Here is a 115,343-nt window from a genome sequence, read left to right on the forward strand (position 1 = left end):
AATCCACCCCCGAAAGGGCTTCATCGTTCGACTTGCATGTGTTAAGCACGCCGCCAGCGTTCGTCCTGAGCCAGGATCAAACTCTCCGTGAATGCCTTCAAAAAGACAGACCACAAAGAGCGGCACAACCAGGAGGAATAATCCCCGTCGTGCACAGCGTCCTCGCTGTCATCAAAGAAATCCACACCCCCCAAAAACCCGGGGATGCGGGGTATCAACATATCTGGCGTTGACTTTTGGCACGCTGTTGAGTTCTCAAAGAACGGACGCTTCCATCACAACCCTCACGGGCCACTCCGGGCGCTTCCCTCTCGGTGATCCCGACACTATCAGAGCTGATCCGACAGTTGATCGGGGGGTGCTTCCCCGGGCGTCATCCGGAATTCGGAAGTCGCAATGGGAAGCGGGACGGATACCGAACGTTGCCGCGAGTACGTCGAACTCCCGTGGCCCGTCGGATCCTTCACCGCGGAAACCGTCAATCGGCTCCGCGGCGGCCAGAACAGTAACAGGTCGCGAGGTGCCGACGCACATCAGGCGGCTGTCGGCACCGTCGTCGGCCGGTCCTCCGCGGATACATCCCCCGTCTCACCGGCCCGTGCGGCGCGGCCTCCCACAACGAATACGTAAGCCAGGAACAGGAGTTCGCTCACGACGCCGATCGTGACGCGCGCCCACGTGGGAAGACCGGACGGCGTCACGAAGCCCTCGATGACCCCCGAGACGAACAGGACCGCGGCCAGGCCGATGGCCATGCCGATCGCTGAACGTCCTTCCGCCGCAAGCGCGACGCGTCGGCTTCGCGGTCCGGGATCGATGACGGTCCAGCCCAGTCGCAGGCCCGTGCCCGCGGCCACGAAGACCGCGGTCAGTTCGAGGATTCCATGCGGAAGGATGAGGCCGAGGAAGGTGTCCAGCCGGCCCGCGGACTCCATCAGGCCGATGCCGATCCCGAGGTTGAGCATGTTCTGGAAGAGGACCCACAGCACCGGGATGCCGAGCAGCGCGCCGAACGCCAGGCAGACGGCGGCGGCTTGGGCGTTGTTCGTCCACACCTGGGCCGCGAAGGACGTTGCCGGATGGCTCGAGTAGTACGACTCGTACTGGCCGCCCGGCTTTGTCATCTCGCGGAGTTGGTCCGGGGCGGCGATCGCCGAGCGCACGTCGGGATGCGCACCGATCCACCAGCCGATGAGGGCGGCGATCACGACGGACAGCAGCGCGGCCGGGACCCACCAGTTGCGGCTGCGGTACACGGCGGCGGGGAATCCGGCGGCGAAGAAGTGCGCGGCGTCGCGCCACGACGCCTTCCGCGGGCCCGTCACAGCGCTGCGCGCGCGTGCCACAAGAGACGTGAGGCTTCCGGCGAGCGCGGGGTCGGGGGCGCTCGACTGGACCTGGGAGAGGTGCGTGGAGGTGCGCTGGTAGAGCGTGACGAGTTCGTCCGCCTCCTGGCCGGACAGGCGGCGCCGACGGCGCAGCAGTTGGTCCAGCCGGTCCCACTCCGCCCTGTGCGCGGCGACGAAGACATCCAGATCCATGGTGAGAGCTTGGCAGACCTCTCAGTGGGGACGGCAGACTGTGCGAAGAAGGACGACGGCTGTGAGCGGAGGCACGGTGAGCGAGCTCGTAACGGGAGATGCCGTCGTACTGGGTCTCCGGCCCGCGAGGCTGCCGACGCGGGCACTGGCGGTCTTCATCGACCTGGTGCTCGCCTGGGCCGTCTACCTGGCCATCTCGCTGGCGCTGCTGACAGCCGTGGCATCCCTGGACGACGCGGCGCTGGCGGCGGTCCAGGTGGCGCTGTTCCTGCTGGTGCTCGTCGGCGTTCCGGTCGCGGTGGAGACGCTGAGCCGGGGGAAGTCCGTGGGGAAGCTGCTGTGCGGTCTGCGGGTGCTGCGGGAGGACGGCGGGCCGATCCGGTTCCGGCACGCGCTGGTGCGTGGGGCGATCGGGGTCATCGAGATCCAGCTGTTCTTCGGCGTCGTGGCCTGTGCCGCGTCGCTGATCTCGGCGCGGGGCCGGCGGCTGGGCGACGTGTTCGCCGGGACCCTGGTGGTACGGGAGCGGGTGCCCGAGGCGAGCGGTGCGCCCGCGCCGCCTCCTCCGGCCTGGCTGGCGGGCAGCTTCGGGGAGCTGGATCTGTCGCGGGTGCCGGGCGGTCTCTGGCTGGCCGTGCGCCAGTACCTGATGCGCGCGGGGCAGCTGGACGAGGCGGTGAGCCGGTCGATGGCCGAGCAGCTCGCGGCGGACCTCGTCGCGTGCACGGGCGTCCCGGCGCCGTACGGCGTACCTGCGGCTGCGTACCTGGCCGGGGTCGTCGCGGAGCGACAGGCGAGGGAGGCACACCGGACCTTCGGCCCCCAGGGGGCCGGGGCTCCCGCGGGTCCACTGCCCGCTGCTTCCGCAGGTTCGCTCCCCGCTGCCCCTTCGGCCCCGGGCGCTTCCCACGGGGCGGGTGGAGATGGCGGGGCCGGTCATCCCTGGGTACCGGTCGCGGGCCCGTCGACGGAGAGTCAGCCCGCACAGGAGAAGGTGCCCGAGCCCCCTCGGACCACCGGGTTCGTGCCTCCTTCGTAAGACGCGACGCGGCTCAGCCGAATCCGGACGGCGGGGACTCCAGTTCCTCCAGTTCGATGCCGGGAGCCGCGAGCACGATGTCGCCGGCGATGTGGACGGGGTGCTGCTCGCCGGTGTCTATCTCGCCGACCTGGTAGTTCTCGACGACCAGAGGCCCGTTGTCAGTGGCGTGTGTTTCGGTGGCCTCCAACGTCCAGGACTGGTCGAGCGTGCGAGGTGCCAGGACGGGGAGTGTCAGCGCGACGAGACGGACGCGCGTGGCCGGCGCACCGGTGGCCGGTCGCAGCAGTCGGGACGTCGCGATGAGAAAGGCGGGGGATCCACCGGTGAAGGAGTGCGCGGCGGCATTGCCCTGTTGAGCGTGTTCGCCTGCCGGGTCGGTGCGGACCCATGTGACGCCATCCAGAGCGGCGCCGCGCACCTGCCAGCCGCCGGCGTGGAGTTCGAGCCGGACGGGGCGGCCGAGTTCGTCGAGGGCCAGATCGACGGAGCCGGCGTGGTCGCCGGAGGGGGTGGTGATCTGCGAGACGTAGCGCCAGCCGGAGGGGCCGGTGGCGCACTGGAAGTGCTCGTTGAAGAGGGGGGTGTGGTCGTGCGGATCGTGGAGCGAATACCGGCCGCGTGGCATGCGTGGACTCTACGTGCGGGGCATGAGGGCAAGCCGAAGGCCCCCACCAGGCGGGCGGGGGCCTCGGCGTCGCTCACGGGTGCCCGCCGGCGCCCCGTGTGAGGGGGCGGTGCGGCGGGCGGCCGGCCATCAGTACCGGTAGTGGTCCGGCTTGTACGGGCCCTCGACGGGGACACCGATGTAGTCGGCCTGGTCCTTGCGGAGCGTGGTGAGCCTCACCCCGAGGGCGTCCAGGTGCAGACGGGCGACCTTCTCGTCGAGGTGCTTGGGCAGCACGTAGACGTCGGTCGGGTAGGCGTCGGTCTTCGTGAACAGCTCGATCTGGGCGATCGTCTGGTTCGCGAAGCTGTTGGACATCACGAACGAGGGGTGCCCGGTCGCGTTGCCCAGGTTGAGCAGCCGGCCCTCGGACAGCACGATGAGCACCTTGCCGTCCGAGAAGGTCCAGGTGTGCACCTGCGGCTTGAGCTCTTCCCTGACGATGCCCTTGATCTCGGCGAGGCCGGCCATGTCGATCTCGTTGTCGAAGTGGCCGATGTTGCCGACGATCGCCTGGTGCTTCATCCGGGCCATGTCGGACGCCATGATGATGTCCTTGTTGCCCGTGGTGGTGATGAAGATGTCCGCCGTCTCGACGACGTCTTCGAGGGTCACCACCTGGTAGCCGTCCATCGCGGCCTGGAGCGCGCAGATCGGGTCGATCTCCGTGATCAGGACGCGGGCACCCTGGCCGCGGAGCGAGTCCGCACAGCCCTTGCCGACGTCGCCGTAGCCGAAGACCACGGCTGTCTTGCCGCCGATCAGGACGTCCGTGGCGCGGTTGATCCCGTCGATCAGCGAGTGACGGCAGCCGTACTTGTTGTCGAACTTCGACTTGGTGACGGAGTCGTTGACGTTGATCGCCGGGAAGAGGAGCGAACCGTCCTGGTGCATCTCGTACAGACGGTGCACGCCGGTGGTGGTCTCTTCCGTCACACCGCGGATCTCGGACGCCAGCTGGGTCCACTTCTGCGGGCTCTCCCGCAGGGTGCGGTTCAGCAGCTCCAGGACGACCCGGTGCTCGTCGTTCTCCGCCGTGTCGACGGCCGGAGCGGCGCCAGCCTTCTCGTACTCGACGCCCTTGTGCACGAGGAGCGTCGCGTCGCCGCCGTCGTCGAGGATCATGTTCGGTCCGCCGGTGGAGGCGCCCGGCCACGTGAGGGCCTGCTCCGTGCACCACCAGTACTCCTCCAGCGTCTCGCCCTTCCAGGCGAAGACCGGGACACCCTGCGGGTTGTCCGGGGTGCCGTTGGGACCGACCACCGCAGCCGCGGCGGCGTGGTCCTGCGTGGAGAAGATGTTGCAGGACGCCCAGCGGACCTCGGCGCCCAGCGCCGTCAAGGTCTCGATCAGGACGGCCGTCTGCACGGTCATGTGGAGGGACCCCGTGACGCGGGCCCCGGCGAGGGGTTTGTCAGCGGCGTACTCCTTGCGGATCGCCATCAGGCCGGGCATCTCGTGCTCGGCCAGGGTGATCTCCTTGCGGCCGAAGGCCGCAAGGGAAAGGTCCGCGACCTTGAAATCCTGGCCGTTGGAGGTCGTCGTCATGCGAGCTGCTCTCCTCGAAGTCGAGGTCATGGCTGACAGGTCCGTGCTGCGGCGCTCGGGCTCCGTGTGCGGTGCCTGCACTGCGTACGTGACACAGCACACACGGGCACACTGATCCCTTGCTCGCAGCCCAGTCCGTCGGAGGCCCTCTCTCCCTCGGTGGCCCGCGGCGCGGACCGGCCGATCTGCCATCAGCAGCGACGTCTGTGCACTACGAATTTACACCGCTCGTCCAGTCGAACGGATTGCCCACGGTGCGAGCAAGGGCGGACCTGGACTGTTTTCGGCCGCACAGTGCGCGCAGTTGTGCCGATGCCCAACACTGGGGCCTTCCACACCTCTGCACATAATTTGACAAAGAGCGCGGAGAGATGCATTCCGGTCGCAGCGCGGGGAGTTCAGCGGCGAGCGAACCCGGACAGTCCGGGGCTGATCAGCTCGACGCGGCGGACTCCGCGGGCCTGTAGATGTCCGGCTCGAGATAGATCGCACGCGCGCTCGGCACCGACTCCCGGATGCGGTCCTCAGCCGCGTCGATCGCTCGCGCGACCTCCGCCGCGGTGTCGTCGTGCTGCACCGCCACCTTCGCGGCGACCAGCAGCTCGTCGGGGCCCAGATGCAGGGTCCGCATGTGGATGATGCCCGTCACGGTCTCGCCGTCGACGAGGGCGGCACGGATCTTCTCACGCTCGACCGGGTCGGCGGACTCGCCCAGCAGCAGCGACTTGGTCTCCGCCGCCAGCACTATCGCGATCACGACCAGCAGCACCCCGATGCACAGCGTGCCGATGCCGTCCCAGACGCCGTTCCCGGTCGCGAGGGCGGCGCCGACACCGAAGAGCGCGAGGACGAGTCCGACGAGCGCGCCGAGGTCCTCGAGGAGGACGATGGGCAGTTCGGGGGCCTTGGCTCGGCGTACGAACTGGGTCCACGTCATCGACCCGCGGACCTCGTTCGACTCGTTGATGGCCGTACGGAAGGAGAGTGTCTCCGCGATGATCGCGAAGACCAGCACACCCACCGGCCAGTACCAGCTCTCCAGCTCGTGCGGGTGCTTGATCTTCTCGTATCCCTCGTAGAGGGCGAAGACGCCGCCGATGGTGAACAGGACGATGGAGACGAGGAATCCGTAGATGTAGCGCTCGCGGCCGTAGCCGAAGGGGTGCTCCTCGTTCGCCTCCTTCTTGGCCTTCTTGCCGCCGAGAAGGAGCAGTGCCTGGTTCCCCGAGTCAGCGACGGAGTGCACACTCTCCGCGAGCATGGAGGACGAGCCGCTGAAGACGAAGGCCACGAACTTGCCCACTGCGATCGCCAAGTTGGCGCCCAGCGCGGCGATGATCGCCTTCGAACCGCCTGATGCACTCATACGAGTCGGTCGTCCCTCTCTCGGTGATTTGCGCGTGGATCCGCGCTGTCGTCGGTCGTTGCCGCCCGTGTCCGCCCGGGGCCCGTGCGGGCGCCCGTCAGACAGCCACGGTGGCCCGGAAGAGCGTACCTTCACCCGTCACATCGACCCGCTCGCCCGCCGGTACGTATGCGGACTGCCCACGTTCCAGGGCCAGTTGACCTTCTCCGCGGCCCGCGTCGCCCCGCAGCGCGACGTGACCCCCGGTGCACAGAAGGATCTGCGGAGTGAGCGCTTCGAGCGGTCCCACCGCCGCGCCCGGAGCGATCACGAAGCGGGAGAGGCGGAATTCGTCGATGGGCACCTCGTAGCGCTCCTCGCCCCCGGGACCGGCTTCCGGGCGCAGGACGGCCGGTTCCCCGGGCTCGAAGCGGACGATGCGGAGCAGTTCCGGTACGTCCACGTGCTTGGGGGTCAGCCCACTGCGCAGCACGTTGTCGGAGTTGGCCATGATCTCCACGCCGAGGCCGCTCAGATACGCGTGCGGGACTCCGGCGCCCAAATAGAGGGCCTCCCCGGGCCGCAGGGTCACGTGGTTGAGCAGCATGGCGGCGATGACGCCCGGGTCGCCCGGGTAGTGGTGGGCGAGCGAGGCGCACACGGCGTACGCACGGGCTTCGGGGCCGGTGTCGGCGTCGTCCGTGCCGGCAGCGGCAGAGAGCCGTGCCGAGGCCTGCGCCGCCTTTTCGACGGTCCCGGCGATCTCCTCCGGGTCCGCCGTGAGTACGGCGGTCAGCACCTCGCGCAGCGCTTCGCTCTCGGGGCTCGCCCGCAGGATGTCCACGTACGGCTTGAGTGCGTCGACGTCCAGTCCGGCGAGCAGATCCGCGGCCTCCCTCGCGCGACGGAAGCCGCACAGACCGTCGAAGTCCGTGAGCGCGCAGATCAGTTCGGGCTTGTGGTTGGCGTCCTTGTAGTTGCGCTCCGGTGCGTTCACGGGGACGCCGCGCACCTCCTCCTCGGCGAAGCCCTGCCGCGCCTGCTCCAGATCGGGGTGCACCTGGAGGGACAGCGGCGATGCCGCCGCAAGCAGCTTCAGCAGGAACGGCAACCGCGGTCCGAAGGCCCGTACGGTCTGCGGCCCCAACTCCCCTTCGGGATCAGCCGCGATGACATCCGTCAGAGCCTGTGCGCCGCCGGCGCGGCCCAGCTTCGAGGGAGCTCCCGGGTGTGCGCCCATCCACAGCTCGGCCTGCGGCTCGCCGCTGGGCGGTGTGCCGAGGAACTCCGGGATGGCTGTAGTGGAGCCCCATGCGTAGGGCCGGACTGTGTTGGTGAGGCGGTCCATGCGGCGGCGCTTTCGCTTCCTTGGGGCAGTTCGGCAGGTGGGACGGTCAGGGCGATGATGCGCCGCCGTCGGCGAGCGCGAGGTAAACGGCGGCGAAATCCACGGTGGCGATCAGTTCGGCGGCGGCTTCCAAGGGGCTGCTGCCCTCGGCGGGTTCGAGTTCGCTGAGCGGTGCGTCGTGGCCGTACGCGAGGTCGCGGGCGGCGACCACGGCGGACTCGGGGCCCGGCGCCTGGTCCCGCATCAGGACGATTCGCGCGTGCAGCGATTCCGGCTCCTCCACGCGGTCGCGGAAGAAGTCGTCGAGGTCGGCGCCCGGCGAGAGCGAGCCGGACAGGAGCGCGCCGTGCGCTGCCATCGCCTCCGGAAGCCCGGCGGCCAGGGCGGGAAGACCGGGGAGTGCCGCGAGGGTGGTCGCGCTGTGCCGTGCGACGGCTCCAGCGACGGCGCCCTCGCTCCACAACAGCGGGAGAGTGCCCGTGAGTTCGGTGGCGAGCGACTTGGCCGGATTGCTGTACGTGGCAACGGCGGGCCCGCAGCGTTCCGCGACGTGGTCGAGGCGGTCGGCCAGCGACGCCAGTGCGTCCTCCCCGGCGGTGAACAGACCGACGCGGTCGAAGAGCACGAGGAGCGGAGTGAGCATCGGCCAGAGGAGGCCGGGCGCCACTGACATCCGCGGCCCGACGGGCTGTGGATGCGGTACGGCAGGGACGTCGCCACCGGACCCCTCGGCGGTGGCGGGAGCCTCGTGGGCGGGGCCGGCGTCGTTGCGGGCCGAGTCACCGTCCGCCGATCCGCTCCATGCCGCCGGAGGCGCCGTACTCAGCGGCACCGCGAGCCCGTGCGTCTCCCGCGTCAGCTCGGCCACGGGCACATCGGCGGGGCTGACGGTCACGACGGTGCAGCCGCGCCGGTACGCCTGCTCGATCAGCATCGTGAGCCCGGCCTCGCCACCGTCCGGCGTCGTCACCAGCAGCAGGTCCAGCGAACCCGCCCAGCCGGGCAGCGTCCAGCGCAGCGCACCGGGCGCCGCGAGCGGTCCCGAGGGACGCAGCAGCGTCACGGGGAGCGCGTCGTTGGCGAGGGCCGAGAGCAGATCGGCGGCGCAGGCCGGAGCGGGTCCGGGCCCGGCGACGAACACCGCCCGCGGCCGTCCGTCGGGACGCAGCGCGCTGAGCCCTGTCTCGGTGGCGCGGCGCACCGCTGTGCGTACGTGCGCACCTGCTTCGGCGGTGCCGCGCAGCAGGGCGTGGGTGTCCGCACGGGCGAGGGCCGCTGGAGAGTCGAGCTGTGATTCGTCGAGCATCTTCCGGAGCCTCCGATCGGCCGCTGGACGACGAGCGTCGGCGCCGCGTGCTGTGAGTGAGGAGTGTGCTGCCTGGGTGCGTGCGGCGGAGCGGGCTGCCCGTCAGCCGGGGCGCCGGGCCTCGTCGACGAGGAGAACCGGAATCCCGTCACGCACCGGATAGCAGAGACCGCACTCTGTGCCGGTGCACACCAGCTCCTCGGCCTCGTCGCGGAGCGGCGAGTGGCACGCCGGGCAGGCGAGGATCTCCAGAAGACCGGCTTCGAGCGGCATGAGTTGTCCCTTTCGGAGGCGGGCGGCTGCGGTCAGCGTACCGCCGGGGACGTCGCCGTTGTCGTGCGGGCGAGGGCGCTGCCGGCCGGGCACCGAGCCGGTGGGGACGGTCCCGGCCCGGCGGCGGCCATCCTGTCGCGGACAAGGGATCGCGGGGCCGTGAGCGCCCGCGGTCGCAGACGCTCACGGCGGCCTGCGGCTCAGGCGCGCACGATGGCGAGGACCTCGTCCCGCACCGCGTCCGCCGTGTCCCGGTCGCGCGCCTCGACGTTCAGCCGAAGCAGCGGTTCGGTGTTGGACGCCCGCAGGTTGAACCACCAGTCGTCGGCGGTGACCGTCAGCCCGTCCAGGTCGTCGAGTTCGACGCCCTCCCGGCCCTCGTAGGCGGCCCTGACCGCGGCGGCACGGCCGGCCTGGTCGTCGACCCTGCTGTTGATCTCCCCGGAGGCCGCGTAGCGGTCGTACTCGGCGACGAGCTCCGACAGCGGCCCTTGCTGACCGCCCAGCGCCGCGAGGACGTGCAGGGCGGCGAGCATGCCGGTGTCCGCGTTCCAGAAGTCGCGGAAGTAGTAGTGCGCGGAGTGCTCACCGCCGAAGATCGCGCCGGTGCGGGCCATTTCGGCCTTGATGAACGAGTGCCCGACGCGTGTGCGCACGGGCGTGCCGCCCTTCTCACGTACGACCTCGGGCACGGACCAGGACGTGATCAGGTTGTGGATGACGGCGGAACCGGGCGACTTGACGAGTTCACGTGACGCGACGAGCGCGGTGATCGCGGACGGCGGGACGGGGTCGCCCTTCTCGTCGACGACGAAGCAGCGGTCGGCGTCCCCGTCGAAGGCCAGCCCGATGTCCGCACCCGTCTCGCGCACGCGCTGCTGGAGGTCGACGATGTTCTTCGGATCGAGCGGATTGGCCTCGTGGTTGGGGAACGTGCCGTCCAGTTCGAAGTACATGGCGTCGAGTTGGAAGGGCAGACCCTCGAACACGGTGGGAACCGTGTGTCCTCCCATGCCGTTCCCCGCGTCCACGACGACGGACAGCGGCCTGATGGAGGTGAGATCCACGAGCGTGCGCAGGTGGGCCGCGTAGTCCGACAGCACGTCCCGCGCGCCGATGGTCCCTTCCGGGACTCCGTCCGGACGCTGCGGGGCCCCCGACTCGGCCCAGCGCTCTACGAGTTCGCGGATGTCGGCCAGCCCGGTGTCCTGTCCGACGGGAAGGGCGCCGGCGCGGCACATCTTGATGCCGTTGTAGCGGGCGGGGTTGTGGCTCGCGGTGAACATTGCGCCGGGCAGGTCGAGTTGGCCGCTCGCGAAGTAGAGCTGGTCGGTCGAGCAGAGACCGATCTCCGTGACGTCGGCTCCCTGGCCGGCGGCTCCGCGCCCGAAAGAGTGGGAGAGCCCCGGCGAGGAGGGCCGCATGTCGTGCCCGACGACGATCGCGGAGGCCTCCGTGACGCGTACGAAGGCGGCTCCGAACAACTCGGCCAGCGACTCGTCCCACTGGTCCGGCACGACGCCGCGAACGTCGTACGCCTTCACGATCTCCGACAGATCAGCCACGGGGCAGCCCTCTCCTGGGTGCTCGGGTTCTCGGCAGCTACTGGGTGGAAATCTACCCGCTGGGTCCGCGATCTCCGGTGTGGCCAGGGCCTGTCGGGCGCGCTGCGCGCCTTGCCTCGTACCTGGCGTATTGCCGTGCGGCCTACGGCTCGGGCGATCTCAGTACGCGCAGATGGCCTCGGCGTGCGACCTCCATCGGGTCGGAGTCCCGGCCTTGGGGGCCGCCGACGGCGTCGGAGGGCGCGGCGGAGTCGGGGTCGCGTCGCGGCGTACGGGCGGCCTCACGCACGGCGTTGGCGAGTGCTTCGAGATCGTCGCCGCTCGGGCGTGCCGGGCCGGTGTCGATGGCGAGACGCACGACTTCCCATCCGCGTGGGGCAGTCAGGCGTTCGGAATGCGCCGAACACAGGTCGTAGCAGTGCGGTTCGGCGTATGTGGCGAGCGGACCGAGCACCGCGGTGGAGTCCGCGTAGACGTACGTCAGCGTCGCGACGGCGGGACGGCCGCAGGCGGTTCGCGAACAGCGACGTACAGGGCTCACGACGATGGACCGTACCGCACTCTTGAGCGGCCTGCGACGACTCTCCTTGACGTCACTCCGTCGTGTCGTCCTGGTTGGCCTGAAACACCTGATCTGCGGGAAGGCTTGGACGCCGACACCCTTGCGCCCGGGGAGAGTCGGGCATCACACGTCAAGCGGTCGGGAGTCGTTCTGAACCAGGTCGACGGTGGCGAGATCACCGATCGTTCTGGCGATGGAAAGCGACCCGAAAGAACATGACACCGGTCACTCTGTGACACGACCGTGAACGTCCGGGTGACCACCGATCCCGGCCGTGCGGCCGCTAGGCTCGTGGCGTGAACAGCCCTGTACCGCCTCGCGGACCGGACGGACCCGGTCGGCCCGGTGACTCCGATCACGCACCGCTACGGCGCGACCGTCACGGGCGCGGCATGCGCGGACCCGTCGCGCCGCCCCAAGTACCGCTTGCCGTCAGCCGCTCGGAAGCATTCGACGACCTTGTGCGCGATTCGGTCAGCAGGCTGGAACGGCGCTGGCCGCAGCTGAGCGGCGTCGAATTCGCGGTGCAGGAGGTGCCCCGCAGCGACGACGGTGAACTGGACGAACAGGCCGAGGCGGTGCCGCTGGGGCGGGTGGCCGAGTCGAAGAGCGGACGGCCGGACCGGATCGTCATCTACCGGCGCCCGGTCGAGATCCGTACGCGCAACCGTGACGAGCGGGCGCTGCTCGTGCACGAGGTCGTCGTGGAGCAGGTGGCCGAACTGCTGGGCCTTTCACCGGAGTCGGTGGATCCGCGGTACGGGCAGGATTAGGCCATGGACTAGAGGCGGCCCCGGCCCGGCGGCCCAGCTGCCGCGCGCGGACGGCGACTTGGAGGCCCAGGCAGTGCTCGCACTTCGTGACCGTCCAGCTACTCAACGCATCAGAGTCTCGGACCCACTGACGATTCTTGTATTCCTTGACACGTATATACGTGAGGAGGCATATTGTCTTCCGTGATGGATGCCACGTGGACTGCGCTGGCTGATCCCCATCGTCGGGCGATGCTCGACGTGCTGCGCGAGCGCGCATGCGCGGTGGGCGAACTCGTCGACGAGCTGGGGTTCACACAGCCGACGACGTCCAAGCATCTGCGGGTCCTGCGCGAGGCAGGCCTGGTGAAAGTCCGTGTCCATGCACAACGGCGCATCTATTCGATCGATCTTGAGCAGATGGCCGAGCTCGACGCATGGCTGGCGCCGTTCAGGCAGCTGTGGAACGAGCGGCTCGACGCGCTCGGCCGGCACCTCGACCGGAGCGAGTCCGAGAGCGGCAGGGACGAGCGGACGCAGAACCGGCCGCGGGACGAGAACCGAGGGCGGGGACGCTGACGGCACGAGGGCAGGAGAGCAAGTCATGGACCGTGGAAGCTACTTCGAGTACAACGGCCGTCCGGCGGTGCGGTTCCAGCGCACCTATCCGCACCCGGCCGAAAGGATGTGGGCCGCGCTCACCGAACCCGCGGAACTGGCGCACTGGTTCCCCAGCACCGTGCGCATGGACTCCCACGAGGGCGGAAAGATCGAGTTCTCCGGGGACCCCGACCTCGAGGCGAGCTCCGGCACCCTCCTCGCCTACGACCCCCCGCGACGTCTCGCCTACACGTGGGGCGGCGACGAACTGCACTTCGAGATCGAGCCAGTTGACGACCGCAGCTGCACCCTCACGCTGATCAACGTGCTGGAGGCGGAGAACACCGCCGCGCGCAACGCCGCCGGCTGGACCGTCTGCCTGGCCGAACTCGGCAAGCACGTGTCGGGCACCACGGCGGAGGGTCCGCACGGCGAATCGGCCGAACCCTGGCGCCCGTTGTACGAGGAGTACGTCGCCGCAGGCATGCCCTCGGGCGCGCCGATCCCCGGCGTCTCCGGCGACGGGAGCTGAGCGGCCGTCCGGCCGCCGCCCGGCGGGCAGGCCGTGGGCGGCGGGACGGAACGGGGGCCCCGGGCCCACGCGAGGGCCCGCGGAGTGTGCGGCGGCTGGTGCGGGACGGCATCGGCCGTCCCGGCCCGTACGCCTCGTTGCCCGGCTACCTCGTTACCCGGTCACCCGAACATCCCGGGCTGGTAGTCCCCGGCGGGCATCTGGACCATGACGTTCACGCGGTTGAAGGTGTTGATGAGCGCGATCGCGAACACCAGGGCCGCGAGCTGGTCTTCGTCGTAGTGCTTGACGGCGTTCGCCCATGCCTCGTCGGTGACACCACCGGCCGCGTCGGCGATGCGGGTGCCCTGCTCCGCCAGTTCCAGGGCGGCGCGTTCGGCATCGGTGAAGACGGTGGCCTCGCGCCAGGCCGCGACGAGGTTGAGGCGCACCGAGGTCTCGCCGGCCGCCATCGCGTCCTTGGTGTGCATGTCGGTGCAGAATCCGCAGCCGTTGATCTGGCTGGCGCGGAGCTTCACCAGTTCCTGCGTCGCGGGCGGCAGCGTCGAGTCCGCGAGCACCTTGGTCGCCGAGACGACGTGCTTCAGGATCTTCGCGGCGTACGGGTTGCCGAACAGGTCCAATCGAGCGTCCATGGAAGAGCTCCTCTGCCCTTGCTGGTGGTTACACCTCCATGACGGGACAGCCCGGCGGGATGTGACAGCGACGGATGTGACGTGCGACTCACCGGCCGCACGTCGGCGGTGCGGCCGTGGAACCGACGACGAACTCCCTTACCGCCGACGGAACGTGACCGGAATCGTCCGGGCCGTGGATCGGCCCGATGCCGTCAGTCGTTCAGTACGGACAGGTCCTGTCCGGAGCGGGGAACCAGCACCTTGCCGCGGTCGTCGGCCAGCGTCTGGATGGTGAACGCGGGCACCTTGCCCTTCTTCTCGTCCAGCATCCGCGAGGCGTACAGCTGCCCGCCCGAGAGCCGCTCGACGGTCACCGAGTAGGTGCCCTTCAGGCCCTTCGGCCGGGGCGGGGAGACGGACCTGGTCGTCTTGCCCTTGACCGTGTACGTCTGGCTGACCGGGCTGCCGCCCTTGCTGCCCGCCGACGCGGTCACGCGCACCTTCACCGCCCTGCCGGTCGCCATGAGCGAGAGCTGGGAGCCCTTCTCCTGGTTGTCGGCGGCGGTGGCACGGTCCGTGAGGGGCGCGGTGCCGGGGATGAAGGCCGTCTCCTGGTTCGAGCCCTTGCCCCGGGTCACGCGCGCCGCGGCGACCACCGGGGTCGCGCCGGCACCGCCCTCCGACGGCGTGAGGACGAGCGAACCCGCCTGGCCCTTGGTCAGGTCCTTCAGATCGACGGCGGTGAGCATGCCGCCGCGTACGTGCACCGTCTCGTGACCGGCCGGCGCAATCTGCCCCGACGGGCTCGCGAGCTTGACCTTCAGATCCGCGTCGTTCTCGCCCGGGGCGAGTACGACCAGCCGAACTGCCGTGGCGTCGCCGGGGATTCCGGGGAGCACCACGCTCGAGTCAGGGTCGGCGACGGACGACACCCAGTCGCCGCCTGCCTTCTCGTCCACCGCCTGCATCTGCGCACCCACGCGTCCGGCACGGGCCACGGCGTGGACGCCCACGTTGGTCAGCCGCTCGGACGTCAGCGTGGAGAGCAGCACCGGCACGGTCGAACGGGGCGGGACGGTGATGCCCTCACCCGCTTCGGAGCTCACCCGGCCCTTGTTCCCGTACAGGTTCAGGTCGACGACGGCGCTGGAGTCGTCGGGGTTGGTGAGGTGGACGTAGTCCTGCCGCTCCTTGGCTGTGCTCGCACCCGGGAACCAGAAGTCGGTGTCGGGCACGGAGCACGCGGTGCCCTGCATGCCGCGGCCGGCGCCGACCGCGACGTTCGTCGTCTGCTGGACCGTCCAGCCGGGCGCCACCCGGCCGTCGGCGGAACCGAACAGGGCGGAGGCGCTGGAGGAGTCCGAGTCGGCCGTGACGGGCTTGCCCGGCGTGCTCAGCGGAGCGAACGGCTTCGGATTCGGCTCGGGCTTCTTCTTGTCCTTGTCCCGGTTCTTGCCCTTGTCCTTGCCCTTGTCCTTGCCCTTGTCCTTGCCGCCGTCCCCGGACTCCGAGTCGCCGGTGTCCGCCTTCTCGGCGCGGTAGAGCTCGGCGCCGCCCTTCCCCTCGCCTCCCTTGGGTGCGAAGGCCGTGTACCGGGTCTCCGCGACGTCGGAGACGCTGGGCTGCGGGCAGACGAGCGTCGAACGCTCGACGGGCCTGCGTCCGGCCGCGGAGGTGCTGCCGAGGTCCTCACCGCCGGGGGCCGCGAGAGCGGCGACGCCTGTCAGTGCGGCGAGTGCCGTGGCCGCGCCGATGAGGGTCATGCTCGTGCGGTTCACTGCTGATCGCTCCTGTTGCCGTACCGCGGGTCGTAGCCGTACGGGTCGGCCTGACCGGTGCCCTCGTAGGCGTCGTACTGCTGCGCCGGGTAGGGGTCGTCGTACTGCTGCCCGTAGCCCTCGTCGTACTGCTGCCGCTCACCGCCGTAGGACTGCTGCTGCGGCTCGAACGGCGACGGGTCGTACGAGGCGTCGTAACCGGGCGACCCGTACTGCGAGTCGTAGGGCGACGGTTCGAACTGCCGCTCACCGTAGGACTGTTCGTAGTCGCCGCCGTAGCGCGCGCCGCTGTCGGCGTCCGCCGTGTAGGGCGCCTGAGCGGGAACGTCCGGAGTGTGTCGCGGGGCCTCGGGCACATTCGCGATACCGGGCTCGCCGGCCTCCGCGGCGCGTGCCGCCTCCGCAGCGGCGAGCCTCCGGGCCCGGCGGCCGCCTTCCGCTCCCTGCGCGGGCACGGCCGCGGCAGCCGTCTCCGGAAGGTCGTCGTCCACGCGGCGGCGCCGCCCGGGCAACGCGAGGACGACCGTCACGACCGCGAGGAAGCCCTGCAGCCAGACCCATGCGGTGTGCGTCGGGCTCGTCTCGTGAGTGACGTCCAGCCTTCCGCCGCCCGCCGGGAGTCGGAAGCCCTGCGCCCACCCGTCGACGGTGACCGTCTCCAGCGGCTTGCCGCCGAGGGTCGCCGTCCAGCCGGGGTCGGCGGCGTCGGCCAGGCGGAGGATCCGGCCGGACTCGCCCGGCCGCAGATCCGTGTGGACCTCCAGCGGCCCCGCCGGCACGGGGGTCGGGACGGCGGACTTGCCGCCCGCGCCGCCTGCCTTGTCCTTGTCCGTGGCCACCACGCTGGCGCGCGAGACCTGGCGGTCCACCCGCCACAGCGCGCTGCCGTCCTCCTGGCTGCGCCGTGTCAGCCCGGGCGTCGCATCCAGCACGCGGTTCATCTGCCGTGGCGCTCCGTCCCGCACGAGCACGTAGCGCACGGCGTAGCCGCCGAGCTGCTCACTCTGGTCGGCGCCGGAACCGGCGACGAGATTGGCGACCACCTTGGCGAGCCGCGCGTCGTCGCCGCCCGCTGCCGCCAGGTCGCCGTCGCCGAGCCTGGCTCCCGAGCCGCGCACGATCGAGTACGAGACGTCCGACGGGGAGCGCGACGCGTCGCCGGCCTTGCCGGAGAGCACCAGGGTCCGTGCCTGGTCGCTGGTCCGGCTCTCCTCCGCGACGAATGCCGGCACCTGCACCGGGTCGCGGCGCGTGAGCGGCCCGTCGGCGCCGCCCGCCATCCAGCCGACGGCTGCGACGAGCGGAGCGGCCACCGCCGCCGCGGCCACGATCGCCGCCGCGGGCTGCTTCCAGCCGAAGCTCTGTTCCGCGACGCGCTCCTTGGCGCCCTCCGCTCCCACGAGCGCCGCGCACAGCAGCGCGAGCCCGTAGACGAGCGTGGCGGGGCCGGCCCAGGCGACCGAGTTGGCGAGCGCCGCGTACAGCAGCCCGACCAGGGCCACGGCCCAGGCGGCGCGGATCGCGGGCTGCCGTTCGCCGCGCAGCAGGGCGGCCAAGGCCGCGAGCACGACACCGATCAGCAGCAGGCCCCCGGCCGCCCCGGGGCCGCCGGGGGTGAGGGTGAGCAGGCCGAGCGCGTCACCGGAGCCGGCGCCGTAGGGCAGACCGGCTTCGCGGAAGAATCCGGACGGGCTCATCAGCAGCGACAGCGACCATGGAGCCAGCAGCACCATCGGGGTCACGAGGGCGATGCCGTTGCGGATCGCCGTTCCTCGCCCGAGTCCGTCGGCCGCGGGACCCTCCAGGGTGTCCGCGAAGCCCAGTCGCCGCAGTACGAACAGCACGACGGTCACGGTCAGCGCGATCAGCCACACGATGGGCGTGAAGGCGGTCGTCAGCGTGAGGAGCAACGCGTAGCCCCACACGGTCCGCCAGCCCGGCGCGCCCCGCAGACCGCTCACGGCGAGGGCGGCGCGCGCCAGCAGCGGCAGCGTCACGGCCAGCACGGCCGTACCGATGCGGCCTCCTGCGAGCGCACCGGTCGCCGCGGGCAGGAAGGCGTAGGCGACGCTTCCCCAGGCGCGCAGCAGCCGGGACTCCACGAGGGGCCGCGAGGTGAAGTACGCGGTGAAGCCGGCCAGCGGCACCGAGAAGACCAGCAGCAGGGTCAGCGCGAAGCCGGTGCTGCCGAAGAAGACGGTGGCGACCATGGCCACGATCGCGAGGTACGGCGGCGCCGTCTGAGTGCCGCCGATGCCGACGGGATGCCAGCCGTCGACGTAGCGGCCCCACAGGTCCGAGACGTCCGCGGGCGCCGGCAGCAGCGCACCGCCGGCGAGCGCGCCGCTGCCCAGCAGCTCGCGGCAGGCGATGAGGGAGACCAGGAGCAGCACCGCGAAGAGCACAGGACCCGGCTTGCGGGCGATCTGCTTGAACCGCGCGAACTGCTCGACCTCCAGATAGTCCGCGTCGTCATCACCGGGACCCGACTCCACGGCGCCGTGCCTGCCGCCGGAGGACATGTCCGGTTCCGCACGTCCGCCGAAGTTGCTCGCGACCTGCTCGGCGGTGGCTCGCACGGTCGCCCCGGGCGGCGGGAAGAGGTGCCGCAGTTCGCTGTAGGGGACGGCGGGCCTGCCGCGCCTGCGGCGCGCGCCCATGAGCCGCCCCGGTCGCAGCAGCGTCCCGGTGAGGCCCCGCACTTCGTCGAGTGCCTGCCGGGGGACCTTGCCGACGAGATAGGCGAGCGTGCGCAACAACGTGCCGAGCACGAGGCGCAGCATCACCCAGACGAGCTTCGAGGAGGGCACGTTGGCCAGGAGCGTGTAGACGGCTCCGGCCTTGTCCACACGGTGCGGGCTGGCGCCGCCGCGCGCCCCGCGGCCGACGCAGTCGACGGGACGCCGCTCACGCGAGGCCGCCTCGGCATGCCGCACCACCGCGTCGGGGACGATCAGCACGCCGTGCCCGGCGGAGTGCGCCCGCCAGCACAGGTCGACGTCGTCACGCATCAGCGGCAGGTGCCGGTCGAAGCCGCCGAGCTCGTCGAAGACGTCGCGGCGGATGAGCATTCCGGCGCTGGAGACCGAAAGGACCGTCCGCACCTGGTCGTGCTGCCCCTGATCCTGCTCGCGGCGTTCGACGCCGGTCCAGCGGCGGCCGCTGTTCGCGATCGACACCCCGGCTTCCAGGAGCTGCCTGCGGTCGTACCAGCTGCGCAGCTTGGGACCGACGAGGGTGGCCTTCGGGTCGGCGTCGACGACCCTCAACAGCCGTGAGAGCGCGTCCGGTTCGGGAGAGCAGTCGTCGTGCAGCAGCCACAGCCAGTGGACGGGTTCACCGTGCGGCAGCTCCGGCATGTCGTACGCGTCGTCGCGCCAGGTGCGCGTGACCGGGTCCCAGCCGCTGGGGCGCTTCAGGTAGGGGAGGTCGTCTGGCGTCGGCACCCAGGCCGTGCGTGCGACCTCGTCGACGGCGGCGCCGAATCCGGTGCGGCGGGCCATGTGCAGCACCCGGTCGGGGCCGAGGGTCTCCGTGAGCAACTGCGCCGACTCGTCCGCGCTGCCGGTGTCTGCCGCCATGACGTCCTGGACGGGGCGCTCCTGCGAGAGCAGACCGGACAGCGCCTGGGGCAGCCACCTCGCGCCGTCGTGGGAGACGAGCACGGCGGTGACGACGTGCCGAGGGAACTCAGGTGTGGCCGCCTCGTACTGGGCCGCCGTATGGCTGTGCACGGACATCGGGGTGCGGGCCCCTCCCGGGGTACGGGGGGTGGTGATCCCCCCGAAGGACGCTGCGACGGACTCTCAGGCGCACCGCCCAGCGGGGAGCGGGGCGCCAAGGACGAGCCACACACTAACGGCTCAGTCCGCGCTGCCCATCCGGTCCTGCAACCTGTCGTACCACCAGGCGTACTTCTCGTCCGTAAAAGGAGTCCGCGACTGTACGGGCATTCGCCGCCCGCTAGTTGATCAGACAGCGGCCTTCTTCAGGCGGCGCCGTTCACGCTCGGACAATCCGCCCCAGATACCGAAGCGCTCGTCGTTCGCGAGGGCGTACTCGAGGCATTCGGAACGGACCTCGCAGGCGAGGCAGACCTTTTTCGCCTCCCTGGTGGAGCCGCCTTTCTCCGGGAAGAACGACTCGGGATCGGTCTGGGCGCACAACGCGCGTTCCTGCCAGCCGAGCTCCTCGTCAACCTCTTCGACCAGCACTTCCTGGAACAGCTCGGTCATGTGCGCCCCTCGTCCGTCTTTGCGTCCCCGTGATGCCGTCGTTATCGATCGCGGCTGAACAACACGTGTGAAATTACAAGTGTGCCGATCCGCGCCAGTCAAGCCGAGATCTGCTATTGGGTCCGTTATTCACTCTGCGGAACCAAGGGGAATCAGAAAGTGTTCATATCACCCTGAACCGTCCCATACGGTTCCGGTGGTCACCGTCCTCGACCCCACGGACCGGAATCTGCGGCTGCCGCCGGACGCATCGACCACCACCCGGCCGGGCAACCATGATCACGACCCGGTCACAGATGTACAACGACGTTCATGCGCACGGGTGTTGCGCCAGGTGTCCTCAATCCGGGGGGCACAAACCTTTGAGCGAACACGGCGACCGGATGTGATGAACCAGGCACGCCGGACGCGACGTCCGAGTTGACAGCGCCACGGGTCTCTCGGTCTCCTTGACCACATGCCAGTGACTCCCGAGCTCTTCACGGCCGCCACCACGCGGTCTCTTCGCGCTGCTCGCGTCGCCACGGGTCACTGCTGCTGTCGCTGTCGCTGCTGTTGAGAGACGTCTCTCCACCCGGCATCCCGGCCGCATCCGGCCGATCTTCCCGACCGGTCCCCGGTCGACCCCGGCACCTCGCCCGGCCACGCTCCGGGCTTCCCTTCAGCGCGAAAGACATCACCGACGTGAACAGCGACATCGAGATCGCGGGCGACCCGCTCGCCCTCCCCCACCTCATGCCGCCGGCCCCCGGCCACCCCTCCACCGTCGCGGGCTTCGCCGGAATGGCACGCACGATCGCCGCCGACCGGCCCGGCTGGCGGCCGCTGGTGCGGTACGACCCGGCCACGCGCTGGTACCACCGGCTGCGCACCGGCCCCGGCTACGAGGTGTGGCTGCTGAGCTGGCTGCCCGGACAGGGCAGCGGACGCCACGACCACGGGCCGTCCTCCGGCGTGTTCACCGTCCTCGAGGGTGAACTGACCGAACACGCGGGCGGGGTCGCCCGCACGCTGCGCCCCGACGACTTGCGCGCGTTCGCGCCCGGTTATGTGCACGAAGTCGTCAACCTGAGTCTGCTTCCGGTCGTCAGTCTGCACATCTACTTCCCGGGGCTGACCGAGATGCCGATGCGACCTCCCCACTCCGGTACAGGAGTTGCCGATGTCGCGGCGTGCACCGCGGCACCGGCGTCCCCGCCCGCCGGCTGAGCGACCGCCTGCGGCCCGCCCGTCGACGGTGACCGCCCTGCTGTTCGAGTGCTGTCTGCTGACACACTGGTCCGCATGGAGCGGATCGTGGTTCTGGCCGGGGGCATCGGTGGTGCCCGATTTCTGCGCGGACTGAAGTCCGCAGCGCCCGATGCGGACATCACCGTCATCGGCAACACCGGTGACGACATCCACCTGTTCGGGCTGAAGGTCTGTCCCGACCTCGACACCGTGATGTACACGCTCGGCGGCGGCATCAACGAGGAGCAGGGCTGGGGCCGTGCCGACGAGACATTCGCGGTGAAGGACGAGTTGGGCGCCTACGGCGTGGGCCCCGGGTGGTTCGGGCTCGGCGACCGCGACTTCGCGACCCACATCGTCCGTACGCAGATGATGAGCGCCGGCTACCCGCTCAGCGCGGTCACGGAGGCGCTGTGCTCCCGCTGGCAGCCGGGCGTGACGCTGCTGCCGATGACGGACGACCGCGTCGAGACACACGTACTGATCGACACCGCGGACCTGGACGAGGCACCGGGCGACGGGGGCGAGAGCCGCAAGGCGATTCACTTCCAGGAGTACTGGGTGCGGCTGCGCGCAAAGGTCGACGCGCACGCGGTCGTTCCCGTGGGCGCCGAGAGCGCCAAGCCCGGCCCCGGGGTGCTCGACGCCATCGCGCAGGCGGACGTCATTGTCTTCCCGCCGTCCAACCCCGTGGTCAGCGTGGGCACGATCCTCGCCGTGCCCGGGATCAGGGAGGCCATCGCCGAGGCCGGTGTGCCGGTCGTCGGACTGTCGCCGATCGTCGGTGACGCGCCCGTGCACGGCATGGCGGACAAGGTGCTCGCCGCGCTCGGCGTCGAGGCCACCGCCGCCGCCGTCGCACAGCACTACGGCAGCGGCCTCCTGGACGGCTGGCTCGTCGACACCGTCGACGCCGGTTCGACGCAGGCCGTGGAGGACGCCGGAATCCGCTGCCGTGCCGTCCCGTTGATGATGACCGACACGGAGGCGACGGCCGCGATGGCGCGTGAAGCGCTCGCGCTGGCGGCAGAGGTGGGGGCATGACGAGAGGCACCGGCAGCGCGCGGTCCGGGCTCGACGGCGGTCGGAGAACGCCCGCGTACCGGGTGTGGGCGCTGCCCGGCATCCCCGAAGTGCGGCCCGGCGACGACCTGGTGAAGCTCATCGTCGACGCCGTGACAGGGCCGGAGGAGCCTCCGGAGGCGGCCGGCGAGGCAGCGGACGGGCCCGGCGCTCACGGCCTCGCCGAAGGCGACGTACTGGTCGTCACGTCGAAGATCGTGAGCAAGGCCGAGGGGCGCGTCGTGCCGGCCGACGACCGCGAGGCCGCCATCGACGCGGAGACCGTGCGGGTCGTCGCACGCCGCGGTCCCGCGCGGATCGTGGAGAGCCGGCACGGCTTCGTGATGGCGGCAGCAGGCGTCGACGCCTCCAACACCCCCAAGGGGACAGTGCTGTTGCTGCCCGAGGACCCGGACGCCTCGGCCCTGCGGATCCGCGAGGGACTGCGGGACGCGCTGGGCATCGACGTCGGCGTGGTCGTCACCGACACATTCGGACGGCCGTGGCGCGAGGGGCAGACCGATGTGGCCATCGGTGCGTCCGGCGTGCGCGTCCTGGAGGATCTGCGCGGCGGCGTCGACACCTTCGGCAATCCGCTCGGCGTCACCGTCACCGCGGTGGGGGACGAACTGGCGGCGGCGGGCGAACTCGTCAAGGGCAAGGCGGACGGCCTGCCGGTCGCCGTGGTGCGCGGGCTCCCGCAACATGTCCTGGAGCGTGAGGAGTTCACGGATTCCGGGGACTCCGCCAACTCCACCAGTACGGAGGGGGCCACCTCGGCGCGGGCGCTGGTGCGGAACGCCGCGCAGGACATGTTCCGGCTGGGCACCTCGGAGGCCGTACGGGAGGCGCTCGCGCTGCGCCGGACCGTACGCGAGTTCACGTCCGAGCCGGTGGACGGCGGCTCGGTGCGCCGTGCCGTCGACGCGGCGGTGACGGCTCCGGCTCCGCACCACACGACCCCGTGGCGCTTCGTGCTGCTGGAGTCACCGGAGTCCCGGCTGCGGCTGCTCGACGCGATGCGCGAGCAGTGGATCGCGGACCTGCGTGCGGACGGCAAGAGCGAGGAGAGCATCGCCAAGCGGGTCCGGCGCGGCGACGTGCTGCGCAACGCGCCCTATCTCGTGGTGCCTTGCCTCGTGGCCGACGGTTCGCACGACTACCCCGACGCGCGGCGCTCCGCGGCCGAGCGGGAGATGTTCGTGGTCGCGTGCGGCGCGGGCATCCAGAACTTTCTTGTGGCGCTCGCCGGTGAGCAGCTGGGCTCGGCCTGGGTCTCCTCGACGATGTTCTGCCGGGACGTCGTACGTGACGTGCTCGGACTCCCCGGCGACTGGGACCCGATGGGCGCCGTGGCTGTGGGACACGCGGCGGCACCGCCGCGGCAGCGGCCGCCGCGGGACGGCGGCGACTTCGTCGAGGTGCGCTGAGGCGGCCTGAGGCCGGGTGCCCCCGGGCGGCACCGCCCCGACCGGGGCGCGGGAGGGCATTCGTGGCCTCGGGTCACACGCGGGCCGTCCGGCTCACAGCCGGGCGATGTTCCCGATGGGGAAGCGCGGCTGACGCCGCGGTTGTGCCCGTCCGGCGAGCAGGATGAGACGTGCCGCGCGGTGTCTTTGTCCCTCGTACGGGGCCAGTAGTTCCAGCATCCCGGCGTCGTCGGTGTCACGGGCGCCGGTGAGCGAATAGCCGATGATGCTCGGCATATGGAGGTCCCCGACCGTCAGTGCGTCGGGGTCGCCGTTGCTGCGCTGGATGGTCTCGGCCGCGGTCCACGGGCCGATGCCGGGGATGAGCTGGAGCCGCCGCATCGCCGCGGCCAGGTCCATCGCCGCCGCCTCCTCCATGCGCGGCGCGCGCTGGGCGGCGCGTATGACGGTGGCGGAGCGCTTGCTGTCCACTCCGGCGCGGTGCCATTCCCAGGAGGGGATGCGGCACCAGGTGCGTGCGTCCGGCATGACATGGAGGTTCTCGTGCGGACCGGGAGCGGGCTCCCCGTACCGCCGCACCAGGATCCGCCACGCGCGGTGCGCCTCGTGGGTCGTCACCTTCTGCTCCAGCACCGACGGGATCAGGGCCTCCATGACCAGTCCGGTCCGCGGCAGCCGGAGCCCGGGATGGCGCCGGTGCGCCTCCCTCGTCAAGCGGTGGTGGGCGACGAACGCTGACGGATCGTCGTCCGCGCCGAGCAGCGCGGGCAGCTGTTCGAGGCTCCACTCGCCGCCCGGTCCCCAGGCCTCGGCCCGTACGGATGACCCCGCGGCGCCAGCCGTGATGCGCAGGGTCGCGGGGCCCGCGGGTGTGCGGGTCGCCCGCCAGACCGCGTCGCCTTCGATGCGGTAGCAGGGGTCGTACGGTCCGCGCCGCAGCACGCGCAGATTGCTCCGCAGGTCGTACGACGGGGGCGCGGTCCAGGTACGGGTGGCTGACACGCCCGACAGCGTATGCGCGAGGCGGGCGGCGCATCCCGGCCGGGGCAGAACCCGGCATCAGGCGCACGGAGCCGGCCGGGCGGCGGTCACCGCTGGACCCGGCGCGCAGCGGCTACTGATCGGAGGAGAAGCGCACCGCGCCCGCCGGAATGCGCGCACCGCACCACACGCGGATGCCGTCCCGCAGTTCGTTGCGCTCGCCGACCACGGCACCGTCACCGACGACGGCACCGTCGAGCACGGTTCCGGAGCCGATGCGGGCACCGGCGCCGATCAGGGAGTCCCGCACCTGGGCCCCGTCCTCGATGACGGCCCCGTCGAGCACGGTCGTTCCGTCGACGCGGGCGCCGGCGCCGATCGTGGCCCCCGCGCCGACGACCGTCCCGCCCGACAGTTTGGCGTCGGGGGCGACGCGCGCCGTCTCCAGCACGAGCCGGTCGCCGCAACGCCCAGGAACCGCAGGCGAGGGGGCCTTGCCGAGTACGAGATCGGCGGAGCCACGTACGAACGCCTGAGGGGTGCCCAGGTCGAGCCAGTACGTGGAGTCGACCATGCCCTGAAGGTGGGCGCCGTCGGCGAGCAGACCGGGGAAGGTCTCGCGCTCGACCGAGACGGGCCGGCCCTCAGGGACGGCGTCGATCACCGAGCGGTCGAAGACGTACGCGCCCGCGTTGATCTGATCGGTGACGATCTCCTCCGGCGTCTGCGGCTTCTCCAGGAACGCGGTGACGCGGCCGTCGTCGTCCGTCGGCACCAGCCCGTACGCACGCGGATCGTCGACCCGGGTGAGGTGGAGCGAGACATCGGCCCCGGTGCGGGTGTGTGTGGCCACGAGTTCGCCGATGTCGAGGCCGGTGAGGATGTCGCCGTTGAAGATCAGCACCGGATCGGAAGGCGCCGAGCTCAGCCGGGACGCGACGTTGCGGATGGCTCCGCCGGTGCCGCGCGGCTCCTCCTCCGTGACGTACTCCAGGTGCAGCCCCAGCTGTGAGCCGTCACCGAAGTACGGCTCGAAGACCTCCGCCAGATAGGACGTCGCCATCACCACGTGCTCCACACCGGCCGCGCGTGCCCTCGCCAACTGGTGGGCGAGGAAGGGGACGCCCGCCGCCGGCACCATCGGCTTCGGCGTGTGCACGGTCAGCGGGCGCAGCCGGGTGCCCTTGCCCCCGACCAGGAGGATCGCTTCTGTCAACGGTTCTTCTTCGCTTCCTGACCGACGGAGAGGGCGTGAGCCGGGTGGTCGGCGGTCAGTTTATGCAGCGTCATGGGGCCGCGGTGCCGGATGTCCTCAGGGCCTCGGCCCCATGACGCCGGCACCGGCGTGCCGGGTTCCGCGGCGGAACTGCCGGACTCCGCGGCGGAACGGGGACGGCGCGGAGCCGGCAGCGCACCGGTGTCAGTCGCCCTGTCAGAGCCCGTGTCTGTGGACGTGTCAGAAGACTGTCGGTGAGGGCGGTCGGGGAGCCATGTCAGCGGCGGCCCTGGAGCCGTCCCGCCTCGGTCCGGACGGCGGGGAGTTCGGCGTAGAGCTTCTCGCCGGGGCACTCGGTGGTGAACCCGTCACGGTGCCCCGGGACGGCGTTGAACGTCACCTTGCTGCCCCGCTTGTGCTTGGTGCCGCCCTCGGATGTCAGCGTCACCTTGCCGCTCGCGTCGACGCCGTGGACGCCGAGCTTCCAGGCCGTCAGTTTCGCCAGTGCGTCCTTCGCGGCCTTCGAGGGCACGGCCTTGGTGTACGTGCCGAGGACGGCGATCCCCGTGGTGTCGGTGTTGAAGCCCAGCGTGTGAGCTCCCGTCACGGGCTTGGCCACCCCGCCCGCGCGGCCCTCGTAGATCTTGCCGCACTTGTCGACGAGGAAGTTGTATCCGAGATCGCGCCAGTGGCTGCTCTTGACATGGAAGCGGTAGATGCCGCGGATGATCGCCGGCACGTCCGCGCAGTTGTAGTCGTTCGTCTCGGCCGAGTGGTGGACGAAGGCCGCCTTGGTGGTCCTTCCGTAGGGGAACTCCTGCTCGCGCATGCTCTCGTCCGCGCCCCAGCCCTTGCGGGTGATGATCTGCGGGCGCGGTCCGATGTGGGTGTCCTCCGCGCGGTCCTTCTTCGACGGGGTGGCGTCCGCCGCGTCGTCTCCGTAAGTGGAGCGTGTGTCGGCCCTGGTGAGCGCCGGGAGTACTCCGCCGGGACGCTTCGCGGGGTCCTCCTCGCGCGCCCCGTCGCCGGAGCGGCGTCCGGCACCGTCGGCCTTCCCGGGGTGGACGAGTTCCAGACGCGCGCCCTTGGGCAATGTCGTCTCGCGCGCCTCCTGGGCTCCCGACCTGTCTCCGGGACTCCCTCCCTCCGCGTCCGGCACGATCCGCATGCGTACCGCAGTGGAGTCCCCGACCCACATGGGGGCGGTGGCGCCCAGTGCCTTCTCTCCCCTGCGGCTCCGCTCCCCCTGTGAGGGGCTGCCGTCGCCGTGCGCGTTCAGCGTCCGCCAACCTGTCCACTTCTTCGTGGCGGACGAACGCGTCTGCACCTGGATCCGTCCCGGCGGTACGGCACCGGGGTCCTCCCAGACCACGCCCACCAGCGAGAACGGCCGCACCTTCCGGGAGGCCACGCGTCTCCCGCCCGAAGAGTCGTCCTCCCACGCGGAGAGCAGTTCGTCACCGGCGCGGGTGCCGCCGCCGGAGGCCCGCAGCGTGAGCGACTGGGTGCTGCCGGGGACCGAGCCGTTGCCTTCCGCGGTGGCCGCGCGGCTTCCGCTGCCCACGGCACCGGGCCCGCGGGCGGCGAGTGGCGGTGCGGCGTCATCGGCTGAGGTCGAGTGCTTGCCGTTCAGCATGGAGTCGGCGGACTCGGTGGGCGCGAGCGGCAACAGCAGAGCTCCTGCACACGCGACACCGATCGAGGTGACTAGTAGTGCTCGCATGACGCGATCGTGCACATAGGCATAGTTATCTGTCCATTCGGGACAAAATGGTGCAGCTGATGCTCCGTCCGATACCCCTGGTCACACTCCGTCAGCACGACGTGGAGCCCACCGCAAGGCTCCGCACCACCCGCCGGCAAAGGGGCACCTGGCCGCCCGCGTACGCTTGCCGGGTGAGCATTCCCCCACGCACCCCCGCCGACCTGCTCCGTTCCGCACTCGAGCAGGATCCCGGGCGTCCGCTGGTGACCTTCTACGACGACGCCACCGGCGAACGCGTCGAGCTCTCCGTCGCCACCTTCGCCAACTGGACGTCGAAGACCGCGAACCTGCTCCAGGACGAACTGGCCACCGAGCCGGGCGACCGGCTGGCGCTGCTGCTGCCGGCGCACTGGCTCACGGCCGTCTGGCTGCTGGCCTGCTCCTCCGCCGGAGTCGTCGCCGACGTGCAGGGCGACCCGACGGCCGCGTCGATCGTCGTGAGCGGCCCCGACTCCCTGGAGGCGGCGCACGGCTGCGGCGGCGAGCGTGTCGCGCTGAGCCTGCTTCCACTCGGGGCGCGCTTCCCGCAGCCGCCGGAGGGCTTCCTCGACTACGCGGTAGAAGTACCGGGCCAGGGCGACCAGTTCATGCCGTACACGCCCATCGCCCCGGGCGACCCCTTCATCGTTCCTCCCGGCGGGCAGAGCGCCCTCACCGGAGGCGAAGCCGTCGAGCGCGCGCTGGCGGACGCGGAGTCGCTCGGCCTGGAGCCAGGCTCGCGGGTGCTCTCCCTGCGTCCGTACGACAGCTGGGAGGGGATCAGCGGCGGACTGCTGGCCCCCCTGGCGGTCGGCGGATCGGTCGTACTGGTCCGCAACTCCGCGGGTCCGGACGCCGCTGCCCTGCGCAAACGCGCCGAGGACGAGCGCGTCACCCACACCATCGACTGAGCGGGGACTGCGACCCGCGTCTCCTCCCGGCCCGGCTCGGCACGGTCAGCGATGATCGTCACTATTCAGTAGTGATCAGCAGCGATCAGCCATGCGTACAACCTTGTACAGGTTTCGGGCGTCTGCCTACCTGACCGGCGCCCTCACGCCTGTACGCGTCCCGCACGCGCCGCCGAGACCACGAGGGATGACGCAGACGTGACCGACTCCGGGACCGACGACGACAGAGCAACCGAGAACGGCACCACAGTCACCGCGACCGCACGGACCCCCGCCGCCGACACCGTCGAGCCCCCCGCCGGCAGGCGCCGACGCTGGCTGCGCACGGCCGCGGTGGGCTCCTCCGTACTCGTACTCGCCGCGGCCGGCCTCGGCTGGACCCTCTACAACAGACTCGACGGCAACATCCGCACGGACCTCGGCACCGAACGGGAACTCAAGCGGTATGAGGCACAGCGGCCCGAACCCTCCACCGGCAAGGCCGAGAACATCCTGCTCCTCGGCTCCGACAGCCGGCGCGGCGGCAACAGCAGATACGGACACGACGAGGGCGGGCAGCGGTCCGACACCGCGATCCTCCTGCACGTCGCGGCGGACCGGCACAGTGCGACCGGCGTCTCGCTGCCCCGCGACCTGATGGTGAGCATCCCGGCGTGCAGCGGCCGGGACGGCGGCCGTACGAAGGCACGCTTCGCGCAGTTCAACACGGCCTTCGAGACCGGCGGCGCCGCCTGCACCATCCGCACCGTCGAATCCCTCACGGGCCTTCGCGTGGACCATCACCTCGTGCTCGACTTCACCGGCTTCAAGTCGCTGGTCGACCGGGTGGGCGGCGTGGAGGTCTGCCTTCCGGGCGCGGTGCGCGACCGCGACGCCAAGCTCGAACTCCCCGCGGGACGCCAGACCCTGGGCGGCGAGGACGCCCTCGGTTACGTACGCGCCCGGCACGGACTCGGAAACGGCAGCGACACCGACCGCATGAGCCGGCAGCAGCAGTTCCTCGGCTCGCTCGTGAAGAAGGTCCGCAGCAACGGTGTGCTGCTCAATCCGGCGAAGCTCTATCCCGTGCTTCACTCGGCGACGTCGGCGCTCACCGCGGACCAGGGGCTCGATTCCCTGGGTGAGCTGTACGAACTCGCCCGCGGCGTACGGGACATCCCCGAGGAGCAGGTGCGCTTCCTGACCGTCCCGCGGCAGTCGTACAGGCTCGATCGGAACCGCGACGAGCTCGTCCAGCCGGACGCCGACCGCCTCTTCGCGCAACTGCGCGCGGACCGTGCCGTGCGGGTCGGCGGGCGGCCCGGGGAGAACCGGAAAGCAGGACAGGAGGACGCCGGGACCACACAAAGCCCTGCTCCGGGGAGCAGGAACCAAGCCGCGGCGAACGCCGTCAGAACCTCGGTGCACAAGGGGCCGGAAAGCCCCGCACCGGGCGGCAGCGACGGGCCGGAGGATCCGGCGCCCGTATACCGCGGAACGACAGCGGCGCGAGATGTCTGTCGTACATGACATCTCCACCGTCCGCCGCGCTGGGAATGGGGCGAATTGACCACTTCTGAGCTCGTTGAATTTGTCACCGCCGTCGCTCGGCGCCGAAACTGCCGGATAGTGTGGCCGCTCCGGTCCGCCCCGACAGGGCGGCGCCAGGCGGCAAATGGAGGACTTACGCAATCGTGAACGCGCAAGGCCGTGGACCCGCGGGTGACGTCGATCCCGCGGATCAGTGGGTGTTCGATCCGAGCACCGGCAGCTACAAGCTGCGACTGAATCCAGTCGCCGGCAACTCCCGGAGTTCGTCGGCCAGCAGCCGTCCCGACGCGTCGCGCCCGAGGAGAGCCTCCGCTGCCGAGGAGGCGGAACCGCGGCTCCCCTCGCAGCGCCGCCGCGACCGCTCGCAGCCGCCGCCACCAGCCGTCGGCCACGGCCGCCGCAAGCGCAAGCCGGGCCTGTCGAGGAAACAGAAAGTCCTGCGCTGGAGCGCCGGGACCCTGGGTTTCATACTGGTCGCCGGGGGCATCGGGGGCTACTTCCTCTACGACCACTTCAACGGGAACATCAGCAAGGTCGACGTCGGCAAGAGCAATGCCGCGGTAACCGACGGCCCGGTGAACATACTCGTCCTCGGCACCGACTCCCGTGAGGGAAAGGGCAACAGCGGCTACGGCGACAACGCGAGCGTCGGCCACGCCGACACCACGTTCCTCTTCCACGTCTCCAAGGACCGCACCAACGCCACGGCCCTGTCCATTCCGCGCGACATGATGACGGATATCCCGAACTGCCCCACGAAGCAGAAGGACGGCTCGACGAAGTCCATTCCGGGCCAGCAGAACGTGCGGTTCAACACCAGCCTTGGTCAGTCCGGACGTGACCCCGGCTGCACCTGGCGGACGGTCGAGAAGATGACCGGCGTGAAGATCAACCACTTCATGATGGCCGACTTCAACGCGGTCAAGGAGCTCTCCAGCGCCGTCGGCGGCGTGCAGGTGTGCACCGCGAAGCCCATCAACGACCCGAAGTCCCATCTGAACCTCGATGCCGGCAAGCACACGGTCAAGGGCGAGCAGGCCCTGGCCTTCGTACGCACCCGGAAGTCGATCGGCTTCGGAAGCGACCTGGACCGCATCAAGCTCCAGCAGCAGTTCCTCAGCTCGATGATCCGCAAGATGAAGTCCGGTGACACTCTCTCCGACCCGTCGAAGCTCTTCAGCCTGGCCAACGCCATGACCAAGGCGCTGACCGTCGACACGGGCATCGGCACCGTCGGGAAGCTGACCGACCTCGCCAAGGATCTTCAGCGGGTGAACGTCAAGAACATCACCTTCGCCACCGTCCCGGTCGTGGACAACCCTGACGACCCGGCAACCGTCGTACTGGACGAAGCGAAGGCAGGGCCTCTCTTCAAGATGGTGCAGGCGGACAAGTCGCTCTCCAAGACGAAGAAGGGTGCCGGAGGGAAGGAGCCGTCCAAGGCGAAGAAGGTGCCGGCGTCCCAGGTGCGCGTGGACGTGCGCAACGGCGGAGGCCCGGTGGGCGCGGCCCAGGAGACGGTGGACTGGCTGCAGAACCAGAAAGGCGTGGGGCTCTCGACCAACGCCGGCAACGCCTCGTCCCAACTGTCCAAGACCAGGTTGGAGTTCTCCTCCAGCCAGGCCGGACAGGCAGCAACCCTCGCCGAGATGATGGGTCTGCCGAAGTCGGCTCTGAAGCAGACCTCGAGCGCCGGCAAGTCCATGCAGCTCACGCTGGCCAAGGACTTCACCAAGGCGGGAGAACCGGTCTCGGCACCTGAGAAGGCGCCGGACGGCGTCCAGAACGTCAAGGCGAACGACAAGAAGGTCTGTGCGAAGTGACGTACGTGCCCTGGGGCGCCCGGCCGGGCGCCCCAGGGCAGGCACACACCGCGCGGGGACGGAAACGGGGAGGACCCGTGCGGCAGCACGACGGCACGAGAGGTGACCGGGGGATGCAGGGCGGCTCGCCTGTGCGCGACCGCCGGTGGGATGCGCAGTACGGGCGCGTGCCGCACCAGCGACAGCGGTACTCACAGACAGGCGGCGGCGGAATGAATCCAGGTGACTACGGCGGCGGGGACGAGGGCGGCGACAGTCCCCGTCCCCGCAAGAAGAGACGTGTCCTGAAGTGGTTCACCATCTGCCTGTCGCTGCTGATACTCGCCACCGCCGGAGCGGGCTACTTCTATATAGAGCATCTGAACGGCAACCTCGGCAAGGACATCCTCAACCTCGGCGACAGCAAGCTGGACAAAAGCAACCCGAACGCCGCCGGCCAGACCCCCATGAACATCCTCCTTCTCGGATCGGATTCACGGCAGTCCAAGAAGAACGTCGAGCTCGGCGGCGCGAGGGGCGACGGCGACCGGCCGCCCCTCGCCGACGTGCAGATGCTGCTGCACGTCTCGGCCGACCGCAGCAACATCTCGGTCGTCTCCGTGCCGCGTGACACCAAGGCCACGATCCCCAAGTGCACGGACCCGGACGACCAGAAGGTCTACGAGGAGACGACCGACAAGATCAACACCAGCCTCCAGCACGGCGGTCCCGGCTGCACCGTGGCCACCTGGGAGGAGATGACCGGCATCCCGGTCGACCACTTCATGATGATCGACTTCGCCGGTGTGGTCTCCATGGCGGACGCGGTGGGCGGCGTGCCCGTCTGCGTCGACAAGAACGTCTACGACCGGCAGTCCAAGCTCCGTCTGAAGAAGGGCAACTCCGTCGTACGCGGCGAGCAGGCCCTGCACTGGCTGCGTACCCGCCACGGCTTCGGTGACGGCAGCGACATAGGCCGCGCCCGCGCCCAGCACATGTACATGAACTCGATGGTCCGCCAGCTCAAGGCCGGGACGAAGCTCTCCGACCCCGGCAAGATGCGCGACCTGGCCGAGGCCGCAACCAAGGCGCTCACGGTCGACGAGGGCCTGGCCAGCGTGAAGAAGCTCTACGACCTCGGCAACGAACTCAAGCGCGTGCCGACCAAGCGCATCACCATGGCGACGATGCCCTGGCAGTACGCCCCCGGCGGCTACGTCGTGCCGAAGAAGGGCGACGCCGACCACACCTTCTCGCTCATCCGCAACGACATCGCCCTGGACGGCAAGGACAAGAAGAAGGCCAAGGCGAAGAAGCCCCAGCCGACCGAGCCGTCCGCGCCAAAGGCGGACATCCCCGTACGGGTGATGAACGGCACCGGAAGCGCGCTCCAGCCCCCTGTGTCGGGCCGTGCCGGCGTCATCTCCGAGGAGCTGGGACGCAGGGGCTTCGCCCAGGCGACCGCCGACCAGACCCCCAAGTCCCAGGCGGACACCACGATCAGCTACCAGCGCGAGGACGAGCGCGGCAACGCCCTGGCGGTCGCCAAGGCCATCGGGCTGCCCGAGAGCGCCGTCAAGCACTCCAGCGGGGTGCAGGGCGTGACGCTGGTGATCGGCGGCGACTGGCGTGAGGGCAACGTCTTCCCGAAGGACGCCGGAGGCGGCTCCGGGAAGAAGCAGGAGAACAAGGCGCCCGACAGCGCCGATGCCCTGCGCGGTGACAACGACAAGGCGTGCATGGAGGTCAATCCGGCGAACGTGTGGTGACCCGGCCGGCGGCCGCGTGAGCCGGCACCGGCGCCGTGAGTCACCCACCGCGGAGCGACAGAAGAACAACATGAGAGGGGGGCAGCCGCTTCGGCGGCTGCCCCCCTCTCATATGGCTTCAGTTCGTGGCCGGAACGGGCTCCCTGCGGGACGCGATCACCTTGCGCGCGAGCTTGCGCGGGCTCGTCAGAAAGCCCCAGCCCCACGACATGTGCATGGTGGTCAGCGCGACGGGAATCCACGCACGGCTCTTCACCGGCAGCCCCTTGCCCGCGGGCAGCGAACCGAGGACGACGGCCGCCAGATAGCCGGCGGGAATCACGAAGCCCAGCGGCAGCCCCGCCAGGCCGGCCGCCGTGCCCACGGCGATCGCGCACACGGCCGCGGGCGGCGCGAGATAGCGCAGATTGATCGAGCCGGGATGGTAGCGCGCGACGACGTGGCGCCAACGCCCGTAGTTCCGGTACTGCTTGGCCAGCGCGCGGACACTCGGCCGCGGGCGGTACTCGACCTTCAGCTCCGGCGAGAACCAGACGAGGCCGCCGGCCTCACGGATCCGGAAGTTCAGCTCCCAGTCCTGAGCACGTATGAACTCCTCGTTGTAGCCGCCCTGTTGCTCCAGCACGTCACGCCGGAACACCCCGAGGTAGACGGTCTCGGCCTCGCCCGCCTGCCCGCCGGTGTGGAAGGCCGCGTTGCCCACGCCGATCTTCGACGTCATGGCGGCGGCGACGGCCCGCTCCCAGTCGTTCTCACCCTCGGCGTGCATGATGCCGCCGACGTTGGAGGCGCCGGTCTCCGACATCAGCCGCACCGCAGTGGCGATGTATCCGGGCGAGAGCATCCCGTGCCCGTCCACGCGCACCACCACCGGATGCCGGGACGCCTTGATGGCGGCGTTCAGCGCCGCGGGCGTGCGGCCGCTCGGGTTGGGGACCGTGTGGACGCGTGAATCCTCGGCGACCAGCTCAGCCGCGATCTCGTCCGTGCGGTCCTCGGAGGGCCCGAGAGCGATGACGACCTCCAGCTCTCCGTCGTACTCCTGCTGGAGGATGTGCTTGACGGAGCTGCGCAGGTGCCGTTCCTCGTTGAGGACCGGCATGATCACCGAGACCGCGGGCAGCTCCGATCCCGTGGAAGTCCTATCAGTCACGCGTTCACGTTACCGCGCCCGTTGAGGGCTTCCGCACGCCAGCCGGGTGCCCTGCGGATCATGCGACGGCGTGTGCTCAAGTGCCGCAGATCGTATCGCCCTACAGTATGGCAATGCGCGCGGAAGCACACAAAAACGGTCGTAGGCCCCGGTGGGGGGTACGCCTGACCATGGCTCTCTCCGTGCTGGTGCTGGGGGCGAGCGGTGTGGGCCACCTCATGGTGAGCGGGCTCAACGCGGACGTGAACCGGGTCGATCCCTTCCAGGGGCTTACCGACCGCCCTCGGGACACCGGCGGCGTCAACTTCCTCGTCGTGGGCACCGACCGGCGCGACAAGCTCTCGCACGAGCAGCGTGAGAAGTACCGGCTGGGCGGCTCCGCCTGCGACTGCACGGACACCCTGATGCTCGTCCATCTCTCGGCCGACCACGACCGTGCCAGCATCGTCAGCCTCCCCCGCGACTCGTACACGAAGCTTCCCGCGCACACCGACGCGGGCAGCGGCAAGCGGCACGCGTCCGTCCCCGCGAAGCTCAACTCGGCCTACGCGCACGGCGGCGCGCACCTGACCGTGAACACCGTCGAGGCCATGACCGGCATCCACGTCGACCACTATCTGGAGGTCGACTTCACCAGCTTCATGCGCACGGTCGACGTGCTGGGAGGTGTGCCGGTCTGCACGGAGAGGTCGCTGCACGACAACTACTCCGGTCTCGACCTTCCCGCGGGCACCACCAACCTCGACGGCGGCCGCGCTCTGCAGTACGTACGGGCACGGCACCTGGGCGACGGCTCCGACCTGAGCAGGATGGACCGTCAGCAGCACTTCCTCGCCGCCGTCCTCGAGAAGGCCACCGACAGCGGCGTCCTGATGAACCCCGTGAAGCTGAGGAAGGTCGCCTCCACGGTCCTCGACTCCGTGCGCGCGGACAGCGGGCTCGGCAGCGCGGAGATGCTCGAACTCGGGCGTGCGCTGCGGCGCTTCAACTCCGGCTCCTCCGAGTTCGTATCCGTCCCCGTCCAGGACGCCGACCACCGCGTCCCGAAGCTGGGCTCCACCGTGAAGTGGGACCGGCGGAAGGCACACAAGCTCTTCGCCGCGCTGCGCGACGACAAGCCGCTCACCAACGAGAAGCCCAAGGACACCGAACGGGCCGGTGGCTCCCGCACCGGGAAGGGGGAAGGGGACGCGGCACCGGGCGCGGCCGTCAGCATTCCCCCGAGCGGCATCCAGGTGCAGGTCGACAACGGCACGGATCGCGAGGGTCTGGCGGGCAGCGTCGAGAAAAAGCTGGACGGCACCGGCTTCGCCACGACGGGCGCACCGGGGTCCGCGGACCGACATGACGTGTCGCGCACGACGATCTCCTACGACCCGCGCTGGGACCGCTCGGCGCGCACACTCGCCAAGGCCCTGCCCGGGGCCAAGCTGGTGGAGGAGCCCGGCCGCGGGCCTGTCATGCGGGTCATCGTGGGCAAGGAGCACCACAGCGTGCGGAAGGTGCACCTCAGCTCGCCCTCGTCGGGGGCGCCGGCGCCCAGCGCCGGCTCGAGGAACAACGGTGCCGTCACGGGCGGCGAGCGGGCATCCTGCGCCTGACGAACCGGCCCGGGCACGCCCGGACCCGCCCGGGCCCGCCAAACCAGACGGAAGGCAGCCGGAATCAGCACTCGGTCAGGCTCCGGACCACGGCTCGGACTGCGCCTGTTGCTGCAGGCGCGACTGCTCGCGCTCACGCTGCTTACGGGCCCGCAGCTCCCTGATGGCGCGGCGGCTGGCCAGCCGGTGCGTGCGGCGGATCTGCGCCTCCTGATGGCGGCGCTGGTCCTGCTCCGTCTCCGGCAGCACCGGAGGCACGGGGCGGGGCCTGCCGTCGGCGTCGACGGCGGCGAACACGAGATACGCCGAGCCGACATGAGTGGCAGGGACCGCCTCGTTCCAGCGCTCCGCCAGGACGCGCACACCGACCTCCATCGAGGAGCGGCCCGTCCAGTTGACCTGTGCCTTGACGTGGACGAGGTCGCCGACGCGCACCGGCTCGAGGAAGACCATCTCGTCCATGGAGGCGGTGACTGCCGGGCCGCCGGAGTGGCGTCCCGCGACAGCTCCTGCCGCGTCGTCCACCAGCTTCATGATCACGCCGCCGTGCACCGTGCCGAGGAGATTCGTCTCGTTGCCCGACATGATGTGTGAAAGCGTCGTACGGGAGGCGTGGGTGGGCTTGCCCTGCAGGCCGTTCTCCGCAGCGGGAGCCTGGTCGGTCATGCCCCCCACCCTAGGGCGTGCACCCGCTGTGACCAGCCAGTGGCCTTATAGGGGACGAACAGTGCCTTTGCATCAGAACGGCTACAGCATCTGTCCGATCTCGCCCCCGGGCTGTGTTCCTCCGGCCGGGTCAAGGCAGACTGCCCTCCATGAATGACTGGCCCGGTGGATGGAACGACTCACACGACAGGTACGGCAGCCCGCGAGCCCACAGAGGCGCGCCGCCGCAGTCGAGGGGCGGCTATGACGCGGGCTACGGAGGGCAGCCGGGCTACTACGACGACCCGGGCTACGACTCCGGATACAACACCGGGCAGGTCTACGGCGGCCGCGGCGGTGGCCACGACGGCTACGACGCCTACCCGTACGACGACGCGCCCCCGAGGCGGCGCCGGCCGCGCTTCAAGACCGTGGTCATATCCCTGGTCGTCATCGTGCTCGCGTGGTCGATCGGCACCTACTTCTGGGCCGACTCCAAGCTCCGCCGCGAGGTCGACCTGAGCATCGTCGAGGACCGCCCGGGGACGGGCGAGGGCACCAACTACCTCATCGTCGGTTCCGACAGCCGTGAAGGCCTGTCCGCGCAGGAGAAGAAGGACCTGCACACGGGTTCGGCAGGCGGCAAGCGAACCGACTCGATGATGATCCTCCACGTCGGCAGCGGCGGCCCGACGCTGATCTCGCTCCCCCGCGACTCCTGGGTCGAGATACCGCCGTTCACCGGCTCCAAGTCCGGGAAGCACTACGACAACAGCCAGCAGACCAAGCTCAACGCCGCGTACTCGCAGGACGGCGCCTCGCTTCTCGTCCGTACCGTCGAGCACAACACGGGGCTGAAGATCGATCACTACGCGGAGATCGGCTTCGGCGGCTTCGCGCAGATCGTGGACTCGGTCGGCGGCGTCGAGATGAACATCCCGCAGGACATCAAGGACAAGAACTCCGGCGCGGACTTCAAGAAGGGCAAGCAGGTCCTCGACGGCAAGCAGGCCCTCTCCTTCGTCCGCAACCGCCACGCGGGTACCGGGGACAGCGACCTGGGGCGCACGAAGAACCAGCAGAAGTTCCTCGCCGCGCTGGCGAACCAGACCGCGACCCCCTCGACGGTCCTCAACCCCTTCAGGCTCTACCCGACGATGGGTGCGGGCCTGGACACCCTCGTCGTCGACAAGGACATGAGCCTGTGGAGCCTGGGCTCGATGTTCTTCGCGATGAAGGACGTCAACAGCGGTGAGGGCAAGCGGATGAACATGCCCATCTCCGGGCCCGCTCCCGCCGGCTCGCTGCAGTGGGACAAGGCGAAGGTCAAGCAGCTCACGGAGCAGCTGCAGAACGACGAGAAGGTCACCGTCACCTCCGACCGGTGACCCCGCCGACGTGACTCCGAGGGCCTCAGGTCTCAGTCACAGGCGCACAGACAGAACGGGTGCCCGGCAGGGTCCAGATAGACGCGGAAGCCACGCTTGCCTCCGTCGTCGCCCTGGATCAGCCGGGCACCCAGTTCCATCACCTCTTTCTCCGCCTGGTCCAGGCGCTCCTTCGGCACGTCCAGGTCCAGGTGCAGCTGCTGGGCGTGCTCGAGGCTGGGCCACTGGGGCGGGATGAAGCCGGGCGACTCCTGAAAGGACAGCCGCTGCCCGTCGGGGCCGTTGACGTCCGTCCAGTCCTTCGTGCCGTCCGGATCCACCTTCCAGTCGAGTACCTGGGCGTAGAACTCGGCGAGACGCCGGGTGTCGGGACAGTCCAGAACGATGCTGTGCATGGACGCGATGGCCATAGTTACCCCTTGAAGCAGTGAACCGGTAACGCTGTTGGTTACCAGATAATGGCCCTTCGTCGGTAACGTGGCAAGGGTGACGGACCGATCGCCCCCAGAAGCACTCGTTCTGGTGCGGGAGCTGACGAACACGCTCGACGTGGAGACGGGCGAGGACTCGCTCGCCGCACCGGGCGGCGTCGCCGAGTTCGCACGGCGCCACGGGATCGAGCGTCTCGGCGGGGACCACGGCGGCGCCGAGGGCGGCGGACAGGAACTCGCGGCAGTGAGCGAACTCCGTGAGGCTCTGCGTGCCGCGTGCCTGGCGCACACGGGCACGGACATGCCTCCCGAGGAGTCCGGGGTGCTCGCCCGGCTGCTGGCGGACGCGCCGCTCACCGTCATCGTGGACGAGGCCGGGCGCGCGGCGCTGCGTCCCGCCGACGAGCTGACCGGCCTGCCGCTGCTGACTGCGCGCATCGCCGCGGGCATCGTCACGGCGGAGGCGGACGGCACCTGGCAGCGGCTCAAGGCATGCCCGGCGCACGACTGCCTGTGGGTCTTCTACGACCGCAGCCCGGCCGGCCGCGGCCGCTGGTGCTCCATGGCGGTGTGCGGCAGCCGCGCCAAGATGCGCACGTACAGGGCGAAGCAGCGCTGAGTCCGCCCCGCCGCCGACGCCGAGGGCCGGGCGGCGGCCAGGAGCTCCCCTCAGGCCCTCAGGCCACGTCAGGCGCGCGCCGGATCAGGCCGTCGGGCGGCCCAGCGCCCGGAACTTCCAGTTCTCCTTGCGCCACAGCACCGGGTCGAGAGTGTTCCGGCCGTCCAGCAGGCGCCGTACCGCGACGACCTCGCCCAGCGCCGCCGGGTCCAGCTGCTGGAACTCGCGCCACTCCGTCAGATGCAGTACGACGTCCGCGCCGCGCACCGCCTCGAGGGCGGTCGACGCGTAGCGCAGGGTCGGGAAGAGCGCGCGGGCGTTCTCCATGCCCTTGGGGTCGTAGACGGTCACCTGTGCGCCCTGGAGGTGCAGCTGCCCCGCGACGTTCAGCGCGGGCGAGTCCCGTACGTCGTCGGAGTCCGGCTTGAACGTGGCGCCAAGGACGCCGATGCGTGTGCCCAGCAGGGTTCCGCCCACGGCCTCCTTCGTCAGCTCGACCATGTGGACGCGGCGCCTCATGTTGATCGAATCGACCTCGCGCAGGAACGACAGCGCCTCGGACGCGCCCAGCTCGCCGGCCCGCGCCATGAACGCGCGGATGTCCTTGGGCAGGCAGCCGCCGCCGAAGCCGATGCCGGAGCGCAGGAACTTCTTGCCGATCCGGTCGTCGTACCCGATCGCCTCCGCGAGCTTCGCCACATCGCCGTCGGCGGCCTCGCACACCTCGGCCATGGCGTTGATGAACGAAATCTTGGTCGCGAGGAAGGAGTTGGCCGAGGTCTTCACCAGCTCGGCCGTCGGGAAGTCGGTGACGACGAAGGGCGATCCCTCGGCGAGCGGCGTCGCGTACACCTCGCGCAGCTGCTGCTCGGCACGCTCGCTGCGCACGCCGACGACGATGCGGTCGGGGTGCAGCGTGTCCTGCACGGCGAAGCCCTCACGCAGGAACTCGGGGTTCCAGGCCAGCTCCGCGTCCTCGCCGACGGGCGCCAGATCCGCGAGCCGGGTCGCGAGCCGTGCGGCACTGCCGACGGGCACCGTCGACTTGCCGACGACGAGGGCCGGGCGCCGCAGATGGGTCGCCAGCGACTCGAGCGCGCTGTCGACGTAGCTCATGTCGCAGGCGTATTCGCCGTGCTTCTGCGGGGTGTTGACGCAGACGAAGTGGATGTCGCCGAACTCCCCCACCTCCTCGTAGGAAGTGGTGAAGCGGAGCCGTCCGCTCGAACCCTCGTGACCTGCCACGTGCTTGCGGAGCAGCTCCTCCAGCCCGGGCTCGTACATCGGCGTCTCGCCGCGCTCCAGCAGCGCGATCTTCTCCGGCGAGATGTCCAGGCCCAGCACCTCGAAGCCGAGTTCGGCCATGGCGGCGGCGTGTGTGGCGCCGAGATAGCCGGTGCCGATCACTGTGATCTTGAGCGGGGCCTTGTTCGCCATGGTGGGGTTGCTCCTGTAGGACGACACTTGGGACGCTCCGGAAGAGCTGCTCCGCACGCTCCCGGAACGCTGCCCGCGCAGCATATCCGGGGCCGCCTGTCGTGAACCTCACGTATCCCGGGCCGGGCAGCGGGCTCTAGAATCGGGTTACTTAACGGTAATTAGCAGATGCCCCCGTACCGGTCGCCCTACCGGCACAGCACAGCTGATGAGGAGTGAGACACCTTGGCGTCATCGGGAAAAAGCGCAGCCGCTGACTTCGGTCTCTACCGGCCGTCCGAAGAGCACGACATGCTCAGGGACTCGGTGCGCGCCCTCTCCGAGGCGAAGATCGCGCCCTTCGCCACCGAGGTGGACGAGGAGGCCCGCTTCCCGCAGGAGGCCCGGGACGCGCTCGAGGCCAACGACCTGCACGCCGTTCACGTACCCGAGGCCTACGGCGGCGCCGGGGCCGACGCCCTCGCGACCGTCATCGTCATCGAGGAGGTCGCCCGCGTCTGTGCGTCGTCCTCGCTGATTCCGGCGGTCAACAAGCTCGGGTCGCTGCCCGTGATCCTCTCCGGCTCGGAGGAGCTGAAGAAGCGCTATCTCGCGCCGCTCGCCGCCGGCGAGGCGATGTTCTCGTACTGCCTGAGCGAGCCGGACGCCGGTTCCGACGCGGGCGGCATGAAGACCAAGGCCGTACGGGACGGTGACCACTACGTCCTCAACGGCGTCAAGCGCTGGATCACCAACGCCGGTGTCTCCGACTACTACACCGTCATGGCGGTGACCGACCCCGACAAGCGCACGAAGGGCATCTCCGCCTTCGTCGTCGAGAAGGACGACGAAGGGGTCTCCTTCGGCGCCCCTGAGAAGAAGCTCGGGATCAAGGGGTCACCGACGCGCGAGGTCTACCTCGACAACGTCCGCATCCCCGCCGACCGCATGCTCGGCGAGGAGGGCACCGGCTTCACCACCGCCATGCTGACCCTGGACCACACCCGCATCACCATCGCGGCCCAGGCGCTCGGCATCGCGCAGGGTGCCCTCGACTACGCCAAGGGGTACGTCGCGGAGCGCAAGCAGTTCGGCAAGCCGATCGGCGACTTCCAGGGCGTGCAGTTCATGCTCGCCGACATGGCGATGAAGCTGGAGGCCGCCCGTCAGCTGACGTACGCGGCCGCCGCCAGGTCCGAGCGCATCGCCCTCGGCGGCGCCGACGAGGACCTGACCTTCTTCGGCGCCGCGGCCAAGTGCTACGCGTCGGACGCCGCCATGGAGATCACGACGGACGCGGTCCAGCTGCTCGGCGGCTACGGCTACACCCGTGACTACCCGGTCGAGCGGATGATGCGCGACGCGAAGATCACGCAGATCTACGAGGGCACCAACCAGGTGCAGCGGATCGTGATGGCCCGCAACCTGCCGTAGAACAGCACCCGTTACGGGAGCCGTGACGCACGCGGCCAGTGAGGGCGCCCGCTCGGTGTCCGGCGGTCCACCACCGGTCCGCGCGGGCGCCCTCAGCCGTGCGTACCGCCGCGCGGCAGCGGCGCCGACGTCGAGGTGGACGCCTGCGCGCGCGCCGCGATCCAGCTCAGCAGCATCCGCTCGACGCCCGGCCTGCCCAGCAGACCCCCGCCGTGCTCCGCGCCCGGCACGGTCACGACGGTGACGTCGCCGGGTGACATGCCCCGTCGCAGCTCGGCCCTGCGCAGCGCCTCGGAGTGCGCGACGGGTACGAAGTCGTGCCGGGAGTGGATCAGCAGCATCGGCGGATCTCCGGCGCCCGAGGCATGACGGGTGGCCGACATGTCCCACCAGACGCGGCGGCACGCCTCGACCCCGCGAGCGCCACCGCGCCGCGACCGTGGCTCACAGCCCGCCAGCCGGACGGCGTTGGCGCGCAGCACCGCCATGCCCGCCTCGTCGCCGTCGGGCGCTCTCGCGGCCTTCCAGGAGCGGTACGGGTCGACCACAGGGGAGAGCGCGACGACGCCCGCGAGGCGGCGCCGCCCCTCCCCCTGCGCGCCGGCGCTGGTGGCCAGCTGCCCGCCCGCGGAGGAGCCGAGGAGCACGATCCGGCGCGGGTCCACGCCGAAGTGCCCGGCACGCTGCCTGATCCAGCTCAGTGCCCGCAGCACGTCCGAGCGCTGGGCGGGCCACGGGGCCTCGGTGTTGCGGCGGTAGTGGAGATTGAAGACGGCAGGACCGGCACCGGCGATGCGCCTGGCCCACCCGTTCCACCCCGCGGAGCGGTCCTGGTACCAGAAGCCGCCGTGCACGATGACGACGCCGGTACGGCGCGGGCCCGGCCGCGTGGGATTCGTGTCACTGTATGCGGTCAGCCTCTGCCCGCGCAGCGGACCGTAGGAGTAGGTCCGGCGCTCCGGCCCCGTCTGCGCGTGCCCGCGCTCCTGGCTGCCCCGCACCACCGGTGATGTGCAGAGAAGGATCGCCAGACATGTCACGAGTACGAGCGGGAGCCTGTGCACGTCACCAGAGTCAGGGCGTCCGGCCCTGGCCGCAACAGCACTCTCCGTGAGCGGGCTTCACATCTCACACGTCCGAAGGCCCCGGCTCCGCGGGTGTGGAACCGGGGCCTTCGTGGCGGGTGCCGCCTTACTTCACGGAGCCCAGGAGCGGGTTGATCCTCTTGCGGGCGGCGAGGAAGACGAAGCCCGCGAGCGCGGCGATGACGCCCTGCACCGCGAAGCCCGTCTTGCCGCTGGCGGCGTCGCCGAGCACCAGCTGGACGATCGCGAAGACGCAGTCACCGGCGGTGACCGCGAGGAACCACACACCCATGAGCTGGCTCGCGTACTTGGCGGGCGCCAGCTTCGTCGTCACCGACAGGCCGACCGGCGAGAGGCACAGCTCCGCGACGGTCTGGATCAGGTAGACGGTGATCAGCCACATCGGCGTGACCTTGTCGCCGCCGGAGGCCGAGGCGATGGCCAGCATCATCACGCCGAAGGAGACGCCGATGCCGATCAGACCGAAGGAGAACTTCGTCGTGGTCGCCGGGTTGCGGCTGCCGAGCTTGACCCAGAGCGCGGCCAGGACCGGGGCGATGATCATCACCCAGAGCGGGTTGACCGACTGGAACCAGCTCGTGGGGAACTCGATCCCGAGGAGGTCGGTCGAGGTGCTCTTCTCGGCGAAGAGGCTCAGCGTGGAGCCGGACTGGTCGAAGATCATCCAGAAGATCGCGGCCGCGACGAAGAACCAGATGTAGCCGGTGAGCTTCTTGCGCTCGTCCTCGGTGACCTCGCGGTCACGGCGCATGCGTACGAAGTAGTACGTCGGCAGCACGAGGCCCGCGATGCTCAGCGGCCACAGCACCCAGTCGATGGTGAAGGCGTCGGCCAGCACGATGGCCGCGTAGAAGACGGCCGTCACGACGGCGGCGATCACGGTGTTCCGGACGGCCTTGTTGCGGTCCGCCGCGTCCAGCGGCTGCGGGACGACGCTGGACTCCGGCGCGAGGTGCCTGGTTCCGATCAGGAACTGGATCAGGCCCAGGGCCATGCCGACGGCGGCGAGGCCGAAGCCCAGATGCCAGCTGACCTTCTGACCGGCCCAGCCGATCAGCAGGGGCGCGGCGAAGGCGCCGATGTTGATCCCCATGTAGAAGACGGTGAATCCGCCGTCCCTGCGGGGGTCGTCGGGGCCCGAGTACAGGTGCCCGACCATCGTGGAGATGTTGGCCTTGAGCAGACCGGACCCGACGCCGATGAAGACCAGGCCGGCGAAGAAGAGCGCGTTGACGCCGGTGGCCAGCAGCGCGTGGCCGATCATGATCACGAACGCGGATATCGAGACCGTCTTGCGCGGGCCCCATACGCGGTCGCCGAGCCAGCCGCCCGGCATCGCCATCAGGTAGACCGTCGCGTTGTAGACGGAGTAGAGAGCCACGGCAGTGGCGGAGGCCATGCCCATGCCGCCCTCTGCGACCGCGGCCGTCAGGTAGAGGACGAGCAGGGCGCGCATTCCGTAGAAGCTGAAGCGCTCCCACATCTCGGTCATGAAGAGGGTGGCGAGACCGCGGGGGTGGCCGAAGAAGGTCTTGCCGTCGGCCGCAGGCGGGTGCTGCGGCGCGTCCTTGGACGTTGTGGACGCCATGTGGGGGGTTTCCTCGCTGTGTGAGAAGGGGGCCGGTACGGGATGCCGGCGGGGTGCTGCCGGTCCCGGGGAGCCCCGCGTGCTTCTCACACGGCAAGGGCCCGGCGCTGGGGACATGTTGATCGCTGGTGCCGCCTCCGCCGCACCGTCCCCGGGCCGGGACATGACGGGTGGGCCCTCGCGGGCAGAGCTCCTGAGGCCCGGCATCCCGGGGGCCGGATGGCGCGTGCGTGCGCCCGCCCCCCTTGGCGGAAGTCCACCGCCGGGCCGGCCGGCCCCCGGCCTCATGGACGCGGTCGGCCGACGACACAGGATCACCGCCGCACTGGCTCCGCCGGGGCCCCCGCCCCTGGGTGATCACGCCGGAAGCCAGCTCACCATACGTCACGGGGGTACCCGCAACGGAAGGGATTGGGAGCGGGATCACAGGCGCAAGGGGTAAATTCCCAGTCAATTCGAAGGTAACGAGTTCGCATCTCCGACGATCCGCGCTGGTTGGCAGGGACCGGCCTTACGCTCGGCGACGAGGACTACCATCGGCCCATGACCCGTGTACTGCTCGCCGAGGACGACGCCGCCATCTCGGAGCCCCTGGCACGCGCGCTGCGCCGTGAGGGGTACGAGGTCGAGGTGCGCGAGGACGGTCCCGGGGCGCTCGACGCAGGCCTCAAGGACGGCATCGATCTGGTGGTGCTCGACCTCGGTCTGCCCGGCATGGACGGCCTGGAGGTCTGCCGCCGGCTGCGCAACGAGGGACACACCTTTCCCGTGCTCGTCCTCACCGCGCGCGCGGACGAGGTCGACACCGTCGTCGGCCTGGACGCGGGTGCCGACGACTACGTCACCAAGCCGTTCCGCCTCGCCGAGCTGCTCGCGCGCGTGCGTGCACTGCTGCGGCGGGGCGCGGCCGCCGAGCCCTCCGTCCCTCCCGCCACCCACGGCGTGCGCATCGACGTCGACTCGCACCGCGTGTGGATGGGCGAGGAGGAACTGCAGCTGACGGCAAAGGAGTTCGACCTGCTGCGGGTGCTGGTGCGGGACGCGGGGCGGGTCGTCACACGCGACCAGCTCATGCGCGAGGTCTGGGACACCACATGGTGGTCGTCGACCAAGACCCTCGACATGCACATCTCCTGGCTCCGCAAGAAGCTCGGCGACGACGCCGCCAACCCGCGCTACATCGCCACCGTGCGCGGCGTCGGGTTCCGTTTCGAGAAGAGCTGAGAGACCGAGCGTGGCGGCCCCGTCGACCTCGGCACCGCTTCCCGGGGACCGTGACCGCCGTTCCCGCGGCGGCCCTTGTACGGAGGGCGACTCGTGCGGCGCAGGCTGATCCTCTCGACGCTCGCGGTCGTGCTCGTCGTCGTGGCCGTGTTCGGCATCTCGCTGATCCTCGTCGAGTCCCGCTCCATCGAGAACAGCGCACGCGACAACGTGAAGTCGGAGGCCGTGCAGTTGGTCTCCGTCGTGGAGAGCCGCATCGTCGCCGGCGAGCAGGTCTCCCCCAGGACCATGAACAACGCCGTGCCGCACAACCGTCACGTACGCATCGAAGTGCCGGACAAGAAGGTCATCACGCTCGGGAAGCGCCCCGAGGGCAGGGTCATCGAGGCTTCGCAGACCGGTGCGCACGGCGAGCGCATCACCGTTCAGCAGGGCTACAGCTCGGTCGAGGACGAGCTGGGCCGCACGCTGCTGATCATCCTCGCGGTCGCCCTGCTCGCGGTCGCGTCGGCCGCGATCCTCGCCGTACGGCAGGCGCATCGCGTCGCGGCCCCCCTCACCGACCTCGCCGAGACGGCGGAGCGGCTCGGCTCCGGCGACCCCCGGCCCCGGCACCGCCGCTACGGCGTGCCCGAACTCGACCGCGTCGCCGACGTGCTGGACGGAAGCGCGGACCGCATCGGCCGGATGCTGACCGCCGAGCGCCGGCTCGCCGCCGACGCCTCGCACCAGTTGCGTACGCCGCTCACCGCGCTGTCGATGCGGCTGGAGGAGATCATCGCCACCGCCGACACCGACGACCCGGAGGACCGGGCCACCGTCAAGGAGGAGGCGACGATCGCGCTGGCCCAGGTCGAGCGGCTCACGGACGTCGTGCAGCGACTGCTCACCAACTCCCGTGACCCGCGATCGGCTTCGGCGGTCGGCTTCGACCTCGACGAGGTGCTCAAGCAGCAGGTGGAGGAGTGGAAGCCCGCCTACCGGAGCGAGGGCCGCGCGATCGTGCGTTCCGGCAAGCCAGGGCTGCGGGTGGTGGGCACTCCGGGTGCGGTTGCGGGCGTGCTGGCGACGCTGATCGAGAACTCGCTGATGCACGGGGAGGGCCGGGTCGCGCTGCGTACCCGCGTCACCGGCAATCAGGTCGTGGTGGAGGTGACGGACGAAGGACCCGGTGTGGACTCCGAACTGGGTTCACGCGTCTTCGAACGGACGGTCAGCGGCCACAACTCCACCGGGCTCGGCCTCGCCGTCGCCCGCGATCTGGCGGAGGCGGACGGCGGACGCCTGGAGCTACTTCAGCATCATCCGCCGGTTTTCGCGCTCTTTCTCAGCCGCGAGAGCGTCGGCAGAGGCAGAACGGGCGAAGATGCGGCCTGAACCCGAGCGGAAGACCCAGGTGCGGTACGTCCAGAAGCGGAAGACGGTGCCGATGCCGAGGCCGATGACGTTCTTCGCGATGTTGTCCGCGAGCGGCGAGGTGTAGCCCAGTCCGTAATGGGACACGGCGAGGACGGCGTTCTCGATGACGAGCGCGATGCCGCTGAAGAAGAAGAACAGGACGGTCTCGCGCCGGATGCGGCGCTTGTCGGTGTGCCGGTACGTCCAGTAGCGGTTGCCCAGGTAATTCGTACCGATCGCGACGACTTGGGAGATCACACCGGAGCGGATGGGCGCCAACTGCAGCGTGTGGATGCACAGGTTGAAGACGGCCACGTTGACCAGGAAACCGACGGCACCCACCGTGCCGAATTTCGCGGCCTCGCGGACGAGACGTTCCAGCCTGGTGCGCAATCGTCTCAACGTGCGCAGCGCGCTCCAGTCACCCATAGTGCCGTTGCCCCGTTTCGGTCGACGTCGTCCGTCCCCCGCGCAACATGCTAACCAGCGGGCATCCGCTCTCGCAGCGCGGGCGAGCAGGGCCCCGGTGCACCGGGGCGGTGGGCGGCGCGTCGGCCCGCCCCAGCTCCCGCCCCGCGCCTCGTACGGGCGCCCGTGGCGGGCGGCGACCGCCGCTTCGGCCCTGCGAGGCGGTGCGGATACGCTGAAGCTGTGACGTTCCCCGTAGTCGGCATGGTCGGTGGCGGCCAGCTAGCCCGCATGACCCATGAGGCGGGCATCCCGCTCGGCATCAGATTCAGGCTCCTCTCGGACACCCCGCAGGACTCCGCCGCGCTGGTCGCCGGCGACGTCGTGGTCGGCGACCACCGCGACCTCGGCACCCTGCGTGACTTCGCCCGCGGCTGCGACGTGATCACCTTCGACCACGAGCACGTGCCGACGGACCATCTGCGCGCGCTGGAGGCGGACGGGATCCCCGTGCGCCCCGGCCCCGACGCGCTGGTGCACGCCCAGGACAAGGGCGTCATGCGGGAACGCCTGGACAGCCTCGGCGTACCCTGCCCGCGGCACCGCATCGTGCAGGACCCCGCCGACGTCGCGGCCTTCGCCGCCGAGGTCGCCCTGGCCGAGGGCGAGGCCGGGAACGAGGGAGCCGGTACCTCCGACGGCGCCGGATTCCCCGTGCCGGTCGTACTGAAGACGGTCCGCGGCGGCTACGACGGCAAGGGCGTCTGGGTCGTGCGCTCCACCGGCGAGGCGGCCGTCCCGTTCAGGGCCGGAGTGCCCGTACTGGCCGAGGAGAAGGTCGACTTCGCGCGTGAGCTGGCGGCCTGCGTGGTGCGCTCGCCGCACGGGCAGGCCGTCGCGTATCCCGTCGTCGAATCCGTGCAGGTCGGCGGCGTCTGCGACACGGTGATCGCTCCCGCGCCCGGTCTTCCCGGCGACGAGGCGGTGACCGCGCAGCAACTGGCCCTGAGGATCGCCCAGGAGCTGGGTGTCGTCGGGCACATGGCCGTGGAGCTCTTCGAGACGCGCGACGGGCGTGTACTCGTGAACGAACTGGCGATGCGGCCGCACAACTCGGGGCACTGGACCCAGGACGGCGCTGTCACCTCGCAGTTCGCCAACCATCTGCGCGCCGTGCTCGATCTGCCTCTCGGCGACCCGCGCGCCCGCGCACGCTGGACCGTCATGGCGAACGTACTCGGCGGCGACTACCCGGACATGTACTCGGCGTACCGCCACTGCATGGCCCGCGACCCGCAGTTGAAGATCCACATGTACGGCAAGGACGTGAAGCCGGGGCGCAAGGTCGGCCACGTCAACACCTACGGCGACGACTTGGACGACGTGCGCGAACGCGCCGCACATGCCGCCGGATACCTGCGAGGAACGATCACCGAATGACGACTCAAACCCCGCTCGTCGGCCTCGTCATGGGCTCCGACTCCGACTGGCCCGTCATGGAGGAGGCCGCCAAGGCGCTGGACGAGTTCGAGGTGCCCTACGAGGCCGACGTCGTCTCCGCGCACCGCATGCCGCGCGAGATGGTGACGTACGGCGAGGAGGCGGCCTCACGCGGGCTGCGCGCGATCATCGCGGGCGCGGGCGGTGCCGCCCATCTGCCCGGCATGCTCGCCTCGGTGACGCCGCTGCCGGTGATCGGCGTACCGGTGCCGCTGAAGTACCTCGACGGCATGGACTCCCTGCTCTCCATCGTGCAGATGCCGGCGGGCGTGCCCGTGGCGACGGTCTCGGTGGGCGGCGCGCGCAACGCGGGCCTGCTGGCCGTGCGCATCCTCGCGGCCCACGACCCCGAACTCCAGGAGCGCATGCGGCGGTTCCAGGACGAGCTGAATGAGGAGGCCACGGAGAAGGGCCGCCGGCTGCGCGGCAAGGTCGCCGCGGCCAGGACCGGCTTCGGCTTCGGAGGCAACTGATGGCCGGTGGCGCCGGAGCGGCCGCCGAGCCGGCCCTGCTGGAGCGTGCCCGCGAACTGCTCGCCGCGCACCCCGTGGTGGACGGGCACAACGATCTGCCGTGGGCGCTGCGTATGCAGGTGTCCTACGACATCTCCCGGCGCGACATCTCCCGGGACCAGTCGGCCCATCTGCACACCGACATCCCCAGGCTGCGTGCGGGCGGCGTCGGCGCCCAGTTCTGGTCGGTCTACGTGAGCACGGAGCTGGCCGGGGACGCCGCGGTGAGCGCCTGCCTCGAACAGATCGACGTCGTACGGCAGTTGGTGGCACGCCACCCGTCGGACCTGCAACTCGCGCTCACCGCACGGGAGATGGAGACGGCGCGGTCCGAGGGCCGTATCGCCTCGCTGATGGGCGCCGAGGGCGGGCACTCCATCGCCAACTCCCTTGCCACGCTGCGCGCGCTGCACGAACTGGGCGTGCGCTACATGACGCTCACGCACAACGACAACACCGACTGGGCGGACTCGGCGACGGACGAGCCGCGCCACGACGGCCTCTCGCGCTTCGGCGAGGAGGTCGTACGGGAGATGAACCGCGCCGGGATGCTCGTCGACCTCTCACATGTCGCGGCCTCCACGATGCGGGACGCGCTGCGCGTCAGCGAGGCGCCGGTGATCTTCTCCCACTCCTCCTCACGCGCGGTGTGCGACCACCCGCGCAACATCCCCGACGACGTGCTGGAAGCGTTGCCGCGCAACGGCGGTGTGGCCATGGCGACGTTCGTGCCGAAGTTCGTGCTGCCGGAGGCCGTCGCCTGGACGAAGGCCGCCGAGGAGAACATGCGGGCGCACGGCCTGCATGCGCTGGACACCGGCGAGGAAGGCATGCGCGTCCACCGCGCCTACGAGCAGGAGAACCCGCGTCCGGTCGCGGACGCCTCCCACGTCGCGGGCCATCTGGACCACATGCGCGAGGTCGCCGGCATCGACCATCTCGGCATCGGCGGCGACTACGACGGCACGGCGTTCGTACCGGCACAGCTGGAGGACGTCTCCGGCTATCCGAACCTCGTAGCCGAGCTGCTGAGGCGGCACTGGTCCGAGGAGGACCTGGCGAAGCTGACCTGGCGGAACGCGGTGCGCGTGCTGGGCGATGCGGAAGCGGTCTCCCGCGAACTGCGCGAGCGGCGCGGGCCCTCGGTCGCGACGATCACAGCGCTGGACGGTTGAACAGCCGGTTCGATGTCCCGCCGGCACACGGCCGCCGGGGCGGTACGCCTGGACGCGGTTCAGCCGGGCTCCGGTCGGCCTGGGCACAGTTCAGGCAGGCTGCCGTCAGTTGGGCTCCGGTGAGCTGGGCTCCCGGTCAGCTGGGCGGGGCCAGCTGGGCTCCCGGTCAGCTGGGCGGGGCCAGCTCCGCCCAGACCGTCTTGCCCATGCCCTCCGGGTTGCGGACCACGCCCCAGTCCAGGCAGAGCCGCTGGACGATGAACATGCCGTGCCCGCCCGGACGCCCGGCGCGGTGCGGTGTGCGCGGCGCCGGCGATCCGCTTCCCTGGTCGACGATCTCCAGCCGCAGCACCTCTGCGCCGCTGCCGACCCGCAGCTCCTCGGGCCCGTCCGCGTGCAGGCACGCGTTCGTCACCAGCTCGGAGACGACGAGCAGAACGTCCTCCGCGGCGGCGCGCTGGTCACCGGTGGCGGCGGGAAGCCAGCCCCAGTCCTGCAGCGCCTGGCGGACGAAATCACGGGCACGGGGCACGGCACCGCTCACGCCGACCAGGCGCAGCCTGCGCACCTGGCGCATCGGACGACCCTTCCCCGTCTCTCCCTGTACGGACTCGCCGGTCTCCCGCTCCGTCCTGCCCACGACCTGACCCGGCTCGTCCGCGGGAGCGGCGTGGGCGCCGGAAGGGCCCGTGGAAGCACCCTCGGACGGACCGGACGTGCCGCTGGGGTCGGAGGGCTGCTCCACCTGAGCGGCTCCCACCGTCTTGCCCTGCGGGCCGGACTGCTCCGGCCCTCCGGCGGCACCGGCGGAGCCTGCCGCACCCGAGATCCTGGACGGTCCGGACGCCCCAGAGCCCCCTGACGAGCCCGCGGAGAGCCCGCTGAGGGCTCCGGCCCCGGTGCTCCCGGCCCCGGACGCAGCCGCTGTCGCGGTGCCCTCGGGCTCCGGACCGCAGTCGCCAGCCGGAAACGGCCGGGTGGTGCTCATCAGTGGTTCACCTCACCGATCACCGATAGTGCCTCTCGTCGCCTCGCCACGGGCAGGCGGGCGACATCGCGCAGCCTGACTGGCTCAGGGGATCTCCTGCCCTACGGAACCGTGAGAACACCCACTGATGCGGACGGAGTGATGTGACGCGTGTAACTTCCGCGTAGCGGGCTGTACACACATGCCGGAACGTGCATCACGCCTCCGCCACATTGGCCAGTGCCGAGTCGAGGTCGTCGTGGAGAGTGAACACCGCTCCCGCGCCCGTGATCTCGAAGACCCGGGCGACGACGGGCAGCATTCCCGCGAGGTGGACGCCTCCCCCGGCGGCCTCGGCCTTGAGCCGGGCCCCGAGCAGGACGTTCAGTCCGGTGGAGTCGCAGAACTCCAGTCCGGAGCAGTCCACGACCAGGCGGCTGCCGCCCTCCGCGATGGCCTGCTCCAGCGCTTCGCTGAACAGGTCCGCGGTGTGGTGATCGAGCTCCCCCTCAGGGGTCACGACGGCACTGCCCGCCTGGTGCCGTACGTCGACCGTCAGCCGACCCCGGCTCGTGCTGCCGGGCATCCCGCGGTCCATGCACACCCCTCTTGATCGCCAAAGCGCCGTCTCTTCTGCCCCCGTCAACAGACTCGAACCCTACGCCTTCACCAGCAGTACCGGTAGCCGAACAACCCACACATTGGGGCAAATTCGGACATCCAGCACTTGCCATACACGTACGCGAGCGGGTAGGCGTATAGGAATACAGAAACACGTCGGCTTTGGAGGCGCCCGCACCTTCGTAGTGCACGTCACGGCTTCGGCAGCCATATGCCGAGAATGATGGAGGACATCGCCATGTCACCCAGGCTCGATCAAGGGATACCGGACACCGCTACCGAACCGGTCCTCCCCGAACAGCTCGGCGCGGAGCAGTTCAGCCCGGTCCAGGTGCCCGAACCCACGAGCCCGGAAGCGGTCGAGGAGATCTTCGACCAGCTTCAGCTCCCGGAGATCCCGCCGTATGACGAGGTGGGCCCGGTCGACGCACGGGCCATGTCGAAGACTCTCTTCAGGCGCCTCGAGAAGCTGGACGAGGGCACCCACGAGTTCTCGTACGTGCGCAACACGCTCGTCGAACTCAACCTGGCCCTGGTCAAGTTCGCCGCCTCCCGCTTCCGCTCACGCAGCGAGCCGATGGAGGACATCGTCCAGGTGGGCACGATCGGTCTGATCAAGGCGATCGACCGGTTCGACATGGAGCGCGGTGTCGAGTTCCCGACCTTCGCCATGCCGACCATCGTCGGCGAGATCAAGCGCTTCTTCCGTGACACCTCCTGGTCCGTGCGCGTGCCCCGCCGACTGCAGGAGCTGCGCCTGGACCTGGCCAAGGCCGGTGACGAGCTCGCCCAGAACCTCGACCGCGCACCGACGATGGAGGAGCTCGCCGAGCGGCTCGACATCTCCGTCGAGGAGGTCGTCGAGGGCATGGCGGCGAGCAACGCGTACACCGCCAGCTCCCTGGACGCGCAGCCGGAGGAGGACGACACCGAGGGCGCCCTCGCCGATCGCATCGGCTACGAGGACAACGGGCTCGAGGGCATCGAGTACGTCGAGTCGCTCAAGCCGCTGATCGCCGAACTCCCCGCGCGTGACCGGACGATCCTCTCGCTGCGGTTCGTCGCCAACATGACGCAGAGCGAGATCGGCGACGAACTCGGCATCTCCCAGATGCACGTCTCCCGTCTGCTCTCGCGCACGCTGAACAAGCTGCGCAAGGGGCTGATGGTCGAGGACTGAGCCCGCGCGCCTCGCGCGCGGTCAACTCGGAACACGAAGCGGGCCGCCCCGGTGGAGACACCGGTGGCGGCCCGCTTCGCCGTACGGGGACGGGGCTCCGGCGACGGTCAGGCGCCGGTCGGCCGTCCGCGGTGCCAGACCCGGCTCGTGAGGGGGACGCCGGGGCGGTACGCGAGGTGGACGTGCGAGGGGGCGTCCAGCAGGACCAGATCGGCGCGGGCGCCGGGGCTCAGCCGGCCGATGTCGTCGCGGCGCAGCGCCCGCGCGCCGCCGGCCGTGGCGGACCAGACGGCCTCGTCCGGCGTCATCCCCATCTCCCGAACGGCGATCGCGACGCAGAACGGCATCGACGAGGTGAACGAGGAACCCGGATTGCAGTCCGTGGACAGTGCGACCGTGGCGCCCGCGTCCAGCAGGCGGCGGGCGTCCGGATACACGGCCCTGGTCGAGAACTCGCAGCCGGGGAGCAGCGTGGCGACCGTACCGTCGGCATGGGCGAGCGCGTCGACGTCGGCGTCGGTCAGGTGCGTGCAGTGGTCGGCGGAGGCGGCACCGAGTTCGACGGCGAGCTGGACGCCGGGGCCGTGCGAGAGCTGGTTGGCGTGGATGCGGGGGATCAGGCCCTTCGCCTGCCCCGCCGTGAGGATGGCACGGGCCTGGTCTCCGTCGAAGGCGCCCTTCTCGCAGAAGACGTCGACCCAACGGGCGTACGGCGCGCAGGCGTCCAGCATGGGCCCGGTGACGAGGTCCACGTAGGCGGCGGGGTCGTCGGCGTACTCGGGGGCGACGATGTGCGCGCCCATGTACGTGACGTCATCGGTCTGCTCCGCGGCCACGCGCAGGGCGCGCGACTCCTGTTCGGGAGTGAGGCCGTAGCCGGACTTGGTCTCCATGGTGGTCGTGCCCTGGCGGCGGGCCTCGTCGAGGAACCGGGTCAGGTTGCGGCCGAGTTCGTCGTCGCTCGCCTCGCGGGTCGCCGCGACGGTCGTACGGATGCCGCCGGCGGTGTAAGGACGCCCCGACATGCGGGCGTTGAACTCGGCCGTGCGGTCGCCGCCGAAGAGCAGGTGCGAGTGGGAGTCGACGAAACCGGGGATGGCGGCCCGGCCTTCGGCGTCGTGGGCGGAGTCGGCGGCGGGCGCCTCCGCCGCGGGACCGGCCCATGCGACGCGGTCGCCGTCGAGGACGACGGCGGCGTCATGTACGAGACCGAGGGCGCCACCCTCGCCGAGTGCCGGGTCGTTGGTCACCAGGGTGCGGATGTTCGTGACGACGGTGCTGGTCATGTGTCGCTTCCTCGGCCCTTCTTCGACGATTCCCTCGACGCTTGCTCCATCGGCCCCGATCGCCGGGGCCGTGCTGCTGCGGGTTCTTCCGGTGCTTCCGTACCGCCCGCCGGACGGTGAGGTGGCGGCTCAACTCTCAGTGGAGGGCGCCGACCGCCTCGGCCAGGGCGGCCGGCACGTCGGGGACATTCGCGTGCCGGCCGTCCCGCACGACGTGTTCCCCGCCGACGACCGTATGGCGGATGTCTGCGGCGGACGCCGCGAAGACGGCCGTCTCGGGCGCCACGCGGAGCGGAGGTCCGGCCGTGCGCACCGAGTCCAGCGAGACCGTCGTGAAGTCGGCGAGCATGCCCGCCTCCAGGCGGCCCGCCTCGGGCCAGCCCAACGCGGCGTGGCCGTCCTCCGTGGCGGCGCGCAGCAGCTGTGCCGCCGTCCAGTGGCCGCGTGTGCGCGTGCGGAGGCGCTCGTCGAGCTCCAGTGCCCGTGCCTCCTCCAGCAGGTCGACGACGGCGTGGCTGTCGCTGCCCAGGGACAGCGTGGCGCCGGCGCGCTCCAGCCGGGGCGCGGGCCCGATGCCGTCGGCGAGGTCCCGTTCGGTGGTGGGGCACATGCACACCCCGGTGGAGGCGTCGCCGAGGAGCTTGATGTCCTCGTCGGTGAGGTGGGTGGCGTGCACGGCCGTCGTACGGCGCCCGAGGGCCCCGTGGTCGGCGAGGAGCCGCGTCGGGGTGCAGCCGTGCGCCTCCTGACAGGCGTCGTTCTCGGCGGTCTGCTCGGAGAGGTGGACGTGCAGCGGAGCCGCGCGCTCCTCCGCCCACTCCACGATCGGGCCCAACTCCCTTGCGGGGACGGCCCGTACGGAGTGGATGGCCGCGCCGGTACGTGCGTGTCCGCCCTCGGGGACACGCAGTTGCGCCGCCCGCTCCGCCCACGCCTCGGCGGTGCCGTCGGAGAAGCGGAGCTGCTGCCGGCCGGGGGGCTCACCGCGGCCGTCCCGCCCGAAGCCGGAGGCGAGGTAGGCCGTGTCGAGGAGGGTGATGCGGATCCCGGCGTCGCGGGCCGCGGAGATGAGGGCGTTGCCCATGGCGTTGGGGTCGTCGTAGGGCTCGCCGCCCGGCCCGTGGTGCAGGTAGTGGAACTCGCCGACGCAGGTGATGCCGGCCAGTGCCATCTCCGCGTACACGGCGCGGCCGAGCGCGTAGGCCGAGTCCGGCGTGAGACGGCCTGCGACCTGGTACATCATCTCGCGCCACGTCCAGAAGGTGCCCGACCCGACCTGCACGGTGCCGCGCAGCGCGCGGTGGAAGGCGTGCGAATGCGCGTTGGCGAAACCCGGCAGGGTCAGGCCGCGCAGCTCCACGGCGCCGCGCGGCGGTGTGCCGACTCCCCCGCGTACGGCGGTGATCCGGCCGTCCGTGCCGGTCTCGATCACGACGTCGAGCTCCAGGGTGCCGTTGAGCCAGGCGTGCGTGCACCAGTACCTGTGCTCGGGGTCGGGGGACGCCCCACCCGGGCCTTCGCGGCTGGGCGACGGCGAGGCGGGCGCGGGGGACGAGGACGAGACGGATGTCATCAGCAGGCCAGCCCTTCCAGCACGTCGGCGAGTGCCCTCACTCCCGCCACGCAGTCGTCCTCTTCCGCGGACTCGGCGGGCGAGTGCGAGACGCCGGTGGGATTGCGGACGTAGAGCATCGCCGTCGGGACGGAGGCGGACAGGATCCCCGCGTCGTGTCCCGCGCCGGTGGGCAGCAGCGGCGCTCCGCCCAATCGCCGTGCGATCCGGTCGCGCAGATCGTGGGCGAACTCCACGGTCCCCGTGTGGGATTCACGTGTGACGCCGACGTCCACACCGTCGGCACGCCCACGCGCAGCGGCCGCGCCTTCGATGCCGGCGACGACTGCGGCGAGGGTCTCCCCGTCGGCGGCGCGCGAGTCGAGCCAGCCCCGCACGACGGAGGGGATGGCGTTGACGCCGTTCGGCTCGACGGCGACCTTGCCGAACGTGGCCAGTGCTCCCGCACGCTCGGCCTCCTCACGGGCGGCGAGCACCGTTGCGGCGTAGGTGAGCATCGGGTCGCGGCGGTCCTCGAGCCGGGTGGTGCCGGCGTGGTTGGCCTCGCCGCGGAAGTCGAACCGCCAGCGGCCGTGCGGCCAGATCGCCGATGCGACGCCCACGGGGTGACCGGCGGGCCCGGCCGCCGCAGCGGCCCGGTCTCCCGCCGCCGCGGCCGCGAGGAATCCGGGGTCCGCGAGCGCGCGCCCCTGCTCGATGTGGAGTTCGACGAACGCGCCGATGCGGGAGAGCCGTTCGGGGTCGGGACCGATGCCGTCCGGGTCGTGGCCGGCCCGCTCCATGGCCCGCGGCAGGGAGACGCCCTCTGCGTCGCGCAGCTCGAACGCCTGCTTCCGTGTCAGCCCTCCGACGCTGAGCCTGGATCCGACGCACGCCAGGCCGAACCGTGCGCCCTCCTCGTCGGTGAAGTTGACCAGAGCCAGCGGCACCCTGAAGTGGGCGCCCTTCGCCCGGAGTTCGTCCAGCGCGGCGAACGAGGAGACCACACCGAGGGGCCCGTCGAAGGCGCCGCCGTCCGGGACGGAGTCGAGATGGGAACCGGTGACGACGGCGTTCCCGAGAGCGACGTCCTCCGCGGTCCGCACGCCGAGCCAGGCCCACTGGTTGCCGTTGCGGTCCGACTCGTAGGCCAGGCCGCGGGATTCGGCCTGTGCGCGGAACCAGGCGCGGCAGTCGGTGTCCGCTCCCGTCCACGCGTAGCGGCGGTAGCCGCCGGCCTTGTGCTTGCCGATCGCGGAAAGGTCGCGCCACATCTCGTGGAACGAGGGCGGACTCGCCGCGGCGCTGCGGAGGCTCCCCACGTCGGGCAACGGCCTGCCGACGACCGGCCGCCGCGCCGGGCCCTCCTCAGCGCCCTCGGCGTCCCCTGCTCCGCCTGCGTCCCGTGCGGTCACGCGCCGACCCCGCCTTCTTGGCCCTCCCGGCCCTCCCGCATCGGCACCCGCACGCCCCGCTCGGCGGCGATCTCCTCCGCGCGCTCGTAGCCGGCGTCCACGTGGCGCACCACGCCCATGCCCGGGTCGTTCGTCAGCACCCGGCGCAGCTTCTCGCCGGAAAGCGCCGTCCCGTCGGCGACCGTGACCTGGCCCGCGTGGATCGAGCGGCCCATGCCGACGCCGCCGCCGTGGTGGATCGAGACCCACGTCGCCCCGGAGGACGCGTTGACCATGGCGTTCAGCAGCGGCCAGTCGGCGATCGCGTCGGAGCCGTCGCGCATCGCCTCGGTCTCCCGGTACGGCGAGGCCACCGAGCCGCAGTCCAGGTGGTCGCGCCCCAGCACCAGCGGGGCCGAGAGCTCGCCGCTCGCGACCATGTCGTTGAAGCGCTCCCCCGCGCGGTCCCGCTCGCCGTATCCGAGCCAGCAGATGCGGGCGGGCAGCCCCTGGTAGTGCACACGCTCGCCCGCGAGCCTGATCCAGCGGGCGAGCGACTCGTTCTCGGGGAAGAGATCCAGCAGCGCGCGGTCCGTGGCGGCGATGTCCTTCGGGTCGCCCGACAGCGCCGCCCAGCGGAAGGGGCCCTTGCCCTCGCAGAACAGCGGCCGGATGTACGCCGGTACGAAACCGGGGAAGTCGAACGCCCGCCCGTAGCCGTGGAGTTGAGCCTCACCGCGGATGGAGTTGCCGTAGTCGAAGACCTCGGCTCCCGCGTCCATAAAGCCGACCATCGCCTCCACATGGCGGGCCATCGACTCGCGTGCGCGCTGCGTGAAGTCGGCGGGCTTGTCCGCCGCGTACTGCTCCATGTCGTCGAATTCGACGCCGACGGGGAGGTACGCGAGCGGATCGTGCGCGCTGGTCTGGTCGGTGACGATGTCGATCGGGGCGCCGCGCTCCAGCAGCTGCGGCACCAGCTCGGCGGCGTTGCCGAGGACTCCGATGGAGAGCGGGCGGCGCTCGTCGCGCGCCTTCGTCGCCAACTCCAGTGCGTGGTCGAGCGAATGGGCCCGTACGTCCAGATAGCCGTGCCCGATGCGGCGCTCGATGCGGGACGGATCGCACTCGACGCAGATCACGACGCCGTCGTTCATCGTGACGGCGAGCGGCTGCGCGCCGCCCATGCCGCCGAGTCCTGCGGTCAGGGTGATCGTGCCGGCCAGCGTCCCGCCGAACCTCTTGGCGGCGACTGCCGCGAAGGTCTCGTACGTGCCCTGGAGGATCCCCTGCGTGCCGATGTAGATCCACGAACCGGCCGTCATCTGCCCGTACATGGTCAGACCGAGGGCGTCCAGCCGCCGGAACTCCTCCCAATTGGCCCAGTCGCCCACGAGGTTGGAGTTGGCGAGCAGCACGCGCGGCGCCCATTCGTGGGTGCGCATCACGCCGACGGGACGGCCGGACTGCACGAGCATCGTCTCGTCGTCGCCCAGGGTGCGCAGCGTGCGGACCATGGCGTCGAAGGAGTCCCAGTCGCGGGCCGCCTTCCCGGTGCCGCCGTAGACGACCAGCTTGTCGGGGTGCTCGGCCACCTCGGGGTCGAGGTTGTTCTGAAGCATGCGAAGGGCGGCCTCCTGCGGCCAACCCCTGGCACTCAGTTCGCTGCCGCGCGGCGCCCGTACGGGTCGCGGTCCTGACATCTCCCGTGCCTCCCTGCCGTGTGTCGTCCCGACTCCCCCGACTTCAATTATTCACACACTGTACGGAGTGAATAGACCTAGTCAATATCGCGGGTGCTCCGTCCCCTGCGCGCGGCGGACGTGTTTGGCTTGTCCTATGCACGACTCCAGCAGCAGCCCTGCCACGACGGCCCCGGCGGCCGCCACAGCCTCCTCGGACTCCCCGGATTCCCCGGTCTCCCCCGGCTCCCGGGGCCCGTCGCCGACCGCGGGCCACGCAGCCTCCGCGCAGGGCATGGACGGGGTGGACGCCATGGGCGGCGCGGCGATCGCGTCCCGCCGCGACCTGGCCGTACGTGGCGCCGTTGAGCAGGGCCTCGTCACGGAGGACCGGCACCCGATCGCCGCCCTCCTCGACGTCCGGGCGATACGCGAGGCGGCGCACGCGCTGCGGACGGCCTTCGAGACGGTGGCAGCGCCCGGCCAGGACGTTCTGCACACCTTCGCCGTGAAGGCGGCCTCGCTCGTGCCGGTCCTGCGGCTCCTCGCCGACGAGGGCATCGGCTGTGAGGTCGCCAGCCCCGGCGAACTGGCCCTGGCACGGGCCGCGGGGTTGCCGACGGCGCAGACGGTCCTGGACTCCCCGGCGAAGACCGTCAGCGAACTCCGCGAGGCCCTCACCCTCGGCATCGCCCTCAACGCGGACAACCCGTCGGAGCTCGCCCGCCTCGACGATCTGATCGACCCCGACCTGCCTTCGCCGTCACCGGTGGGCCTGCGCGTGAATCCGCAGATCGGCGGCGGCTCCATCGGGGCGATGAGCACCGCCACGGCCACCTCGAAGTTCGGCGTCGCACTCCACGATCCGGGGGCCCGAGAATGGGTCGTACGGGCCTACCGGGAGCGCCCCTGGCTGACCCGGCTGCACTCGCACGTCGGCTCGCAGGGCATGCCGCTGGAGCTGATGGCGGAGGGTGCGCGGGCCACGTACGAACTCGCCGAGGAGATCAACGCCGCCGTCGGCAGGCACCAGGTCGACACCCTCGATCTGGGAGGCGGCCTCCCCGTCAACTTCGACAGCGACGAGATCACGCCGACCTTCGACGAGTACGCCCGGCTCCTCGCGGCGACCGTGCCGGGGCTCTTCGACGGGCGGTACGGCATCGTCACCGAGTTCGGCCGCGCCCTGCTGGCCAAGGCGGGAACCGTCCTCGCCCGCGTGGAGTACGCGAAGTCGGCGGGCGGGCGCCCCATCGCTGTCACCCATGCGGGCGCACAGATCGCGGTGCGTACGGTCTTCACGCCGGAGGCGTGGCCACTGCGGGTCGCCGCATACGACGCGGCGGGCGGGCCGAAGGCCGCCGACGGCCCGGGCGGGACCGTCACGCAGGACATCGCCGGGCCGTGCTGCTTCGCCGGTGACCTGGTGGCCCGCGAACGGCAGCTGCCGCAGCTGGAGGAGGGCGACTACGCGGCGCTCCTCGACACCGGGGCGTACTACTTCTCCAACCCGTTCGGCTACAACTCGCTGCCGCGGCCGGGCATTTACGGCTTCACGGTGACGGAGGCCGCCGGCGCGGCCGGCGGTGAGGCCACCGGGGGCGAGGTGCGGTTCCTGACCGTGCGCGAGCCGCAGTCCCTCGCCGAGATCGTGACGGAGTCCGGCGGTGCTCACAGGGACGCGCTGCGGGGCGGGTGAACCCGGGCGCGGGAACCGGTCCGGCCCCCGGCCGCCGGGCACGGACACCCCCGAACTACCCTGCATCGCGGGGGTGTTCAGGTGGCGCTCAATCAGTCCGGCCCCGCTTCGTGGAGAGTTCGCCCAGGAGCTCCAGGGCCGCGGCGATGGAGGGGTGGCCGTCGCTGCCGCGCCGGACGACGCTCAGAAAGCGCCTGGCGGGCACGTAGCGGCCCGTCAACGGGGTGCGTACGACGTCCAGATGGGGAGGCAGCAGCGCCAGGTGCGGTACGAGGGCGACGCCCAGCCCGTGCGCGACGAGCGTCGCCACGACGCTGTAGTCGCGCGCCTCGTGCGTGACCGACGGCGCGAAGCCCGCGCTGCGGCAGGCCGCGAGGACCAACTGGCGTACTGAGCAGCCGCTTCCGGGCATGTCCAGGATCCAGGACTCGGCGGAGAGGTCCTCCAGGGCGGTTCCCGGCTCCCCCGCCAGCTCGTGACCGGTGGCCGTGAGCAGGTCGAGCGGGTCCTCCAGCAGGGGCCGCTGGTCGAAGCGCCTGTCGTTGAGCGGAGGGTTCTCCGGCATCGCCTCGACGACCGCCAGGTCGGTCTCGCCGGAGAACAACAGGTCGAAGCAGTCGAGGGGTTCGGCCTCCCTGACCCTGACCGTCACCCCGGGCCACTCCTGTTGCATCCGCACGGCCAGGGGCGCGAGCAGCGCCGAGACCGACGTGGGGAAACCGGCCACCCGCAAGACTCCGCTCGGCTCGCCTAGCGCGGTCGCATGCAGCTCGGCCTCGGTGCGCTGCCACAGCTCCTCGATGGAGTCGGCGTGGCGCAGGAGGGCGTGGGCCGCCTCCGTCAACCTCACCCGGCGCCCCTGGGGTTCGAGCAGCGGTACGCCCAACTCCCGTCCGAGCTGGCGTACTTGCTGCGATACGGCGGAGGGCGTCAGATGCACGGCCCCGGCGGCGGCCGTCACCGTGCCGTACTGCTCGATCGCGCGGAGCACTGTGAGACGACGCAGATCAATCATGTAACCGTTCTACACGGTTCAGTGAAGAAATCGAACCTGGACCTGCATGATCCGTCGCGGCAGCCTGGTTGGTGAAGGGCCTCCGGTTCCCGCCGGTGGCCACGGCGAGCGAGGAGGTTCACTCGTGTCCCACTGCCCGTACTGCGGATGGCCCGACGATCAGCCCGTCCGGGATCTCTCGCAGCACCCCACAGGTGAGGGAGTGCTCGTCTGGACGCGCTGCGCCTGCGGCTCCGTCCAGGCCAGGCTCCTCACCGCCGGCACCCTCAGGATCGTGACCAGGGGGAAGCCGGCGGAGCAGCACGCGAGGGCACGGGCCGAATGCTGAACGGGGCGGGCGGCGGCCCCTGTTGGCCGGCGCCGGGTGAAGCGCGGGGAGCGGGGTGCCGGTGCGAACTCCGGCCCGCCCGCGCGACCGGGACGGCCGGGCGCCTGCGCGCCCGGCCGTCCCGGCAGCTGAGCTGATCCGAGGGTCACCGCCCCACAGGCGTCACGCGCCGCCCCAGACCTCCTCGGCCGTCTCCACGATCAGTCCGAGCTTGGCCTTCTGGTCGTCGACCGTCAGGTTGTTGCCCTCCAGCGTGGAGGAGAAGCCGCACTGCGGGGACAGGCTGAGCTGATCGATGTCGACGTAGCGGGACGCCTCCTCGATGCGGCGCTTCAGCGCGTCCTTGCTCTCCAGTTCGGGCCGCTTGCTGGTGACGAGGCCGAGCACGACCTGCTTGCCCTTCGGAACGAAGCGCAGCGGTTCGAACCCGCCGGAGCGCTCGTCGTCGAACTCCAGGAAGAAACCGTCCACTTCCAGACCGCCGAAGAGCGCTTCGGCGACGAAGTCGTAGCCTCCCGAAGCCACCCAGGACGAGGCGAAGTTGCCGCGGCACATGTGCGTCGTGACGCGCAGGTCCGCGGGACGGTCCGCCAGGGCACGGTTGATGTTGGCGATGTACGTCTCGTGCTGGTGATCCGGGTCCCCGCCTATCTCCGCGACGTGACGGCGCTGCTCGGGGTCGTTGAGGTACGCGAGGCTGGTGTCGTCGAGCTGGAGGTAGCGGCAGCCAAGGTCGTACACGCCGCGCACCTGGGCGGCGTAGGCGTCGGTCAGGTCCGTCCAGAAGGATTCCATGTCCGGGTAGACGGACTCGTCGATCGAGGCGCGTCCGCCCCGGTAGTGGACCATGCTGGGCGAGGGGATCGTCAGCTTCGGGGTCACGCCCTCGGAGACGGTCTCCCGCAGGAAGGTGAAGGCGTCGGCGAAGATCGTCGACTCCAGGCGCAGCTTGCTGTCCACATGGGCGGAGGGCGGCGCCCACTCGATGTCGCCGTCCGCGTTGTGGAACTTCACGCGCAGGTTGCCGTCCTGGACCTTGTTGATCCCGCCGAGCGAGTAGATGAAGTCCATGTGCCAGGACTGCCGCCGGAACTCTCCGTCCGTCGCCCCCCGCAGCCCGGCCTCGCGCTGGAGCGCGACGACGTCGCGTACGGCCTCGTCCTCGGCGGCCTTCAGGTCGGAGGCCTCAATGCGACCCGCCGCGTGGTCCTCGCGGGCCTGCTTGAGTGCCGCCGGGCGCAGCAGGCTCCCCACGTGGTCGGCGCGGAAGGGCGGAAGCGTACGCGCACCGGTCTCTGCTGTGGTGGTGGGCGTCGTCGGCTCTGACGTCATGGGGTGTCCCTTCTCCAGGTAGGGGGGTTCACCCTGCTCCGGAGTGGTCCATTCCTCAACCACGAGTTCCGTTGTCCGGAAGGACGGATTGACACGGACCCTCCCCCTGGGCCTTGCGGCCCGGGTGGGGGTCGTCCCCAGCGGAGCGTGGGGGAATGCCCCCAGCTAGACGGCGGCGAAGCGCCACCGGGTCTGGCTGTAGTCGCCCTTGCGGAAGCCGAAGACGGTGGACGGGACGACCTCGAAGACCACCGCCCGGCCGCCCTGCCGGTGGTGGAAGACCCCGTCCCTCGCCTCGAACCGCCACTCCTCGCCATACTTCTCCACCCACGCGTCCGCCAGCCTCCGCAGCCTCTCGTCGTCGCGCACGGGTACGGCCTCGCCCTCCAGGACGAGGTCGAGCCCTTCGTCGACCGCACTGTTGCCCGTCGTGAGCACGCAGTGCGAATTGGCCGCCAGATTGCGGAACTTGCGCTCCTCCTCGCCCGTGCAGAAGTGCAGCGCGCCGTCGTACCAGACGGCGATCAGCGGCGTGACGTGCGGACGGCTGTCCGGACGCACGGTCGTCAGCCAGTAGGTCCCGGCGCGCGCCAGCCCGTCGTGTGCGGTCTCCCAGTCGGTGGGTTCCGCGCCGGGGGCGCTGTAGCGGGGGTCCAGGTCGGTGGCCGGCTCGTGGTTGCGCATGCGGGTCTCCTCCGTGATCGCGGCAACGGCGACGGCGGTCTCGCTTGCTGCCGCCGTCCACGAGAGAGGACCGCATGAACGTGCCCAAGTCATCGGAGCCTTGATGATCGCGGGCGGTGGGAAGCTTCAGCTCATGCCGGAGTCTCACGAAACCCCCGATGCAAAAAGCCCCTCCGACGGCGCGCCCGCCGGAGGGCCACCCCTCGTCCGCGCCATCGGCCCCAAGCTGCTGGCCTTCTTCATCATCGGCGACATCCTCGGTACGGGCATCTACGCCACCACGGGGAAGGTCGCCGGCAAGGTCGGCGGGGCCCTGTGGCTGCCGTTCGTGATCGGGTTCGCGGTGGCGCTGCTGACGGCGGCCTCCTACGCGGAACTCGTCGGCAAGTACCCGCGGGCCGCCGGCGCCGCGCTCTACACCCAGCGGGCGTTCAAGGTGCCCTTCCTGACCTTCATCGTGGCGTTCATGGTCATGTGCTCGGGCCTGTCGTCGGCAAGCGCGGCGGCCCTCGCCTTCGCCGGCGACTATCTGTCGGCACTCGTGGACGCGCCGTCCACGCTCGTCGCGATCCTGTTCGTCCTCGCGCTGGCGGCACTCAATCTGCGTGGCGTCTCGGAGTCGGTGAAGACCAACGTCGTGCTCACGCTGGTCGAACTGACCGGGTTGATGATCGTCCTCGCGATCGGTGTGTACGCCGTCTTCGCGGGCGAGGGCGACCCAGGCCGGCTGGGCGAGGTCCACACGTCGGGCGGCACCGGCTACGCCGTGCTGACGGGCGTGATGGGCGCGGCGGCGCTGGGATTCTTCGCGTTCGTCGGCTTCGAGGACTCGGTCAACATGGCGGAGGAGACGGTCGAGCCCAGCCGCAACTTCCCCCGTGCCCTGTTCATCGGCGTCGCCGTCACCGGCACCATCTACGTGCTGGTGGCGCTGATCTCGTCGCTGCTGGTCGACTTCCGGGTGCTGGAGAAGTCCACCGGGCCGCTGCTGGAGGTCGTCAAGGCCGGGGGGGTGAGCTTCCCGCCTGAGCTCTTCGCCGTCATCGCCCTCTTCGCCGTCAGCAACTCCGCGCTGATCAACATCATGATGGCCTCGCGTCTGTGCTACGGCATGGCCAACGAGGGCATCCTTCCGGCCGCCATGGGGCGGGTGCTGCCCGGCCGCCGCACGCCGGTCGTGGGCATCGTCTTCGTCACCCTGCTCGCCGTCGCGCTCGTCTCCACGGGCGAGATCGAGGGGCTCGGCGACACCACGTCGTTCCTGCTGCTGTGCGTGTTCGCCGTCGTCAACATCGCCGTCCTGGTGCTGCGCAAGGAGCGGGTGGAGCACCACCACTTCCGCACTCCGACCGTGCTGCCCGTCGTGGGCGCTGTCGCGACGATCCTGCTGGCGAGCCCGCTCGCCGACCGTGCGGCGGACGTGTACGTACGGGCGGGAGTCCTCGTCGCGCTCGGCATCGCGCTGTGGGCAGTGAACAGGGCGGTTCTGGGAATCGCCGCGCGGCGCCGATGAGTTCGCGTCCCCCAGCCGGTCGGTACAGGGGACGGCCGGACCGACCGGACGGCCGGCGGACACGGAGAAGGCAGGCGGGCGGGCGATGGATGACGGCACGCCGAACGCCGGCGCCGCATTGCTGGAGCGGGCACTCGGATACGCACTGTGCGCCGTACGGCCGGTGACGGCACCGGCGCTCAACCGCCCGACGCCATGCAGTTGTTGGGACCTGCGCGCACTTCTGTGGCACACCAACGACTCGCTCGCCGCGCTGTGCGAGGGGATCGAGGACGGCTACGTCGGCCTGGAGCCGCCCCCCGTGCCGGCCGGGGGCGGGGGCAGCCGCGGATGTGACGACCCGGCATCGGCCTTCCGGGCCGCGGCGTCGCGGCTGATGGGGGCCTGGGCCGGCTCCGGCAGCCCGGCGGGGCGGCTCGTGGCCATCGACGACATGCCCCTGACGGCCGCGGTGCTCGCCCGTACGGGAGCGCTGGAGATCGCCGTTCACGGGTGGGACATCGCTCAGGCCACGGGGCTGCCGCGGCCCGTGCCGGCGGCGCTCGCCACCGAGCTGATGCGTACCGCACGTCAGTTGGTGCCCAGGCCCGGGGCGCGCCATCCGCTCTTCGGTGCGCCGATCACGGTCCCGGCGGAGGCCGATCCGAGCGACCGCCTCGTGGCGTTCCTCGGCCGCGATCCGTACGGGACGTGGCGGGGGCAGGACAGGGGCGGCGCGGAGGGCCGGGCGGCCCGGGCGTAGCGGCGCGGGTGCGGCTCGGCTCCTGATGTGCGGCACCCCGCCGCCGTCGTTCAGCTGCGCCCCGGTCGCTCCCGTTCCGCCGCGCTCACTCCAGGAACAGTCCGCGGTCCGCCGCCCGCGCGTCGAACTCCTCCAGCCGGGACTGGGCCTCCGGCAGCCCGTCGCACATCGCCTCCAGCAGCACCCGCCCGAGCAACATGGGCGCACAGGCGGTGTCGAAGACGAGCCCCGTTCCGACGGCGGCGGGAAGCAGCAGATCCTCGGGGTGTGCGACGGGCGCGAAGGCGCTGTCGGCGACGGTGACGATCCGCAGGCCCGCCGCGCGCGCGTGATCGAGCGCCTCGGCGACTTCCCTTGGGTGACGTGGCAGAGCGAAGCACAGCAGCACGTCCGCTCCGGCCCGTACGCACCCGTCGATGCGGTCGGAGAGCATGCTTCCGCCCTCGTCGAGCAGGCGTACGTCGGGGTGGACCTTGGAGGCGAAGTAGGCGAAGCCGCGCGCCTGCGCCGAAGCGGCCCGCAGGCCCAGCACGGGCAGCGTGGGGCTCGCGGCGAGCAGCCGGCCCGCGCGCTCGACGGGAGCGGGGTCGGCGAGCAGCGCCGCCAGGTGCCGCAGATTGTCGATCTCGGCGTGCACCGCCTGCTGGTAGGCGTTGTACGGGTCGGGTTCGGCGTCCTGTTCGCCTGCGGCCGCTCCGGCCCCCGTCGTCTCGGGCGCCGATTCGCGCAGATGCCGGCGGAGCGCCGGATAGCCGTCGAAGCCGAGAGCCACGGCGAAGCGCGTGACGGACGGCTGGCTCACCCCCGCAAGCTCGGCCAGTTCGACGCTGGAGAGGAAGGGCGCGTCACCGGCCTGCCGGACCATGCAGTGTGCGATCCGGCGCTGTGTCGGCGTGAGCCTGTGCCCCTCGAAGAGCTTCAGCAGTCGCGCGCTCGCGCTGCTCATCCCGTCCTCCTGCGTTCGGTCGGTCTGCTGTGGCTGCCGCGGGACCGGGGCCCGCGTTCACAGCGCGGAGAGCCGGTCGAGCAGACCGACGGCCACATCTACATCATCGGACAGGGGACGGTCCGCCATCTCGGGCTCGAGTTCGGCAGCCGCCAGCTCATAGGCCCGGCCGACCGGCAGTCCGGGGTCCGGTACCGTGCCGCGCTGCCGCAACGCACGTATCGCCGCTACGAGTTCGCAGGCCAGCACCTGCCGCTGGTACTCGGGCATCCGCAGGGCGTGCCGGGCCGCCAGGGAGGCGAAGCTGGCCACTTCCTCCACACCGCGGGAGAGCACCGCGTGGCCGAGCGAGGCCGGCTGGGCCAGCGAGGTCAGCTCGGCCAGGGCGGCACCGGCGGCGTACTCCAGGATCATCACTCCGGAGCTGGCCGGCGTGTCCTCGCTGAGGAAGGGACGCAGCCCGGTGATGCCGGGCTCGACGAGCGAGACGAGCCGTGCGGTGGACAGGCGGGCCGTCTGCAGCACGGCGAGGCGGAGGCCGTCGAGCGCGGAGGCGGCGTGCGCGGCGTAGAAGCTGCCGTGATGCAGTGCCCCGTACACGCCCTGGGCGTCGGCGCTGATGAGGGGGTTCTCGGCGGCCGCGTTGAGATCGACCTCGAGCACACCGGCCAGCGTGCCGGCCGAGTCCAGCGCGGGCCCGTGAATCTGCGGGACGCACCGGAATCCGTACGGGTCCTGGATGCGCCCGCTGGGCGGGCCGGGCCGTGCAGGTGCGCCGAGAAGCACGCGCATCCGGGCGGCGGCGGCGACGGATCCGGGGTGCGGGCGCTCCCTGTGCACAGGTTCGGCGTACGCCTCGTAGGAGCCGCCGGCCGCGAGGAGGGAGAGGGCGGCGACGACGAGTGAGGCGTTCTGCAGCCTGCGCAGTTCGTCGAGAGCGAGCGCGGACTGACCCAGGGTCAGAGCGTTGCTGCTGATGAAGGCCAGCGCGTCGTTGCCGTCCAGTGCGACGGTCTGCGGTGCGGGACCGCCGGTCCAGGGCTGCTCGCCGAGCAGGGCGAGTCCGGTCTGGGCGAGTGCGGCGAGGTCTCCGGTGCCGACAGCGCCGTGTTCGCGCACGACGGGGTGTGCGCCGTTGCGTACGGCCTCCAGAAGCGCGAGCACGATCTGCGGGTTGAGTCCGGCGCCGCCGGCGAGCAGCTGGTTGGCGCGGACGACGAGCATGGCCCGCACCTCGCGGGCGGGGAGCTGACTGCCGACGGCACCGGCGTGGCTGCGCAGCAGCCGCAGTCCATGCCCCTCGGCGGTGGCGTCCACGTCGACGTCCCCGTCGGCACGCACGGCGGCCGTGCGGTTGGCGCCGACCCCGGTGTTACGTCCGTAGACCCGTCCGGCGAGGGCGAGTTCGCGGGCGGCATGCCAGGAACGTTCGACGCGGGTGAGCGACCCCGGATCGGGTTCGCCGAGAGCGGCGGAGCCATGGGCGAGCTGGACGACGGCCGCCGTATTCAGTGTCCTGCCGTCCGGAGCCACCCTCCGCGCGGTGTCCACGATCTGAGACGACATCCGCGTCGACCTCCTCCCACCCATGGTTTCCGGGATCGGTCACCGCTGCTCAGCCATCCGCATGGCGGGCAATGGTCACGTGCCTTTCACACCCGGCCCTTGACATCTATTCACACCCCAACGACTGTGCATGACTATATGCAGTCGGGCAAGGGACTCCGGATGATCAGCTTCGACTCGGTCAGCAAGCACTACCCGAACGGCACCACCGCCGTCGACGACCTCACACTCGAACTCCCCGAGGGCGACCTCACCGTCCTGGTCGGCTCGTCCGGGTGCGGCAAGACCACGACCCTGCGCATGATCAACCGGATGGTGGATCCGAGCGCCGGCACCGTGAGGGTGGCCGGACGTGACGTGCGCGAATCGGACGCCGCCGAACTCCGCAGGAGCATCGGCTATGTGATCCAGCAGTCCGGGCTCTTCCCGCACCGGACCGTCCTCGACAACGTCGCCACCGTTCCCCTGCTGCTCGGCTGGGGCCGCCGCAAGGCCCGCAGCCGAGCAGCCGAACTCCTTGAACGTGTCGGCCTGGACGCCGGATCCGGCAACCGCTACCCGCATCAGCTCTCCGGCGGTCAGCAGCAGCGCGTCGGGGTGGCACGCGCACTCGCGGCCGATCCGCCGGTGCTGCTGATGGACGAGCCGTTCGGCGCCGTCGACCCGGTCGTACGGACCCAGCTGCAGGACGAACTGCTGCGGCTGCAACGCGACTTGCGCAAGACCGTCGTCTTCGTCACCCACGACATCGACGAGGCCGTGCGGCTCGGTGACCGCATAGCCGTCTTCCGTACCGGCGGCCGGCTCGTGCAGTGCGCACCCCCCGCCCAGTTGCTGACCCGGCCCGCGGACGACTTCGTCGCCGGGTTCCTGGGCGCCGAGCGCGGACTCAAGCTGCTGTCCCTGACCACCCTCGGAGAGGCGGACGTGCCGCACGAGCCCGTCACTCCCGTCCGCACGGACGAGCCGGTCTCGGACATCCGCGCAGGCGGAGGCGGCTCCAACAGCCCCGCCGGCGAAGGGGACTGGCGTGTGGCGGTCGCCCCCGACGGGACACCGGTCGGCTGGCTCGACGCCGGGCGCCTGCCCGCCGGCGGCACCGCCGGAGACGCGGAACTGCTGCCCCTGCGACCGCTGCGCGACGAGGACTCGCTGCTCGCCGCACTCGACGAATCCGTCACCTCGCCGGCCAGGGCGGTCGCCCGCGTGGACGGCGACGGCGTGCTCTGCGGCGTCACGCCGCGTGCCGCGCTGCACGAGCGTGCCGCCGCACACCACGCCGCGGCAGCGACGGCAGGCACCGACGACGGCGGCCGGTCGGGCTCCGGCGCCGACGCAGACGCAGAGGCAGACCGGTCGGGCCAGGACGGGACGGACGGCGGAGAGGTCCGAGCCACCGAGGCGGCCTCGTGACGGCCGTCGACTGGGGCTGGTTCCCCGATCACATCGGCGACATGACGGTGCTCACCCTCGACCACCTGTCCATAGCCGTGCCCGCGGTGCTGTGCGGACTGGTGATCGCCCTGCCGCTGGCGGTCGTCGCCCACAGGGTGAGGATCCTCCGCGGAGTGATCCTCGGAGTCTCCAACGTCCTGTTCACCATCCCCTCGCTGGCCTTCTTCGTCCTGCTGCTGCCCGTCACGGGCCTCACCCGCAGCACCGCGATCACCGGCCTGACCATCTACACCCTGGTCGTGCTGATCCGTAACACCGTCGAGGGCCTGGACGGCGTTCCGGCCCACGCCCGCGAGGCGTCCCTCGCGATGGGCTCACGGCCGCTGCGCACTCTGCTCACCGTTGAACTGCCGCTGGCCCTTCCGGTGATCATGGCGGGCGTGCGCGTGGCCACCGTCATGACCATCTCCCTGGTGAGCGTGGCGAGTTACATCGGCTACGGCGGACTCGGGCAGCTCTTCACGGACGGCTTCCAGCGCAGCTACACCACCCCCGTGATCGCCGGTGTGCTGCTGACCCTGCTGCTCGCGGTGCTCGCCGACGGGCTCCTCGTCACCGTCCAGTACCTCGGCACGCCGTGGACCCGGCACCGCACGACGGCCGCCCGCACGAAGAGGGCCGCCGCGGTCCCCCGCACGAAGCCCGAGGAGGTTTGATCCATGCTTCAGCTCCTCGCCGACCTCGCGCGGTGGCTGACCGGTCCCGCCCAGTGGCAGGGCCCCGAAGGCATCGCCGTGCGGCTGCTCGAACATCTCGAGTACTCCCTGCTGGCAACCCTCGCCGGCGCCGCACTCGCCCTCCCGCTCGGCCTCCTCATCGGGCACACGCGGCGCTTCGCGTTCCTCGCCATCAACCTGGCGGGCTTCGGGCGTGCCCTGCCCACGGTCGGTCTGGTCACGCTGGTCTTCCTCGCGGGCGGACTGAGCATGTGGCCCGTCTACGTGGCGCTGATCGCCCTCGCGGTCCCCGTCATCGTCACCAACACCTACGCGGGCATGACGGCCGTCGACCCGGACGTCACCGACGCCGCTCGAGGAGTCGGCATGACGGGCCCGCAGGTGCTGTTCAAGGTCGAACTCCCCCTCGCGCTGCCCCTGGTGATGACCGGACTCCGGCTGGCCATGATCCAGGTCGTCTCAACGGCGACCATCGCCGCGTACGTCAGCTTCGGCGGACTCGGCCGCTACATCTTCGACGGACTCGCCCAGCGCGACCTCGTCCAGGTCCTCGGCGGAGCGGTCCTCGTCGCCCTGGTCGCCGTCCTGCTCGACCTGGCGATGGCCGGTCTGCAGCGCTCCTTCTTCCGCAACCGCCCCGCCGACGCACGCTGACACGACGCTACGGAGAAGCCATGCCCAGCAATCCCCGCCCGCGCCGCCGGGCCGTTCTCACGGGGCTCGCCGCCGCGGCCGCGGCTCCCGCCCTCGCGGCCTGCTCCAGCGGCATCACGTCGCTCAAGGGAAAGCGCACGGACAGCTCCGGATCCGCGGACAGCGGGGCCGGACTCGTGGTCGGCACCGCCAACTTCACCGAGAACCAGATACTCGGATACCTCTACGCCGAAGCCCTGCGCGGCAGCGGTGTGAAGGCCACCGTCAAGCCCAGCCTCGGCTCCCGCGAGGTCGTCGTTCCCGCGCTCGAGGGCGGAGACATCGACCTGCTGCCCGAGTACCAGGGCAACCTGCTGCTCCATTTCGACAGGAAGGCCGAGGAGACCGAGGCCGGCGAGCTTCAGAACGCCCTCGCGGCCGAACTCCCGGCCTCGCTGGAGGTGCTGCCGTACGCGGCGGCCGAGGACAAGGACGTCTTCGCCGTCACACGGGAGACCGCCCGCAAGCACGGCCTCAAGAGCTACGCCGACCTGAAGAAGACCGACGGCGACCTGGTCTTCGGCGGTCCTGCCGAGGACAAGACCAGGGTCGTCGGCCTCGTCGGCTTCCGTGAGCGGTACGACGTCACCTTCAAGGAGTTCAAGGCCCTCGACGCGTCCGGGCCCCTGGTCAAGGGAGCTCTCAAGAAGGGCGACATCGACATCGCCAACCTCTTCAGCACCGACGCCGACATCAGCAGGAACGACTGGGTGGTGCTCGAAGACCCCCGGCACATGGTGCCCGCGCAGCACATCGTCCCGGTGGTGCGCAGCGCCGTGGCCGACGCTCCCGTGCGCAAGGCGCTGGCCAGGCTCGGAGCCGTGCTGACGACCGCTGAACTGAGCAAGCTCAACAGGCTCGTCGACGTGGAGCGCAAGGACCCCGACGACGTCGCCGCGGACTGGGCCGCCGAGCATCACCTCACCAAGGATTGACGCCGGCTCCGCGGTGCCGTCCTGCGTCACGCCCTGAGGCCCGCGGAACGGAACGGAACAAGAGAGGCAGGACGAGCACGATGCCCACACCCCGCGCGGAGTCCCTCGTGGAACGCCGCTCGATCGACGTCGTACCGGACAGCGAGCGGCACGGCAGCGCCTTCAGCCAGTTCACGCTGTGGCTGGGCGCGAACCTCCAGATCACCGCCGTCATCACGGGTGCGCTCGCGGTCGTCTTCGGCGCGGGACCGTTCTGGGCGGTGATCGGGCTCGCCCTCGGGAACGTGCTGGGCGGCGCGGTGATGGCCCTGCACTCCGCTCAGGGGCCGCGGCTGGGCCTGCCCCAAATGATCTCCTCCCGGGCGCAGTTCGGCGTGCGGGGCGCGATCGTGCCGCTGGCCCTGGTCATCGTGATGTACGTCGGCTTCTTCGCGAGCGGCAGCGTGCTGGCCGGGCAGGCGGTCGGCGAACTCACAAGGCTGGGCGAGACGGCCGGCATCGTCGTATTCGCCCTCGTCACCGGGGTCGGCGCGGCCGTCGGCTACCGGCTCATCCACACCTTGGGCCGACTCGCCTCGCTGATCTGCGCGCTCGCGTTCGTCTACCTCGGCTTCCGGCTCCTGCAACGCGCCGACCTGGGCGGCCTGCTCGCCGAACGCGCCTTCGAACTCCCGGTCTTTCTGCTGGCAGTTGCGCTTGCCGCCTCGTGGCAGCTGGCATACGGGCCGTACGTCGCCGACTACTCGCGCTACCTGCCGCGTTCGACGTCCGCCCGTGCCACGTTCTGGTGGACGCTCGCCGGCACCGGGATCGGTTCGCAGTGGTCGATGACCTTCGGGGCGCTCGCCGCCGCCGCTGCGGGAAGCAGCTTCACCGGCCACGAGGTCGAGTACATCGTCGGCCTCGGCGGGGCCGGAATCATCGCTTCGGCGCTGTACTTCGTGATCGCGCTCGGCAAGCTGACGATCAACGTCCTGAACACGTACGGGGGCTTCATGTCGCTGGTCACCAGCGTCAGCGGCTTCCGCGGCCAGGCCGTGCTCTCACAGCGGGCACGCGCCGCCTACATCGGCGGGATCATGGTCGCCGGAACGGCGCTCGCCCTTCTGGGCAAGGACAGCTTCCTCACCTCGTTCAAGGACTTCCTGCTCTTCCTGCTGACCGCCTTCACGCCCTGGTCCGCGATCAACCTCGTCGACTACTACCTGATCGCGAAGGAGCGGTACGACCTGCCGGCGTTCAGCGACCCGGCGGGCCGCTACGGTGCCTGGCGGTGGCGGGCCCTGAGCGTCTACGTCATCGGTCTGCTCGCTCAATTCCCGTTCCTGGCAACGCACTTCTACACCGGCCCCTTCGTGGGCCCGCTGGGAGGTGCCGACATCTCCTGGATCGTCGGGCTGGCCGTGCCCGCGGCCCTGTACTGGCTGCTCGCACGGCACGACACCGCCCACATCCCGGACCGCACGATCCTCGGGCCCGACGACGCGGAAGCCGCTGCCGGCGCAGGTGGAGGTGGAGGTGGGGGCAGGCCGACCGCGGGTACGGGGGCTGGCACCACTGCCGGGGGCGGCCCGCGCGCGTAGCGTGCCGCACATGGACACCCGCGACCCCGAGCTCACGCGCGAACTCGACGCGACTCTTCAGACCCGCAGGGAACTGGGCAAGGAGTACGAGGACGAACTCATCGCCTCCTTCCTCGAGAAGCTCGACCACCGGCTGGAGACGGTCGTGGACAAGCGGACGCGCCGCCGGATGGCGGAGCAGCAGATGGTCGTGGCCCGCGGGGGCTCCCGGGCGCAGACGGGCGGCGGTTCGCCGTCGTATCCGGAGGGCATGGGTGCGCGGCTCCTGGCGGTCGCCTCGCTGGTGCTCGCCGTGCCGCTCTCGGCCATCGCCGCCGTCAACACAGGGCTGTCCGGCCTGCTGGTGTGCTGGGCCGGCATCGTCGGCGTCAACGCGGTGCAGGGGAACTGGAACCTTTTCCGACGGCCCAAGGAGGAGCGCCGGCAGGAGAGCGACTGGGGCTGAGCGGCCTGTCCGGCACCTGGGCTGCCGCCACTGCCGTCCCTACGGAATCGGCTGCGGGGCGGCCGGGCGTGGGCGGAGATGACCACGAGGGCTGTGCCCACGAAGCGGGGCCCCTGCGGCGGGGGGCCGCCGCACCCCGGTGCGGACACCGGGGCGGGACGAACGGCAGCCCCCCGCGGGGATACGCGCCGGTCAGGACCGGTCGCGTCCCGGCGTCCGGGTCCGGGAGCCGCTCCGGAGTTCCTCGACGCCGACACAGACCACTGTGCCGACCGTCTGTCAACCGCACGTTTCGGGGCCGTGACACTCTCTCGCCACTTCGCGGCCGCCCCGGAGGCCCGGGGCCACCGCGGGGACTTCCGGGTGTTCACGGCCCCGCCGGCGTCACTTCTTCGTGCCGCCCGCCAGATAGGCCAGCAGGTCCTGCCTGCTGACCACACCGACCGGCTTGCCCTCCGCCAACACCACCGCGGCGTCGGCGCCTTCGAGGACCGGCATCAGGTCCCCCACCGACTCGCCGGACCCGACGTGCGGCAGCGGCTCGCTCATGTGCTTCTCCAGGCGGTCGCCCAGCGAGGCACGCTGCGCGAACAGCGCGTCCAGCAGGTCCCGTTCGACGACGGAACCGACGACCTCCGCGGCCATCACATCCGGGTGGCCGGCCCCCGGCTTGACCACCGGCATCTGTGAGACGCCGTACTCGCGCAGCACCTCGATGGCCTCGCCGACCGTCTCCTCGGGGTGCATGTGCACGAGCGAGGGGATCGGGCCCTCCTTGTGCCGCAGCACGTCACCGACGCGTACGTCGGTGGCCTCGCCCTCCTCCAGGAAGCCGTAGTCGTTCATCCACTCGTCGTTGAAGATCTTGCTGAGGTAGCCCCGGCCGCCGTCCGGCAGCAGCACCACGACCACGTCGTCCGGCCCGAGCTTCTTCGCGACCTCCAGCGCGCCCACGACGGCCATGCCGCAGGAGCCGCCCACCAGCAGGCCCTCCTCCTTGGCCAGGCGACGCGTCATCTGGAAGGAGTCCTTGTCGGACACGGGAACGATCTCGTCCGCCACACCGCGGTCGTAGCAGTCCGGCCAGAAGTCCTCGCCGACGCCTTCGACCAGGTACGGGCGGCCGGATCCGCCGCTGTAGACGGAACCCTCCGGGTCCGCGCCGACGATCCGGACCCGGCCCTCGCTGACGTCCTTGAGATAGCGGCCCGTTCCGGAGATGGTGCCGCCGGTGCCGACGCCCGCGACGAAGTGGGTGATCCGCCCTTCCGTCTGCTCCCACAGCTCGGGACCGGTCGTCTCGTAGTGCGAGCGCGGGTTGTTGGGGTTGCTGTACTGGTCGGGCTTCCACGCGTCCGGGGTCTCGCGCACGAGCCGGTCCGAGACGTTGTAGTACGAGTCGGGGTGGTCCGGGTCGACGGCCGTCGGGCAGACGACCACCTCGGCGCCGTATGCCCGCAGCACATTGATCTTGTCCGTCGACACCTTGTCGGGGCAGACGAAGAGACAGCGGTAGCCCTTCTGCTGGGCGACGATGGCGAGCCCGACACCGGTGTTGCCGGAGGTGGGCTCGACGATGGTGCCGCCCGGAACGAGTTCGCCGGACGCCTCCGCCGCCTCGATCATCCGCAGCGCGATCCGGTCCTTCACAGAACCGCCGGGATTGAAGTATTCGACCTTCGCCAGAACAGTGGCGCGGATACCCTCCGTGACACTGTTCAGCTTGATCAGCGGGGTGTTGCCGACAAGGTCGATCATGGACTCGTGATACTGCAACGTGGTCTCCGCGCGTCCGTGGGCAGCGTCGTTGCGTGCCCTTACCGTCACGATATTGCGCAACACGCGCACACCGGAGGCCCGTTGCGAAGGTTGCAGAGCGGTCCCCACGGGGCAACACAGTGTTAGGAGCGCTCAACCCGCACGTCACAGGACGCGCACCGAGCGCTCACACCGACTACCCAACCACGGTGCCTCTTCATGCACCCCAGCACCATCGGACGGGTCACCGCCCGGCGGCAGCGGGAACGGATCGGCGCGACCGCGGTGTCACAGACGTCACTGTCCACGCAGTACAGCGCACGCGGAACGCGCAGCACAGTAGGACCAGCACCAGCACTCAGAACCATCAGCGGGAGGCGGACCAGAGAGATGCCGATGTCGAATGCGGCGAGCGCAAGAGTGGCACGGCGGATCGCGACCGCGGCCGCATACGGCGGCGGTGGCCTCAGCCTGCTCGGAGGCGCCGCCGTCGGACTGCTGTTCGCCGAGGCTCAGCTCGCAAAGCGGAAGATCGGCGGCTCGGACGACGAACCCCCCAAGGCCGACGGCGTCTACGGCGCCGCCTTCGCCGGACACCACCCGGGACGAGCCGTGCGGCTCGCCTTCCTCGGCGATTCCACGGCGGCCGGCCAGGGGGTGCACCTCCCCCGCCAGACTCCGGGGGCGCTGCTCGCCTCCGCGCTCGCGGCCGTCGCCGAACGCCCGGTGGAGCTGCGCAACGTGGCCCTGCCCGGTGCCCAGTCCGACGATCTGGAGCGCCAGGTCACCCTGCTGCTGAGTGAGCACGACCTCGACCACGCGCCCGACGTCTGCGTCATCATGATCGGCGCCAACGACGTCACGCACCGGATGCCGCCCTCCCGAGCGGTGCGGCTCCTCTCCGACGCGGTGGCGCGGCTGCGTACCGCCGGGTGCGAAGTGGTCGTCGGCACGTGCCCCGACCTGGGCTCCGTCGAGCCGGTCGGCCAGCCCCTGCGGTGGGTCGCGCGGCGCCTGAGCCGTCAGCTCGCCGCGGCGCAGACCATCGCCGTCGTCGAGGAGGGCGCTCGTACGGTCTCGCTCGGCGACCTGCTCGGCCCCGAGTTCGCGGCGCACCCCCGCGAGCTCTTCGGCCCGGACAACTACCACCCCTCGGCCGAGGGTTACGCCACCGCGGCGATGGCGATACTGCCGACCGTGTGCGCATCCCTCGGCCTGTGGCCGACGGAGGACGAGCGGCCCGACGCCGCGCGCCGGGAGAGCATCCTGCCGGTGGCACGGGCGGCTGCGGAGGCGGTCGCCGAGGGCGGCACCGAGGTCACGGCCGTCCGCGGCCCGTGGGCCCTGCTCAAGCACCGCCGCCGGCGTCGGCTGCCCCCGGCGGAAGAGGTCGAGACGGCGCACGAAGAGGCGCTGTAGCCCCGGCGGGCGGGCAGTACAGCTCCGCCCGCCGACCGGGCCCCTGTGCCCCCGGGGCGCCTGCCGGGAACGGGCCGCCGCCGGGCAGCGAGACGGATCCAGCGCGGTTCGGCCGGAGGTGGGCCTCCCGGGCGGCCTCCTCAACTGCACGCCGGACAGCGGGCGTTCAGGCGCCGCGGCCGGACCGCCGGGAGGGCGGAACCGTGGGTCCCCGCCGGGGGCAGGGGAGTCCCGTCCGGTCGGCCACCACACCGGCCTACCGTCGACAGTGGCCCCCTCCACGCCCCGGACAGCGGAAAGCAAGCGCTTAGAAAAGAGTCCCGCATCACACCGTGCGGCCCGTGACCCCGGGGCTACGGGGAGGTAGCTTCCCGCAGGAAACCGCTCTGCCGACCCTCTGGAGCCGTGATGCCCGAAGCAGTGATCGTCTCTGCCGCCCGCTCGCCCATCGGACGCGCCTTCAAGGGGTCGCTGAAGGACGTACGGCCGGACGACCTGACCGCGCAGATCATCAAGGCCGCCCTCGACCAGGTGCCGGAGCTCGACCCCACCCAGATCGACGACCTGATGCTCGGCTGCGGCCTGCCCGGCGGCGAGCAGGGGCACAACCTGGGCCGCGTCGTCGCCGTGCAGATGGGCATGGACCACCTGCCGGGCTGCACCATCACCCGCTACTGCTCCTCGTCGCTGCAGACGACCCGCATGGCGCTGCACGCCATCAAGGCGGGCGAGGGCGACGTGTTCATCTCGGCCGGTGTGGAGACCGTCTCCCGTTCCGTCAACGGGAGTTCGGACGGGATGCCCGGCACGCACAACCCGCTCTTCGCCGACGCCGAGGCCCGTACCGCCGAGCGCGCCGAGAAGGGCGGCCCGGGGTGGGAGGACCCGCGCGAGAGCGGGCAGGTCCCCGACGTCTACATGGCCATGGGACAGACCGCGGAGAACCTGGCCCGCCACAAGGGCGTCACCCGCAAGGACATGGACGAGTTCGGCGTCCGCTCGCAGAACCTGGCGGAGAAGGCCATCGCCGACGGCTTCTGGGAGCGGGAGATCACACCCGTCGCCACTCCGGACGGAACGGTGTCCAAGGACGACGGGCCGCGTGCCGGTGTGACACTCGAAGGCGTGGAGGGCCTCAAGCCGGTCTTCCGCCCCGACGGCCTGGTCACGGCGGGCAACTGCTGTCCGCTCAACGACGGTGCGGCCGCGCTGGTCGTCATGTCCGACACCAAGGCGCGCGAGCTGGGGCTGACGCCGCTGGCGCGCGTCGTCTCCACCGGCGTCTCCGGCCTCTCCCCCGAGATCATGGGTTACGGCCCGGTCGAGGCCAGCAAGCAGGCCCTGGCCCGTGCCGGGATGACGATCGGCGACATCGATCTCGTCGAGATCAACGAGGCGTTCGCCGCTCAGGTCATCCCCTCCTACCGGGATCTCGGCATCGACCTGGACAAGCTCAACGTCAACGGAGGCGCGATCGCCGTCGGCCACCCCTTCGGCATGACGGGGGCCCGCATCACCACGACGCTGCTCAACTCGCTGCGCTGGCACGACAAGCAGTTCGGTCTGGAGACCATGTGCGTGGGCGGCGGTCAGGGCATGGCCATGGTGCTGGAACGCCTCAGCTGACGTGCCGGAGATGTGATTTATCCCCCTGGAGCTGAGCGTTTCTCCTGCTCACGACGAGCGGGGCGGTGGAGGTATCAGTTCACCTCTGTCCTATTCATGGCGTTTGGGACTACGGTCGACTCGCCCCCGGGCTTCTCCCCGTGCTGTGCCGGGAGAGGGCGCCGGGGAGATCTGAGCCAGCGTCCAGGGGGACCGACCGAACCAGGAGAACGTCAGTGAGCGCGATATCTCTGCTGCTGCTCGCGACCGCGGTCACGGCCGCCGCGGTCGGGGGCGCCGCCCTGCATTCGGCGCGCGGTCTGCGCCGGCGCCTCGACGAGTGCGCGCAGGGCGGCACCCTCGAACGCGGGGCCAGGGTTCCGCACGCGCGCTCCGCCGAGGAGATCCGAAGCATCGTCGTCGAGGCGATCGCGGAGGAGCGTGAACGTGAGCTGGCGGAGGCCCGTGCCATGTGGGCGGCGCAGGAGCGCGGAGCCGGCGGCACGGACGTGACCGACGGGACGCTGGCCGGACACGGCACGGAGTACGAGATCGCTCCCGTCCTGGACGCCCTTCTCAGGGGCCGCGTCGACGACGACGTGCTGGAGAGCCTGCGCGAACTGCGCGACCGCGACATGCCCCAGCCGGGCATCTTCGTACCGCGGCAGATGGAGCGCGACCTGGGCGACGGCGATCTCGAACCCGTGGAACCGCTGGAGCAGCCCGGTCCGCAGGACGGGCAGGAGACCCCCGGTGTGGCCGCGGCCCGCCGCCGTCACCCTTCGGAGCCGGACTTCACGCTCAGCGGCGACCCCGCCCTCCCGGCGCAGACGCCGCTGCGCTCCAGGAACGTCGCCGGTCACGAGCGGACCGTGGGGCGCCTGGCGGAGCTGGCGGACGCCCGTACGCCGCTCTCGGACGTGCGCCAGGGCCCGCTGGGCACGCTGGACGTCTATCTCTTCCAGGACGGCACGACCGTGTGCCTCTCCCCCGGCCACCGCGAGACGGCCGAGGCCCTGTGCGCGGCGCTGCGGGACGGGGACGTCCCGGTGCTGATGGGGGGCTCCACCGTCTCCGGCGCGTACGCCCTCACCTTCGCCTACGGGGAGGGCCGCACCGCCTATCTGCTCGCGGACCGGGTCATCGCTTCCCGGTAGCAGCCGCGGCGATACGTACGGTGGCGAGCCCGACGAGGCCGACCGCGTCGGCCAGTTCATGATCGGCGTCAACTTCGCAGAGAATTTCCGCCAGATCGTGTGCAGCCACCAACAGCTGGTCGCCGACAGCGAAAACCCCCACGTCCGGCAGCTCCACCGGAGGGCGTCCCGGGAACTCCAGGCGCTGTGCCCGCACCGCCAACTCGCGGGCCAGGGCCAGTCCTTCGGCCGCTGCTCCCCTGCGCAGAGCGCTCTCCGGAAGGGTCCGCAGACGGTCCGCCGCGGGCTGGACCGCGGAGATCAATGGGGCTGTATCGAGCACCCCGCAAGCGTATGCGCCCCCGACACACTGTTGCCATCGTCCCGTTACTCAGGCACCTTGGCGGGAAGGACTCCATAAGGCAGCGTCCGGAGGCGCCGATGTCCCAGATCTTCTCCGAAGAGACCCACCGGAACATGCTCACCCGCATCCCTCAATGCACCGGCCGTGAAGTATCCGAATGGCTGCGGACTGTAGATGAAGGCCCTTCCCTCTTCCGCTTCGAGGAGAAGGTGAGCTGGCTGCGCGGCGAGCACAACCTCGCGTACGGCCACGCGAAAGCGATCATTCACGAGTACGACCTGCGGCGCGCTGCGCGCCATCTGTAACCGGCCTCCACAGGATCTCTTGGATTTCCGGAGCTGATCCGGATCAGCACATACGAAGGGGCCCGCGAGGCGTCACCGCCTCCGGGCCCCTTCTGCGCGTCCGTCAGTCGTTGCCCTGAAGGATCGCGATCAGTCGCAGGAACTCGAGGTAGATCCACACGAGGGTCAGCGTCAGACCGAAGGCGGCCAGCCACGACTCCTGGCGGGGAGCCCCGTAGGCGATGCCGTCCTCGACCTGCTTGAAGTCGAGCGCCAGGAAGAGCGCGCCGATCAGGATGCCGACGATCCCGAAGAGGACGCCCATCGCGCCGCTGCGGAAGCCGAGACCGTCACCGCCGCCGAAGACCGCGAACAGCAGGTTCACCATCATCAGCAGCACGAAGCCGACGGCGGCGGCCATCGCGAAGCGGTAGAAGCGACGGTTGACCCGGATGATCCGGGTCTTGTACATCACCAGCACCGCGGTGAAGACCGCCATGGTGCCCAGCACGGCCTGCATCGCCGCGCCCTCGGTGAACTGGTTCACATAGTTGCTGATTGCACCGAGGAAGAGGCCTTCCAGCGCCGCGTACGCCAGGATCAGCGCGGGCACGGCCTTGCGCTTGAAGGACTGGACGAGTGCCAGCACCATCGCGACGAGGCCGGCACCGATGGCGAACGGCAGAGACAGGTTCGTGATCCAGGCCACGGCCGCCATGACGACGACAAGGCCCACCGTCATACCGGTGCGGGCGACGACGTCGTTCATCGTCATGACGCCGGTCTGCGGCGGGGCGGTGGGCGGGGCCCCGGAGGGCTGACCCACTGCCTGCGTCTGCTGCTGGGCGTAAGGGTTGTTCGCGTAAGGGCTGTTCGCGTACGGGTTCCCGGCCTGCGGCTGCTGGCCGGCGTCGAAACCGGCATAGCCGCCTGAGCGGCTGAACCCCCGTCGCGAGAAGACCGGGTTGCTGCTCCTCATCTCACTCCTCCATGGCCGCACGGCACGGCACTAGCCTTCAGAGTAATGCGTTAGCAAAAACAGCACGCTACTCCAGTGTCAAGAACGAAGAAAAGCGGGGCGTGGTTCCGTCTTGGTTCCGTTCTTGTACCGCCCCGCCGGGTCCTCCACACGTGTCGCTCCGCGGCCGGGGCGTTGCGCCGAAAGGCTGAAGAACCAGAGGGCCGGGGGCTCCTGGAGACGGCGCAGCTGAGCGGCTCTCAGGGCAGCATGTGGGTGCCCGGGGCGGTGAGCAGTGTCACCGGTGCGAGGCCCCGACCGTCCAGGCCGCGTAGTCGAGATGTGCCCCCGACTGCAGGCGGCGCAGGGGCGCCAGGAGCCGCTCGCCGAGCCCCGGGTGGGGACGCCGCGGCACACCGAGCACCGCGATGCCCACGCCGAGTGCGGTCGAGAGCAGCCCGAGCAGGACGCCCGGTGAGCCAGTGGCCCGTGTGACCCGCGGCCTCCTCCGCCACCGCCTTGCCGAGCGATGTCCCGAACGGGGCATTCAGCACACGGCGAGCCCGCCGAGGCGGAACATGGCGCCGGTGAAGGGCGGTTCGCGTGCCCGCCCGTACAACGCGTACTCATCGACGGAGGCGTGGCGTCGAGGAGGATGCCGGTGCACGCGAACAGCGCCGCCTGGACGGCTCCGTGGCCGCCAGTACGTACAGCGAAGTGCCCGCGACGCCCTCGGGGATCAGCAGCGCACTCGGGACGGTGGCCCGCGGACTCGGCACGGCGGCCAATCTGCGCGCCCAGCTGCGGCGACGTACGGGCCTGTCCTCCAGCGCGTACCGCCGCCAGTTCAGCGCACGCGTCCCCTGACGGCGCTCCTTCCGCGGCCGGTCCGCCGCGGGGCCACGGGCGGCGAGGGCAGGAACCTTTGCCATCGGGCACAACTCGGCCTGCGTCCGGATCCGTGCCCGTACGATGCGTCCGTGATCCGCAACGGCCCGAAGGTGTCTCCCGCACCCGCCCTCCAGGGGCGTGCCCGGGCGCTGCCGTTGCTGGTCATGGCGGTCCTGTGCGGGCTGCTCGCGATGCACGGGCTCGGAGCGGCGCCGCCGCCCGAGGCTCACCCGCACCAGGTGACGGCGCACTCGGCGCCGGAGGCGGCCGTCCCGGGCGGTCACGCGACAGGCGGTCACACCACAGGCGGTCACACCACAAGCGGTCACGCCGCCCACGGCAACTCTCACGTCCACGGCGTCGTACACAGCGATGCCCACGACGAGAGCCCGCGCATCGGACCCGGCGGCCAGCACGCGGACCAGTGCGAGTGCGACGGAACGGGCGGGCACGTCGCACACGCCGACGCGGCATGTTCGGCGAGCGGCACCAGCGGCTCCCCGAGCATGGACGGCCCCGCCTCCGCCACGGCCGCCGGCCCGCAGCCCGACACGGACCTCGACGGGTGGTGCCGGCCGGACACCGGAGCGGAACGGGCGCCACCCTCACTTCACCGGCTTCAACTCCTGCGCATATAGGGGCGCCTCACGGCGCGGCCGCAGGGCCGCCGCCGCATCAGGTGCACCCGGAAACAGCAACTCTTCTACACGCAGGAGCAGTACGACCATGAGTACACAACGTTCCACCCTCAGCCGCGCGGTGACCGCCGCCGCGTCCGCCGCGGTCGCGGCGCTGGCGCTCGCGGCATGCGGCAGCGGCCAGGACCAGGCGGCCGGCGACGGCCACGGCTCGGGCCACGACAGCGGAAAGAAGCCCGCGAAGAGCGCGGGCGCAGCCGACGTCTCCTTCGCGCAGGGCATGATCCCCCACCACCGCCAGGCCGTGGAGATGTCCGAACTGGCCTCCTCCCGTGCGGAGTCGGCGAAGGTGAAGTCGCTCTCCGAGCGGATCAGCAAGGCCCAGGAGCCCGAGATCGAGAAGATGTCCGGATGGCTGAAGTCGTGGGGCGAGAAGGTCCCCGCCCCGGGCCGAGGACACTCGGCGCACTCGGGTCACTCCATGGCCGGGATGATGACTCCCGAGGACATGGAGAAGCTCAAGAAGCTGTCCGGCGAGAAGTTCGACCGCGAATTCCTGCAGATGATGACGGCGCATCACGAGGGAGCCGTCGACATGGCCCGCACGGAGGAGTCGGACGGCTCGTACAAGCCGGCGAAGGCCATGGCCCGCGACATCAGGCGCTCACAGACCGGTGAGATCAAGGAGATGCGGGAGCTGCTGAAGAAGTAGCGCTCCCGTCCGCGCACGGCTCACCGTGCCGGTGTCCCGTACGTCGGCCCGCCCATGCGGCGCCTGACGTACGGGACGCCGGCGAGCGGCAGCAGCCGCCGCGCGAGCAGGCCGCAGCCCCGCCCTCCTGCTCCCCGCGGTCGTCGATCGGCCGGCAGCGCATCCGTCCGGTCGCGCAGACCAGACGCATGACGCGAGCGAATCTTGCGACCCGGCGGGGTACTCGCGAGCGCGACCCGGCGTGCGCAGAGCGAGGAGCGTCAGTGCCCGAAGCGAGATCGTCCGCGGGCCCGGAACCGGAGCCCGGACCCGGGCCCGACCCGGAGACCGGCACCGGCTCACAGCGATGGAAGGCCCTGGCGGTCTGTCTCGTCGCGGGATTCATGACGCTGCTGGACGTCTCGATCGTCAACGTGGCCCTGCCGTCCGTACGAGAGGGCCTGCACACCACCGAGTCCGAACTCCAGTGGGTGCTCTCGGGGTACGCGCTCTCCTTCGGGCTCTTCCTCGTCCCCGCCGGGCGGATGGGCGACGCACGCGGCCGCCGCCTCGTCTTCATGGTCGGCCTGGCCCTGTTCACCCTGGCGTCCGCCGCGTGCGGAGCCGCCCGTACGAGTGCGTGGCTCGTGGCCGCGCGGCTGGTGCAGGGCCTGAGCGGCGGGCTGATCGCACCGCAGATCTCGGCCCTGATCCAGCAGATGTTCTCCGGACGGGAACGGGCGCGGGCCTTCGGCATGTTCGGCACGGTCGTCGGCGTCTCCACCGCCGTGGGACCGCTGCTGGGCGGCGTGATCATCCAGGCGGCCGGCGCGGACGAGGGCTGGCGCTGGGTCTTCTACGTCAACCTCCCCATCGGCATCCTCTGTCTCTTCCTCGCCCGACGGCTGCTGCCCGACACCCCCACCGCCGGTGCGCGGCAGCGGTCCCAGAGCCTCGACCCGGTGGGCGTGGCCCTGTTGGGCGCGGGCGTCCTGGCGGTGCTGCTGCCGTTCGTCCAGGCGCAGCAGTGGAAGGGCGACGGCAAGTGGCTGCTGCTGCTACTCGCGGCGGTGCTGCTGGCCTGCTTCGTCCGGTGGGAGTCGCGGTGCTCACGGCGCGCGACGGAACCTCTCGTGGCGCTCTCGCTCTTCCGCATCCGCTCGTACTGGACGGGCTGCCTGCTGATCGTCTTCCAGTTCGCGGGCTTCACATCGATCTTCTTCATCACCACGCTGTATCTGCAGAGCGGGCTGCACTACAGCGCGCTGCAGGCGGGGCTCGCCATCACGCCGTTCGCGCTGGGGTCCGGAGCGGCCTCGCAGCTCGGCGGACGGTACGTGGACCGGTACGGGCGCAGGCTCGTGGCCGGCGGGCTCGCGCTGACCGCGCTCGGACTGGCCGGCACCGCGCTCACGGCCCACGCGGTCGAGGGGCACAGCACCGGCTGGTACCTGATGATTCCGCTGCTGCTCGCAGGGCTGGGCACCGGTTTCGTCATCGCCCCGAACCAGGCGCTGACCCTCTCCCAGGTGCCTGTGGCGCGGGGCGGCAGCGCGGCCGGAGTGCTGCAGACCGGGCAGCGCATCGGGGCCTCGGTCGGCATCGCGGGCGTGGGCTCCCTCTTCTTCACCCGACTGAACATGAGCCACGGCCCACCGGTCGAGGCCGACTGGCGCTCGGCGTACCAGCACGGGCTCGTTCTCTCGGTCGTCTTCGTCCTGATCGCACTGACGGCGGCCCTGGCCGATATATGGACGGACCGTCAGGGCACCGAATCGCACCCCGCTGTGGATCACGGCCCGCAGCCGCCGCCCGGTTGATCCGCCCCTTCGTGGATCCGGCGCGCGGGAGCGGGGCCGCGGACTCCCGGCGGGCACGCCACCCGCGGTCCGGGCGGGCCTTGCAGACATGCCCTAGCGGGGACGGCCGCTGTCGTCGTACGCCTCCTTCTCGTCCGAGGGCCCGGACGGGCCGGGCGCCCCGGTCGGCATCGCCGGGTGACGTCCCAGGAGGAAGACTCCGCCGATGGCCGCTCCCAGCCCCAGGACTTCCCAGGTGACCGCCAGCGGCGTCAAGCGCACCGTGTCGCCGAGGAACCCGATGCTGCACGCGATCCCGGAGAGTGGCTCCGCGGCCGTCAGCGCGGGCAGGGACTGCCGCAGTGCCCCGGCTTCGAAGGCGCTCTGCACCAGCACCAGCCCGATGACGGCAGATGTGACGATGACGTACGGCTGCCAGCTCGTGACCAGTCCGACGAGGCCGGATTCGCTGAACACCGTGCTCGCCTCACGGGTCAGGGCGTCCTGGACCCCGTAGAGCACACCTGCCGCTCCGGCCAGGAGCGGAGGCTCCTCGGCCAGTCGCAGATTGCGGGCGATCACGACCATCACCAGGGCCACCGCCACCACCGACCCCAGCACGAACCAGCGCCGGAAGGCACCGATCTGAGCGTCGTCGTTGCCCTGCGGGGATCCGGCGGCAACGAACGCGGCCACGCCTCCGCTGAGCAGCACCACCCCCGCCCAGCCGCTTCGGCCGAGCCGCTGCCCGCTGATCCGCCGCGCCAGCGCCATCGCGAAGAGCAGATTGGTGGCCAGCAGCGGCGCGACCCGTGAGACGTCCCCCTGTGCCAGCGCGGCGGCGCTGAGGAGCTGGCCGATCACCATGAAGCCGATGCCGAGCAGCCAGCGCGGGACCTTCATCAGGTCCAGCAGCAGCCGGAAGGAGAGGATGTCGGCCAGCGGGGCGCGGGCTGCGGCCTCCTGCTGGAGCACGAACCCGAGGCCCAGAAAGCAGGCCCCGACCAGGCCGTACACGTAGACCATGATCGACATGCCACTCCACGGCGCTTGAGCGGGCCCCGCGCTGCACTGCGGGCCGTCCGGATCCGGCGTATCCGTCTGAAGACTCCCAGCATCTCCCAAATATTCCGGTCCGGGAGACTGCTGGGCCGCGACACAGGTGATTGCCCACGGAGCGGACCAAAGCCCCGGCACCGTGACGGGCCCGGCGGGGCGCTGACGGGCAGGAACAGGGCCGCACAGGGATCGCGGAGCGCGGGCACCCGCCGTGCCGGTGCCGGATGGCCGGAATGGCCGCACGGGGCGGAGCCTTCGGCCCCGCTTCCTCAAGAGCCCCACCACACTCGCGTGCGCTGAATAGCGTTGAGACATGAGTTTGATGACAGAGGGGGAGGCACCTGGGCCCGTCCGCTTCTACCTGGCCTGTGACGACGTCGGCTGCCCGGCTCGCGCGGTGTTCGACCTCGTGATCAACGAGCCTCCGCCACCGATTGAGGACGACCTGTTCGGGCACATCCTGCACAGCAGCGCCCGCGCGGCCCCCTACCTCGAGGAGCAGGGCTGGACCTTCACGCAGGGGATCGGGTACTGGTGTCCGACCTGCTCCACCCCCCTGTCCGAACGTCCCGGCCCACCCAAGCCCGGGCGGCGTCACGTCTCGCGCCGTCAGCGGCGGGATCCGAGGGGCCCGCAGTAGAGAGCCTCCCCGCCGGCAGAGCGCTTGGCCGCGGTGCGGCCCCGGCAGAGCGCCTGCCCGCAGTTGCCGCAACGCCGCGCGCACGGCCATGGGTCCGCCGGTCCACGCTCCGTGATCCCGCCTGGTGGCAGAACGCACCGAGCACACACCCGCGCCTGTGCGCCCCCGCACTGGCCGCGTGCGCCTGCGAATTCAAGCCGTTCCGGGACACCCGCCCCGTGCGGCCGCGGTGCCCTTATGTTCTGCTTTCACCACAGGAGCCCGCTCTGCCTGCTGCGGTTGTATCTGCTCCCGTATGGATCGACCCTGTAAGAAACGTATCCGGGCTGGATTGGTGCCATGAATGCGTGGAGCGAGGCCGAGACCATCGACTTCCGTGGACCACTCGACGTGGCGAGTGGCGCCACGGTGCTGCTCGACAACGAGAACGTGATCATCGGGTGGAGCGAAGCCGCTGAAGGCCTCTTCGGATATGAACCGCGCGAGATCTTGGGCCGGCCGCTCGAGACGCTGATAGTGGAGAGAACGTCCCAGGAACAGCCGCTCATCGAGCTCCTCGACCGGTCCGTCGGCCCGGCATGCCGCAGCGAGGCCAGCGTCGCGCGTCACCGGGACGGCCACCACGTCGATGTGGCGACGACGATCTGCTCCCTCGCCGGGCGGGACGAACCTCCGCAGATCATGGTCGCGGCGGAGCTGGAACCGCTGCGCAGCTGGGAAGCGCACCAGGCCATGCTCCGCGGGCTCGCCACGCAGTCGCCGATCGGCCTGGGCATCTACGACACCGATCTGCGTCTGACCTGGATAAACGCGAAGTACCAGAGCGAGATAGACCGCAAGGGCCACAACCTCGGCGAGTTCGTCGGCAAGCGTGTGGACGAGCTGTACGACGGCGGCGAGGTGATCTCGGAGGGCTATCCCAGTTCGCTGGGTGAGGTCATGCAGAGCGTGATCGACACCGGCAGGCCGGTCTTCGGCCTACTCTACGAGGCCCGGCCACCCGTCGACCCGGAGCACGACCACGTCTGGTCGTGCGCGTACTACCAGCTCAAGGATGCCGACGGACACGTGCTCGGCGTCTGCGAGGACGCCCTCGACATCACCGACCGCTACCGCGCCCAGCAGCGTCTGGCGCTGACGGTGCGCGCCGGGGTACGGATCGGCACCACGCTCGACATGACCACCACGGCCAGGGAGATCGCCGAGGTGGTCATCCCGGCCTTCGCCGACAGCGTCACCGTGGACCTGGTCGACGGAGTCCTGGAGGGCGAGGAGCCCCGCCAGCACGGAGACACCCCGGCCCTGATCAGAGTCGTGGAGCGCGTGGGCACCCCGTACGCGGGCGCCGAGGACACGTCCTCCACCGGTCCCTTCCCCGTCGAGTACGAGCCCGGCTCGCCGCAGCTCAGCTCGCTCGCGTCCCGCAAGGCCCTCACCGTCGACCGCGAGCGCCCGGCGCAGACGCCGGAGGACGAGAGCGGCGTCCACTCCACGCTCGCCGTGCCACTGCGCGCCAGGGGCACCACGATGGGCCTCGTCACCTTCATGCGCAGCGGCAACCCGGCTCCCTTCGATCACGACGAGCTCTCCCTCGCCAACGAGCTGGCGACCCGTACCGCACTGTCGATCGACAACGCCCGCCGCTACACGCGCGAGCGCGCCTCCGCGCTGACGCTCCAGCGCAATCTGCTGCCCAGGGGCCTGCCCGAGCTGTCCGCCGTCGAGGTGGCGCACCGCTATCTGCCGTCCGACGTCGGGCTGGGCGTCGGCGGCGACTGGTTCGACGTGATCGCCCTGTCCGGGACGCGCGTGGGCATGGTCGTGGGCGACGTGGTCGGTCACGGCGTGAACGCGGCCGCCACCATGGGGCGTCTGCGCACCACCGTCCGGGCCCTGGCCCGGCTGGATCTCGCCCCCGACGAGCTGCTCTCGCGGCTGGACGACCTCGTACTGCAGGGAGCCGAGGACCAGGAACCCGGTGCCGTGCCCGGCACCGACGAAGGGCTCGGCGTCGCCTGCCTCTACGCCGTGTACGACCCGGTCTCCCGGATGTGCACCGCCGCCCGCGCCGGCCACCCGCCCGCCGCCAGCGTCGACCCGGAAGGCAACTTCAAGCTGCTCGACATCCCGCCCGGTCCCCCGCTGGGTGTCGGCGGGCTCCCGTTCGAGTCGATGGAGATCGAACTCCCGGAGGGAAGCCTTCTCGCGCTCTTCACCGGGGGGCTCGTACAGGACCGCGACCGCGACATCGACACGGGCGTCGCGAAGCTCAAGGGTGTGCTGAGCGACCGCCGGGCCACGCTCGAGGAGTTGTGCGACCGGACCCTGAGCGAGCTGCAGCCCGACGGCCCGGCGACCGACGACGCCGCGCTGCTCCTGGCACGCACGCACGAGCTGGGAGCCGACCAGGTCATCGGCTGGGAGCTGGAAGCCGAGCCCAGCGCGGTCTCCCGCGCACGGACGCTGGTCATGGACCAGCTGACCGAATGGGGCCTGGACGAGCTGGCGTTCACCACCGAACTCGTCGTCAGCGAACTCGTCACCAATGCCATCCGGCACGCGGTCGGCCCTGTCTATCTGCGGCTCATCCGGGATCGCAGCCTGCACTGCGAGGTCTCCGACAAGGGCCACACCTCGCCCAATCTCCGGCACAGCGCGACGGACGACGAGGGCGGTCGCGGCCTGTTCATCGTGGCGCAGATGGTGCAGCGCTGGGGCACCCGCTACACGACCTCGGGCAAGACGATCTGGACGGAGCAGGCACTGCCCTGACCCTGGACGACCGGTGGGCACGTGAACACCACCGGGTCCGTGGACGCGGACGGACGCGCAGATGTGCCGGGCCGTCACAGCTCAGGCGCATGGGTGGTGCCCGGAGCCGGACTTGAACCGGCACGGCCCTCAGGGCCAACGAGGTTTAAGCTCGTCGTGTCTACATTCCACCATCCGGGCACCGGCTCCAGGTCCCGCAGCTACGCAGTGCATGCGGGTTCCTACCCCAGAGTGCAGGTAGAGCCTATCCAGCGTCAGGCCCCCAACTGGGGGGCGTCAGCCCGATGTTGTCTTATTTTATGGGCAACTGACGACGCGTCAGTACCGCGTCCCCCACTTCGGAGGCCCGCCCGGATCACGTCCCTGGCACGTGAAATGACGGAAAGTCGCCGTCCGGACACTGGAATTCGCCTTCCGTCGGCGGGAGTCCCGCGGGGGTGTCCGGCCCCGCCCGCGGTCTCGGGGGAGCCGTCATACCCAGGGATGACCGCGTGACGTCGATGTACCTCGGAAGGCGTGCCCCGATACGGGCATGGGGGGTGATCCGCGGGGGCGCACGGAAGGACAACATGGTGTGGACCCGAGATCCGTACACCGTCCGACAGGAGCGCACTCCCGTGACCACCACCTACTCCTCCCGCGTACCGGCTGCTGCCCCAGCGCCCGCCGGCGTCGCCGCAGCGCGCGCCACGGACCTCTCGAAGGTCTACGGGCAGGGCGAGACCAAGGTGGTCGCGCTCGACCGAGTCTCCGTCGAATTCCGCAAGGCCGAATACACCGCGATCATGGGACCGTCGGGCTCCGGCAAGTCGACCCTGATGCACTGCATGGCCGGCCTCGACTCGGTCTCCGGCGGTAGCGCCCTGATCGGCGACACCGAACTGACCAAGCTCAGGGACAAGAAGCTGACGAAGCTGCGCCGCGACCGGATCGGCTTCATCTTCCAGGCCTACAACCTGCTTCCGACGCTCAACGCGATGGAGAACATCACGCTCCCGCTCGACATCGCGGGCCGCAAGGCGGACCAGGCCTGGCTGGACCGCGTCATCGAGACCGTCGGACTCTCCGGCCGGCTCAAGCACCGCCCGAGCCAACTCTCCGGCGGCCAGCAGCAGCGCGTGGCCGTGGCCCGGGCGATCGCCAGCAGGCCGGAGATCATCTTCGGGGACGAGCCGACGGGCAACCTCGACTCCCGCGCCGGAGCGGAGGTGCTGGGCTTCCTGCGCAACTCCGTGAGGGAGTTGGGCCAGACGATCGTGATGGTCACCCACGACCCGGTGGCCGCCTCCTACGCGGACCGCGTCGTCTTCCTCGCGGACGGCCGCATCGTCGACGACATGTCCGGGCCGACCGCCGAGTCGGTGCTCGAGCGCATGAAGAACCTCGACGCCAGGGTGCGTACGAACTGACCCGCGCCGGCGCGGGCGCCTCTGTGCCGGCCACACGGCCGTGCAGCGCCCGCCGAGGCAATCACCAGCACGAACCCGGAACCGGCCCAGGACTGCCGGGCCGCTGGATACCGCGTTCCCAGAAACCCAGAACCCAGGACAAACCGATGCTCCGTACTGCCTTGCGCAACGTCTTCGCGCACAAGGCCCGGCTGCTGATGACCGTGCTCGCCGTGATGCTCGGCGTGGCCTTCGTCTCCGGCACCCTGGTCTTCACCTCGACCATCTCCGACGCGTACCAGAAGAGTTCGGAGAAGGGCTACAGCAACGTCGACCTCGCCATCGAGCCGCCCGCGGGCGGCGATTCCGGGCCGCCCCGCAGGCGGCCCGGCGACCAGGACCGGCTGACGCAGGCCACCCTCGACAAGGCGCGCGAGTTGCCCGGCGCACGTAGCGCCAGCGGCTCCGTCACCGGCTTCACCGCGCTCGCCGACAAGCACGGCAAGCTCGTCGGCGAGGGCTGGCAGACCACCGGCGGCAACTACGACTCCGGCCGCAACGGCAAGGCCGAGGACGCCCGTTACCCGATGAAGAACGGCCGGGCACCGCACAAGTCCGACGAGGTCGCCATCGACTCCGCGACGGCGAAGCGCGTCGGCTTCGAGGTCGGCGACACCGCCCGCATGTCGGTCAACGGACCGGTGCTCAAGCAGCGCGTCGTCGGCATCTTCACCACCGACGACGGCAACGTCGCCGCCGGCGGCACGCTCGTGCTGTTCGACACCCCCACCGCCCAGCGGCTCTTCGCCCTGCCGGGGCAGTACGACCAGATCACGCTGAAGGCCGCCGACGGCACTTCGCAGGCCCAGCTGAAGTCCCAGGCAGAGAAGATCATCCCCAAGGGCGCGGACGCGGTCACCGGCAAGAAGCTCGCCGCCGACCAGTCCGAGGCGATCAAGAAGGGCATGAGCGGCATGCAGACGGCGATGCTGGTCTTCGCCGGAATCTCGCTGTTCGTCGGCATCTTCATCATCGCCAACACCTTCACGATGCTCGTCGCCCAGCGCACCAAGGAGCTGGCGCTGCTGCGCGCGGTCGGTGCCGGGCGCCGTCAGGTGACGCGCTCGGTGCTCATCGAGGCGCTGGTCGTGGGCGCTGTCGCCGCGGTCGGCGGCATGGCTGCCGGCGTCGGCATCGGGGCGGCGCTGCGTTCGCTCATGGGCAGGTTCGGCGCGACCGTGCCGGACGGGCCGCTCGTCGTCGACTCCACCGCCATCGGCGCCTCGCTCGCCACGGGCGTCGTGGTGACCGTCCTCGCCGCCTGGCTCCCGGCCCGCAAGGCGGCGAAGATCCCGCCGGTGGCGGCGATGAGCAGCGTGCACGCGGCGGCGACGACGCGTTCGCTGGTCATCCGCAACACGATCGGCGCGCTGCTGGCCGGCGCGGGCACGGCACTCGTGCTGTACGGCGCCGGGATGGACGACCGCGACACGGCCAAGATCCCGCTCTCGGCCGGTGCCGCCACGCTCCTCATCGGGGTCTTCGTCCTGACGCCGCTGCTGTCGCGGCCGCTGATCGCCGCGGCCGCGCCGTTCATGCGGATCTTCGGGGTCTCGGGGAAGCTCGCCCGTCAGAACTCGGTGCGCAATCCCCGCCGCACCGCCGCGACCGCGTCCGCGCTGATGATCGGGCTCACCCTGATCACCGGGCTGACGGTGATCGCCGGAAGCGTGCAGCAGGCCGTCGAGAAGCTGGCCACCGATTCGCTGAAGGCGGACTACACCGTCAGCATGGCCAATCAGACGCCGCTCTCGCCCGGCGTCGAGCGGAAGCTGACGCGCGACGACCAGGTCGAGTCGCTGAGCCCGATGCGCAACTCCCCCGCCCGGGTGGGCAGTTCCACGGAGTATCTGACGGGCGTCAAGGGCGAGACCATCAGCGACCTCACCGACATGCCGTTCGTCTCCGGCGGCTGGGACGGGCTGTCCGGCAACAAGGCCGTCGTCGACAAGGACACCGCCAAGGAAAAGGGCTGGAAGACCGGTTCGACCTTCCCCGTCACCTTCGAGGACGGGAAGAAGACCCGGATGACCGTCTCGGGCGTCTACGAGGGCAACGAGATGATCAGGGGCATCATGCTCGACACCGGGACTCTCGACCCGCACATGAAGCAGCTCTCGAGCATGCAGGTGATGGTCAAGACGAAGGACGGCGCGAGCGATTCGGTCAAGGCGTCCCTGGAGAAGGCGCTGGGCAACAACCCGGCCGTACTCGTCCAGGACGAGAAGGACGTCACGGAGTCCATCGCCAAGATCTTCACGCTGATGCTCAACATGCTCTACGGGCTGCTCGCGATGGCGGTGATCGTGGCTGTGCTGGGTGTGGTCAACACACTGGCGATGTCCGTCTTCGAACGCTCGCAGGAGATCGGGATGCTGCGCGCCATCGGCCTGGACCGGCGGGGCATCAAGCGGATGGTGCGGCTGGAGTCGCTCGTCATCTCGCTCTTCGGCGGAGTGCTCGGCATCGGACTCGGCATCTTCTTCGGATGGGCCGCGGGCAAGGTCGTCGGGCTGTCGCTGTCGACGTACTCGCTGGTGCTGCCGTGGGACCGGATCGGGATCTTCCTCGGACTGGCGGCGGTCGTCGGCATGCTGGCCGCGCTGTGGCCGGCACGGCGGGCCGCCAAGCTGAACATGCTCACCGCGATCAAGACCGAGTAGCCCGGCGGCGCCCTGCCGCGGGCCCGCCGCGGGCAGGGCACGGGCAGCACCGCGGCCCGGTCCCCTCACCGAGGGGGCCGGGCCGCCGAGTTACGCGGGCTCTCGGGCCGTCGCTCAGCCCGGCGCGTCGCCGAAGTCGGGGACGGGCAGCCGCTCGCCGTCCCGCAGCGCCGAATCGTGCGCCACGACTCCGGGCAGCGTGTAGCGGGCGGCGACCCAGGCGTTGACGGAGGGCAGCGTGCTGTCGTTCACCGCGCTGACGAAGTCGTCGACGAGGAAGTGGTGGCTTCCCTCATGCCCGTTGGGTGCGTGAGCGAACTCGGCGGGCAGACGGGCACGGTCGTGCACCGGAGCCGTACCGGAGATGAAGGCGTCACGCAGCGCCGGCGAGACGTCGGCGAGCGAGGGATCGTCGGCGGAGAGCGTCGGCACGGCCTGCAGATGCTCCGAGACGTCCCGCACACCGGTTTTGTCCTGCCAGAAGCTGACGGTCGCCAGCTGCTCGAAGCTCCCCTCCGTGCCGAAGAAGCGGAAGCGGGACTCACGGATGTGCGAGGGGTATCCGACCCGGCGGAACTCGTTCGTGCGGAACGATCCCCCGCCGGCGACCTCGAAGAGCGCCGTCGCGTTGGAGAAGTCGTTGCCGAACTGGCTGACCTGCCGGTCGAACACGCCGTCGCCCCGCTCGTCGCGGACACCGACGGCGCTGACGCTCGTGGCGTACGTCTGCCAAGCACCCAGCACACCGCCGATGCTGTGCGTGGGGTAGAGAAGCGGCGGATAGCTGGCCGTCTCCTTCCACCGCTCGCCCCCGCTGAAGCGGTACGCGTCGTAGAAGCCGAGGTCCATGTCGTGGACGTAGTCGCCCTCGGCGTAGAACAGCCGCCCGAAGCCGCCGTCGTCGATCTTCTCGCGCGCATAGACCGTGGCCGGGTTGTAGTGGCTGGTCTCGCCCATCATGTACGTGAGGCCGGTCTCCTTGACGGCTTCGATGATGGCCGCCGTCTCCTCCTCGGAGACCGCCATGGGCACGGCGGAGTAGACGTGCTTGCCCGCGCGCAACGCCCGTACCGCCAGCGGTCCGTGGGTCCAGCGCTGCGTGAAGAGGGCGACCGCGTCGACGTCCGATTCGAGCATGTCGTCGAAGGAGGACACGGTTCCTGCCAGCCCTTCGGCGGCGACGAGCCGCTCGGCGCGCTCGGGCAGGAGATCCGTGACATGAATGGCGCCGACGCCGGGGTGCAGCCGGAAGAGCTTGGCGAACGATCCGGCGAACTGTCCGGCGCCGACGATTCCGATGGAGAAGGGCACGAGCGAAAGCCTTTCCTGTGCGTGCCGTGGTTACTCGGTACTCAATTGTTCCGCTGGCTCAATTGCCTTGCTGGAAGAGGAAGTTGATCTGCCTGTTCGTCTCCGAGAGGGAGCTCGCCGGGGAATCGCCCGCGTAGATCTCCTGCATGGCGGGGATCATCATCGCGTTGATGTCGGCGGCGTGGTCCGTCACCGGGAAGGAGAAGGCCGTGCCTTCCTCGAGGTGACGGGTGAAGGGTGAGACGTCCAGCCCGTTCTTGCGGTGGGTGGCGATGGCCTTCTTCGTGCCCTCGGGGGTCGCGGGGAAGACCGTCGCGTCCTTGCCCACCAGGTTCTGGCACTCGTCCGAGGCCAGGAAGGCGACCCATTTCGCGGCGCCCTGCTTGTTCTTCGCTCCCTTCGGTATGGAGTCGGCGAGGCCGCCCAGCATCGAGGCGCGCTTGCCCGTCGGGCCCTTCGGCGTCGGGGCTATGCCGAGCTCGTCGACGCCCTTGAGGCCGGCGAACGTGCTGAGCATCCAGGAGCCGTGCATCGCGAGGGCGGCCTTGCCCGAATCGAGTTGCGTCTCGGGGTGGTTGGTGTCCGAGTAGTCCTCGAGGGGGGCCATGTAGCCCTTCTCGGCGAGGCCGAAGTACCAGTCGATGGTTTTCTGGAAGCCCTTCTGGTCGTAGTTGTAGTGCTCGCCCCACGGATTCTTGTCCGTGTAACGCCAGCCGGCCGAGGCGGCGAAGGAACTCCACTGCGTCTGGCCGCTGTTGTCTCCCCCGGCGTCGTTGGTGGCCAGGCCGTAGCGCACGACGTTGTCCTTGTCGAAGCCGGGCTCGTCGCCACGCTTCCCGTTCACGTCGACCGTCAGACGGGCGAGGGTCTTCTCGAAGCTGCCGCCGTCCCGCGGATTCCAGGCAAGATCGCGCAGTTCGGCGTCGCTGACCCCCGCCGCCTTGGTGATCTTCTTGTTGTAGAAGACGCCGATGGTGTCCCAGTCCTTCGGGGCGCCGTAACGGTGCCCGTCCCGGCCCGTCCAGGGCTTCGCCAGGCCCGGTTCGTAGTCCGAGGCCTCGATGCCGCGGGTCGGGCCCAGCTCATCCAGCGGACTGAGCGCCCCGAGCCCCTCGTACTGCGGGTACTTGGCGACGTGGTTGGTGAAGACGTCCGGCTGGGTGCCGGCGATGAAGCTCGACGTGAGCTTCGTCCAGTACGAGTCCCACCCGATCTGGGTGATGTCGACGCGCAGCCCCGGGTTCCTCTTGTGGAACGCCTTCGCGCACGCCTCGTACGCGGGCTGCTGGGAGGAGTCCCACATCCAGTACGAGACCGTGTGCTCGTCCCCGCCGGAGACGGTCTGCGGTGCGCAGCCCGCGGCGGGAAGGGCCAGGGCCAGCGCCACGAAGGAGGCCGCGCAGGCCCGGGCGGACATGCGGCGCCGGGTGCCGCTCGGTGCGGTGCTCATCCCACTCTCCTTCACTTGATGCCGCTGAAGCCGATGGAGTTCACGATGCGTTTCGCCAACAGGGCGAAGAGCAGCACCATGGGCAGCGCGGCGACGAAGGTGGCCGCCATCAGACCCGCCCAGTCGGTGCCCGTCTGCGGGGTCTGCGCCCGGAAGATGCTGAGCGCGACGGTGAGCACCCGCGAACTGCCGCTGTAGGAGACCATCAGCGGCCAGAAGTACTCGTTCCACGCGGTGATGTACGTGAGGATGCTCAGCGTCGCGATGGGAGCCGTGGACATCGGGAGGATCAGCCGGAAGAAGACACGGATCCGCCCGGCCCCGTCGATGAGCGCGGCCTCCTCGACCTCGCGGGATATGCCGAGGAAGAACTGGCGCAGGAAGAAGACGGCGAACGGCATCGTCATGAACACCATCGGCGTCGCGATGCCGAACAGGCTGTCCACCAGGCCGGCTTGCTTGATCAGTACGAAGTTCGGCAGCAGCGTGAAGACGGCGGGGATCATCAGTCCGCCCAGCACGAAGCCGAACACCGCGTCCCGCCCGCGCCAGCGCAGCCGCGCGAAGGCGTAGGCGGCCATCGCGGCGAAGAACACCTGGCAGAAGGTGACGATCGTGGCGACCAGGACCGAGTTGGCAAGGTAGCGCCAGAAGTCGAGCGAGCCACCGGACCCTCCCTCGGCGAGTGCCTCCTTCGTACTCTGCAGGCCGAAGACCCTCAGGAACCCGCCGAAGCTGAAGTCCACGGGAAGCGCCGAGGCGGGGGCCTGCGCCAGTGCGGTGTTCGTGGAGAGCGCAGTCCTCAGCATCCAGTAGAACGGGAACAGCGTGATCAGGGTGATCACGGCCATCGCGGCCCAGGCGAGCACGCGCCCCCACGACAGCGGAGGTCGCTCCCGCTTGCCGGCGGCCGGCTCCTCGCGGGTCTCCGGTTCGCTGCCGGTCCCCGCATGCGTCATCGTTGCCGTCACTTCGGACCTTCCCTTCTCAGCCGAGGTCCGAGCGGCCGGCGCGCATGAGCCGGTACTGGAAGACGGTGATGGCGGTCAGCACGAGCATCAGGGCCACCGAAATGGCCGAGGCGTAGCCGAACTGCAGGCGGTCGAACGCGAGGTCGTACACGTACAGCTGCAGCACGTTGGTGGCGTTGGCGGGCTTGCCGTCGGTGGTGACCGAGACGGTGTCGAAGACCTGGAACGAGCCGATGATCGTGATGATCAGGACCAGCGACAGGATCGGCCGCAGCAACGGAATGGTGATGGACCTGAACATGCGCCACTCGCTCGCGCCGTCGACGCGGCCCGCTTCGTAGAGCGTCGGCGGTATGGACTGCAGTCCCGCGAAGATCAGCAGCGCCGTGTAGCCCACGTGCCGCCATACGTTGACGAGAGCGATCGTCGGTATCGCCCATGAGGCGTCGCCGAAGAAGGCGATCCGCTCGAAGCCGAGCCATTCGATGATCTCGTTGCCCACCCCGAGCTGCGTGTCCAGGATCCACAGCCACACGATTCCGGCGACGACGTTCGAGACCAGGTAGGGAGCGAGCACGACTCCCCGCAGGACGGTCGAGCTGGTGAGCCTGTGCATCAGCACGGCTATCAGCAGCGCGACGACCGTCTGCACCCCGATGTTGACCACGACGTAGTGCAGCGTCACGCCCAGCGAGTCCCAGAAGACCGGGTCGTTGACGAGGCGCCGGTAGTTGTCGAGGCCCACCCACTTCTCGGCGGAGAGCAGGTCGAAGCTGGTGAAGCTGAGGTAGACGCCGCGCAGCGTCGGCCACACCAGGAAGGCCAGGTACCCGATCATCGCCGGGGCGATGAAGAGGAGAGCCGTACGGCCTTCTCCGGGAGCACGCCCCGTGGCCGGGCTCGCAGTCGTCGGTTTGATCACGGCCACCGGCAGACCTCCTCGTCCGCGTCTCCTCGTGGTTCACCTCGATGGATTTACTTCTACGTGGAAGTTATTGTGAGTGTCAAGGAGTCTCGCACGGGAGGTTCTGTGCCGGAATCGAGCACCTATAGTTCCACGCAGAACTTATCCCGGACTCGCATAGGCTGAGATTCGCCACGTCCAAGTACCGTCGCGGAGGCTGTGATTGAAGGGTTCGAAGAGTCCGGGCAGTTCGGGTGGGACGGCCCCGAGCTGGCGGCCGCTGACTCCCACGGAGCGCGCGGTCGCGATCGAGGTGCTCAAGAACGGCCCGACCTCCCGCAGTGAGATCGCCCGGCAGCTCGGCATGTCGGGCGGGAGCCTGACGCGTCTCGCCAAACCGCTGATCGACTCCGGCCTGCTGCTGGAAGGGCTGACGCCGGTGACCACGGCGGGCCAGGGCCGCCCGGGGCGTCCTCTGGACATCGTCACCGAGCCCTGGCACTTCGTGGGACTGAAGATCACCGGCGACATGGTCTACGGGGTGGTCACCACTCTGAAGAGCACCGTCGTCCGGCGGGAGGACCGCAAGCTGGGCTCCTCCGATCCCGATGCCGTCGCCGACGTCGCTCACTCGATCGTGCGGTCCTTCGCCGAGGAGTTCCCGCATCTCGCGGGCATCGGCGTCGGCCTCGCCGGCCCGGTCCGTGGGCGGTCCGTGGCCGTCGACTCCCCGTACCTGGGCTGGCATGAGGTGGCCTTCGCCGGCCTTCTCGAGGATCGGACCGGGCTGCCGGTGGTGGTGGAGAACGACGTCGCGGCGCTGGTCGAGGCAGAGACATGGTTCGGCGGCGGGCGCGGCTTCGACCGCTTCGCCGTCCTGACCATCGGGGCGGGCATCGGCTACACGCTCGTCATCAACGGGGAGGCCGTCCGCCCCTCGGACGACTACCACGGCACGTCGGAGCGCTGGATCCTCGACCCGTCCGGCCCGCTCACCCCTGAAGGTGAGCGTGGCAGCGCCGCCTCGCTGCTCACCGTCCAGAGCATCGAGTACCAGGTCCGCGCGGCGACCGGCCGCTCCGTCGACTACGAGGAGATCCTCCGGCTCGCCCGTCAGGAGGACCCGGCGGCCTCGCGCGTCATCGGCGAAGCCGCCCGTGCGCTGGGCATTCTCATCTCGCACATCGCGAACTTCGCGCTGCCGGAGAAGATCCTGCTCGCCGGCGAGGGCGTCGGGCTGATGGACGTGGCCGGCGGCGCCGTCCTCGACGCCATCGAGGCCCACACGAATCCGCACGCGGATCCGGTGAACCTGGAGACCAAGGTCTCCGACTTCCACGACTGGGCGCGTGGCGCCGCGGTGCTCGCCATCCAGGTGCTCGTGCTCGGCGAAGAGGCCGACGAGTGACCGGCGGGCGGCGCACCGGCGGGGGTGGACCGCCCGCCGGTCACGCCGTCCCGGCCGCGATGGCCGTCACGCCGCGCGCCACTCCCTGGTGCGCAGCGGCAGTCCCGATGCCCCGTCGGAGGGGGTGCGGACCGCGAGGATCTGGTTGATGCCGATCCGGTTGTGCTCGAAGGCGAGCGCCGACGCGGCCATGTACAGCCGCCACACCCGCGCCCGTCCGTACGAGCTCAGGCGCGCCGCCTCGCTGAAGGCGGCCTCCAGATTGGCGACCCAGGAACGCAGCGTCAGCGCGTAGTGCTCACGCAGCGATTCGAGGTCGCGCACCTCGAATCCCGCTTCCTCCAGCACGGCGACCGTCTGCCCGAGCGGGGCAAGCTCTCCGTCCGGGAAGACGTACGCGTCGATGAACTCGTCGACCTCGTAGGCCGATTCGTCCCTCATCGGGCGGCGCCCGATCTGGTGGTTGAGCAACCGCCCGCCCGGCCGCAGCAGCCCGTACAGGTCACCGGCGTATTCGCGGTAGCGCTCCCGGCCGACGTGTTCCGCCATGCCGATGGAGGAGATCGCGTCGTACGGACCGTCCCGCACCTCGCGGTAGTCCTGCACGCGGATCTCCACACGGTCCGTCAGCCCCTCCTCCGCCACGCGCTTGCGGGCGTAGGTGGCCTGCTCCTGGGAGAGCGTGATGCCGACGGCGCGCACCCCGTACTCACGGGCCGCGTGCAGCACCAGCGATCCCCATCCGCATCCGACGTCCAGCAGCCGCTGCCCCTCACGCAGCGCCAGCTTGCGGCAGACGAGGTCGAGTTTGGCTCGCTGGGCGCCTTCGAGCGTCGGTGTGCTCCCGGCCGCCGCGGCCTCCCAGTAGGCGCACGAATAGACCATGCTCGGGCCGAGGACGAGCCGGTAGAAGTCGTTGCCCACGTCGTAGTGGTGACTGACGGCTCTGCGGTCGCGGAAGAGGGTGTGCCGCACCCCGAGCCGCTTGCGCCGCTCCTCCGCGGGCGGCGACGGCGGGGGCAACGCGCCCCCGAGCGCGAACAGTTCGCGGACGGCGGCCCGTACGTCGGGGTCACGCACACGGTCGAGGGCCGCGCGCAACCCGCGAGGCGACGGCTCCTGCGCGCTCTCGTTCTTCTCCCACATCAGGCCTGCCAGCCGGTCGAGCAGCCGGTACAGCTCACCGTCGCCGTCGGTGTCGATCTCCCCGGCCACCCAGGCGCGGGCGAGGCCCAGTTCGCCCGGCCGCCACATGACGCGGCGCAGGGCACGCCGGTGGCGTACACGGAGGACGGGGGCATCGGGTGGTCCTGCTTCGCTGCCGTCCCAGGCACGGATGCGGACGGGCAGAGGCGCGCCGAGCAGCCGTTCGGTGAGCGCGCTGAGTCGTGAGGCGACATCGGTCATTGCACACACCTCCATACGGAAGGGGTGGAACCCCGTACATGCAACACGATTGTCGTGCGAACTATGCCGACTCACACCCCGGTTTGTCTCCGCGTCACCTCACGCAGAGCGCGCGGGGAGGGTGCGGGAACTGCGAAGGGGGCGCCCGCACCACGGATGGCGGACGCCCCCTTCACGGAGGTCTTCGGTGTCCTTCTGCGGATCACCTCACCGGCAGGCTCAGGAAGCCTTGGCCTCTTCCCGGTGGTTCACGGCGCGGCTCTCCTTGACCCGCGTCTTGCGCTCGGCCGCGGCTTCCTCCGCCGCGGAGGCGGTCACGGGCGAGGCGGCCTCGTAGAACTCCTCGCGCGGGTGTTCCATCGCGCCGAGGGAGACGACCTCCCGCTTGAGGAACATGGCGAGAGTCCAGTCGGCGAAGACGCGGATCTTGCGGTTCCAGGTGGGCACGGCGAGACCGTGGTACGTGCGGTGCATGTACCAGGCGAGACGGCCCTTGAGCTTGATCCGGGTCCTGCCGAGGACGATCATCGCGACGCCCTTGTGCAGGCCGAGACCGGCGACGGCGCCCTTGTTGGCGTGCTTGTAGTCGCGCTGCGGGAAGTCGCGCAGTGCCGAGATGATGTTGTCACCGAGCACCTTCGCCTGACGCAGTGCGTGCTGAGCGTTCGGAGGGCAGTAGGCACCTTCCTTGCCGGCGGCCAGGTCGGGCACCTGTGCGTTGTCCCCGGCGGCCCAGATGTGGCTGCTGCCGCGCACCTGCATGGTGGCGTCGACGTCCACGTGTCCCTTGGGGCCCAGCGGCAGCCCGAAGCGGGCAAGCGCCGGGTTGGGCTTGACGCCGGCGGTCCACACGATGGTGCTGGAGTCGACCTCGAGGCCGTTGCTGAGCATGACGTGCCCGCCGACGCAGGAGTCCATCGAGGTGCTCAGGTAGCACTCGACGCCGCGGCTCTTGAGGTGCTCCAGGCCCCACTCGCCGAGCTTCGGGCCGACCTCGGGCAGGATGCCGGGGGCGACGTCGACGAGGATGAAGCGCATGTCCTCGCGCCGGACGTTGGGGTAGTACTTCGCCGCGTCGCGGGCCATGTCCTCGACCTCGCCGACGGTCTCCGCACCCGCGAAGCCGCCGCCGACGAAGACGAAGGTCAGCGCACGGCGCCGCACGTCCTCATCGTTGGTCGAGTCGGCCTTGTCCAGCTGCTCCAGCACGTGGTTGCGCAGACCGATGGCCTCCTCGACGCCCTTCATACCGATGCCGTTCTCGGCCAGGCCGGGAATCGGGAAGGTGCGAGAGACGGCGCCCATGGCGACGACGAGGTAGTCGAAGGGCAGGTCGTACGCCTCACCGACGAGCGGCGCGATCGTGGCGACCTTGCTCTGCTGGTCGATCGTCGTCACACGGCCGGTGAGGACCTCGGCCTTGGGCAGTACACGCCGCAGCGGAACCACGACGTGGCGCGGCGAGATGCTGCCAGCAGCGGCTTCGGGGAGGAACGGCTGGTACGTCATGTACGAGCGAGGGTCGACGACGGTGACGGTCGCCTCGCCGTAGCGCATCTTCTTCAGGATGCGCCGTGCGGCGTACAAACCGACGTACCCGCCACCCACAACGAGGATTCGAGGACGCTCCGTGGTGCTCATGTCATCGAGTATGGACCCGCACCCGGGGGCGACCTCGTGAGGGGCTTCACAAGCATGGTCGCACCCCCTGCTACACTGCGCGGCCACGTCCAGGAGCCCCTCCGGCTCCTGATCCTCCGGCCGGAACCGCTGAGCGGTGATCCCCGCCGTGAGCTGCACTTATCGTCTGCGCCACGAGAACATCGCCGAAGCGGTGCGCCGCCCTTCATATGGCTGGAATCCGGCGTTCACAGTGGCCCTCCCCCGCCGACGCCCGTTTCGGGGCCCCAACGGGTGTGATGTGCGTCCGACGAGGGGGTTTTCCACGTGAATTATTTCACGAGATCTCTTCCGGAGGGCTCCGGAGAGGTGCCCGGACACCCTTTCAAAGGAGATTGGCGTCGCTCAAGTGAGGGCGGCGAGGAGGCTCAAGTGAGGCTCCACGCAATGCCGTCAAGGATGTCGTGCTCGCTGACGACGACCTCCTCGGCCCCCGTACGTTCCATGATCACCAGCAGTATGACGGCGCCCGCCGCGATCACGTCCACGCGCCCGGGATGCATGACCGGGATCGCCGCCCGCTCGTCGTGCGTCGAGGTCAGCAGGCGCTCCACGGTGTCGGCGACCTGCTCGCGCGGGATCCGGGAGTGGTGGATGGCGGAGGGCTCGTACGCGTCCAGGCCCAGCGCGATGCCCGCGACGGTGGTGACCGTGCCGGCGAGGCCGACGAGGGTGCGGGCCTGCGCCAGCGGCACGCTCCGCTCCACCTCGTCCAGCGCCGCGGACACGTCGGCCCGCATCGCCTCGCGCTGGGCGGCGGTGACGGGGCCGGAGATGCCGTGGCGTTCGGTGAGCCGCACACAGCCGACGTCGACGGACCTGGCGGCCCGCACGGAGTCGTCCCCGACGACGAACTCCGTGGAGCCTCCGCCGATGTCCACGACGAGATAGGGCTTGTCGAGATCCGCGCGCCCGGTCAGCTCCTTGGTGGCCCCGGTGAAGGAGAGCTGCGCCTCCTCGTCGCCGGTGATCACCTCAGGCTCGACTCCGAGGATGTCCACGACTCCCCGCACGAACTCGTCCCGGTTCTCCGCGTCCCGCGACGCGGAGGTGGCGACGAAACGCACGTGCCGCACACCGTGCTGCTCGATCACGCGCGCGTAGTCGCGGCAGGCGGCGAAGGTGCGCTCCAGCGCCTCCGGCGCGAGACGGCCCGTGCGGTCGACACCCTGGCCGAGCCGGACGATCTCCATCCGCCTCTCCAGGTCCTTCAGTTCACCGTTCGCCGGGTCGGCGTCGGCGACCAGCAGCCGGATCGAGTTGGTACCGCAGTCCACGGCGGCGACACGGGTCATGCGCTCTCCTCACGCTCCTCACACGACGGGTCGGCCCCAGCGTATGCGCGTACGGGCGGGCGCTTGACGGGACGAGCGCCCGCAATCGCACCGATCGGCATGCGTGACGCCGACCGGCTCGGGCGGTCAGCCGGCCGCCGTGTCGCCCCGCCGCTCGGCACCCTCGCCCGTGTCCTGCTCCCCGTCACGCGGTACCGGGACGCAGGGGCCCTTGGCCCACCACTCCGGCAGCATCGCCAGCGCCTCGTCGCCGAGCGGGTTGACCCCCGGGCCGGCGACGAGTGAGTGGGCGACGAGCACATGGAGGCACTTCACGCGATCCGGCATGCCGCCGGCGCTGGGGAAGCCGGGGAGCACATCGATGGCGTCGCGGCGGGCAAGGTAGTCCTCGTGGGCCGCACGGTAGGCCGCGGCCAGCTCCTCGTCCTCTGCGAGCCGCTCCGTCATCTCACGCATGACGCCTTCGGCCTCAAGAGTGCCGATCGCCGAGGCGGCCCGCGGACACGTGAGGTAGTACGTGGTCGGGAAGGGGGTGCCGTCCTCCAGCCGCGGCGCCGTCTCCACGACATCGGGCAGGCCGCAAGGGCAGCGGTGCGCGATCGTGCGCAGACCGCGGGGCGGCCGGCCCAACTGCGCCTTGAACGCGGCCACATCGGCGTCCGTGGGAGGCGTGGGCTCGGTCTGCGGCGGAGGTTCTTCCATCGGTGCGGGACTCTTTCGGGGTGACGGTCGGAATGGTCTTCGGGGGTGACGCTCACGGGAGTTCACGGAGACATATCGAACGGCCCGTGTGCGGACGGGAGTTCAGCGGCTCAGTTGCCCTTGCCGGACACGCTGATCTCCTCGGCCTGCTCCGCCCTGTCGGCCTTGTCCACTCCGTCCCAGAGGTTCTGGTACCAGGCGCGGTCGGAGCCGCGGTCGGAGGGCCTGTGCGCGATGCCCGTACCGTCCGGCAAGGTGAAGCCCGTCTCGCCGGGGCGGACGAAGTGCAGGTGCCTGCGGGCCTGTTGCTCGACGTACGCGGGATCCCGCCAGCGCGCACGCTCCTCGCGCAGGCGCTCGACCTGCTTGCGGGCGTGCTCCGCCTGACGCTGCTGCTCGGCGATCTCCGTGCGCTGCGAGACGTACTGGCGCATGGGATAGGCCAGGGCGACCACGAGCGAGCACACGACGAGGGCCAGCACCGCGGCCCTTCCCGTGAGACGGCTGCGGCGCGGAGCACGCACCGTCCGCCCGCGGGCGCGGTAGACGCGCTCGGCGGCCCGGGTACCGAGCGCCCTGAGTCTGGTCGCGGTGGAGAAGCGATCCGCGGGCACGTTCCTCCCCTGTCCCCTTCTCAGCTGTCCGTGCTGCCGCCACGTCCCGGCTCACGCCGCGCATCGTGCGCGTGCTGCTTCCGGCGGCCGGGCGGCCCCCGCCACCGTACGGGAACGGCGGCGGGGACAGGCGCAGCGACGGCCGGTCGGGCACCGCGACATGAGCGGCGCGGCCGTGGCCGGGCTGCGGAGCCTGTGTCAGCCCTTGTAGCGGGGGAAGGCGCTGCGCCCGGCGTACACGGCCGCGTCGTCGAGGATCTCCTCGATGCGCAGCAACTGGTTGTACTTGGCGACGCGCTCGGAACGGGCGGGCGCACCCGTCTTGATCTGCCCGCAGTTGGTGGCCACGGCCAGGTCGGCGATCGTGACGTCCTCGGTCTCGCCGGAGCGGTGGGACATCATGCACTTGAAACCGCTGCGCTGCGCGAGCTCCACCGCGTCCAGCGTCTCGGTGAGCGAACCGATCTGGTTCACCTTCACCAGAAGGGCGTTCGCGGCGCCGTCCTCGATGCCGCGCGAGAGCCGCTCGGGGTTGGTGACAAACAGGTCGTCGCCGACGAGTTGGACCTTGCCGCCGAGCTTCTCGGTGATGGTCTGCCAGCCGGCCCAGTCGTCCTCGTACAGCGGGTCCTCGATGGAGACGAGCGGGTAGGCGTCGACGAGTTCGGCGTAGTAGTCCGTCATCTCGGCTGCGGTGCGGTCCTTGCCCTCGAAGGAGTAGACACCGTCCTTGTAGAACTCTGACGCGGCGACGTCGAGCGCGAGCGCGATGTCCTGGCCGATGGTGTAACCGGCCTTCTGCACGGCCTCGACGATCAGGTCGAGCGCCTCGCGGTTGGAGCCCAGGTTGGGGGCGAAGCCGCCCTCGTCGCCGAGCCCGGTGGCCAGGCCGCGCTCCTTCAGTACGCCCTTGAGCGCGTGGTACGTCTCGGCACCCCAGCGCAGCGCCTCGGAGAAGGACTCCGCTCCGATGGGGGCGATCATGAACTCCTGGACGTCCACGTTGGAGTCCGCGTGGGAACCGCCGTTGAGGATGTTCATCATCGGCACGGGCAGCATGTGCGCGTTCGGACCGCCGAGGTAGCGGAAGAGCGGCAGGTCGGACGCCTCGGAGGCGGCGTGCGCGACGGCGAGCGAGACACCGAGGATGGCGTTGGCGCCGAGCGAGGACTTGTCCGCCGTGGCGTCCAGGTCGAACATCGCCTGGTCGATGAGGCGCTGCTCGGTCGCGTCGTAGCCCACCAGCTCGGGGCCGATCTGCTCGATGACCGCGAGCACGGCCTTCTCCACACCCTTGCCGCCGTAGCGGCCCGTGTCACCGTCGCGCAGCTCCAGTGCCTCGAAGGCTCCGGTCGAGGCGCCCGACGGAACGGCAGCACGGCCGGTGCTGCCGTCGTCGAGGCCGACCTCGACCTCGACCGTGGGATTGCCTCGCGAGTCGAGGATCTCGCGGGCTACGACGACGTCGATGGACGGCACGAGGATCTCCTTCGTGAAGTGTCTGGCTTACTGCCCAGAGCCTAACGGGCATGGGGTGGTGCCCAAGTCGGCCAGTCGTGTCGGGCGGTGGAACAGCCGGCAACGGGGAGCCAAGGAGCCCAGCTCAGGAGCGCTCCGCGCATCGCGGAATTTGTTTGGCGGGGGAAGAAAAGAACGGCGGGCGGCCTCTTCGGGCCGGTCCGCGCAAGGGACGACGGGCCGGGACACGGGTTCGCGGCCGCCGGGTGGGGGCCTCGGTGCCGGGCTCGGCCGGGCTTCGTCGCCGCGTTCGGCATCCGCCGGAGCCGTCCGTCGGAATCGCGATCCGTCGAAGCTGCGGTCCGGCCCGTCGAAGCTGCGGCCGGTCAGAACATCGGTGGTGCCGTCAGAGACGGAGTTCCTGGCCGGGGAGGATGAGGCCGGGGTCGGAGCCGACGACTTCGCGGTTGCGCTCGTACAGCTCGCGCCAACCGCCCTTGACGTCCTGCTCGTCCGCGATGCCGTAGAGCGAATCGCCCCGGGAGACGCGGTATTCGCCGTCTTCGGCGTCCTTGCCGTCCTCGTCGGCGTCCGTGCGGCCGTCGCTTCCGTCGCGCGAGGGGTGTTCGTCCGCGTCGTCACCGGCGCCGGGGCCGACGGGGTCACCCGGCTCGTACGAGGAGTCGCCCCCGGAACCGCCCGTACCGGAAGGACCGGACGGATCGGCGGATCCTGAGGGTTCGGACGGCTCGGCGGACGCGTCCGGGGCCGGTGCGTCGCTCTCGTCCTCGGGTGCCTCCGCCGACGGGACGGTGGGATACGGGCGTTCGGCGACGGGTTCGTCCGCGACGTCGTCGGAACCGTCCGGATCGACGTCCGGTGAGCCCGGCGAGTCCTCCGAAAGCCCGGCGCTCAGCGCGCAGTCGCCGAAGGAGTCCGTGCCCTCGTCGTCGAGGACGCTCTCCGCCACGGTGATCTGCTGGTCACGGCTGGCGAGATCGGGCCGCTCGGCGTAGTCGGTGCCGCCGTGCTCCTCCCAGGTCTCCTGGTCCATCTGGAGCCCGCCGTAGTAGCCGTTGTCCTCGTTGGCGCTCCACAGGCCGCCGCTCTCGCACTCGGCCACGGCGTCCCAAGTGGTGTTGTCCGCCGCGTTCGCCGCCGTCGCGCCGAGGAGGGGGATGGCGAGGCCGGCTCCTGTCACCCCTGCCGCGACCACGAAGTTGGGGGCCTGGCGTGGGCGCCGGTGGCGCCCGTTCCCGGACAGCAAGGGCGGCATACGGGGTGACCTCTCGTGGGGGCACGAACGTTGCGGGGGTGACGACGCTGGCGTGGTGCGCGTGGTGCGAGGGCGTGGTGCGCCTTTGCTTGCTACGAACCGCGCATGAATCCCGTGTCGCGCAGCCGCCGCCCGAAGGTAGCTTCCCGGCGTTCATCATCACAAGGTGGTGTCACACACATCACGTGAAAGTCACACCCGTGATGTCCCGTCACTCCTGTTGCACATCGTCACTCTGTCCCGGGCTCCGGCGTGAACTCGACGGGGAGCGTGCGCAGCCCGCGCATGATGAGGCCGCCGCGCCACCGCAGTTCGGACGGCGGGACGGCGAGCCTCACGTCCGGGACTCGCCGCAGCAGGGCGCTCAGGGCGACCCGGCCCTCCAGCCGCGCGAGCGGAGCGCCGAGGCAGTAGTGGATGCCGTGCCCGTAGCCCAAGTGCTGGTTGTCGCGCCGCTCCAGGTCCAGTACGTCCGGATCGGCGAACTTCACCGGGTCGCGGTCCGCCGCCGCCAGCACGACAAGCACGGGCTCCCCCTCGGCGATGCGGGCGCCGCCGATCTCGAGCGGCTCGGTCGCGAAACGCCAGGTGGCCATCTCCACCGGCCCGTCGTAGCGCAGCAGTTCCTCGACCGCCGTGGCCAGCAGCCTTTCGTCGCCGGCCGTTACGGCGTCGCGCAGCAGGGACCGCTGCCGCGGGTGACCGAGCAGCGCGTACGTGCCGTTGCCGATGAGGTTGACCGTCGTCTCGAAGCCGGCGAAGAGCAGGATGAAGGCCATCGCGGCGGCCTCGTTCTCGGTCAGATGCTCACCGTGGTCGCTGGCGCGGATCAGCCCCGAGATCAGGTCCTCGCCCGGCTTCTCCCTCTTGCGGTGGATGAGTTCGGCGAGGTAGTTGCGCATCTTCTTCACGGCTCGGCCGACTCCGCCGCGCGGAGGGCCCGGCTCCCCTGGCTTGTGGTGGCGCAGCATCATGCCCGCCCAGTCGCGGAAGTCGTCCTGGTCCTCCGCCGGTACGCCGAGCATGTCGCAAATGGCGTAGATGGGCAGGGGGAAGGCGAACTCGTGGATGAGGTCCGCCTCGCCGCGTGCCGCGAAGCCGTCCACGAGCCGGTCCGTCAACTCCCGGACGCGCGGCTCGAACTCGGAGACGCGGGCCGGCGTGAACGCCTTCGACACCAGGCGCCGCAGCCGGGTGTGGTCCGGCGGATCGATGTTGAGCAGGTGCGTCATCAGGTTGGCGCTGCGTTCGCCGGGAATGCCGACCTTGCCCTTGCCGTGCGCGGAACGTTCGTGATGGTGCACGGGGTTCTTGCTCAGCCGCTGGTCGGCCAGGGCCTGCCGGGCGTCGGCGTAGCGAGTGACCAGCCATGCCTCGACCCCGCTGGGCAGTTCGGTCCTGCGTACGGGCGCGTGTTCGCGCAGCCAGGCGTAGGCGGGGTAGGGGTCGGCGGCGAAGTCCCAGTCGAAGAGCGGGGGCATGGGCGGTGGCGGCAACGCGGTTGCGTGGGCACAAGCGGGGCCGCGGTCGGGGGCGTCGGCGCCGGCTTCCCCGTCGGGCCGGGTGGGAGCATGCGCGCGGGCTCCCGTGGCGGTGCGCGGGTCGGCGTGCCCGGGGGCGGGGTCCGCGGCGCGCTCGGGGGCTGGCCCCGTGGCGGCGACGTGCCCGGGCGCGGGCTCCGCGGTGTCGGCGTGCTTGGGTGCGGGCCCCGTGGCGGCGTGCTCATCGGTCTCGTCGTGCACGCATCGACGCTAACGGGTCGCGTCGGGCGCGCCGCCCGGGCATCGATGACCCCCGGCCCGGGGGTCAGGTTCCGGGACCCTGGACCCCGAGGCCGGGGCTGCCGTGGTGGGCGGTCGGGCCGCGGGGCGGGCCTGCTCGGCCCGTCAGGTGTGGTCTGCCCGTCAGGTGTGGCCTGGGCCTCCGCTGCCGAACGATCCGCTGCTGCCCGGGTCCCACTTCCGCGGCGGCCCTTCGTGCTCGCCGGGGTGGCTGTCGGAGTCGTAGTCCTTGAAGTCGTAGGGCATGCGCCGCTCGCCGTCGCGCGGGACCTCGTCGGGGACCCGGTGCCTCGTCTCGTACTCCTGAGGCGTCTCCGGGCCACGCTTCCCGGGGCTGGAGGGACGCTGATCGCCCCGGGCCCGGATGCGGATGCCGTAGGCGACGGCGACGATCAGGCCGACGACGACCACGAGGCCCACGATCAACGGAGCGATACCCACGAGCAGGTCATGCTCCTCGGCGAGCACCGTCAGCGGCTGGATTGCGGCGTCCACTGCGTACATGGCGCACGGGTACCCCCGCCTCGGCCGGTATGCCGGTGCGGGCGGCACGGGCTCGACGCGTTTCTTCCGAGCGCCGGCACCGCTTGCGTTGTGTGAGCGGTGCTCTCGCCCGGTAGCGGTGCTCACGTCCCCCGGCACTGGCACTGGCACTGGGCCCGTCGCGTGAGCACTGCTCTCACTCGGTACGGGCGCCCTCGTCCGCGAGCACCGGGCAACGCGTGCGCTCCGTGAGCGGTGCTCTCGCCCGGTACCAGCGCTCACGTCCGCGAGCACCGAGCACCCGGCACCGCCTGGCGCTGCGTGAGCGGTGCTCTCACCCGGAACCAGCGCTCACGCCGCCCGCCCCGGCCCCGCTGGCATCATGTGAGCAGCGCTCTCACCCCGTACCGGCGCTCTCGTCCCCCACATCAGGGCCTTCCCCCGCATCAGGCCCCTTCCCCGCATCAGGCCCTTCCCCCTCATCAGCGCCTTCCCCCACCCCAGGGCCTTCCGCCGCACGGATCACGTCACGGTAGGTGCGGGCCGCGACCCGCAGTGCCGTCTCCGGATCGATCCCCTCCGCTTCCGCTCGGACGGCCAGCGCCAGCAGCTCGTAACCGATGCCGCCGGGCTGCGAGGGCGGGACCGGGGGCACGTCCAGCCCAGCCGTCCGCACGCGCTGCGCCAGCTTCGCCGCCAGCGCCAGCGCGGGCTGCCCCAGCGGAATCCCCTCGGTGACCGAGTCGCGGCGCTTCTCCACGGCCTTCACGCGCAGCCAGTGCTCACGGACCTCCTCCGCCGTGGCGGCCTCCTCCTCCCCGAACACATGGGGGTGGCGGCGGATCAGCTTCTCGACGATGCCGGCCGCCACGTCGTCGATGGTGAAGGGCTCCTCCGGGTCGTCCTGCGCGATGCGCGCGTGGAAGACCACCTGAAGCAGCACGTCGCCCAGCTCCTCGCACAGGGCGCCGCGGTCGTCATCCTCGATCGCTTCGACGAGCTCGTACATCTCCTCGATGCCGTACTTGACCAGCCCTTCGTGCGTCCTGGCCCCGCTCCACGGGCAGACCGCGCGGATGCTGTCCATGACCTGCACGAGGTCGAGGAGCCGCGCGCCCGGCAGGTCGTACGAGCCGGGCAGCAGCTCCAGCTCGGGCATCGACGTGCGGCCCGACCCGGCCAGCGCCGCCAGCCCGTCGGTCAGCCGCGGCTCGCCCTCGGCGGCGGCGATGACGACCGTCGTGCGGCCCTCCGCGGACGCCTCGACCAGTTCGCGCGCGCTCGGCAGAGTCCCGGTGGCGACGGGGACGCCGGCCTCACGCACGTACGGCAGCTGCGGGTGCTCCGGGTCCTCGCACACGACGCTGTCGGCGGTGCGCAGCGCCTCCCAGGCGGGCCAGGACAGCAGTCCGGGTGCCACGCGGTGGCTGGTGGTGAGAAGAACGATGCGGCCGGCAGGGGAATCGGCAGGAGTATCAGCAGGAGTAGGGGCGTTCACGCGTCGAACGTAACGCAGCGGCCGGAGAGCATCGCTCCCGGCCGCCGTCCCGCACTCCCATGCCCTGGACCGGGGTTGCCTCACTCCCCGGCCCCGCACCGGGGCGGTACGTCACATCTGCGGCTGCTGCTGTTGCTGCTCCTGCTGCCGGTCCTGCTGCTTGCCGGTCAGGTCCTGCAGCCACGGCTCCGTGCGGTTGCCGAGCGTGGAGGCCTGCACGTCCCACTTCCCGTAGCGCGGGTTGACGGCGATGTGCAGCTTCTCGGAGGTCTTGGTGAACTTCTTCCGCAGCGCCGCGTTGCCCTGCGGCGTGCGCGGGTCGATGTGGCCCGCCTTCGCGATCTTGTCCACGGCGACCTGCGTGCGCATCCAGTCGTCGATCTGCGAGGGGGCGACGGCCTGCTGCTGGAGCAGCGCGTCCTTCAGCCTCTTCTCCCCGCCGGCCTGCGAACGCAACTGTGCGCGGTACTTGCCCACTTCGCGGCGCGTCACGGACACCCCGGCGTCCTTCGCGGCCCTTTCGATGATGCGCTCGCGGATCAGGCCGTCGAGTGAGGCCCGCGTCAGCTGACCACTGCCCTTGATCATCTCTTCGCCGTGCGGGGCCGCGCGCTGCGCGTTGCGCACCGCCTCCACCTTCGCCTGGAGCTGCGCCATGCTGATGCGTTCACCGCCCGTCACGGCAGCGGCGCCGGGGTGCGCGTCGTTGCCGCAACCGGTGAGCAGCGGCGCTGCGACGAGCAGCGCGGCGGCACCCGAGACGGTGAGCGCGAACCTGCGACGACGGCTTCCTTCAGTGCTCCTGTGCATCGAGTCTCCTGGACGGCGGCTAGGGGCGTGCGACGGTTGTGCACGACCTCGGCGTTGATCGATGTTAAGTAGTGAAAGTGGTGGAGACCACCGCTTCGGCTTTCATCCGGACAACGATTCGGACGAGGAGACGTGCCGCGACCGGTGCCGCGGGCCTCGTCATCCCCCGCACTGCCTGAGCATCATCCGCTTGTCCGGCGCGGTGACGGGCAGTTCGTACTCGAGGGCGACCTGTGCGAACCGCACGGAGTACGCACAGCGGATCCGCTTGTCGGGCGGCAGCCAGGACGCGGGTCCCGAGTCCCCTTTGGCGCTGTTGGAGGAGCCGTCCACCGGCAGGAGGTTCAGCGGATCATTGGCTATCCGCTCCCGCTTGCTCTCGCTCCAGCGGGCCGCTCCCATCTGCCAGTCGTAGGAGAGCGGCATGACGTGGTCGATCTGGACCTCCATGGCGCGCTGCTTGCGCCACTCGACGGTCCGGCCGGTGTACGGGTCGTGAAGGGTCATGGAGACGACCACGCAGACCGAGCCCTGCTCGCGCACCAGCTTCCGCCCGTCCCTGGCCAGGATGTCGTTCCTGGTGTCGCAGCTGTTGCGCCCCAGCGGGACGCCGTCGACCGTGTCCTTCCAGGCGTAGCCGAACGCCTCGCGCTCGTAACCCGTCCTGGGGCCGCGGCCCTTGGTGTGGACGGTGGCGATCAGTGCGCGTGCGCGCTTGCGTTCGGCCTCCGAAGTGACCGGCGCCAGGCCGCGCTTGCTGCCTTCCGGATTGGCGAACGGGCTGACGGCGCCGGAGCCGTCCGAGGGACCGGGCCCGCCTTCGGTGTGCGTGGGCGTTGGCGTGGGCGATTCCCGGGCCGTGGGGCTCTCGGACTTCCCCGGGCTCGGGCCACC

98 protein-coding genes, 1 tRNA gene and 1 rRNA gene (1 of these 100 running past the window's edge) are annotated in these 115,343 nt (G+C 70.6%); 43 read left to right on the forward strand and 57 right to left on the reverse strand.

Annotated elements, in window-relative coordinates:
* Positions 1 to 92: ribosomal RNA gene (locus I004_RS0120150) — 16S ribosomal RNA — on the reverse strand; the annotation flags it as partial.
* A gap of 441 nt (positions 93 to 533) precedes the next feature.
* Complete coding sequence (locus I004_RS0120155; protein ID WP_028436984.1) at positions 534 to 1,541, reverse strand: stage II sporulation protein M; 1,008 nt, start codon at positions 1,539 to 1,541, stop codon at positions 534 to 536.
* 76 nt (positions 1,542 to 1,617) lie between these two features.
* Here I004_RS0120155 and I004_RS0120160 point away from each other — a divergent pair, with 76 nt between their 5' ends.
* A complete protein-coding gene (locus I004_RS0120160) occupies positions 1,618 to 2,580 on the forward strand; it encodes an RDD family protein (RefSeq protein ID WP_028436985.1) in 963 nt (320 codons plus the stop codon).
* A gap of 13 nt (positions 2,581 to 2,593) precedes the next feature.
* On the opposite strand, the gene I004_RS0120165 is transcribed toward I004_RS0120160, so the two are convergent.
* From I004_RS0120165 to I004_RS0120200, 8 genes are all read right to left on the reverse strand, one after another.
* The gene (locus I004_RS0120165) at positions 2,594 to 3,208 is read right to left on the reverse strand and encodes a hypothetical protein (protein ID WP_028436986.1); all 615 of its coding nucleotides are present in this window, start codon (positions 3,206 to 3,208) and stop codon (positions 2,594 to 2,596) included.
* A 129-nt stretch (positions 3,209 to 3,337) separates the two neighbouring features.
* Entirely contained in the window at positions 3,338 to 4,795 is a 1,458-nt protein-coding gene (gene ahcY / locus I004_RS0120170) for an adenosylhomocysteinase (RefSeq protein ID WP_028436987.1), read from the reverse strand.
* 433 nt (positions 4,796 to 5,228) lie between these two features.
* Positions 5,229 to 6,161, reverse strand: coding sequence for a cation diffusion facilitator family transporter (locus I004_RS0120175; protein WP_028436988.1), 933 nt, complete (start codon positions 6,159 to 6,161; stop codon positions 5,229 to 5,231).
* Positions 6,162 to 6,258: 97 nt separating this feature from the next.
* Positions 6,259 to 7,488: a mannose-6-phosphate isomerase, class I gene (gene manA / locus I004_RS0120180; protein ID WP_028436989.1), complete on the reverse strand. Its 1,230-nt coding sequence runs from the start codon at positions 7,486 to 7,488 to the stop codon at positions 6,259 to 6,261.
* Positions 7,489 to 7,534: 46 nt separating this feature from the next.
* Positions 7,535 to 8,794: an SIS domain-containing protein gene (locus I004_RS0120185; RefSeq protein WP_028436990.1), complete on the reverse strand. Its 1,260-nt coding sequence runs from the start codon at positions 8,792 to 8,794 to the stop codon at positions 7,535 to 7,537.
* Positions 8,795 to 8,896: 102 nt separating this feature from the next.
* The gene (locus I004_RS38295; RefSeq protein ID WP_078511502.1) at positions 8,897 to 9,067 is read right to left on the reverse strand and encodes a Trm112 family protein; all 171 of its coding nucleotides are present in this window, start codon (positions 9,065 to 9,067) and stop codon (positions 8,897 to 8,899) included.
* A gap of 200 nt (positions 9,068 to 9,267) precedes the next feature.
* Positions 9,268 to 10,632, reverse strand: coding sequence for a phosphomannomutase/phosphoglucomutase (locus I004_RS0120195; RefSeq protein WP_028436991.1), 1,365 nt, complete (start codon positions 10,630 to 10,632; stop codon positions 9,268 to 9,270).
* A 142-nt stretch (positions 10,633 to 10,774) separates the two neighbouring features.
* On the reverse strand, positions 10,775 to 11,173 hold the full coding sequence (locus I004_RS0120200; protein ID WP_028436992.1) for a DUF3499 domain-containing protein: 399 nt from the start codon (positions 11,171 to 11,173) through the stop codon (positions 10,775 to 10,777).
* A 317-nt stretch (positions 11,174 to 11,490) separates the two neighbouring features.
* Between I004_RS0120200 and I004_RS0120205 the strand changes: the two genes are divergently transcribed.
* From I004_RS0120205 to I004_RS0120215, 3 genes are all read left to right on the forward strand, one after another.
* A complete protein-coding gene (locus I004_RS0120205) occupies positions 11,491 to 11,967 on the forward strand; it encodes a metallopeptidase family protein (RefSeq protein WP_078511506.1) in 477 nt (158 codons plus the stop codon).
* A gap of 186 nt (positions 11,968 to 12,153) precedes the next feature.
* Positions 12,154 to 12,525, forward strand: a complete 372-nt coding sequence (locus I004_RS35025; protein WP_051345247.1) for a metalloregulator ArsR/SmtB family transcription factor — start codon at positions 12,154 to 12,156, stop codon at positions 12,523 to 12,525.
* Positions 12,526 to 12,550: 25 nt separating this feature from the next.
* Positions 12,551 to 13,078, forward strand: a complete 528-nt coding sequence (locus I004_RS0120215) for an SRPBCC family protein (protein WP_028436995.1) — start codon at positions 12,551 to 12,553, stop codon at positions 13,076 to 13,078.
* A 161-nt stretch (positions 13,079 to 13,239) separates the two neighbouring features.
* On the opposite strand, the gene I004_RS0120220 is transcribed toward I004_RS0120215, so the two are convergent.
* The 4 genes from I004_RS0120220 to I004_RS0120240 form a co-directional block, all read right to left on the reverse strand.
* On the reverse strand, positions 13,240 to 13,713 hold the full coding sequence (locus I004_RS0120220) for a carboxymuconolactone decarboxylase family protein (RefSeq protein ID WP_028436996.1): 474 nt from the start codon (positions 13,711 to 13,713) through the stop codon (positions 13,240 to 13,242).
* A gap of 194 nt (positions 13,714 to 13,907) precedes the next feature.
* Positions 13,908 to 15,473: a DUF5719 family protein gene (locus tag I004_RS0120225; RefSeq protein ID WP_028436997.1), complete on the reverse strand. Its 1,566-nt coding sequence runs from the start codon at positions 15,471 to 15,473 to the stop codon at positions 13,908 to 13,910.
* The gene (locus I004_RS0120230; RefSeq protein ID WP_028436998.1) at positions 15,470 to 19,213 is read right to left on the reverse strand and encodes a glycosyltransferase family 2 protein; all 3,744 of its coding nucleotides are present in this window, start codon (positions 19,211 to 19,213) and stop codon (positions 15,470 to 15,472) included. The genes I004_RS0120225 and I004_RS0120230 overlap by 4 nt, the downstream gene beginning before the upstream one ends.
* A 231-nt stretch (positions 19,214 to 19,444) precedes the next feature.
* Positions 19,445 to 19,708, reverse strand: coding sequence for a WhiB family transcriptional regulator (locus I004_RS0120240; protein ID WP_028436999.1), 264 nt, complete (start codon positions 19,706 to 19,708; stop codon positions 19,445 to 19,447).
* A gap of 684 nt (positions 19,709 to 20,392) precedes the next feature.
* Here I004_RS0120240 and I004_RS0120245 point away from each other — a divergent pair.
* From I004_RS0120245 to I004_RS0120255, 3 genes are all read left to right on the forward strand, one after another.
* The gene (locus I004_RS0120245) at positions 20,393 to 20,917 is read left to right on the forward strand and encodes a cysteine dioxygenase (protein ID WP_028437000.1); all 525 of its coding nucleotides are present in this window, start codon (positions 20,393 to 20,395) and stop codon (positions 20,915 to 20,917) included.
* A gap of 75 nt (positions 20,918 to 20,992) precedes the next feature.
* Positions 20,993 to 21,982, forward strand: a complete 990-nt coding sequence (gene cofD / locus I004_RS0120250) for a 2-phospho-L-lactate transferase (protein WP_028437001.1) — start codon at positions 20,993 to 20,995, stop codon at positions 21,980 to 21,982.
* Positions 21,979 to 23,430 carry a coenzyme F420-0:L-glutamate ligase gene (locus I004_RS0120255; protein WP_051345248.1) on the forward strand — a complete coding sequence of 484 codons (1,452 nt, stop codon included), beginning with the start codon at positions 21,979 to 21,981 and terminating at the stop codon, positions 23,428 to 23,430. Before cofD ends, I004_RS0120255 begins: the two co-directional genes overlap by 4 nt.
* Before the next feature lie 93 nt (positions 23,431 to 23,523).
* On the opposite strand, the gene I004_RS0120260 is transcribed toward I004_RS0120255, so the two are convergent.
* The 3 genes from I004_RS0120260 to I004_RS0120270 form a co-directional block, all read right to left on the reverse strand.
* A complete protein-coding gene (locus I004_RS0120260) occupies positions 23,524 to 24,432 on the reverse strand; it encodes a DNA-3-methyladenine glycosylase (RefSeq protein WP_028437003.1) in 909 nt (302 codons plus the stop codon).
* 112 nt (positions 24,433 to 24,544) lie between these two features.
* Entirely contained in the window at positions 24,545 to 25,627 is a 1,083-nt protein-coding gene (gene manB / locus I004_RS0120265) for a mannose-1-phosphate guanylyltransferase (protein WP_028437004.1), read from the reverse strand.
* Between the two features lie 277 nt (positions 25,628 to 25,904).
* Entirely contained in the window at positions 25,905 to 27,350 is a 1,446-nt protein-coding gene (locus tag I004_RS0120270; protein ID WP_028437005.1) for a peptidoglycan recognition protein family protein, read from the reverse strand.
* A 173-nt stretch (positions 27,351 to 27,523) separates the two neighbouring features.
* Here I004_RS0120270 and I004_RS0120275 point away from each other — a divergent pair, with 173 nt between their 5' ends.
* From I004_RS0120275 to I004_RS0120290, 4 genes are all read left to right on the forward strand, one after another.
* Positions 27,524 to 28,282 (forward strand): TIGR03089 family protein, encoded by a 759-nt coding sequence (locus tag I004_RS0120275; protein WP_028437006.1) that lies wholly within the window; start codon positions 27,524 to 27,526, stop codon positions 28,280 to 28,282.
* Between the two features lie 198 nt (positions 28,283 to 28,480).
* Entirely contained in the window at positions 28,481 to 29,791 is a 1,311-nt protein-coding gene (locus I004_RS35030) for an LCP family protein (RefSeq protein ID WP_078511509.1), read from the forward strand.
* Positions 29,792 to 29,955: 164 nt separating this feature from the next.
* A complete protein-coding gene (locus tag I004_RS0120285) occupies positions 29,956 to 31,635 on the forward strand; it encodes an LCP family protein (protein WP_028437007.1) in 1,680 nt (559 codons plus the stop codon).
* Between the two features lie 212 nt (positions 31,636 to 31,847).
* A complete protein-coding gene (locus I004_RS0120290; protein WP_486580145.1) occupies positions 31,848 to 33,383 on the forward strand; it encodes an LCP family protein in 1,536 nt (511 codons plus the stop codon).
* Between the two features lie 118 nt (positions 33,384 to 33,501).
* On the opposite strand, the gene I004_RS0120295 is transcribed toward I004_RS0120290, so the two are convergent.
* On the reverse strand, positions 33,502 to 34,485 hold the full coding sequence (locus I004_RS0120295; protein WP_051345280.1) for a glycosyltransferase family 2 protein: 984 nt from the start codon (positions 34,483 to 34,485) through the stop codon (positions 33,502 to 33,504).
* A 221-nt stretch (positions 34,486 to 34,706) separates the two neighbouring features.
* On the opposite strand from I004_RS0120295, the gene I004_RS35035 reads away from it, so the two are divergent.
* Positions 34,707 to 36,137: an LCP family protein gene (locus I004_RS35035; RefSeq protein WP_486580146.1), complete on the forward strand. Its 1,431-nt coding sequence runs from the start codon at positions 34,707 to 34,709 to the stop codon at positions 36,135 to 36,137.
* A gap of 75 nt (positions 36,138 to 36,212) precedes the next feature.
* Here I004_RS35035 and I004_RS35040 read toward each other — a convergent pair whose 3' ends face one another.
* Positions 36,213 to 36,803 carry an acyl-CoA thioesterase gene (locus I004_RS35040; RefSeq protein ID WP_078511511.1) on the reverse strand — a complete coding sequence of 197 codons (591 nt, stop codon included), beginning with the start codon at positions 36,801 to 36,803 and terminating at the stop codon, positions 36,213 to 36,215.
* A gap of 149 nt (positions 36,804 to 36,952) precedes the next feature.
* Between I004_RS35040 and I004_RS0120310 the strand changes: the two genes are divergently transcribed.
* Entirely contained in the window at positions 36,953 to 38,170 is a 1,218-nt protein-coding gene (locus I004_RS0120310) for an LCP family protein (protein WP_028437010.1), read from the forward strand.
* Positions 38,171 to 38,202: 32 nt separating this feature from the next.
* Here I004_RS0120310 and I004_RS0120315 read toward each other — a convergent pair whose 3' ends face one another.
* A complete protein-coding gene (locus I004_RS0120315; protein ID WP_028437011.1) occupies positions 38,203 to 38,580 on the reverse strand; it encodes a VOC family protein in 378 nt (125 codons plus the stop codon).
* A 76-nt stretch (positions 38,581 to 38,656) separates the two neighbouring features.
* Here I004_RS0120315 and I004_RS0120320 point away from each other — a divergent pair, with 76 nt between their 5' ends.
* Positions 38,657 to 39,220, forward strand: a complete 564-nt coding sequence (locus I004_RS0120320; protein WP_028437012.1) for a CGNR zinc finger domain-containing protein — start codon at positions 38,657 to 38,659, stop codon at positions 39,218 to 39,220.
* A gap of 84 nt (positions 39,221 to 39,304) precedes the next feature.
* Here I004_RS0120320 and I004_RS0120325 read toward each other — a convergent pair whose 3' ends face one another.
* Positions 39,305 to 40,657, reverse strand: a complete 1,353-nt coding sequence (locus I004_RS0120325; RefSeq protein ID WP_028437013.1) for a UDP-glucose dehydrogenase family protein — start codon at positions 40,655 to 40,657, stop codon at positions 39,305 to 39,307.
* Between the two features lie 225 nt (positions 40,658 to 40,882).
* Between I004_RS0120325 and I004_RS0120330 the strand changes: the two genes are divergently transcribed.
* Positions 40,883 to 42,070: an acyl-CoA dehydrogenase family protein gene (locus I004_RS0120330; protein WP_486580147.1), complete on the forward strand. Its 1,188-nt coding sequence runs from the start codon at positions 40,883 to 40,885 to the stop codon at positions 42,068 to 42,070.
* Positions 42,071 to 42,162: 92 nt separating this feature from the next.
* On the opposite strand, the gene I004_RS35045 is transcribed toward I004_RS0120330, so the two are convergent.
* Positions 42,163 to 43,134, reverse strand: a complete 972-nt coding sequence (locus tag I004_RS35045) for an alpha/beta hydrolase (protein ID WP_051345251.1) — start codon at positions 43,132 to 43,134, stop codon at positions 42,163 to 42,165.
* A gap of 127 nt (positions 43,135 to 43,261) precedes the next feature.
* Positions 43,262 to 44,764 (reverse strand): oligopeptide:H+ symporter, encoded by a 1,503-nt coding sequence (locus tag I004_RS0120340; RefSeq protein ID WP_028437015.1) that lies wholly within the window; start codon positions 44,762 to 44,764, stop codon positions 43,262 to 43,264.
* A 543-nt stretch (positions 44,765 to 45,307) separates the two neighbouring features.
* Between I004_RS0120340 and I004_RS0120345 the strand changes: the two genes are divergently transcribed.
* A complete protein-coding gene (locus I004_RS0120345) occupies positions 45,308 to 45,988 on the forward strand; it encodes a response regulator transcription factor (RefSeq protein WP_028437016.1) in 681 nt (226 codons plus the stop codon).
* 93 nt (positions 45,989 to 46,081) lie between these two features.
* Positions 46,082 to 47,365, forward strand: coding sequence for an ATP-binding protein (locus I004_RS0120350; protein WP_028437017.1), 1,284 nt, complete (start codon positions 46,082 to 46,084; stop codon positions 47,363 to 47,365).
* Here I004_RS0120350 and I004_RS0120355 read toward each other — a convergent pair.
* Positions 47,279 to 47,815: a GtrA family protein gene (locus tag I004_RS0120355; protein WP_037977092.1), complete on the reverse strand. Its 537-nt coding sequence runs from the start codon at positions 47,813 to 47,815 to the stop codon at positions 47,279 to 47,281. The genes I004_RS0120350 and I004_RS0120355 overlap by 87 nt on opposite strands.
* Positions 47,816 to 48,037: 222 nt before the next feature.
* Here I004_RS0120355 and I004_RS0120360 point away from each other — a divergent pair, with 222 nt between their 5' ends.
* From I004_RS0120360 to I004_RS0120370, 3 genes are read left to right on the forward strand one after another with little or no spacing between them, the layout of a single operon-like run.
* Positions 48,038 to 49,234 carry a 5-(carboxyamino)imidazole ribonucleotide synthase gene (locus I004_RS0120360; protein ID WP_078511515.1) on the forward strand — a complete coding sequence of 399 codons (1,197 nt, stop codon included), beginning with the start codon at positions 48,038 to 48,040 and terminating at the stop codon, positions 49,232 to 49,234.
* Positions 49,231 to 49,767 carry a 5-(carboxyamino)imidazole ribonucleotide mutase gene (gene purE / locus I004_RS0120365; RefSeq protein ID WP_028437020.1) on the forward strand — a complete coding sequence of 179 codons (537 nt, stop codon included), beginning with the start codon at positions 49,231 to 49,233 and terminating at the stop codon, positions 49,765 to 49,767. The genes I004_RS0120360 and purE overlap by 4 nt, the downstream gene beginning before the upstream one ends.
* The gene (locus tag I004_RS0120370; RefSeq protein WP_051345252.1) at positions 49,767 to 50,981 is read left to right on the forward strand and encodes a dipeptidase; all 1,215 of its coding nucleotides are present in this window, start codon (positions 49,767 to 49,769) and stop codon (positions 50,979 to 50,981) included. Before purE ends, I004_RS0120370 begins: the two co-directional genes overlap by 1 nt.
* A 166-nt stretch (positions 50,982 to 51,147) precedes the next feature.
* On the opposite strand, the gene I004_RS35050 is transcribed toward I004_RS0120370, so the two are convergent.
* The gene (locus tag I004_RS35050; protein WP_486580159.1) at positions 51,148 to 51,741 is read right to left on the reverse strand and encodes an ATP-binding protein; all 594 of its coding nucleotides are present in this window, start codon (positions 51,739 to 51,741) and stop codon (positions 51,148 to 51,150) included.
* 424 nt (positions 51,742 to 52,165) lie between these two features.
* Complete coding sequence (locus I004_RS0120380) at positions 52,166 to 52,546, reverse strand: STAS domain-containing protein (RefSeq protein ID WP_028437023.1); 381 nt, start codon at positions 52,544 to 52,546, stop codon at positions 52,166 to 52,168.
* Between the two features lie 261 nt (positions 52,547 to 52,807).
* Here I004_RS0120380 and I004_RS0120385 point away from each other — a divergent pair, with 261 nt between their 5' ends.
* Positions 52,808 to 53,749: a SigB/SigF/SigG family RNA polymerase sigma factor gene (locus I004_RS0120385; RefSeq protein ID WP_028437024.1), complete on the forward strand. Its 942-nt coding sequence runs from the start codon at positions 52,808 to 52,810 to the stop codon at positions 53,747 to 53,749.
* 107 nt (positions 53,750 to 53,856) lie between these two features.
* Here the strand turns inward: I004_RS0120385 and hutI are convergent, their stop codons facing one another.
* The 4 genes from hutI to hutU all read right to left on the reverse strand — a co-directional run bounded on the left by hutI (position 53,857) and on the right by hutU (position 59,684).
* Entirely contained in the window at positions 53,857 to 55,035 is a 1,179-nt protein-coding gene (gene hutI, locus I004_RS0120390; protein ID WP_028437025.1) for an imidazolonepropionase, read from the reverse strand.
* 136 nt (positions 55,036 to 55,171) lie between these two features.
* Positions 55,172 to 56,608: a formimidoylglutamate deiminase gene (locus tag I004_RS35055; protein WP_037977098.1), complete on the reverse strand. Its 1,437-nt coding sequence runs from the start codon at positions 56,606 to 56,608 to the stop codon at positions 55,172 to 55,174.
* Complete coding sequence (locus I004_RS0120400; protein WP_028437026.1) at positions 56,608 to 57,861, reverse strand: allantoate amidohydrolase; 1,254 nt, start codon at positions 57,859 to 57,861, stop codon at positions 56,608 to 56,610. The genes I004_RS35055 and I004_RS0120400 overlap by 1 nt, the downstream gene beginning before the upstream one ends.
* A gap of 137 nt (positions 57,862 to 57,998) precedes the next feature.
* Positions 57,999 to 59,684 (reverse strand): urocanate hydratase, encoded by a 1,686-nt coding sequence (gene hutU / locus I004_RS0120405; RefSeq protein ID WP_028437027.1) that lies wholly within the window; start codon positions 59,682 to 59,684, stop codon positions 57,999 to 58,001.
* Positions 59,685 to 59,958: 274 nt separating this feature from the next.
* Here hutU and I004_RS0120410 point away from each other — a divergent pair, with 274 nt between their 5' ends.
* Positions 59,959 to 61,362 carry a type III PLP-dependent enzyme domain-containing protein gene (locus I004_RS0120410; RefSeq protein ID WP_037977155.1) on the forward strand — a complete coding sequence of 468 codons (1,404 nt, stop codon included), beginning with the start codon at positions 59,959 to 59,961 and terminating at the stop codon, positions 61,360 to 61,362.
* An 88-nt stretch (positions 61,363 to 61,450) separates the two neighbouring features.
* On the opposite strand, the gene I004_RS0120415 is transcribed toward I004_RS0120410, so the two are convergent.
* The 3 genes from I004_RS0120415 to I004_RS0120430 all read right to left on the reverse strand — a co-directional run bounded on the left by I004_RS0120415 (position 61,451) and on the right by I004_RS0120430 (position 64,721).
* Complete coding sequence (locus tag I004_RS0120415; protein ID WP_028437029.1) at positions 61,451 to 62,377, reverse strand: LysR family transcriptional regulator; 927 nt, start codon at positions 62,375 to 62,377, stop codon at positions 61,451 to 61,453.
* Positions 62,378 to 62,867: 490 nt separating this feature from the next.
* Positions 62,868 to 64,037, reverse strand: coding sequence for a 5-methyltetrahydropteroyltriglutamate--homocysteine S-methyltransferase (locus I004_RS0120425; RefSeq protein WP_051345284.1), 1,170 nt, complete (start codon positions 64,035 to 64,037; stop codon positions 62,868 to 62,870).
* Positions 64,038 to 64,202: 165 nt separating this feature from the next.
* Complete coding sequence (locus tag I004_RS0120430; protein WP_028437032.1) at positions 64,203 to 64,721, reverse strand: pyridoxamine 5'-phosphate oxidase family protein; 519 nt, start codon at positions 64,719 to 64,721, stop codon at positions 64,203 to 64,205.
* Positions 64,722 to 64,854: 133 nt separating this feature from the next.
* Here I004_RS0120430 and I004_RS0120435 point away from each other — a divergent pair, with 133 nt between their 5' ends.
* Together I004_RS0120435 and I004_RS35060 are read left to right on the forward strand one after the other, a co-directional pair.
* Entirely contained in the window at positions 64,855 to 66,234 is a 1,380-nt protein-coding gene (locus tag I004_RS0120435; RefSeq protein ID WP_028437033.1) for an APC family permease, read from the forward strand.
* 85 nt (positions 66,235 to 66,319) lie between these two features.
* Positions 66,320 to 66,976, forward strand: coding sequence for a TIGR03086 family metal-binding protein (locus I004_RS35060; RefSeq protein WP_051345253.1), 657 nt, complete (start codon positions 66,320 to 66,322; stop codon positions 66,974 to 66,976).
* Positions 66,977 to 67,061: 85 nt separating this feature from the next.
* On the opposite strand, the gene I004_RS0120445 is transcribed toward I004_RS35060, so the two are convergent.
* Complete coding sequence (locus tag I004_RS0120445) at positions 67,062 to 67,922, reverse strand: MurR/RpiR family transcriptional regulator (RefSeq protein WP_028437034.1); 861 nt, start codon at positions 67,920 to 67,922, stop codon at positions 67,062 to 67,064.
* A 57-nt stretch (positions 67,923 to 67,979) separates the two neighbouring features.
* On the reverse strand, positions 67,980 to 69,488 hold the full coding sequence (locus I004_RS0120450; RefSeq protein ID WP_028437035.1) for an aromatic amino acid ammonia-lyase: 1,509 nt from the start codon (positions 69,486 to 69,488) through the stop codon (positions 67,980 to 67,982).
* Positions 69,489 to 69,626: 138 nt separating this feature from the next.
* Between I004_RS0120450 and I004_RS35065 the strand changes: the two genes are divergently transcribed.
* From I004_RS35065 to I004_RS0120480, 6 genes are all read left to right on the forward strand, one after another.
* Positions 69,627 to 70,901 carry an ABC transporter ATP-binding protein gene (locus I004_RS35065; RefSeq protein ID WP_078511517.1) on the forward strand — a complete coding sequence of 425 codons (1,275 nt, stop codon included), beginning with the start codon at positions 69,627 to 69,629 and terminating at the stop codon, positions 70,899 to 70,901.
* 41 nt (positions 70,902 to 70,942) lie between these two features.
* Positions 70,943 to 71,599 carry an ABC transporter permease gene (locus tag I004_RS35070; protein WP_051345286.1) on the forward strand — a complete coding sequence of 219 codons (657 nt, stop codon included), beginning with the start codon at positions 70,943 to 70,945 and terminating at the stop codon, positions 71,597 to 71,599.
* A gap of 3 nt (positions 71,600 to 71,602) precedes the next feature.
* The gene (locus tag I004_RS0120465) at positions 71,603 to 72,274 is read left to right on the forward strand and encodes an ABC transporter permease (RefSeq protein ID WP_028437036.1); all 672 of its coding nucleotides are present in this window, start codon (positions 71,603 to 71,605) and stop codon (positions 72,272 to 72,274) included.
* A 20-nt stretch (positions 72,275 to 72,294) separates the two neighbouring features.
* Complete coding sequence (locus I004_RS0120470; RefSeq protein WP_028437037.1) at positions 72,295 to 73,248, forward strand: ABC transporter substrate-binding protein; 954 nt, start codon at positions 72,295 to 72,297, stop codon at positions 73,246 to 73,248.
* Between the two features lie 80 nt (positions 73,249 to 73,328).
* Positions 73,329 to 74,831, forward strand: coding sequence for a cytosine permease (locus I004_RS35075; protein WP_051345254.1), 1,503 nt, complete (start codon positions 73,329 to 73,331; stop codon positions 74,829 to 74,831).
* 10 nt (positions 74,832 to 74,841) lie between these two features.
* Positions 74,842 to 75,276 carry a hypothetical protein gene (locus tag I004_RS0120480; RefSeq protein ID WP_028437038.1) on the forward strand — a complete coding sequence of 145 codons (435 nt, stop codon included), beginning with the start codon at positions 74,842 to 74,844 and terminating at the stop codon, positions 75,274 to 75,276.
* A 384-nt stretch (positions 75,277 to 75,660) separates the two neighbouring features.
* Here the strand turns inward: I004_RS0120480 and I004_RS0120485 are convergent, their stop codons facing one another.
* Positions 75,661 to 77,052 (reverse strand): cystathionine beta-synthase, encoded by a 1,392-nt coding sequence (locus tag I004_RS0120485; RefSeq protein WP_028437039.1) that lies wholly within the window; start codon positions 77,050 to 77,052, stop codon positions 75,661 to 75,663.
* Between the two features lie 372 nt (positions 77,053 to 77,424).
* On the opposite strand from I004_RS0120485, the gene I004_RS0120490 reads away from it, so the two are divergent.
* The 3 genes from I004_RS0120490 to I004_RS0120500 all read left to right on the forward strand — a co-directional run bounded on the left by I004_RS0120490 (position 77,425) and on the right by I004_RS0120500 (position 81,215).
* On the forward strand, positions 77,425 to 78,453 hold the full coding sequence (locus I004_RS0120490) for an SGNH/GDSL hydrolase family protein (protein WP_037977102.1): 1,029 nt from the start codon (positions 77,425 to 77,427) through the stop codon (positions 78,451 to 78,453).
* Between the two features lie 408 nt (positions 78,454 to 78,861).
* On the forward strand, positions 78,862 to 80,079 hold the full coding sequence (locus tag I004_RS0120495) for an acetyl-CoA C-acetyltransferase (protein WP_028437041.1): 1,218 nt from the start codon (positions 78,862 to 78,864) through the stop codon (positions 80,077 to 80,079).
* A gap of 215 nt (positions 80,080 to 80,294) precedes the next feature.
* Complete coding sequence (locus I004_RS0120500) at positions 80,295 to 81,215, forward strand: hypothetical protein (RefSeq protein ID WP_028437042.1); 921 nt, start codon at positions 80,295 to 80,297, stop codon at positions 81,213 to 81,215.
* On the opposite strand, the gene I004_RS0120505 is transcribed toward I004_RS0120500, so the two are convergent.
* On the reverse strand, positions 81,199 to 81,537 hold the full coding sequence (locus I004_RS0120505) for a hypothetical protein (protein ID WP_028437043.1): 339 nt from the start codon (positions 81,535 to 81,537) through the stop codon (positions 81,199 to 81,201). The two genes, I004_RS0120500 and I004_RS0120505, sit on opposite strands and share 17 nt — an antisense overlap.
* A gap of 98 nt (positions 81,538 to 81,635) precedes the next feature.
* Between I004_RS0120505 and I004_RS0120510 the strand changes: the two genes are divergently transcribed.
* A complete protein-coding gene (locus I004_RS0120510) occupies positions 81,636 to 81,863 on the forward strand; it encodes a DUF4287 domain-containing protein (protein WP_028437044.1) in 228 nt (75 codons plus the stop codon).
* 103 nt (positions 81,864 to 81,966) lie between these two features.
* Here the strand turns inward: I004_RS0120510 and I004_RS0120515 are convergent, their stop codons facing one another.
* Complete coding sequence (locus I004_RS0120515; protein WP_028437045.1) at positions 81,967 to 82,821, reverse strand: Bax inhibitor-1/YccA family protein; 855 nt, start codon at positions 82,819 to 82,821, stop codon at positions 81,967 to 81,969.
* 277 nt (positions 82,822 to 83,098) lie between these two features.
* Positions 83,099 to 83,236: a hypothetical protein gene (locus I004_RS39075; RefSeq protein WP_158677060.1), complete on the reverse strand. Its 138-nt coding sequence runs from the start codon at positions 83,234 to 83,236 to the stop codon at positions 83,099 to 83,101.
* Positions 83,237 to 83,493: 257 nt separating this feature from the next.
* Here I004_RS39075 and I004_RS39535 point away from each other — a divergent pair, with 257 nt between their 5' ends.
* The 4 genes from I004_RS39535 to I004_RS35085 all read left to right on the forward strand — a co-directional run bounded on the left by I004_RS39535 (position 83,494) and on the right by I004_RS35085 (position 86,840).
* Positions 83,494 to 83,667: a hypothetical protein gene (locus I004_RS39535; RefSeq protein ID WP_158677061.1), complete on the forward strand. Its 174-nt coding sequence runs from the start codon at positions 83,494 to 83,496 to the stop codon at positions 83,665 to 83,667.
* A gap of 113 nt (positions 83,668 to 83,780) precedes the next feature.
* Entirely contained in the window at positions 83,781 to 84,329 is a 549-nt protein-coding gene (locus I004_RS37630) for a DUF6153 family protein (RefSeq protein WP_051345255.1), read from the forward strand.
* 88 nt (positions 84,330 to 84,417) lie between these two features.
* Positions 84,418 to 85,041, forward strand: a complete 624-nt coding sequence (locus I004_RS0120535) for a DUF305 domain-containing protein (RefSeq protein ID WP_028437046.1) — start codon at positions 84,418 to 84,420, stop codon at positions 85,039 to 85,041.
* A gap of 263 nt (positions 85,042 to 85,304) precedes the next feature.
* On the forward strand, positions 85,305 to 86,840 hold the full coding sequence (locus I004_RS35085; protein WP_051345256.1) for an MFS transporter: 1,536 nt from the start codon (positions 85,305 to 85,307) through the stop codon (positions 86,838 to 86,840).
* A 93-nt stretch (positions 86,841 to 86,933) separates the two neighbouring features.
* On the opposite strand, the gene I004_RS35090 is transcribed toward I004_RS35085, so the two are convergent.
* Entirely contained in the window at positions 86,934 to 87,854 is a 921-nt protein-coding gene (locus tag I004_RS35090) for a DMT family transporter (protein WP_106965398.1), read from the reverse strand.
* A gap of 337 nt (positions 87,855 to 88,191) precedes the next feature.
* On the opposite strand from I004_RS35090, the gene I004_RS0120550 reads away from it, so the two are divergent.
* Together I004_RS0120550 and I004_RS0120555 are read left to right on the forward strand one after the other, a co-directional pair.
* Positions 88,192 to 88,518 carry a hypothetical protein gene (locus I004_RS0120550; RefSeq protein WP_028437047.1) on the forward strand — a complete coding sequence of 109 codons (327 nt, stop codon included), beginning with the start codon at positions 88,192 to 88,194 and terminating at the stop codon, positions 88,516 to 88,518.
* A gap of 339 nt (positions 88,519 to 88,857) precedes the next feature.
* Entirely contained in the window at positions 88,858 to 91,290 is a 2,433-nt protein-coding gene (locus I004_RS0120555) for a SpoIIE family protein phosphatase (protein ID WP_028437048.1), read from the forward strand.
* 94 nt (positions 91,291 to 91,384) lie between these two features.
* On the opposite strand, the gene I004_RS0120560 is transcribed toward I004_RS0120555, so the two are convergent.
* Positions 91,385 to 91,470: transfer RNA gene (locus I004_RS0120560), tRNA-Leu, on the reverse strand.
* A 437-nt stretch (positions 91,471 to 91,907) separates the two neighbouring features.
* Between I004_RS0120560 and I004_RS0120565 the strand changes: the two genes are divergently transcribed.
* Together I004_RS0120565 and I004_RS0120570 are read left to right on the forward strand one after the other, a co-directional pair.
* Positions 91,908 to 92,699, forward strand: a complete 792-nt coding sequence (locus tag I004_RS0120565; RefSeq protein ID WP_028437049.1) for an ABC transporter ATP-binding protein — start codon at positions 91,908 to 91,910, stop codon at positions 92,697 to 92,699.
* A gap of 146 nt (positions 92,700 to 92,845) precedes the next feature.
* A complete protein-coding gene (locus I004_RS0120570) occupies positions 92,846 to 95,401 on the forward strand; it encodes an ABC transporter permease (protein WP_028437050.1) in 2,556 nt (851 codons plus the stop codon).
* A 114-nt stretch (positions 95,402 to 95,515) separates the two neighbouring features.
* Here the strand turns inward: I004_RS0120570 and I004_RS0120575 are convergent, their stop codons facing one another.
* The 4 genes from I004_RS0120575 to I004_RS0120590 are packed head-to-tail and all read right to left on the reverse strand — an operon-like array spanning position 95,516 to position 100,067.
* Positions 95,516 to 96,712 (reverse strand): Gfo/Idh/MocA family protein, encoded by a 1,197-nt coding sequence (locus I004_RS0120575; protein WP_028437051.1) that lies wholly within the window; start codon positions 96,710 to 96,712, stop codon positions 95,516 to 95,518.
* 58 nt (positions 96,713 to 96,770) lie between these two features.
* The gene (locus I004_RS0120580) at positions 96,771 to 98,129 is read right to left on the reverse strand and encodes an ABC transporter substrate-binding protein (RefSeq protein ID WP_028437052.1); all 1,359 of its coding nucleotides are present in this window, start codon (positions 98,127 to 98,129) and stop codon (positions 96,771 to 96,773) included.
* Positions 98,130 to 98,173: 44 nt separating this feature from the next.
* Positions 98,174 to 99,121: a carbohydrate ABC transporter permease gene (locus tag I004_RS0120585; protein ID WP_051345257.1), complete on the reverse strand. Its 948-nt coding sequence runs from the start codon at positions 99,119 to 99,121 to the stop codon at positions 98,174 to 98,176.
* 28 nt (positions 99,122 to 99,149) lie between these two features.
* Positions 99,150 to 100,067, reverse strand: a complete 918-nt coding sequence (locus tag I004_RS0120590) for a carbohydrate ABC transporter permease (protein WP_028437054.1) — start codon at positions 100,065 to 100,067, stop codon at positions 99,150 to 99,152.
* Between the two features lie 193 nt (positions 100,068 to 100,260).
* On the opposite strand from I004_RS0120590, the gene I004_RS0120595 reads away from it, so the two are divergent.
* A complete protein-coding gene (locus tag I004_RS0120595) occupies positions 100,261 to 101,445 on the forward strand; it encodes an ROK family transcriptional regulator (protein ID WP_051345258.1) in 1,185 nt (394 codons plus the stop codon).
* 66 nt (positions 101,446 to 101,511) lie between these two features.
* Here I004_RS0120595 and I004_RS0120600 read toward each other — a convergent pair whose 3' ends face one another.
* From I004_RS0120600 to I004_RS0120655, 12 genes are all read right to left on the reverse strand, one after another.
* Entirely contained in the window at positions 101,512 to 102,852 is a 1,341-nt protein-coding gene (locus tag I004_RS0120600) for an SAM-dependent methyltransferase (protein ID WP_028437056.1), read from the reverse strand.
* A gap of 219 nt (positions 102,853 to 103,071) precedes the next feature.
* Positions 103,072 to 104,493, reverse strand: a complete 1,422-nt coding sequence (locus I004_RS0120605; protein ID WP_028437057.1) for an NAD(P)/FAD-dependent oxidoreductase — start codon at positions 104,491 to 104,493, stop codon at positions 103,072 to 103,074.
* A gap of 407 nt (positions 104,494 to 104,900) precedes the next feature.
* Positions 104,901 to 105,827: a Ppx/GppA phosphatase family protein gene (locus I004_RS40395; RefSeq protein WP_028437058.1), complete on the reverse strand. Its 927-nt coding sequence runs from the start codon at positions 105,825 to 105,827 to the stop codon at positions 104,901 to 104,903.
* Between the two features lie 126 nt (positions 105,828 to 105,953).
* Positions 105,954 to 106,529 (reverse strand): DUF501 domain-containing protein, encoded by a 576-nt coding sequence (locus I004_RS40400; RefSeq protein ID WP_028437059.1) that lies wholly within the window; start codon positions 106,527 to 106,529, stop codon positions 105,954 to 105,956.
* Positions 106,530 to 106,639: 110 nt separating this feature from the next.
* On the reverse strand, positions 106,640 to 107,143 hold the full coding sequence (locus tag I004_RS0120620) for a septum formation initiator family protein (RefSeq protein ID WP_037977106.1): 504 nt from the start codon (positions 107,141 to 107,143) through the stop codon (positions 106,640 to 106,642).
* Between the two features lie 198 nt (positions 107,144 to 107,341).
* A complete protein-coding gene (gene eno / locus I004_RS0120625; RefSeq protein ID WP_028437061.1) occupies positions 107,342 to 108,622 on the reverse strand; it encodes a phosphopyruvate hydratase in 1,281 nt (426 codons plus the stop codon).
* A 385-nt stretch (positions 108,623 to 109,007) separates the two neighbouring features.
* Positions 109,008 to 109,877 (reverse strand): LysM peptidoglycan-binding domain-containing protein, encoded by an 870-nt coding sequence (locus tag I004_RS0120630; RefSeq protein ID WP_051345259.1) that lies wholly within the window; start codon positions 109,875 to 109,877, stop codon positions 109,008 to 109,010.
* 230 nt (positions 109,878 to 110,107) lie between these two features.
* Complete coding sequence (locus I004_RS35095; protein ID WP_037977175.1) at positions 110,108 to 111,358, reverse strand: cytochrome P450; 1,251 nt, start codon at positions 111,356 to 111,358, stop codon at positions 110,108 to 110,110.
* A 423-nt stretch (positions 111,359 to 111,781) separates the two neighbouring features.
* Positions 111,782 to 112,162 carry a DUF6479 family protein gene (locus tag I004_RS0120640; RefSeq protein WP_037977109.1) on the reverse strand — a complete coding sequence of 127 codons (381 nt, stop codon included), beginning with the start codon at positions 112,160 to 112,162 and terminating at the stop codon, positions 111,782 to 111,784.
* A gap of 376 nt (positions 112,163 to 112,538) precedes the next feature.
* Positions 112,539 to 113,639 carry a nucleoside triphosphate pyrophosphohydrolase gene (locus tag I004_RS35100; protein ID WP_078511521.1) on the reverse strand — a complete coding sequence of 367 codons (1,101 nt, stop codon included), beginning with the start codon at positions 113,637 to 113,639 and terminating at the stop codon, positions 112,539 to 112,541.
* Positions 113,640 to 113,750: 111 nt separating this feature from the next.
* A complete protein-coding gene (locus I004_RS0120650) occupies positions 113,751 to 114,449 on the reverse strand; it encodes a SurA N-terminal domain-containing protein (protein WP_028437064.1) in 699 nt (232 codons plus the stop codon).
* A 159-nt stretch (positions 114,450 to 114,608) separates the two neighbouring features.
* Positions 114,609 to 115,343: the 3' portion of an HNH endonuclease family protein gene (locus I004_RS0120655; protein ID WP_028437065.1), read on the reverse strand. Its footprint extends 96 nt past the window's final position; the window shows 735 of its 831 coding nt (coding positions 97–831); its start codon lies beyond the right edge, outside the window; its stop codon occupies positions 114,609 to 114,611.

The organism is Streptomyces sp. TAA486 (assembly GCF_000426165.1).

Bases quoted from the DNA above. Each gene is read 5' to 3' on its own strand.
- I004_RS0120165 (WP_028436986.1), bottom strand. From the start codon at position 3,208: ATGCCACGCGGCCGGTATTCGCTCCACGATCCGCACGACCACACCCCC.
- hutI (WP_028437025.1), bottom strand. From the start codon at position 55,035: ATGACCAGCACCGTCGTCACGAACATCCGCACCCTGGTGACCAACGAC.
- I004_RS0120425 (WP_051345284.1), bottom strand. From the start codon at position 64,037: ATGACGTCAGAGCCGACGACGCCCACCACCACAGCAGAGACCGGTGCG.
- cofD (WP_028437001.1), top strand. From the start codon at position 20,993: ATGGAGCGGATCGTGGTTCTGGCCGGGGGCATCGGTGGTGCCCGATTT.
- I004_RS0120155 (WP_028436984.1), bottom strand. From the start codon at position 1,541: ATGGATCTGGATGTCTTCGTCGCCGCGCACAGGGCGGAGTGGGACCGG.
- I004_RS0120580 (WP_028437052.1), bottom strand. From the start codon at position 98,129: ATGTCCGCCCGGGCCTGCGCGGCCTCCTTCGTGGCGCTGGCCCTGGCC.
- I004_RS35060 (WP_051345253.1), top strand. From the start codon at position 66,320: ATGGATGACGGCACGCCGAACGCCGGCGCCGCATTGCTGGAGCGGGCA.
- I004_RS0120495 (WP_028437041.1), top strand. From the start codon at position 78,862: ATGCCCGAAGCAGTGATCGTCTCTGCCGCCCGCTCGCCCATCGGACGC.
- I004_RS0120550 (WP_028437047.1), top strand. From the start codon at position 88,192: ATGAGTTTGATGACAGAGGGGGAGGCACCTGGGCCCGTCCGCTTCTAC.
- I004_RS0120470 (WP_028437037.1), top strand. From the start codon at position 72,295: ATGCCCAGCAATCCCCGCCCGCGCCGCCGGGCCGTTCTCACGGGGCTC.
- I004_RS0120240 (WP_028436999.1), bottom strand. From the start codon at position 19,708: ATGACCGAGCTGTTCCAGGAAGTGCTGGTCGAAGAGGTTGACGAGGAG.
- I004_RS0120570 (WP_028437050.1), top strand. From the start codon at position 92,846: ATGCTCCGTACTGCCTTGCGCAACGTCTTCGCGCACAAGGCCCGGCTG.
- I004_RS35090 (WP_106965398.1), bottom strand. From the start codon at position 87,854: ATGTCGATCATGGTCTACGTGTACGGCCTGGTCGGGGCCTGCTTTCTG.
- I004_RS0120480 (WP_028437038.1), top strand. From the start codon at position 74,842: ATGGACACCCGCGACCCCGAGCTCACGCGCGAACTCGACGCGACTCTT.
- I004_RS0120385 (WP_028437024.1), top strand. From the start codon at position 52,808: ATGTCACCCAGGCTCGATCAAGGGATACCGGACACCGCTACCGAACCG.
- I004_RS0120535 (WP_028437046.1), top strand. From the start codon at position 84,418: ATGAGTACACAACGTTCCACCCTCAGCCGCGCGGTGACCGCCGCCGCG.
- I004_RS0120510 (WP_028437044.1), top strand. From the start codon at position 81,636: ATGTCCCAGATCTTCTCCGAAGAGACCCACCGGAACATGCTCACCCGC.
- I004_RS0120370 (WP_051345252.1), top strand. From the start codon at position 49,767: ATGGCCGGTGGCGCCGGAGCGGCCGCCGAGCCGGCCCTGCTGGAGCGT.
- I004_RS35055 (WP_037977098.1), bottom strand. From the start codon at position 56,608: ATGACATCCGTCTCGTCCTCGTCCCCCGCGCCCGCCTCGCCGTCGCCC.
- purE (WP_028437020.1), top strand. From the start codon at position 49,231: ATGACGACTCAAACCCCGCTCGTCGGCCTCGTCATGGGCTCCGACTCC.
- manA (WP_028436989.1), bottom strand. From the start codon at position 7,488: ATGGACCGCCTCACCAACACAGTCCGGCCCTACGCATGGGGCTCCACT.
- I004_RS0120380 (WP_028437023.1), bottom strand. From the start codon at position 52,546: ATGGACCGCGGGATGCCCGGCAGCACGAGCCGGGGTCGGCTGACGGTC.
- I004_RS0120650 (WP_028437064.1), bottom strand. From the start codon at position 114,449: ATGCACAGGAGCACTGAAGGAAGCCGTCGTCGCAGGTTCGCGCTCACC.
- I004_RS35040 (WP_078511511.1), bottom strand. From the start codon at position 36,803: ATGACCGACCAGGCTCCCGCTGCGGAGAACGGCCTGCAGGGCAAGCCC.
- I004_RS35025 (WP_051345247.1), top strand. From the start codon at position 12,154: ATGGATGCCACGTGGACTGCGCTGGCTGATCCCCATCGTCGGGCGATG.
- I004_RS0120640 (WP_037977109.1), bottom strand. From the start codon at position 112,162: ATGTACGCAGTGGACGCCGCAATCCAGCCGCTGACGGTGCTCGCCGAG.
- I004_RS0120450 (WP_028437035.1), bottom strand. From the start codon at position 69,488: ATGTCGTCTCAGATCGTGGACACCGCGCGGAGGGTGGCTCCGGACGGC.
- I004_RS0120345 (WP_028437016.1), top strand. From the start codon at position 45,308: ATGACCCGTGTACTGCTCGCCGAGGACGACGCCGCCATCTCGGAGCCC.
- I004_RS0120310 (WP_028437010.1), top strand. From the start codon at position 36,953: ATGAATGACTGGCCCGGTGGATGGAACGACTCACACGACAGGTACGGC.
- I004_RS40395 (WP_028437058.1), bottom strand. From the start codon at position 105,827: ATGACCCGTGTCGCCGCCGTGGACTGCGGTACCAACTCGATCCGGCTG.
- I004_RS0120490 (WP_037977102.1), top strand. From the start codon at position 77,425: ATGCCGATGTCGAATGCGGCGAGCGCAAGAGTGGCACGGCGGATCGCG.
- I004_RS0120410 (WP_037977155.1), top strand. From the start codon at position 59,959: ATGGACGGGGTGGACGCCATGGGCGGCGCGGCGATCGCGTCCCGCCGC.
- I004_RS0120400 (WP_028437026.1), bottom strand. From the start codon at position 57,861: ATGTGGCGCGACCTTTCCGCGATCGGCAAGCACAAGGCCGGCGGCTAC.
- I004_RS0120445 (WP_028437034.1), bottom strand. From the start codon at position 67,922: ATGAGCAGCGCGAGCGCGCGACTGCTGAAGCTCTTCGAGGGGCACAGG.
- I004_RS0120290 (WP_486580145.1), top strand. From the start codon at position 31,848: ATGAATCCAGGTGACTACGGCGGCGGGGACGAGGGCGGCGACAGTCCC.
- I004_RS0120435 (WP_028437033.1), top strand. From the start codon at position 64,855: ATGCCGGAGTCTCACGAAACCCCCGATGCAAAAAGCCCCTCCGACGGC.
- I004_RS35035 (WP_486580146.1), top strand. From the start codon at position 34,707: ATGGCTCTCTCCGTGCTGGTGCTGGGGGCGAGCGGTGTGGGCCACCTC.
- I004_RS0120555 (WP_028437048.1), top strand. From the start codon at position 88,858: ATGAATGCGTGGAGCGAGGCCGAGACCATCGACTTCCGTGGACCACTC.
- I004_RS0120270 (WP_028437005.1), bottom strand. From the start codon at position 27,350: ATGCGAGCACTACTAGTCACCTCGATCGGTGTCGCGTGTGCAGGAGCT.
- I004_RS0120255 (WP_051345248.1), top strand. From the start codon at position 21,979: ATGACGAGAGGCACCGGCAGCGCGCGGTCCGGGCTCGACGGCGGTCGG.
- I004_RS0120515 (WP_028437045.1), bottom strand. From the start codon at position 82,821: ATGAGGAGCAGCAACCCGGTCTTCTCGCGACGGGGGTTCAGCCGCTCA.
- ahcY (WP_028436987.1), bottom strand. From the start codon at position 4,795: ATGACGACGACCTCCAACGGCCAGGATTTCAAGGTCGCGGACCTTTCC.
- I004_RS40400 (WP_028437059.1), bottom strand. From the start codon at position 106,529: ATGGAAGAACCTCCGCCGCAGACCGAGCCCACGCCTCCCACGGACGCC.
- hutU (WP_028437027.1), bottom strand. From the start codon at position 59,684: ATGTCAGGACCGCGACCCGTACGGGCGCCGCGCGGCAGCGAACTGAGT.
- I004_RS0120415 (WP_028437029.1), bottom strand. From the start codon at position 62,377: ATGATTGATCTGCGTCGTCTCACAGTGCTCCGCGCGATCGAGCAGTAC.
- I004_RS0120325 (WP_028437013.1), bottom strand. From the start codon at position 40,657: ATGGCGAACAAGGCCCCGCTCAAGATCACAGTGATCGGCACCGGCTAT.
- I004_RS0120215 (WP_028436995.1), top strand. From the start codon at position 12,551: ATGGACCGTGGAAGCTACTTCGAGTACAACGGCCGTCCGGCGGTGCGG.
- I004_RS0120605 (WP_028437057.1), bottom strand. From the start codon at position 104,493: ATGAGCACCACGGAGCGTCCTCGAATCCTCGTTGTGGGTGGCGGGTAC.
- I004_RS0120230 (WP_028436998.1), bottom strand. From the start codon at position 19,213: ATGTCCGTGCACAGCCATACGGCGGCCCAGTACGAGGCGGCCACACCT.
- I004_RS0120465 (WP_028437036.1), top strand. From the start codon at position 71,603: ATGCTTCAGCTCCTCGCCGACCTCGCGCGGTGGCTGACCGGTCCCGCC.
- I004_RS0120430 (WP_028437032.1), bottom strand. From the start codon at position 64,721: ATGCGCAACCACGAGCCGGCCACCGACCTGGACCCCCGCTACAGCGCC.
- I004_RS0120355 (WP_037977092.1), bottom strand. From the start codon at position 47,815: ATGGGTGACTGGAGCGCGCTGCGCACGTTGAGACGATTGCGCACCAGG.
- I004_RS0120585 (WP_051345257.1), bottom strand. From the start codon at position 99,121: ATGACGCATGCGGGGACCGGCAGCGAACCGGAGACCCGCGAGGAGCCG.
- I004_RS35065 (WP_078511517.1), top strand. From the start codon at position 69,627: ATGCAGTCGGGCAAGGGACTCCGGATGATCAGCTTCGACTCGGTCAGC.
- I004_RS35075 (WP_051345254.1), top strand. From the start codon at position 73,329: ATGCCCACACCCCGCGCGGAGTCCCTCGTGGAACGCCGCTCGATCGAC.
- I004_RS0120630 (WP_051345259.1), bottom strand. From the start codon at position 109,877: ATGCCGCCCTTGCTGTCCGGGAACGGGCGCCACCGGCGCCCACGCCAG.
- I004_RS0120175 (WP_028436988.1), bottom strand. From the start codon at position 6,161: ATGAGTGCATCAGGCGGTTCGAAGGCGATCATCGCCGCGCTGGGCGCC.
- I004_RS0120295 (WP_051345280.1), bottom strand. From the start codon at position 34,485: ATGCCGGTCCTCAACGAGGAACGGCACCTGCGCAGCTCCGTCAAGCAC.
- I004_RS35070 (WP_051345286.1), top strand. From the start codon at position 70,943: ATGACGGTGCTCACCCTCGACCACCTGTCCATAGCCGTGCCCGCGGTG.
- I004_RS38295 (WP_078511502.1), bottom strand. From the start codon at position 9,067: ATGCCGCTCGAAGCCGGTCTTCTGGAGATCCTCGCCTGCCCGGCGTGC.
- I004_RS35095 (WP_037977175.1), bottom strand. From the start codon at position 111,358: ATGCCCCCGCTCTTCGACTGGGACTTCGCCGCCGACCCCTACCCCGCC.
- I004_RS0120220 (WP_028436996.1), bottom strand. From the start codon at position 13,713: ATGGACGCTCGATTGGACCTGTTCGGCAACCCGTACGCCGCGAAGATC.
- I004_RS0120340 (WP_028437015.1), bottom strand. From the start codon at position 44,764: ATGGCGTCCACAACGTCCAAGGACGCGCCGCAGCACCCGCCTGCGGCC.
- I004_RS0120315 (WP_028437011.1), bottom strand. From the start codon at position 38,580: ATGGCCATCGCGTCCATGCACAGCATCGTTCTGGACTGTCCCGACACC.
- I004_RS0120185 (WP_028436990.1), bottom strand. From the start codon at position 8,794: ATGCTCGACGAATCACAGCTCGACTCTCCAGCGGCCCTCGCCCGTGCG.
- I004_RS0120600 (WP_028437056.1), bottom strand. From the start codon at position 102,852: ATGACCGATGTCGCCTCACGACTCAGCGCGCTCACCGAACGGCTGCTC.